This is a genomic window from Maritalea sp. YIW29, assembly GCF_057219265.1.
Genome location: NZ_JBXVVF010000001.1, coordinates 686,250 through 799,131, shown reverse-complemented (window position 1 = coordinate 799,131; position 112,882 = coordinate 686,250). Strand labels below are relative to the sequence as shown.

Genomic DNA, 112,882 nt, shown 5'->3' with positions numbered 1-112,882 from the left:
CGCATGGAGCTTTGGGTTTCGCGTGGATCTTGCGTCATCGACCTACCTTATTGATTTGATCCTCTGGTTTGCCACTAAACCGAAGAAAAGAAAAGCACCAGAATTACGTAGCTGCGCATTTTTGGTCACTAAATCATATAGGGGAATGGAAGGGAATTAGCCTGTAGCTTTAGTTGTGGATCCCTCGTTAAGTTCAGACTCAGCAATATCGACCAAACTTAATCCCTCTTGGATCTCAACCTGTTTCACTTCTATCTTTTCATGCACGGGGTCTCCGCCAGCGGTCTTAGCTGCAGCTTCGCCCTCGCCGCCAGTTTCTTCTTCCGCGTCAAGTGCTGTCGCATCCTTCACACCCGGTGCTGCGACTTTGTTTTTGGCAGCAAGCTCAAGCTCGTCGTCATCTTCAAAATTAACAAGGTCATCAACGCGCTCTTCATCAATTTCGTCGATGAGCTGCACTTCGTCATTATTCATGCGCTCCGCAAGCGCAAGATAGGCGTCTATGGGCAATGCAGGCGCAAACAAAAAGCCCTGTGCTTGGCGAATTCCCTTTTTGCGCAAATAAAGTGCCTGTTCTTCTGTTTCTACGCCCTCTGCGATAATCTCCGTGCCGAGTTCGAATGCCATGCCAATTAGCGCGTCAACCACTGGAACCGGTTGATTACGATGCTTAATGAGTTCAACAAACATCCGATCGATCTTAACAATATCGATCCCCAGCTTTTGAATATATGCTAAGTTCGAATGCCCGGTGCCAGCATCATCAAGTGCAACTTTCGCACCCAAATCTCTCAGCGAATGAATGATAGCGTTAACGCCGGCAATGTCCGACAAAGGCTGTCGCTCAGTGATCTCAAACACCAATTGGCTATATCGAATATTGGTGGCCCCAAAAATTGACTGAACATCTTCAACAATAGATCCGTCTCGGAAATGACGTTCGAACAGATTGATACCAATCTTAAGGTGAGGATGCCGATCACACAGATCCTCTAGATCATCCCGCACCTGTTCCATCATTGAAAGCGTCATCGGAATGGCCAAGCCGCTTAGTTCGGCATACTCGATGAACGCCCCGGGCGATATAATTTCACCGTTGGGTTTCTCCCATCGGATGAGCACCTCGCAACCAGCAATATGGCCCGTTTGTAGATCGATCACTGGCTGATAGCGCGGTCGAAGCTCACCATCATTGATGGCGCGCTCCAAATCGAATGTGGGGGTTTGCGCGCGGCGTACATACTGAACGCACAACCACAAGAACACGCAACTCGCTAGGCTAGCGACAACCGTGAACCCAATTTGAAGATCAGCATATTCAGCCGCAATAATGACAACGGGAATGGCTGCAGAAACAACAATTGGCACATTCTGGGCCAGTTGTTCAACATACAAAAAATTCTCATCTGGATGCGGATCCTCGTAAAACCGCAGCGGGTCGCCAAACTCATAAATGGACAGGCCATTCGAAAGTGAGAAGCGGGTCATGATCGACTTTTCAACCCCACCATGCCCCGCGTCAAACAGGTGTGCATTTATGGGAACAAATGCAGATACTTCTTTGCCCGGGCGAACTCTAAGGGAAACCTTAAGTAGCGGAATTTCAGCTCCCTCAAGACGAACCACCGTCATTTCTTGCGGTCCGCCTGGCATGCTCATTGTTGGAGAGATCGCAACGTATTTAAACTCGTCACCATATAGTGCGCACTGTAAACCACCATCTGTCGTATTTACGATCAATTGGCGCAAAACAAAATTGCTCCGCATTTCGCCGGCTGCTGCTCGATAAAATGAGGGGGTGCATAGTGATGGGCTTTTGGTTGTTAGGGCTTTGAGCGTTTCGGTGGCAGCTTCCACAGAATGCTGAGTTTCATCAACAATTTTGTTTATAGCCATCTTAAGTTCTTGCGTGCCCCGCATGCGAACGTAAGAATCAAGCATATAATCAACAGAGATTACTGGCGCGAACGCCAGTATCGCGCTGAAGAACATCAATATCTGCGATATTCGAGATTTCAATTTGGCCACGCGTCAACAAATTATCTTGAATATGTTGTAGCGAACGAGGATTAACACCGAATTAACCAAAAACGACGCCGCGATAGAAACCGGGCGCCGTTTTTCTTTAATTTCAATATGTTAGCTAGTCTTATTCAGTTGGCAGATTCAACCGAATGCTCAATTCTCGCAATTGACGAGCCGAAACATCAGATGGTGCGCCCATCAATAAGTCTTCTGCTTGCTGATTCATCGGGAATGCTGTGACTTCGCGAAGGTTCTCTTCACCACACAACAACATCACAATCCGATCAATCCCTGGTGCAATTCCACCATGCGGAGGCGCGCCAAATTCCATCGCGCGAAGCATGCCGCCAAATTTCTCGTACAAGATGCTCTCATCATAACCAGCAAGATCAAATGCCTTCTTCATGATTTCTGGGCGGTGGTTCCGAATAGCGCCAGAGCTCAACTCAAATCCGTTACACACAATGTCATATTGGTATGCATTGATTGTCAAAGGATCTTGGTTTTCCAAGGCATCAAGGCCACCTTGCGGCATGGAGAATGGGTTGTGAGAGAAATCAACGCGCTTTTCGTCTTCATTCCACTCAAACATTGGGAAATCAACAATCCAACAAAGATCGAAACGATCCTCATCAATCAATTTCAGGTCTTTACCGACTTTCGTCCGCGCAGCGCCCGCAAAGCTGACAAACTTGGATGGAAGACCACAGGCAAAGAATACCGCATCGCCATCTTTAAGACCAAGTTGGTCACGCAAAGCCAACGTGCGCTCTGGACCAATATTCTTAGCAATTGGACCCGCGCCCTCACCGTCTCTAAAGAAGATATAGCCAAGACCAGGCTGACCTTCGCCCTGTGCCCATTTGTTCATGCGATCACAAAAAGCGCGTGAACCACCGGTTGGCGCCGGGATTGCCCAAACTTCAACTTTAGGATCGTTTGCAATCTGGTTGGCGAAAACGCCAAATCCAGAACCAGCAAAATGCTCGGTTACGCTTTCCATCTCAATTGGGTTTCGAAGGTCCGGCTTATCGTTGCCGTATTTGCGCATAGATTCAGCATATGGAATGCGTGGGAATTCTTGAGTGACAGGCTTGCCTTCACCAAATTTCTCAAACACACCGCGCAAGACTGGCTCAATGGCCTGGAATACGTCTTCTTGTTCAACAAAGCTCATCTCGATATCGAGCTGGTAGAATTCGCCGGGTGACCGGTCAGCCCGCGCATCTTCATCACGGAAACATGGTGCAATTTGGAAATAACGGTCAAAACCGGAAATCATCAGCAACTGTTTGAACTGTTGCGGTGCTTGAGGCAGCGCATAGAATTTGCCGGGATGTGAACGCGACGGCACTAAGAAATCCCGCGCGCCTTCAGGGCTAGACGCCGTCAGGATTGGCGTTTGGTATTCCATGAAACCTTGATCGGTCATGGTTGCGCGCAAATGCGAAATAATCTTTGAACGCATCACAATGTTGTTGTGAATACGTTCGCGACGCAAATCCAAGAAACGGTGCTTGAGGCGAATATCCTCTGGATATTCTTGCTCACCAAATACAGGCATTGGCAGCTCTTTTGATGCGCCAAGCACTTCGATTTCGCGGATGTAAACCTCAACGTCGCCTGTTGGTAGGTCAGCATTTGCAGTTCCCGCAGCGCGTTCTTTAACGTCACCATCAAGGCGCACAACAAATTCTGAACGCAAAGCTTCTGCCAATGCAAATGCATTAGAATCAGGATCAACAACACATTGTGTCATGCCGTAGTGATCACGAAGGTCAATGAACAGAACTCCACCATGATCTCGAACACGGTGAACCCAGCCTGAAAGGCGAACAGTGTCACCAACATGGGTTTTGCGCAGGTCTGCGCATGTATGGCTACGATAACGGTGCATTTTATACCAATCCCGGTCATCCGTTTGGAAAATTTTGCGCGGAAAAGCGCACGCCATGCCCGGTTTGTCAAGCATAGTCATCCAAGAACATGCTTCATCCGTCAGATGAATACACATCAAGGCTTGCAACTTGGCTCAAAAACCGCACACTAGCGTGTCATTCAATAGCCCAAAAACAAGACTGTTTCAAACGTCGATCTGGATAAAAAGAACAATATGAAAATCATAACGTCCACGAAGGACTTGGCAGACTTCTGTAATGCTGCAAAAACCTTTGACTTTGTTACAGTCGACACAGAGTTTTTGCGCGAAACTACCTACTGGCCCATTCTATGCCTTGTGCAAATGGCAACGCCGGAAGACGCCGTAATCGTCGACCCTATGGTTGAGGGCATTGACCTGTCCCCGATGTTCGAATTGTTCCAAGACAAATCAGTCGTCAAGATTTTCCATGCGGCCAAACAAGACATCGAAATATTTGTCAAGCTATCTGGTGAGGCACCTCAACCGGTGTTCGATACCCAGGTCGCAGCCGCGGTTTGCGGATTTGGCGACAGCGTTTCCTACGACAATTTGGTGCGCCAAATCACCGGCACCCAGCTCGACAAAAGTTCACGTTTCACCAATTGGTCACACCGTCCATTGACAGACAAACAACTTACATATGCCATTGGCGACGTTACTCACTTGCGCGACTGCTATCTTCATATCTTAGATCTGCTCGACAAAAAACAACGTCACGCTTGGATTGAAGACGAGCTTAACGCTTTGATGGATAAGCACAAATATCTTGTGCAACCAGAAGACGCATGGAAACGCCTCAAGATGAAGGTCAATCGCCCTCGTGATCTGGAGATGATGAAACGGCTTGCGGCATGGCGCGAGACTAAAGCCCAGCAACAAGATGTACCACGCGGACGTGTTGTGAAGGATGACGCCGTTTATGAATTGGCGCAGCAGCAGCCTACATCTGCTAAAGCATTCGATCGGTTGCGATCTTTCTCAAAAGGGTTTGGACGCTCATCCTCCGCAGCAGAAATCATCGAGATCGTCGCGGAAGTGCAATCAATCAACAAAGACGCGTTGCCAAGCGTGCCGCGCAAACCGAATGGCCCCTCACCCAAAGGCGCCATTGGCGACTTATTGCGGGTTTTGTTAAAAGCTGTGAGCGAAGGCGAAGGCGTAGCGCCGCGCATCATTGCAAGCAGTGACGACATTGATTCTATCGTACTTGACGACAACGCTGATGTGCGTGCGTTAGCAGGTTGGCGTCGTGATGTCTTCGGCGACAAAGCATTGGCCATCAAGCATGGAAAAATGGCCCTCGGCGCAACCCCAGACGGCATCGTCCCCATTAATGTGGATCTCTAAGTCGATTTTGACGTGGTGATTTGAGCTTCAACACCCATAAATGCGGCCAATTGAGTTAGGCGGCGGATTGTTTTTTCTGCCGCTAGAACTTCCATCCCGTCCGGTAAAACCAGTTGCAGCTCATCTTGGACCATTTGCCAATCCACCCTTGGCAGGACATTGGGCAAAGCAGCAGACAGCAAATAAGCCAGTCGAAACAATGCCCCAAGCAGGTCGGCATGCTCTGCATATTTGGTGCTGCAAAGCTCAAAAATTTCGTCATTTTCGGCGTGCTTGCGTTTCAGGCCCATATAACGGACCGCCAAAGTTCGGGCCAAATGTGCTCGTCCTGAATGATCGACACCGATGAATGAGCCAAAAACCACAGCGTCCACAGCCTGTACACCGCGATAATCCGGATGTTCACGCCATGCAATGTCGGATAAAAAACATGCAGCATGGCGCAATTGAGTTTGCGTTCTGTTTTCCTTGACCTCGGTCGCCGCAAAAAATTGGTCGGTAAACGCAACCAGATCGTGCGCATGTTGCGGAGAGCGAGATCGCAAAATCGACAATTCCTCGCAAGCTTGGATCAACGGATCGATTTGCTGTTCTGCATTATCGAGCTGGCCAAACAAATAGCCTTCGCGAACACCAAGGGCCGAGAATTTTACGGACGTGAATTTGCCAATCTCTAAAACAGCCCTCAACGCAGCAGCGCCATAAGCCAGCAGTTCTTTACGATTGGATGACAAGCGCTGAACGGACGGCAATACTTCACCTTCTTCCGCAAACTGGATGATTTGTTTGCACAATTCAACCATTTCATCCGCATCTACCCGATATCCTTGGATCATCGATAAGGGATAATCGGTCTGCTGCTGATGCACTTTCGCAATCGCCCGCCAGGTGCCGCCAATCGCCACAAACTCTGGCTTGTTGTGATCTTCAAACAGGTCAGATTGCTTTAAGCGTTCACGGCAGAGCTTATAGGCTTTTGACGGAGAACCTTTACTGTCCTCTTGAAGGCGAATTGCACCCAACGGATGGGTCTCCCCACCCACGGGCAATTCACCATCTAGTCTGGCAAATTCCAAACTACCGCCACCAAAATCCCCCAACATACCTTTTTGGCGTGGCATGCCAGCGATGGTGCCCAATGCAGCGTAATAGGCTTCTTCTTCACCAGAAAGAATGCGAACATTTGCGCCCATTATCTCTTCGACAGCTTCGATAAACATTGCGCCGTTGCTGGCGTCCCGCGTGGCGGCGGTAGCCAAAATATGCAATTCACCGATTTTGCTGAGTTCACAAACAAGGGCGAACCGGCGCATTGCGATTAGAGCCCGTTCAACATTTTCTTGTGCAAGCGCCCCGGTTTCGCCAATGCCGCGGCCCAAGCCGCACGCAACTTTTTCGTTGTAAATTGGGGTGAGTGCACGAACATGACGTTCATAGATTACCAACCGGACCGAGTTGGAGCCCACGTCAAGAACGGCAATTGGTTTGCCTTCATCGATGCGTCCCTGCGCAATTCGCCCTTGGGCAGGTGGTATTTTCAGCGACTTAACAAATGATTTGATCAATCATCTTCCTCGTCAACAAGCCCCTCACTAACGGATGCACTTCCACGGCCAGATAAGCTTGGATTGGTCATGAAATAGTCATGAGCATTAAATGCAACCTCACCCTCTTGTGGCTCGATTCGCCGCGAAGTGCCATCCGGCAGCACTTCCCAACTTTGCTCGTTGTCGTTGAGATTGGCGACCATGATGCGGTCAAGAACTTGTTTATGAACAGTTTTATTGAACAACGGCACCAACACTTCGACACGACCATCTAGGTTTCGTGGCATCAAATCTGCCGATGAAATGTAAACAGCGGCCTTGCGCGACGGCATAACGTGCCCCTGCCCGAAACAGAAAATGCGCGAATGTTCTAGAAATCGCCCAACAATGCTTTTCACTCGAATGTTGTCGGAGAAATCGGGAATACCTGGCCGCAAACAACAAATACCGCGCACAATCAGGTCAACCTGCACACCGGCTTGAGACGCCCGATAAAGCGCGTCGATAATTTTCGGATCAACAAGCGAGTTCATTTTAAACCAAATGTTCGCCGGTTCATCTGCTTTGGCGTGCTCAATTTCTTGATCAATGTGTTGCAGCAATTTGGAACGCAACGACATCGGCGAAACCGAAATACAATCAAGCGCTGTAGGGCGCGCATATCCGGTGATGAAGTTGAAAACTCGCGCAACGTCGCGCGTAATGGTCGTGTTAGAGGTAAAATAGCTCAGGTCAGTATAAATTTTGGCGGTGATTGGGTGATAGTTGCCCGTGCCTATATGGCAATAAGAAACCAACTTCCCCTTCTTTTCCCGCCGCACGACTTGGCTAAGTTTGGCGTGGGTCTTCCACTCAATGAAACCAAAAACCACCTGAACGCCTGCCCGCTCTAAATCACGGGCCCAACGAATATTCGCTTCCTCGTCAAATCGCGCTTTCAGTTCGACGAGCGCAGTCACCGACTTCCCCGCTTCTGCCGCTTGAATAAGCGCCTTCACAATTGGGGAATCGTTTGACGTTCGATAAAGGGTCTGTTTGATCGCAACGACGTCGGGGTCGCTCGCGGCCTGCATCAGAAATTGAGCGACAATATCAAAGCTCTCATATGGGTGGTGTACCACAAAGTCTTTTTGCTTAATCGCAGCGAAACAATCACCCGAATGGTCGCGCACACGTTCTGGGAAACGGGCGTTGAACGGCTTAAACTTCAAATCTGGTCGATCAACACCGCAGATTTCCGACGCATCTGCGAGGGCCAAGAAACCATCAACTTCAAACGTATCCTCTGGCGTTACCCGCAATTCGCTAGCAATGCGTTTGCGCAACTTGCGCGGCATCGAACGGTCGATCTCTAGACGGATCACCTGCCCCCGGCGGCGTTGACGCAATGCAGATTCAAATTCAACAACAAGGTCTTCCGCCTCATCATCAATTTCCATTTCGCTATCACGAATAACCCGGAACGCGCCGCATCCAACCACTTCATAACCGGGAAACATGCCCTCAAAAAACAGATTGATCAAGGTTTCAATCGTCACCATTTCAATGCGTTTGCCGCGCGTTAGATCGTCGGGCAGAAAGACGAATCGATCCATATTGCTGGGCACACGCACAAGCGCGGTAAGGGTTTGATCATCGTCAGGTCGACGAAGCTCAAACGCCAACGAAAAACCCAAATTTGGGATAAAGGGAAATGGGTGCGCGGGATCGACCGCCATCGGCGTAAGAACCGGAAAAATCTCTTCCTTGAACATCTGTTCCAAATAGGCGAGCTGGTCGGCAGATATGTCCTTTTCGTCATGCAACACAACGTTCTGGCTTGCGAGCGCTTCGCGAATGTCCTGCCAATTGTCTTGCTGTTCAAGGTGAAGATGTTGCGCGAGCGCAGTGATTTCGTCCAATTGCTCCGCAGCGGACATCCCGTCAGCGCTAAGCCGGGTCACACCGGCCCGCAACTGCCCTTTCAAACCGGCAAAACGCACCATGAAAAACTCATCCAAGTTACTGGCTGAGATCGAAACAAACCGCAATCGCTCAAGTAGCGGGTGTGCGACATTCCCTGCTTCTTCCAACACCCGCATATTGAATTGAAGCCAAGACACCTCGCGATTGACAAACCGCGCCGGGCTTTCCCAAAGCGAACTGGCTTCTGGTGCTGATTGATCCGCCGGAACATTGTCCATTTTTTCGCCTCAAATTTGAGCGCTCAACGCGCAGAATATTATGTATTCCAGTTTCATAAATCGGATATATGGCAGTTAAGTTACATCGGTTTAACCCAATGGCTCTTTCGCCAACTGTTCCAAAGCGTCTGCCGCCACGCGTTTGGTGATCGCTTTGCCGCGCGATAGGGCCAGCTCGTCCATCTTTTGCACTAGTGCCACCACACTGGCCGGAGAACGCTCCATACGCGGCATCACATAACTTATCAAAGATGGGTCCACTTGCACTTGACGATCATCAAATAGCTTCACAAAAAGCTGCATCAAATGAGCATCGTCCAAAGGCGCAATTTCAACCGAGTGCGCCAAGCGAAGGCGAGAACGCACATCATCAGTTTGCAAATCCCATTCGTTTGGGTGCAACGCGGCCGTGAGCACGATCCGATGTTCTGAACGCATGGCTTGGTTCAACAAATTGAACAACGGCACCTCGCCCATCCATAATAGATCAGCATTTTCCACCAAAAGGTCGCTGTCCAGATATTCGGGCCAATTGTCACCGGAACAGAGTTTTTTGGCCCCCATATGTTTGGCCCAAATGCCCGCCAAATGGGTTTTGCCCGATTTCGCAGGGCCATGCAAAATGGTAACTTGCGCTGGCCAATCATTATTCACCAGAAAATGGTCATAGGCCTGTTTGTTGCCAGCACCCACAACGAAGTCAGCTTCGCCCATCGCCGTTTCCACCGGCAAATCGAGCACCAATTGATGGCTCTTATCTGACCCGTCTGCGTCCTTCGTCATTTGAATTCGTACTAACCCTTAACACCGTCTTCTTGCGTCACCTCTGTGTCGACTTGCGCCTCGGTCACAGTCGCCACCGATCCATCTACTGGTTCGTACAGTGGGCTTTCCAAATACTTCTTCACGGCAAATCGACCCAAGACGCCTGCAATAGCGGCCATTGGCACGGCAAGTAAGACGCCAACGGCACCAAATAGCGACGCAAAGGCAAACAGCGCGAACATCAGCCAAACCGCGTGCACACCGATAGAGCGACCAACAAGTTTGGGGTAAAGAATGTTGCCTTCAATGAATTGGCCAATAATAAAAATACCGAACACAATGCCGACCATAAACCAATCTGGCCAGAACTGAACAAGGGCAACGCCAATTGAAAGGACAAATCCAATTAGGAAACCGACATATGGAATGAAGCTAAAGAGGCCTGCAGCCAACCCGATAGCCAAACCAAAGTTCAAACCAACCAACGTCAATGACGTTGCATAGAACGCAGCCAGGATAAGCACTACAGAGCTTTGTCCACGCAAAAATCCAGCCATGGCCTGATCAATGTCCGCAAAAACTTCACGAATTTCGGCCCGGTGGGAGCGTGGCAACAATTCATCGACCCGCTTCACCGTTTGGTCCCAATCTAGCAACAAATAAAACGCAACAACTGGCGTAACGATGATCAAGCCAAGGGCATTGAGCAACGTGAGACTGCTTTGCGCAACGCGCGTTGAAATATCAACAAGGAAGCCAACCCCTTGGGTCAGCAGCTGATTGAGCCAATTCTCGAACTCAGCGGCCCGTTCCGCACCCAGCCGTTCGCCAATCTGTTCATAGAATGTTGGCGCATATTGGTTGGCAAGCGTTTGCAATTGCAAAATATAGCCAGGCAATCTTTCGACCAAACCGATCAATTGCTGCACCAAAGGTGGCACAATGAACAAAAATAAGCCGACAAACAAAGCAACAGCGACCACCAAAATCGTCAATGTTGCCCAAAATCGGGAAAATTTAATCCTCTCCAGCAAATCGGCCACAGGGTCCAGCAAATAGGCAAGAATCATCCCTGCAATGAACGGCAACAAGATGCCGCGAAACACCCACATGAATAAAATGAAGAGCACGAGCATCACAACCCACGCTTTTATCTGATTTTGCAGTGTCATATAGGGCTCCGCCTCTTGCGTGAATACGTTCAAACCTTTATCAGCGCTGATATCGTTTTGAATGCGTTTATTCAACCAGATATGGCTGATCGCATCAACATTTTCGCCAAGTTGAGCGAACATGCCTAAAAATAGGGATTGGGGCACAAAATGCCAGATAATGCATCAAAAAAAACCAACGGGCTTTCTTATCGCGACGCGGGCGTTGATATCGACGCGGGCAATGAGTTGGTTGAGCGGATTAAGCCAGCCGTAAAATCCACCAAACGTCCCGGCTCGGACACCGAAATTGGCGGCTTTGGCGGCTTGTTCGACCTTAAGGCAGCAGGTTTTACCGATCCGATATTGGTTGCTGCGAACGATGGTGTCGGCACCAAACTCAAAATCGCCATCGATAGCGGTGTTCACAACACAGTCGGCATCGATTTGGTTGCCATGTGCGTGAACGATTTGATCGTGCAAGGTGCAGAACCCCTCTTCTTTCTTGACTATTACGCCACCGGCAAACTCGAAAACGACGTTGCGGTAGCCGTTGTTGAAGGCATTGCCACTGGATGTCGCGATGCAAATTGCGCACTTATTGGTGGCGAGACTGCAGAAATGCCGGGCATGTACAAGGCCGGCGATTACGATTTGGCTGGTTTTTGCGTTGGTGCCGCAGAACGCGGACAGATGTTGCCGACGGACGATATCGCTGCAGGCGACGTGATCATTGGCTTACGCTCTTCAGGTGTCCATTCGAACGGATATTCCCTAGTGCGCAAAATTGTTGAGCTATCTGGATTGACATGGGATGCAGCGGCGCCATTTGAGGATGGCGTAACATTGGGTGAGGCTTTGCTGCGCCCAACACGCATTTATGTGCGCCAAATATTGGCGGCGCTTAAGAACGGCGCAAAAATCAAAGCCATCGCGCACATCACAGGTGGTGGATTCACAGAAAACATTCCAAGGGTCCTTCCAGAAAACCTAGCGGCAAATATCAACCGCTCAGCCATCACCGCACCACCAGTCTTTGCTTGGTTGGCGGAACAAGGCGGCATCAAGACGGACGAAATGATGCGCACCTTCAACTGTGGTGTTGGCATGGTGCTGGTGGTTTCGGCAGATCAGAAAGAAGCGCTGATTGCAGAATTGAAAGCGGCTGGCGAAGACCCGCTCATTCTTGGTGAACTCAGCGAACGCGAAGGTGACGCGGTCGTCTATTCTGGTGAGCTATCCCTATGAGTGGGAAAACTAAAGTCGCGATCCTAATTTCGGGCCGCGGCTCTAATATGCGCACGCTGATTCAAGCCGCTAACAATCCAGATTATCCTGCTGAAATTATTGGTGTTTTCTCCAACCGCGCCGATGCAGCAGGTTTGGAATATGCCAAGGAACAAGGCATTCAAACCGCAATTATTTCCCACAAAGACTTTGAGACCCGTGAATCATTTTGTGAAGCACTTGATTCAACACTTGAGGAGTGGGGCGCCGAACTGTTGGCCCATGCTGGTTACATGCGCATCCATGCTGACGGTTTTGCTCAAAAATGGACGGGCAAAATGCTGAACATCCACCCTTCTCTTCTTCCATCTTTCAAAGGTCTACACCCCCAACAACAAGCCCTAGACGCAGGCGTGAAGATTTCTGGCGCAACGGTGCATGAAGTCACACCTGAACTTGATGCTGGCCCTCCTGTGTTGCAAGGCGTAGTTCCTGTGCTTGACGATGACGACGCTGAGCGCTTAGGCGCGCGCATTCTTAAAGTTGAACATCAGATATATCCCATCGCATTAAAGCAATTCATCGAAAAACGCGGCAACAACAATGCCGCAAAAGCTGACAAGGCCCAATTCATCTGGCCCGAATAGGAGCAACAACTATGACAAAGACAGTCGTTATCACCGGTGCAAACCGTGGAATTGGATTGGAGTTAGTCAAATGCTATTTGGATGCCAAAGATTGGTCCATTATTGCTGCGTGTCGGACGCCAGACAAAGCAGATACCTTGAACGCCCTCGCCGAGCAAAATCAAAATATTGAGGTCTTGGCATTGGACATTTCAGATGGCACCTCAGTGGCCAATTTTGCGAAATCCGTTGGCGATAGAACGATCGATGTGCTGGTCAACAATGCGGGCATAATCGGCGGCGATCGCCAATCGATGGGTAACATTGATTATGATGACTGGATGGAAACACTGGCCATTAACACGCTCGGGCCTGTCCGCGTGACCGAAGCACTGACCCCCAACCTGCGAAAAAGCAATGCTGGCAAAATCGTTTCAATATCAAGCCAACTTGGCGCGATGCAATATGCCTCACTTGGGCGCTACGCGTACAATTCATCAAAAGCCGGGCTAAACCGCGCGATGACAATTTTGGCGAATGAACTAAAAGCCGAGAACATTGCCGTTGGCATGTATCACCCTGGGTGGGTTCAGTCAGATATGGGCGGCCCTTCAGCTGATCTGACGCCAAAAGAAAGCGCCGAAAGTTTGTTTGCATGCTTCGAAAGCCTTACAATGGCTGATAGCGGCAAATTCTTCAAATGGAATGGCGAGCCGCACGCTTGGTAATACCATCACAAATATTGATGACCGCATTGTAATTTTCGGTTCGACAAGCGCCACACGAACGATGCATAGCTATGTCTTAATTGTCGTACAATGAGGCATGCAATGCGCGTTCAAGATTGGCTGATCATTATCACACTGGGCATTATCTGGGGTGGGTCGTTCCTATTTAATGCGATTATGATTCGCGAGCTGGGACCGCTGAGTATTTCGTTCGGCCGCGTTGCAATCGCCGCGGTGACATGCTGGGTCTTCTACTTTGCCACGGGCAACAAGCTGCCCAAGTTCAATCGGACATATGCTGACCTTTCTTTGATGGGCATCATCAATTTTGCTATTCCGTTCGCCCTTTTCCCACTGGCGCAAAAGTTCATCGCTGTTGGTGTTGCCGGTATCGCCAACGCCCTCACCCCCATCATGGTGGTTATTGTTTCGCACTTTTGGCCGGGCGGCGAAAAAGCCACGAAACACAAATCACTTGGTGTAATCGCCGCATTCGCAGGTGTTTCGGTTTTGGCAGTCCCAGCACTGCAGCAAGGTGGCGACAGCGAAATCTGGGCCCTAGGGCTGATGATTCTTGCCACTCTTTGCTATGGTATTGCCATCAATTGGGCTCGCCACTTTCGCGACGTGAACCCAACATTCATTGCCAGCGTGGCCCTAACCGGCGCATCCATTGCTCTTTTGCCGTTTGTTTTGGCCTTTGAAGGTGTTCCGACAATCCAAAATGAGGAGACCTATTGGTCACTCGTTTACATTGGCATCGCCGCAACAGCTGTTCCGTTCCTCATCATTTATCGTTTGCTTGAACGCGTCGGCGCAACAAATTTTTCAACGTCTACATTCATCGCCCCCGTGTCGGCGATCGGTTTGGGCATCATCGTTTTGGGCGAGCAATTGCTGCTCATCCATATTCTAGGGATGATTGCGATTTTTGTCGGCATTTTCATGATAGACGGTAGATTGTACGCTTGGCTTGGACGCGTAAAACCAACAAGCTAGCAACAGAAGCACAGTTTAGCCATTGGCGGCCGATGCTGCTTCCTTTGGGCGCCGCGCCTTCTCGCACTTCCACCATTCTGTACGCAAAGCGTTCTGACTTTTGGGAATCCGCTCTTGCGTCATAGTGAACATTTCAATGCGGTCGGCTCTAAAGGCGCGAAAATCTTGGCGTAGCTCACACCAGACAAGAAGTAGCCGCTTAAAATCAAAATAGGCCAGTGAGATTGGCCAAACCCGTCGCGTTGAGCGATTTTCATTTTCGTCGCAATAGGTCATTTCCATAATTTTTGCTTCTTTTAGCGCAGCCCTGAGTTGGTGCGACGTAATCTTTCCTTCAAACCTTTCATTAGATTTCTGCGGTGCGTAATAGGGTATATCGAAGAACTCGTCTTTCAGCTCCTGCGGCAGCACGGCGCCAATTTTTGCGACCACATCCTGTGCCGCAACCCGTTGATCCGTGTCGCCATAGACCCCGACCCAACGCGCACCCAGCATCAATGTTTCCAACTCAATTGAGTTGAAAATCAGCGGCGGCAAGTCCATCCCGCCTTCTAATACATATCCAACTCCTGCCTCGCCGCGAACAGGCACATTGATCGATTCTAAACCAACCATGTCCCGGTAGATGGTGCGCGGCGTAACCTCGAGTTCGTCTGCGATTTTTTTGGCCGATATCGGAGCGCCGTTGGCGCGACGTAAAATCTGAACAATTTGCAATAATCGATCCGCTCTTCGCATTTTACATTCCAATGCTGACACCATGCTGTCAGCAGCATGTCAGTATAACAATCCTCATTCAACCATTTAAGGAAAATGAGATGAGCATCCAATTCTTCCAGCCGCCAACAGAACCCGGCAAACCGAACCTAAGTCCATTCTGCACAAAGCTTGATATGATTTTGCAATTGTCAGGCATAGAGTTTGCCCGCCACCTGCAAATGAGCCCAATGGAAGGACCGAAACAAAAAGCGCCATTCATTGAAGACAATGGCGAGCGAATTGGCGATACACAATTCATCGAGCTGCACCTGAAGAAAAATCACGGCGTCGACTTACTAGCCCATATGTCAGCAACAGACAAAGCAGCGGGCCGAATGATCATGAGCACCATGGAAGAGCAACTCTATTTCATTCTGGTCTATTCGCGTTGGCAGGTAGAAGAAAACTGGCCAATCATGGAAGAAATATTCTTCGGCAATATGCCAGCAGAAATGCGCAAAGAGATTGCACCTCAAGCACTTAACATGATGCGGTCTTCTCTACATGGCCAGGGGATTGGCCGTCACACAGCGGAAGAAACCTATTTATTGGCCGAACGGATCATCAACGACACCAGCACGCTGTTGGGATCAAACGACTATTTCATGAGCGACAAGCCGACATCAATTGACGCAAGTATTTATGGCGTTTTGAGCAATTGCTTGGACAATCCCGTAAACGCACCGCTTGCAGACTATGTCAGGAGCCATCCGAATTTGCCGGCATTCTTAGATAGAATATCCGCGCAATTCTTCCCCAATGCTCAAAAGGCACAGCAGCAAGCGGCATGATGTTTGAGGGTGCTGCAAGTTGCACCACTCTACTCCGTCATCGGCACCGTCGGCGAGGAAACATCAATCAGTTGACCGCTCGGGTCTTCGATCAACATACGTTCTTGTCCGTAAGGCATTGCGGTTGGTGGCGAGACAATTTTGGCGCCAGCCGTTAAAGCTAGTTCGTGCGTGCTGTGCACATCTTGAACGACAAACGTCAAGATGCCACCCGTGGCCCTTGTGGCCATCTCCTCGGGAACAATAGGATTATCCACATCCAAAATCGACAATTCAATTAATGGACCAGTTTTGGGGGTTAGAATCACAAACCAATCGCTGTCAAAATGGCGTTTTAGGTCCAATATCGATGTATAGAACTCAGCGCTAGCAGCAACATCCTTTGCCAATATTGTATAAAACAGTCTTGAAACGTCATTGCTCATCGCCGCTTATTTCCTTTTCCATAACAAATTCATAAATCTCATCGTCGCTAAACGCGTCGCGTAATTTCTCAATTACTTGAAAGCCCTGCAATGCATAAAATTGCACAGCCCTTAAGTTTGGCTCGTAAACTTCCAGTTTCACCCTACGCGCAGCGGGAAAATTGGAAATTGCTTTGTTCAACAACTGCTTGCCAATTCCCTGCCCGTGCAATCCATGTGTCAGATAAAGACGCGAAAGATGTAATTCTTCAGGCGCACGCTCATACAATAATGCGTGCCCGACAATCATGTCCCTGTCACATGCGACGAGCGAACATACACTATCTTCCTGCGCTTCCTGCTCAAGCTTTTCTAAGGTGTGCCAACCAGCCGTCAGATTTTCAACGCGTTCAAAGCCGATAATCGAATCGTATGTATCGTGCCAAATGTTCAGGAGAGCAGATTTAAGCGCCTTGGCGTCAGAAGCCTGAGTGTTTCGAACATTGATCACGTTGATCTATCAACCAATTTGCGCATTTTTAGATCAAACACATCAACGCCTTGAGATCGGATCTCACTAGACCGCTCAACAACCTCATACCCTTGCGACAAGTAAAAGCCCGCAGCTCTGGCATTGTCTTCAAATACATCCAATCTGAAGTCAGTGACTTGGGTGAAGTGATCTTCAATCGCCGACAGCATCGCTTTGCCGATTCCTTTGCCGTAATGCGCTTCTTTTAAGAACAGTCGGACGACTTCCACATATTGATCTTCCAGGTCACCACGCGCATGACCGACCAGTTCGCCGTCAATTTCGGCAACAATGCTGTGCATTTTGTCATTGGCAATCTCGTCGTGAATTTGATCTGCTGTATGAACTTTGAACGATTGCTCCAGCATTTCTTCTTCTGTCATTATGCCTTTGTAAGCAACCAGCCAGACCTCGCGCAGAAGCGGTCCAATTAACGCGCAATCTTTTGATTCCATGGGTCTAATCGTAAAACTCATATTGTTCTCACACTTCAACTTCGCGAGGAAATTTCTTTCGCATTCTAAATACATACACATCTTCGCCGCGGGATTTTATTTCCGTTGCTCGGTCAAAAACTTCATACCCTTGAGACAGGTAGAACCCTTTTGCTGCTTCATTATCCTCATACACGTCCAGCTTAACGATCTGAACGTTAGGGAAATGAGTTTCAGCGACGGCGAGCAATTGGGCGCCAATGCCTTTGCCATGAAATTCAGGGCGCAAATAAAGCCGCGCAATATAAACGGTTCCGTCATCTTTCAGGTCCGCTCGCACATGTCCAACAACCAGGTCGTCTACCTGCGCGACGTAACTAGCGATCGACTTGTTGGAAATCTCAGCAAGAATCAATTCGGGTTTGTGCACCTTAAACGATTGTTCCAACAACTCTTCTTCGGTCAAAATACCGAGATAAGTCGCCAACCACACAGACCGCATTAACGGCCCAATATGTTCACAATCTTGTTCTTGAGTTAGGCGAATAGAAAAAGGCATAAAAACCAGAGGAAGGAATTGGCAAATCAGAAGACTTCATCCTAACCAAGAATTAGGCGATTAAAAGCCTAAATTGCCATTGTCATTTTTATGCTGGCGGGTTCATCCGCTCGAGTTGGTTCTGGCCCTGCTTCAAAGAACCCAATTGCCTTGTAAAATGCAATCGCAGAATGATTTCTGTCGAACACACCCAATTCAACATGTTCAGTGCCGGGAAAGCACTCAATGCCCACCTGTAACAATGTTTGGCCTATGCCGCGCCTTGCATGGTTTTTGAGAACATACAAATAGGCCACCAACAATGAATTGTTTTCCCGCGGCAAAATATGGGCATGACCAACAATATCATCGCCACACTGCGCGACAAGACTACATACATTTTCGTCGCGAAGCCGTTCACCGAACTTGTATGGCGTGAGCAATTGCGCGCAAATTTCATCAAGTTTTTGGGGGGAAATCATCTCAACATAGCTTTCGCGCCATGATCTGATCATCATGGCGCTAAGCCTATCTGCGTCTTCAAGTTTAGCAGTGCGGATCGAAAACGGTTTTTGACCCGCAGCCACTTTTTAAAGGCCTAGTTTGGACTTTAGAATTTCATTCACGGCCTGCGGGTTCGCTTTACCGTGTGAAGCTTTCATCACCTGACCAACAAACCAACCCATCAATTTCGGGTTTTCTTGCGCTTTTGCGACCTGATCTGGATTTGAAGTGACGATCTCGTCAACAATCGCTTCAATTGCGCCAGTATCTGTGACCTGTTTCATGCCGCGTTCTTCAACCAAGGTTGCTGGATCGCCGCCTTCGGTCCAAACGATCTCGAACAGGTCTTTGGCAATTTTTCCTGAAATATCGCCTTTAGAAATCAACTCGACAATGCCGCCCAATTGCTCTGCAGAAACAGGGCTTGTCGTGACGTCTTTACCTTCTTTGTTCAGACGGCCAAACAGTTCATTGATCACCCAGTTTGCGGCCAATTTGCCATCACGGCCATTGGCGACATTTTCGTAATAGGCAGCGCTATCCCGGTCAGCAACCAAAACGCTTGCATCATATGCAGAAAGACCAAAATCTTTAATGAACCGAGCCCGTTTTTCATCAGGAAGTTCTGGCAAATCTTTTGCTATCTCTTCGATATAGGCGTCATCAAATTCAAGCGGCAACAGATCTGGCTCCGGGAAATAGCGATAATCTTGCGCATCTTCCTTAGAACGCATGGAGCGTGTTTCGCCCACTTTTGGATCAAACAGACGTGTTTCCTGATCGATTTTGCCGCCATCTTCCAAAATATCGATTTGACGACGGGCTTCAAATTCAATTGCTTGGCCCGCAAATCGCACCGAGTTAACGTTCTTAATCTCGCAGCGTGTGCCAAATTCACCGCCAGGTCGACGAACCGAAACGTTAATGTCGGCCCGCAGTGAACCCTGCTCCATATTGCCGTCACACGTGCCCAAATAGCGCATAATGGTGCGCAACTTGTTGATATAGGCTTTTGCTTCGTCAGCCGAGCGAAGGTCAGGCTTAGACACAATTTCCATCAGCGCTACGCCAGCACGATTGAGGTCGACAAAGCTCATGTTCGGATGTTGGTCGTGAATGAGCTTGCCGGCATCAGTTTCCAAATGTAGCCGTTCAACGCCAATTTCAACTTCGCCATCTTCCCCCATATCGAGCAAGATCTTGCCCTCGCCTACAATGGGATCCAGATATTGAGAAATCTGGTATCCAGGCGGCTGGTCGGGATAAAAATAATTTTTGCGGTCAAAAATAGAACGTTTATTGATCTGCGCTTTCAGCCCCAAACCCGTGCGTACCGCTTGGCGCACGCATTCTTCGTTGATGACCGGCAACATGCCCGGCATCGCCGCATCAACGAAACTCACATTATTGTTGGGCGGCTGGCCAAATTCGGTTGATGAACCAGAAAACAATTTTGATTCTGAAGTGACTTGAGCGTGAACTTCCAGTCCCAAAACCATTTCCCAATCGCCTGTCGCGCCCTTGATAAATTTCTTCGGGTCCGGCGTACGTGTATCAACGAGTTCTGTCATATCGTATCTCTTAATTTCTTGGCCAAGCGGCAATAGCTGGCGCTATTTGCTGCGGCGTGCGGCGATAACGCCTTTTTCAAAGTTCACATTCCAGTCGATCAGGGTTCGCCAAATCAACTCGGCTTGGTCCTCATCCAATTGTTTTTCCAGCGCACGCGCGCGAACCTTAGAAATCACAGCGTCAATGCGTTCAGGGTCGAATGCCTCATGAGCGTCGGTCTTAATCGCCGCCATCTGGATGACATATTCGTGCCGCTCGGCAAACAAATTGATCAATGCCTGATCAATCCGATCGATCTCAACGCGGACGTCCTGTTTCGTTTTGCATTCAACTGGTGTTTTCTTCCGTTCTGTCATGTGCCCTATCCGGTTACCACCACTTGTTCGGTGTGAAGTCCAAACCATGTGATTTTTCAATCACCCGGCCTGCAGCGAACAATGTTTCTTCATCAAACGGCTTGCCGATGAGCTGCAGACCAAGCGGAAGTCCCTGCCCGTCTTTACCGGCTGGCACAGCAATGCCCGGCAATCCAGCCATGTTCACTGTCACAGTGAAAATGTCGTTCAAGTACATCTTGATCGGGTCAGCCTTCATTTCCTGATCAGCAACACCAAATGCAGCAGAAGGTGTAGCTGGTGTCAAAATAGCATCAACACCATCGTTAAACACATCCTCAAAGTCGCGTTTGATCAATGTGCGAACCTTTTGCGCTTGCACATAATAGGCGTCGTAATAGCCAGCGGACAGTACATAGGTTCCGATCATCACACGACGCTGAACTTCACGACCAAAGCCTGTGGCACGCGTTTGTTCGTACATTTCTGTAATGTCTTTGCCCGGCACACGCAGACCATATTTCACGCCATCATAGCGCGCCAGGTTCGAAGATGCTTCCGCTGGCGCCACAATGTAATAGGCAGGCAAGGCGTATTTTGTGTGTGGCAACGTGATGTCTTTAATCGTCGCGCCTTCGGCCTTGAGCCATTCCAAACCTTGGAGCCAAAGTTTTTCAATCTCGGCTGGCATACCGTCCATGCGATATTCTTTTGGAACGCCGATCACGAGGCCTTTGACACCGCGCTCTACTGCAGCTGCAAAGTCAGGCACTGCCATATCAACGGAAGTTGAGTCTTTTGGATCAAAGCCACAAATTGACGTGGTCATGATCGCCGCATCTTCAACAGTACGGGCAATTGGCCCAGCTTGATCAAGTGATGAAGCGAACGCCACTGTGCCCCATCGCGACGCGCGACCATATGTTGGCTTGATGCCCACTGTACCTGTAAACGCGGCAGGTTGACGAATTGAACCACCTGTATCCGTTGCTGTTGCACCAGCGCAGAGCCAACCAGCTACAGCGGTGGCTGAGCCACCTGAGGAGCCGCCCGGCACCAGATCAGCATTTGAGCCATGACCGCGCCACGGGTTAACCACCGGCCCGTAATATGAAGTTTCATTGGAAGAACCCATGGCGAATTCGTCCATGTTGAGTTTGCCCAACATAACCGCGCCATCGTTCCAAAGGTTTTGGGTGACCGTGCTCTCATATTCTGGCTTGAAGCCATCAAGAATGTGGCTGGCTGCTTGCGTATGGACGCCCTTGGTAGCAAACAGATCTTTAATGCCCAACGGCACACCTTCAAGCGCCCCGCCCTGACCATTTTGCAGCTTTTCATCGCTCTTTTCAGCCATGTCCAGCGCTTGATCGCCAGTAACGGCTACATAGGCATTCAGCGCTTCAGCTTTTTCAATCGCATAGAGATAGGAAGCCGTGACTTCCTTTGAAGTAAAGTCTTTTGCTTTCAGACCTTTGGCCGTATCGGCAAGCGTCAATCTTGTTAGATCAGTTGTCATTGAAATAGTTCCTCAAACCCGCCCATCACGAGTTCTTTTTCAAAAAAGGCAGAATGCTCATTATCCGGGTAGTCCAGAACCGGTCCACATTTTATGAACCCGGCATTCTCATATAATCTGTAAGCACCCGCATAGGCTTCACCCACGCCAGTTTCGAGCACCAATCGTTTATGCCCACTCACCCGCGCTTTGTCCTGAATGGCATTGAGCAGTCGCACGCCAACACGTTTGCCGCGAATTTCTGGCCGCGCAAACATGCGTTTCACTTCACCAAGACCATCGCCATGATCTTTGAGTGCACCAACGCCAACCGCACTGCCATCCTCGTCGCGAGCAACAAAAACGGTCGTGTCGGGTTCAGCCATGTCTTCAACGCTCATTGCAAAGGTGAACTCTTCAGGTGCCAACGGCGCCAAGAAATCGTTCAGCGCAGCGATTAAATCACGCACATCATCTTGCAACGGAGATTCGACAAAAACGGTAACCGGCATAAATGCTACTCGACAACCTTTGGTACCATGAAGAAATCATCTTCAGCCAGTGGTGCGTTGGCTACGATTTTTTCAGGATAGCTACCGTCTGTGACTTTATCTTCACGTCGGCGCAATGCCATTGGTGCAACAGAGGTCATCGGCTCAACACCGGTAACATCCACTTCGGAAAGCTGCTCCACAAAGTCCAGAATGGTGTTGAGCTCATTTTTGAGATTATCAACATCATTGTCTTTGACTTCAATTCGGGCAAGCCGCCCAATACGTTTCACTGTATCGGCATCGACCGACATAAGAGAACTCCTTGAAAATTCAGGAAAGGTTATTTGCGCTTTTAGCAATGCCAGTGGGGCCTGACAACCAAAAGAGCAACGAATTTTGCCGATTTAGTCATTCGTTGGACGTCGATTGCAATGCACGCGCTGTTGCACAATAGGTGAATGATGATCATGATGCTCTAGTTACATGTGCTTTATTGAGCAACCGAATTCGAATGTGAGGACCAATATGTCAATTTTTTCAATGATTTTGGTGGCACTAATCGCCCTGCTACATTGTTATATTCTTTGGTTTGAAATGTTCGCTTGGGAAAGCCGTGGTCCAAAAGTGTTCCGCAGTTTCCCAAAAGATCTATTCGCACCAACGAAAACCATGGCCGCAAATCAAGGCCTCTATAACGGCTTCCTCGCCGCTGGGCTTTTTTGGTCTTTGTTGATTGGTGATGCGGAATGGGCAAGAAATGTCGCGCTGTTCTTCCTCGGTTGCGTGTTCGTGGCCGGAGCCTACGGCGCAATGACTGCATCTAAGCGCATATTATATGTTCAATCCGTACCCGCAGCGATTGCCATCATCTTGGTGATGTTCACCTAAAGCTCAATCGCCAAACCTTGCTCCAGCAATTGCACGCGCAACCTTCCGACATGCTGGGCGAGAACGGTCATGTCCAATTTTTCGGGATCGTAAACAGCGAGAAGCAATTGCCGCGCGCCGGAGCTCTGCAATTTGCCCACAATATCTAGAGTGTTTTGGAATGTAGTGCTGACCAAAATAACAGCTCCTTCGAGCTCTGCTGAAAGTTGCTCGATCTGTTCAGCTTCACTGCTCATCAGAATCAGCCGCTCGTCCGGCGGCGCATCCAGCGCAAATATGTCACCTAGACGGTAATACCCGTTATTGATCTCCATCTCATCGATCAACCGTCCGGTCGTTGCTCTCCGGAGTTCCCCCCCATAGGGTACAAATGGCACAGACTGTGATTCATCAATAACGACAGCATTCGCCACAAGCTCGGCTTTTACGACCTGCTGGCCAGCCTGTTCCGGATAAAAAACGAAGCTCTGGCTTGCAAATGCGATACGAAAACACTTGCCGCCAAACCATGTAACACGCATGCAAAACCCAATTCGCTTGAACTTATTTGGCTGAGAAGCTAGGGAACTTTCATCTTGAATGCCAGCAAAAGAGCGCCCCTTGTCACAAACTGAACAGTTCCCACTTGATGCACTGCCAAAATCCGGACGCCTGATTGGCTTAGACTTGGGCACTAAAACCATTGGCGTGGCCATATCGGACGGCTTGCAAATGACAGCAACGCCAAACGAGACCATCAAACGCAAGAAATTTGGTTTGGATGCCGAACGTATTATGGAATTAGTCAAGGAAAACGCTTGCGTTGGCATTGTGCTAGGCTTGCCACTCAACATGGATGGGTCTGAAGGGCCACGCGCCCAATCAACCCGCGCATTTGCCCGTAATTTCTCACAAAAATGCGATTTACCACTGGCCTTCTGGGATGAACGCCTATCAACCAGCGCGGTAACCCGAACCATGATCGAAGCGGACATTTCCCGCGCCAAACAAGCTAAAGTCGTTGATAAATTGGCGGCCAGCTTCATTTTGCAAGGCGCTTTGGATCGCAGGCGATAATCTACGGCGTTAAGTTTGATTGTTCTAATGTTGTGAAAAGTCGCAATTTCCCTTGAGCCAGCACTGGGCTTGGGGTATGCCCAATAAACCGACTTGGACTGAGGCATATGAGCACTACTTCGCCACTCCAGAACGCATTCACCCAAAAGCACCTTTTAGCTATTGCTGATCTCAATCCTGTTGAGATCACTGAACTGTTGGATCGCGCTGAAACCATGGTTCAGGTTTCCCGCCAGCAGAAAAAAGCCAAACATACGCTTGCCGGTAGAACGCAGATCAACCTGTTCTTCGAAAACTCCACCCGCACCCAAAGTTCTTTCGAAATCGCCGGGAAACGTTTGGGGGCCGATGTCCTCAATATGGCGGTGAGTACGTCGAGCGTCAAAAAGGGGGAAACCCTTATTGATACGGCTGCGACGCTAAACGCCATGCAGCCAGACGTCATCGTGGTGCGCCATGCTTCTTCTGGCGCGGTAAAACTATTGTCGCAAAAAGTCGAATGTGCGGTGATCAATGCGGGTGATGGCACCCATGAGCACCCGACCCAAGCCCTTCTCGATGCACTGACCATTCGACGTCACAAAGGACGCCTTAATGGGCTAACGGTTGCCATATGCGGTGACATTGCAAATTCTCGCGTAGCGCGTTCCAACTTGATGTTGCTGAACGCAATGAATGTGCGCACCCGCGTGATTGCACCCAAAACCATGCTGCCGTCAGGCATCGAGCACATCGCGGCTGAAGTTTTCACCAATATGGAAGAAGGCCTAAAAGACGCTGATGTGGTCATGATGTTACGCATCCAGCGCGAACGGGCAACAGGGCAGCAAATCCCATCAACCCGCGAATTCTATCGCTTCTACGGGTTAGACGAAAAAAAGTTGAGCGTCGCTAAACCGGACGCCATCGTTATGCATCCCGGTCCAATGAATCGAGGCGTCGAGATTGACCCGACAATTGCAGATAGTGACAGATCGGTGATTACCGAACAGGTCGAAATGGGCGTGGCCGTCAGGATGGCGGTTCTAGAAGCCTTGTTGGCTCAGGAGGCGCAATCATGAGTGATAAGCTGCTTGTTACCAACGCCCGCATCATTGATCCTGCCTCAAACACCGATATTCACGGCTCAATTCTAATTGAAGACGGCAAGTTTGTAGAAATTGCAGAAGGTTCGCTGGCAGCCCCAGAAGGCGCAGATGTTCACGACGCTAAAGGCAATATCATTGCGCCGGGCCTCGTTGACCTGCGGGTCTTTACTGGAGAGCCGGGCCGCGAATATCGCGAGACCCTGCAAAGTGCTTCCGAAGCTGCAGCGGCTGGCGGTGTTACCAGCGCCCTATTGATGCCGGACACCAACCCCGTGCTGGATGATGCCGCACTGGTGGATTTCGTTTCCCGCCGCGCCCGAGACACCGCGAAGATCAAGTTCTATCCTTCTGCCGCGATCTCCAAAGGATTGGACGGCGAAGACATTGCAGAATTTGGCCTACTCAAAGAAGCAGGCGCCAAAGCGCTGACAGAAGGGCGCAAGAGCATCCAAAACGCTGCTCTTCTTAAAACAGCCTTCACATATGCTGCCAATTTCAACATGCCGATCATCCATCACTTATCGGATAGCAGCCTTACAGGCAGTGGCGTGATGAATGCTGGACTGTTGGCAACAGGCCTTGGCCTTAAGGGCATTCCCCATATCGCCGAAACCATTCCGCTGGATCGCGACATGCAATTGGCTGAAGCAACTGGCGTTCGCTATCATGCGGCACAAATTTCTTGCGCCAAGTCGGCACAAATCATTGCCCGCGCTAAACAGAACTCAAGCCGCATTTCGGCAGGCATCTCGATCAACAATCTCTGTTTGAACGAAAATGATGTTGGCGACTACCGGACATATTTCAAACTCGCTCCCCCTTTGCGCAGCGAAGATGAGCGCCAAGCCATGATTGCGGCCCTTGTTGATGGCACAATTGACGTCATTCATTCCGATCATGATCCGCAAGATGTAGAGGGCAAACGTCGTCCATTTGCAGAGGCCGTTGATGGAGCAATTGGTTTGGAGACCATGCTGAGCGCCGCACTTCGTTTGGTGCATGAAGAGCAAATTGATCTACTTAGCCTACTCAAAACCATGACAAGCAATCCCGCAGATCTGATTGGCATTGATGCAGGACGCATTCAGGCAGACGCAGCAGCAGATTTTATCGAAATTGACATGAATTATCCGTGGGTTGCCTCAGAGAACGAGCTGAAATCGCGTTCGCGCAACACAGCATTTGAAGGCGCGCGATTTAGTGGTAAGGTCACTGCAACTTTTGTAAATGGCTCAAAAATATACGAATTGGCAGACGCGTAAATGGACCTTTATCTATCTCTATTCATTGCGGCCATTGGCGGCTATTTGCTTGGCTCCGTACCATTCGGCTTGGTACTGGTGCGTCTCGCTGGATTGGGCGACATTCGAGAAATTGGGTCAAAAAGCATCGGCGCGACGAATGTTTTGCGCACAGGCCGAAAAGACTTAGCGCTCGCGACATTCCTACTCGATGCGGCTAAAGGTGGCATCGCAGTATTGGTTGCACGCTACTTCTTTGGTGAAACCGCAGCCCTTGTCGCAGGCGTCGCGGCATTTGCGGGCCATTGTTGGCCTATTTGGTTGCAATTTAAAGGTGGCAAAGGCTACGCAACTTTCATCGGCACCCTATTTGCATTTAGTTGGATGGTGGGATTACTTGTTGGGGCAACATGGTTGATTGTTGCCTTCGCGCGCCGCTATTCTTCTCTTGCAGCACTCAGCTCGGCAGCGGCTGCACCCGTATATGCTTGGATTTGGTCCGGCCCCTCTTTAAGCGTTGCATGCGCAGTTACAGCTATATTTTTATACTATCGACACAAAGACAATATTTTACGGCTTATGAATGGAACAGAACCTAAAATTGGCGGCGAAAAAACTTCTTAAACTGGCTAGGTCCTAGGGCACTAATGTCTCTATTTGACGAGCCAGCTCCGCCAAAAACATATCTCACTGACATTCAAAAGCTGGCTTGGCTAAGGCTGATCCGCTCCGAAAATGTTGGCCCGGCCACTTTTAAGCGGCTGATCAACAGGTTTGGCAATGTTGATGCTGCCCTTGACGCCCTACCAGAACTCGCCGCACGTGGTGGCGCCGCGAAGCCGATCAAAATCTGCCCTGTCGCGGATGCAGAAGCAGAGTTGGAAAAACTGCACAAAATCGGTGGACACGTGATTGGGCTGGGCGAACCGGATTACCCGCCCTTACTTGCCCACACCTCAAACGCACCGCCAATCCTATCGGCATTAGGTGAAGCAAAATTCGATTTACATAAGAGCATCGCGATTGTGGGCGCACGAAATGCATCAGCCGCCGGCATGGCCCTCACCCGGCAACTGGCCGCAGAACTCGGCCAAAACGGTTATGCTATTATCTCTGGCCTAGCGCGCGGCATAGACAGTGCAGCGCACACAGCTAGCCTAAAAGCCGGAACTGTTGCCGTGTTTGCGGGTGGCATAGACTTTATCTATCCAGAACAGAACCGTGATCTCGCGAAATCAATTGTCGACAATGGTGGCCTGCTGGTGACAGAGATGCCATTTGGCACGAGGCCCATTGCCCGAGACTTCCCGCGTCGGAACCGCATCGTCGCTGGCATGTCCCTTGGCGTTTTGGTGATTGAAGCCGCCGTCCGGTCTGGATCGCTAATTACGGCGCGTTTGGCAAACGAACAAAACCGCGATGTTATGGCTATCCCCGGTTTCCCTTTAGATCCGCGCGCGGCTGGCGGTAATAAGCTTATTCGCGATGGCGCCACATTGGTGAGAAATGTCGATGACATTTTGGAAGAGATTACAACGTTCGAACTCTCCCAACCCGACCTGTTTCAAGAAGATAGCGAAGACCAATATCTTGATTGGGATATGGACGATGCGCCCACCGCGGCCCAAGAAGTATTGTCTTCCCTCAGCCACACCCCAATAGCCATCGATGAGATTATTCGCGCAACGGCGCTGCCCGCGCAAGCTGTGCAAATGGTACTGCTGGATCTGGAAATCGCAGGCCGGATCGAGCGTTCATCTGGCCAGTTGGTAAACCTAAAATTGATCGATTGATTTCAAACACCACTTGAATTCCTCTTGTTTCTCCACTAGGTGACGGCAGCTACGAATTATTTCATGCGGCAAGCTGTGCAATATCTAGAATGATTGACAATGCACGGCGAACAAGATCATGTTGCCGCCGATCCATCATGTTGAAGTTAAGGAAATCGCGATGAAAGTTGTAATTGTCGAAAGCCCCGCAAAAGCTAAGACAATCAATAAATATCTCGGAAAAGATTTCGAGGTGCTCGCGTCCTTTGGACACGTCCGCGACCTGCCATCTAAAGATGGCTCTGTGGACCCTGAACATGATTTCGAGATGAAGTGGGAAGTTGATGCGGCGTCGAAAAAACGCCTAACCGACATCACGCGCGCTGTTAAAGCGTCTGACGAACTGATCCTCGCGACCGATCCGGATCGCGAAGGTGAAGCGATTTCTTGGCACGTTTTGGAAGTGCTAAAGCAGAAAAAGGCCCTTAAAGATAAGCCGGTCAAACGTGTGGTTTTCAACGCCATTACCAAAAATGCAGTGTTGGAAGCAATGGCCAATCCACGTGATTTGGATGTGCCGTTGGTTGATGCCTATTTGGCACGCCGTGCCCTTGATTATCTCGTAGGCTTTACACTTTCACCGGTGCTCTGGCGCAAACTGCCTGGCTCACGTTCCGCAGGACGGGTGCAGTCTGTCGCGCTGCGTTTGGTTTGCGAACGAGAAACCGAAATTGAAAAGTTCAAGCCACAAGAATATTGGAGCGTGACCTCCAACTTCGAAAAGGATGGCACCAAGTTTGATGCCCGCCTTTATGCGTTAGACGGCAACAAAGTCGATAAGCTGGATATTAAGACCAGCGAAGAAGCTGAAAGCATCCGCGCCGCCATTAAGGCTGGCGATATTGAAGTTGCGAACGTTGAGAAAAAACCAACCAAGCGCAATCCGTACGCGCCGTTTACGACCTCAACCATCCAACAAGATGCTTCAAGCCGTTTAGGTTTCTCACCTTCACGTACCATGCAGATCGCGCAACGTCTTTATGAAGATGGTTCGATCACTTATATGCGTACGGATGGCGTGCAGATTGCCCCTGAAGCAATTGATGCAACGCGCCGTCAAATCGCCCGTGATTTTGGCGACAATTACTTGCCAGAAAAAGCACGTATCTATCAGTCCAAGGCCAAAAACGCTCAAGAGGCGCACGAAGCGATCCGACCTACGGATTTGTCGCGCACCCCTGCTCTTTTGAAAAACTCAGACCCGGACCAGAAAAAACTCTATGAGTTGATCTGGAAACGCACGATGGCCAGCCAAATGCGTGCCGCAGAAGTTGAACGGACAACTGCAGACTTGCGGGTCAATGGCACACGGTCAATTGATTTGCGTGCGGTTGGTTCCGTCGTGACGTTCCCAGGCTTCATGTCGCTTTATGGTGTCAGCACTGTCGACAAGGACGATGAGAATTCTAAAGAACTGCCAAAACTTGATACAGGCGACAAGCCATCGCTTCTTGATGTTTTGGCTGAACAACATCACACCCAACCACCTGCCCGTTTTACTGAGGCGAGTTTGATCAAAAAGATGGAAGAGCTCGGCATTGGCCGTCCTTCCACCTATGCGGCGACTTTGGGTGTATTGCGTGATCGCGATTATATCCGACTTGAAAAACGCGCTCTTATTCCAGAGGACCGTGGCCGTTTGGTTACCGCATTTTTGGAAAGCTTCTTTGAGCGCTATGTTGAATATAGCTTCACCGCCAATCTTGAAGAAGAGCTGGATGGCATTTCAGCTGGCGACATCAACTATAAAGATGTGTTGAACCGCTTCTGGCGCGATTTCTCTGCCCATGTTGTTGAAATCAAGGACCTACGGGTTTCAGAAGTTCTAGATGCATTGAACGCACTGCTTGGGTCGCACATTTTCCCAGCGAAGGAAGATGGATCTGATCCGCGCAAATGCCCTGATTGCGAAACAGGCCAACTGTCCCTCAAATTGGGCAAATTCGGCGCATTTATCGGTTGTGAAAACTATCCCGAATGTAATCACACACGCCAATTGGCCGAAAGTGCGACTGGTCAAGCAGCAGAAACCGCAGGTATCGGCGTTATCGGCCAACATCCTGAATTTGGCGCAGACATTGAAATGAAATCTGGTCGCTTTGGTCCATATTTAGAAATGGTCCACAATGACGAGAAAAAGCGCGCAGGCCTGCCAAAAGGCTGGTCACCAGAATCAATAGATCTGGAAAAGGCTGTAAAACTTATTTCATTGCCGCGAGATGTGGGCGAGCACCCCGAAGACGGCAAAATGATCACAGCAGGCCTTGGTCGCTACGGTCCATTTGTTTTACACAATGGCAAATATGCGAATTTGCCGGATATTGAAGAAGTCTTTTCAGTTGGCTTGAACCGCGCTGTTACTGTATTGGCCGAAAAAGCGGCTGGAGGCGGACGACGTGGCGCAGCAGCAACGCTCAAAGAATTGGGCGATCACCCTGATGGCGGACCAGTTACCGTAAAAGATGGCCGCTACGGCCCTTATGTAAACCACGCCAAGATCAACGCCACTTTGCCAAAAGATACGGACCCACAAAGCGTTACGTTAGAACGCGCTTTGGAACTGATCGCAGAAAAAGCGGCAAAAGGCCCAGCGAAAAAGCGCAAGGCGCCAGCTAAAAAGAAACCAGCAGCGAAGAAAAAGCCTGCAGCGAAAAAGGCTCCGGCCAAAAAGAAACCAGCGGCGAAAAAGACGACCGCAGAAACATAAGGGGTCCATAAATGGCCCGCAATGCCGATAAGGGTCGCCTAGCCAAAGCCCCAGATCAACGACGCAGCCACAAAACCCGCGCGAAACAAAACCGCGACGGGCAAATGCCAACACGTGATCAGGTTGTTGAATATCTAGATCTCAACCCGAACAAAGCGAGCAAACGCGACATTGCCAAAGCATTTGGCATACGTGGCGACGAACGCATCATCCTAAAAGCGCTATTGCGTGAAATGGAAGAAGATGGCGTGATCAATCGGTCGCGCAAGGCCTATAAGCGCACCGCAGCACTGCCTTCTGTCACCGTCATTGAAATTCCGACCGACGCAGATCCTGACAATATGGTCGGGCATCCGGCGAAATGGGATGATGATGACGGCGAACGGCCTGCGGTTCTTATCGCAGGTGGCAAGGACGCCAAGGCCGTTCCAGGCCCCGGCGATCGCGTTCTGGCGCGGATTTCTAAGAGCGACGACCCAGAAGGCCCAGCCTACATCGCCAAACCGATGAAGGTTTTGGATGCGCCAAGAAAATCGTTGATCGGCGTCATTCGCCTCACCGACAATGGTGCCCGTTTGATCCCCGTTGAGCGCAAAGGCCGTGAAATGCAAATCCACGCTGGCGACCTCAATAACGCCAAAGATGGCGACCTCGTGGAAGTCGAGCAATCGGTTTCAGGCCGCGCCATGGTGCCAAAAGCCAAAGTGATCAATGTCATCGGCAACCCGCTCAGCGAAAAGGCTGTTAGCCTGATCGCGCTGCACAATTTGGAAATTCCACACAAATTCCCAAATGCGGTGATTGCCGAATCTGAAGCCGCCAAGCCTGCTGATTTGTCAGGTCGGGAAGATTGGCGTGAAATGCCATTCGTTACCATCGACCCAGCAACAGCGAAAGATCATGATGACGCCGTTTACGCCCATCGCGATGAAGATGCTGCCAATGAAGGCGGGTTTGTCGTCTATGTGGCCATTGCAGATGTGGCGCACTATGTCCGTCCCGGTTCAGAAATGGAGCGTGAGGCGCTTTTGCGTGGCAACTCGGTCTATTTCCCGGATCGGGTTGTGCCGATGCTCCCAGAGAAGATTTCAAACAATCTGTGCTCGCTGATCGAGTTGGAAAATCGCGCCGCCATGGGATTGCGGATGGTGTTTGACGCGACGGGTGAAAAGATCAGCCACAGCTTCCATCGCGCCCTTATTCGTTCGGCAGCCAAACTAAGCTACCAACAAGCACAAACCGCGATTGACGGTCATCCTGATGATAAAACAGCGCCACTGCTTGAACCCATAATCAAGCCTTTGTTTGAAGCTTTCGCGGCGATGGAAAAGGCACAAAAACGTCGTGGTCCACTGGCGCTCGACCTGCCAGAGCGCCGCATAATGCTCAATGATCAAGGCTTAGTGGAAGACGTGCACATCCCAGAACGATTAACCGCCCACCGGTTAATCGAAGAGATGATGATCCAATCCAATGTGTGTGCCGCAGAAACGCTTGAAAAGCACAAAGTGCCCCTGCTCTATCGTGTGCATGATGCGCCATCTCAGCAAAAACTGATTGGTTTGAAAGAAGGTCTTTCTTCGATGGACTTGAACTTCGCCCCCGGCGATACGGTAAAACCAGAGCAATTCAATCGCATTCTAGCGCTGGCGGAAGAGAGCGACAATCCGCATCTCGTCAACGAGATGATTCTTCGCTCGCAGGCCCAAGCCGAATATACAAACGAGAATTACGGCCACTTTGGCCTAAACTTGCGACGATATGCGCATTTCACCTCGCCCATTCGTCGCTACGCCGATTTAATCGTTCACCGCGCCCTCATTCGCGCCCTAAACTTGGGCGATGACGGCCTGCCGGTAGAGACTGACAACAAGTTAGCGGCGATTGGACAGCAGATTTCAATGACGGAACGGCGTGCCATGTCGGCCGAGCGAGAAACGACAGATCGCCTGCTGGCTTACTATCTCGCAGACCAAATTGGTGCTCAATTCCCTGGTCGAATTGCAGGGGTTATTGGGGCGGGACTATTTGTCCGATTGGATAAATCGGGCGCAGATGGTTTTATACCCGCAAGCACCCTTGGCACGGACTACTTCATCCATGATGAAGGACAACAAGCATTGATCGGCGAACGTACCGGAGAGCGTTATCGGATTGGTGATCAAGTTGAAGTACGGTTGATGGAGGCTGAACCTTTGGCGGGTTCCTTGCGGTTTGAAATGCTTTCACGTGGAGAGAAAGTAAAACCGCCAGGTGGTCGCCGGTCACGTCGTCCGACGTACAAAAAGTCAATTGGCGGTCGGCGAAAAAAGAGATAGGGAATGCACGTGAGCCAAATGAGCATTGAGTTAGACACAATCGCAAAGCCCAAACGAGATGTTTGGGGCGCTGTTAAGCGCGGTATTATGGGCCGCTGCCCAAAATGCGGCAAAGGGCACCTGTTTCAGGGCTATCTAAAGATCCAGGACAGCTGTTCGAATTGTCACGAAGCCCTGCACCACCACCGTGCAGACGATGCGCCCCCATATATCACCATGGCAATTGTCGGGCACATCGTAGTTGGGTTGATCTTCCATATTGAAACAAGCTACGAAATCGAACCGATGATCCATCTTTATTGGTCGCTTCCCACCATGTTGATTTTGTCACTTGGTTTGTTGCGCCCGATCAAAGGAATGATCGTTGGATTGCAGTGGGCGAACTACCTGCATGGCTTTGATCCAAACTTCAGCCCAGAAACAGATATGTAACGGGCAGACATTCAGAAAAACATTCTTCGGGTGCTTGACATTTAGCGCTAAATGCCTAGTTTGCGCCCGATATCGATTTTGTGCCGCGCGACAACTCGCGTGGCCTTTTATTTGGGATTGCAGGCATGGCCAAGTCAAACACCGTTAAGATCAAGCTGGTTTCAACAGCTGACACAGGTTACTTCTACGTAGCCAAGAAGAATTCGCGCACATTGACAGAAAAGCTCACACTGAAAAAGTATGATCCTGTTGTACGTAAGCACGTAGAATTCAAAGAATCCAAAATCAAGTAAGGTTTCTTTTTGAAATCTAGGGTCTGGACCCTAATTGATGGGAAAAAATCAAACCCCGCCGAAAGGCGGGGTTTTTTAGTGGGCAGTTCAACCCAGCAAGAAGAGGCCACTCTAACGCCAGGTTGAACCTGCCCGACCTACGGACCCAGGAAGTTGCGGCGGACCTGAGAAAATACCGTAGGAATGATCGGGTTCTTCATTGAACCGCTTGCATTTTACCTACACCCAAAGCGCCACATGGCCAACCAAATTGGCCCATTGGCATCCCAAATTCATCAGCTATGTTAAAGGCTTAACCTTAACGGGGCCCATTAAGGTTGCCTGTTAACACTAAGCAGTAACCTTGATAGATAAAGCTTTATCGGTTTAGCGTCATAAAGCGCGATTCTCGCGCCTCCCTTCCTGCAACGCTTCAAGAAATTAAAGACATGTCCCCTTTAGAAAATGTTCCGACATTGCAAACCGATCGTCTAATTCTCAGATGTCCGCAAGAAACTGATATGACTGCCTATCTGGCGTTCTTTAGCGACGCAGAGGCATCCCTCTTCTATGGCGGGCCATTAAGCGAAATTGGTGCGTGGAGTGCTTTGGCCAAGAATATCGGTCACTGGGCGCTTAGGGGTTTTGGCCTGTGGACACTTGTGCGCCGTGACACTAGTGAAGTTATCGGCTCATGCGGGCTCGTCGCCCCTCAAGGATGGCCAAGACGAGAGCTAACATGGTGGATTTTGCCAGAAGCGCGCAAACAAGGATTTGCGAAGGAAGCGTCACTAGCCACTATTCAGTTCGGCTATGAACAACTGGGCTGGGATTTAGTTGAAACTCACATGGACGACAAGAATGTCGCTGCCAGAGCCCTAACATTGTCGCTTGGCGGCAAAAAAATCGCGCGAGAACCGTTTCCAGACGGACAATCGCGCGACATATTTCAATTTCCAGACAGGCGGAAAGTTTAGGCGGCGTCGTAAACGATACGATTGCGCCCTTCCCGCTTTGCGCGATAAAGCGCAATATCAGCACGCTTAAGCATTTGATCCGGCGTGTCATCAGGCAGCTCATTGATCGCAATGCCAACACTCACAGTGATATCCAAAGGCATCGACACTTCGGTCTCAAACGGCTCGCTGGCGATTGCATTGCGAATACGCTCAGCAATGTTTTTTGCATGGTGCAAATCTGCACCTGGCATCATCACTACAAACTCTTCGCCACCGTAACGGCAAGCAAGATCGACGCCACGAATATTGCGCTGAAGGCGATTGGCGAATTCGCGCAATACTTCATCACCAGCGGCATGGCCATGCGTGTCATTCACCGACTTGAAGAAATCTATGTCGAGCATCATGAGACCAAGATTTTTGTCGCCCTCACGCGCTTTATCAAGTTGAACGCACATATGGCGGTCAAAATACCGACGATTGTACAAGCCCGTTAGCCCATCAATCACAGCCATCGCGACGGTGCTCGAAAGGTTCTTGCGCAACTCAGCGGAGTAACGATAGCGCCTCACCTGCGTACGCACACGGGCAGCCAGTTCGTTCCGCTCGACGGGGCGCAGAATAAAGTCATTCACCCCAAGTTCCAAACCGCGCACCACTTTTGGTTTATCAGGCACATCCGCCACCAAGATAATTGGCAGGTTTTTCGAATGCTCCAATGTGCGAATTTGCGAACAGACGCGCAACGGATCAATGCCATCAAGCGCCATGCTGACGACAACAAGTTCATATTCTGATTCCGCCAGATGAAATGCAACATCTTCAGGTGTTGTAAGATGAGAAACATCATGCTCCTCATTCAGCGTTTCCATTAGCCGACGTGCGTTGTGGGCATCAGAATCAACCAATAAAATTTTTCCGCCTGCCGCATCTACGCCAGCAGTCATATCCACTATATCTTCAATGGCGATTGCTTGACCGGTAATTGCGCGGGCGCGCAGCTCGTCTGTAAGGTTTTTCAAACGTGCTAAGCTTTTAACCCGAGCCATCAATTGAACATCATCAACCGGCTTGGTCAAAAAATCATCAGCTCCGGCTTCCAAGCCCCGAACTTTGTCCGAAGGTTGATCCAAGGCTGTCACCATGACAATGGGGATATGTTGTGTTTTTGGATCACTCTTGAGCCGCTGACAGGTCTCGAACCCATCCATTTCCGGCATCATCACGTCCAACAGAACAAGATCACATTCGCCGCGCCTACAAATTTCAATCGCGTCAGCGCCATTGCTGGCCTCCAACACGTCAAAATACTCGGCAGTGAGCCGAGCAGAAAGCAGTTTTACATTTGTTGGTATATCATCAACAACCAATACTCGTGCCGTCATGACTACGCCTTACTCCCAGCCAGCTTACTTGCCTGGCCCAATAAATTTTTCAATCGTTTCAAGGAAATGGGGCAGCGAAATCGGCTTGGATATATAGCCCTCGCACCCACCTTCTAGAATTCGCTCTTCATCGCCCTTCATCGCGAACGCGGTTACAGCGATCACCGGTATGTGGGCCAATTCTTCGTTCTCTTTGATCCACTTAGTCACAACCAATCCAGAAACTTCTGGCAGTTGAATATCCATCAAGATCAAGTCCGGATGGTGCTCTTTTGCTATGTCTAGCGCATCAAGACCATTCCGTGTTTGTATCGTGCGATAGCCACGCGATTCCAGTAAATCGTTGAACAGCTTCATGTTCAGCTCGTTATCTTCAACGATCATCACCGTTTTTGACATAATTCCCCGGATGAATTGTTCACATGACTTCTCGAATTTGAGATGCAATTGATCTAACATCAAATTTCTTACGAAAGACGTAATAGGACGTAAAATTGATGAGCCTTGTTTCTGATAGCTTTGTGGACGAAATCGCCAACGCCTGCTTAGGCCACTTGGTCAGTGAGCCCGATCTTCTGGGTCAATTTATGGCCGAAACCGGCATTTCTGCGAATGACATCCGCTCCGGCGTAAATGATCAGATCAAAGTTGGCTTGTTTGACTATTTCGCCCATAACGAGCCGGCAATGCTGGCCGTGTGCGCGAATGCGCATGTGACGAGCGAGCAATTTATGCGCGCCTATTACAAGCTAAACCCGGGTGGCTAGGAGCTAATGGCGTCACTTTGCAAGGAATGCGGACATCAACAGATTGAGAAAGATTTCTCACGCTGCCCGTCCTGCATGTCACGACGCACCATCACGCACCCTGAATTGGCCAAACTCACAGTTGCGCATGTCGACTGCGATTCTTTTTACGCATCTGTTGAAAAACGCGACAATCCTGAACTACGCGACAAGCCGGTAATTGTTGGCGGCGGTCAACGCGGTGTGGTTTCCACATGTTGCTACATTGCGCGAATGAGCGGCGTGCGATCCGCCATGCCTGCATTTCAAGCCAAACGACTTTGCCCGCAAGCGGTATTTGTGCGCCCGCGCATGGCCGAATATGTCAAAGCCAGCAAGCTGATCCGCGAGGAATTCGACAAACTAACGCCCTCCGTCGAGCCATTAAGCATCGACGAGGCATTTTTGGATTTGGCAGGCACTGAAAAATTGCACAACAGCTCGCCCGCCCAAAGCCTAGCCAGATTGGCGCGCGAAGTGGAAAAAAATGTCGGGGTGACGCTTTCCATTGGCCTGTCACACAACAAGTTTTTAGCCAAAATCGCTTCCGACCTCGATAAGCCACGCGGAATGGCGCTGATCGGCGAAGAAGAGACCACGACATTTCTCGCCGACAAGCCTGTGACAATTATCTATGGGATTGGCAAAAAATTCGGCGAACGACTGGAGCGCGACGGCATCACGCGGATTGGCCAGCTGCAAGAAATGGATTTAAAGGATTTGGCTAGCCGTTACGGCGAAATCGGCGGACGACTATACTATCTCGCACGAGGCTTGGACAAACGCATCGTTAAAAGATCAAGAGGTGTAAAATCCGTATCCAATGAAACAACTTTCTTTAATGATATAAATGATTTTGAAGAACTTTCTAAAGTGATGCTTCGCCTTGCTGAGGAAGTGTCTGCACGCCTAAAAACCAAGGACTTGGCAGGCGATACGATCACCATCAAGCTGAAAACTGCCGGTTTTGCGACCCGTACACGGCGGCGGCAACTGCTCTCGCCCACTCAATTCGCGCACACCATTTATGAAACCGGCCAATCAATGCTGGAAAAAGAAGTCGGCATGACGAGTTTTCGCTTGATCGGCATCGGCGTTTCGGGTCTTTGCAAAGCGCCGACAAGTGATCCGGTGGACTTGATCGATCCTAAAATAGCGCGCAAAGCAGCGGCCGAACGGGCAATGGATAAAGTGCGCAATCGATTTGGTAAAAAGGCCGTATTACGCGGCAAGTTGATGAGTGCCAAAAAAGATGTACGTAATGAAGATAACGATTCTCAAAAACCAAAATAGAAATTAGGCTTACACCATGTCTCCAGAACAAAAACTTGCCGAGCTGGGATTTCAATTGCCAGCGCCAATCGCACCGCTAGCAAGCTATGTACCCGTGCAACGAACGGGGAATTTGTTACATATATCGGGGCAATTGCCCCTGGATAGTGATGGTTTGAGAAAAGGGCGACTTGGCGACAATGTTGGGGTTGAAGAAGCCCAGAAAGCAGCACAGCTATGCGCGCTCAACATTCTTGGGCAGATCAAATCCAGCGCCAACGTCGATTTAAGCGACATCAAACAATTCATCAAACTTAGCATTTTCGTTGCCTCGACAGATGACTTTTTTGAACAACATCTCGTGGCCAACGGCGCTTCTGATCTGATTGGTGAAGTGTTTGGTGATAAAGGCAAGCACGCCCGCGCCGCAGTAGGTGTAACAGCATTGCCACTTGGCGCCGTGGTTGAAATTGAAGCAATTGTTGAAGTCTTCAACTAATGAGCGCGCTGGATTCGGTATTTGCCCAACCTATCGCCCATCGTGGATTGCACGATGTTGAGCGGGGCATCATTGAGAACAGTAAATCTGCCTTTGAGGCAGCAATTGAAGCTGGCTTCGGGATTGAATGCGACATTCAACTCACCGGCGACGACCAACCTGTTGTTTTTCATGACTATGTGTTGGATCGGCTAACAGAACAAAAGGGCAAGATCAAAGACCTGAGCAGCGATCAACTATGCCGTATTCCCCTTAAGGGCTCTCAAGATCGCCCGATGCATTTTTCTCAATTGCTTGAACTTGTTAATGGCAATGCGCCACTGGTTGTCGAACTTAAGTCTCAAGGCAAACGAAATCCAGCAATTGCGCAAGCAGTAATCGCGGGCGCGAACGACTATAAGGGGGCTTTGGTTTTCAAAAGCTTTGATGCGGGCATTCTTTATCATTTGCGAAGATTGGGCACCACATGGCCTGTCGGCGTGGTTGTGAAGGAGAAAGACTACAACCCAGTGACTTGGCTCGCTGCATTCGTTTCACGTCACCTTTTTCACTATCCATGGACGCGTTTCGAGTTCATTTCCTGCAAAGTGATTGATCTAAAACTGCCCATGGTTCGTCTCCTAAGAGCGATGGGCAAGAAGACCATGACATGGACAATTAAGTCAAAAGCCGACATCGAACTGGCCAACAAAGGAGCTGACCAGATTGTTTTTGAAGGTGATGCGGCAAAAGAACTCCCGAAAAGGTCAATGTGACGGAACCAAAAGACACAATTATTGCAAAAACATTCGGATCCGCTGCCGAAATTGGCGAAGCGGATTGGCAAGCATGCGCGGGTGAAGAAAACCCATTTGTGCAATATGCCTTTTTTGATGCACTGGAACGGTCGGGCAGCGCAAGTGCAGTCACCGGATGGCACCCGCAACATATTGGCTTGATTGACCAAAACCAAAATGTTTCCGCAATAATGCCTGCCTATATCAAGTCGCACTCACAAGGCGAATATGTGTTTGACCACGCCTGGGCGGACGCATATGCCCGAGCCGGTGGCAACTATTATCCAAAGCTGCAAATATCAGTTCCATTTACCCCCGCTTCAGCCCCTAAATTGCTGATGAAGGGCGGCCTCGCAAATCCAGCTGCCAGTGCCCTGCCCGACGCCGCTGCCTCAGCCACGGTGCAATTGGGATGTTCATCCGCCCACGCGACATTCCTGTCGCTTGAAGAATTGAATATTTTCAAGGCCAAAGGTTGGCTTGAACGGAACGATCAGCAATTCCATTGGACCAATCGTGAATATGGCAATTTCTCAGATTTTTTGGATGACCTCACCTCAAGAAAGCGCAAAGCAATCCGCAAGGAACGCAGTGCAGCTCTGAGCGATAACGGCCTTGAGATTGTTTGGAAAACCGGCACTGACATTACGGAGCGCGACTGGGACCACTTTTTCGAGTTCTATCAAGATACCGGCGCGCGTAAATGGGGCAGTCCTTACCTAACCCGCACGTTCTTTTCGATGATTGGCGAAATTATGGCCGATCAAATATTGATCATGTTTGCGATGGACGGCGATCGGCCAATTGCTGGTGCACTTAATTTCATCGGCAAAGACACATTGTTTGGCCGCTATTGGGGATGCAACCAACACGTTCCATTTTTGCATTTTGAACTTTGCTATTATCAAGCAATTGATTTTGCAATTGAAAACAAACTTGCTCGCGTAGAGGCAGGCGCACAAGGTGGTCACAAGCTGGCCCGCGGCTATGAGCCCGTCACAACATACTCCGCGCACTATATCGCACACCCTGCCTTCCGGGAGGCGATTGAGGACTATCTGGTCAATGAACGCGAGCATGTGGCGCTAGATCAAGCTGAGCTTTCCGACTACACGCCTTTCAAGCAGCGAAGCGATTGATTTGTGGCATTGACAATCTAACTTGATGTCTGCGTCCTATGATGAGTAACCTAGGATTACAAAAAAACTCCAGACCAGCGAGCGACAACGAATGACCGGCAACTACGATCCTAACAACATTTTCACAAAAATTATCGCAGGCGACCTCCCCAGCCATAAAGTCTACGAAGATGACATTTGCATCTCAATCATGGATATTATGCCCGAGAGCAAAGGCCACGTGCTGGTTATTCCCAAAACGGGTTCCCGCAACTTGATGGATGTGGACACAGACAATTTGGCCGAGCTGATCAAACGGGTTCAAAAAATTGCTGTTGCAGTAAAACAGGCAATGAGCGCAGATGGCATTTTGCTCCGTCAATCGAGTGAAGAAGTCGCTGGGCAAACCGTCTATCACCTGCATTTCCACATTATCCCTTGCTACGCTAGCCAGCAGAACGCAAAACATGCGACCAACACAACAATGAATGAAGAGCTAGCCGAAACAGCAGCCCTCATCAAAGCGGCGATCTAAAAAAAAGAGGCCGGTCAGATGACCGGCCTTTTTGATTAGCTCTTTTCAGAACTTTTTTTCGATTTTCTCGGCGTCGAGGGCACCCTCGCCCCCTTGGCTGCAGCCTTTTTGGCGGCAGGCTTGGTTATGGCCTTTCGCTTCTCTGGCCCGGTAATCGCTTTGGGCTTGGCTGGCCGCGGTGGCAAGAACTTAAGTACAAGCTCATCCGCCCCACGTTTAACATCCACTTTCACGGTGCCACCATTTTGCAGTTTGCCGAACAATAGTTCATCCGCCAATGGCTTCTTGATGTGCTCTTGGATAACACGCCCCAATGGCCGTGCGCCCATCTGTTCATCATAACCACGGGTTGCAATCCACTTATTGGCCGCTGGTGTAAGTTCGATGGTGACATCGCGCTCACCCAATTGGGCTTCAAGCTGAATAACAAACTTCTCGACAACCTGCGATACAACTTTGCCCGGCAATGCACCAAACGAAATAATCGCATCCAAACGGTTGCGGAATTCTGGCGTGAAGAAGGTTTTCAATGCTTCTTCGTCATCACCCGTACGGCGTTCATTCGTAAAGCCAACAGGCGCACGGGCCATATCAGCAGCCCCAGCGTTTGATGTCATGATCAATATAACATTGCGGAACATGACTTCTTTGCCGTTGTGATCTGTCAGCTTGCCGTGATCCATCACCTGCAACAGAATATTGAACAGATCTGGATGTGCTTTTTCGATTTCATCAAGCAACACCACGCAATGTGGATTTTGGTCGACGCCATCGGTCAACAAACCACCCTGATCAAACCCAACATATCCCGGAGGCGCACCGATTAAACGCGATACGGTGTGACGTTCCATATATTCGGACATGTCAAATCGCAGCAGTTCAACACCCAATGTGTCAGCCAACTGTTTTGCCACTTCAGTTTTACCAACACCAGTTGGGCCGGTGAACAAATAAGAGCCAATTGGCTTTTCAGGCTCACGCAATCCCGCTCGGGCAAGCTTGATTGCCGACGAAAGTGCACCAATCGCTGTATCCTGACCGAAGACTACGCGTTTCAAATTGTCTTCTAGTCCAGACAATAGTTCAGTGTCAGACTTGGAAACCGATTTGGGCGGAATACGTGCCATTGTCGCGATTGTTGCTTCAATTTCGTCCACACCGATGGTCTTTTTACGATCTTTTTCTTCTAGCAAGCGTTGCGCAGCACCAGATTCATCAACGACGTCGATGGCCTTGTCTGGTAGCTTGCGGTCATTGATATAACGAGCGGAAAGCTCAACGGCAGACTTAATCGCGTCATTGGTATATTCCACATCGTGATATTTCTCATAATAGGGTTTTAGCCCTTTCATGATGTCAATCGCATCGGGAATGCTTGGCTCTGCAACGTCAATTTTTTGGAACCGGCGCACAAGGGCACGGTCTTTTTCAAAGAATTGACGGTACTCTTTGTAAGTTGTTGAACCGATACAACGAATTTCACCCGACGCAAGCGCCGGCTTCAACAAGTTTGATGCATCAAGCGCGCCACCAGACGTTGCTCCAGCACCAATCACAGTGTGGATCTCGTCGATAAACAGGATGCTTTCCGGTTCCTTTTCAAGCGCCTTAACAACGGACTTTAAACGTTCCTCAAAATCACCACGGTAGCGCGTACCTGCCAAGAGCGATCCCATATCGAGCGAATAGATGACTGACGTTTTAAGCACCTCAGGCACATCGCCTTCGATGATGCGTTTGGCCAGACCTTCAGCAATAGCTGTCTTACCAACACCCGGATCACCTACATAAAGTGGATTATTCTTCGAACGACGGCATAGAACCTGAATGGTCCTTTTCAATTCAGACGATCGACCGATCAGTGGATCAATCTTGCCGTCTTTGGCCTTTTCATTCAGATTAACACAGAACTCGTCAAGCGGAGACTTTCCGGCGCCTTCCGCGCCTTCGCTTTCTTCCTGAGCGCCATTTAGTGGCCGCGTCTCGGTAACACCTGACTTCGAGATGCCGTGTGAAATGTAATTCACCGCATCAAGGCGCGTCATATCCTGCTGCTCGAGGAAATAAGCAGCATGGCTTTCCCGTTCGGCAAAAATAGCAACAAGAACATTGGCACCGGTAACTTCGTCACGCCCAGAAGACTGGACATGAATGACGGCGCGTTGGATGACCCGTTGAAACGCTGCGGTTGGGCTAGATTCCACATCGCCCGTGACCACAAGACTTGAAAGCTCATCTTGAATGAACTCTTCTAAATCTTGACGAAGCGCTTCACGATCAACCTCGCAGGCATCCAAAACCGCGATCGCATCTTCATCATCGGTCAAAGCAAGCAGCAAATGTTCAAGCGTTGCCATTTCATGGGCGTGCTCACGTGCCAAATTCATGGCATTGTGCAGCGCTTTTTCTAATCCGCGTGAAAATGAGGGCATAGCTATATCCTACTGTTTTTCCATAACGCACTGTAACGGGTGCTGATTTTTTTTGGCCGCGTCCATGACCTGAGTTACTTTAGTTTCTGCTACTTCGTACGGGAATATTCCGCACTCCCCCACGCCGTGATTGTGGACATGCATTGTGATCGAGACGGCCTCGTCTTGATTTTTGTTAAAGACCTGCTGCAAAACAGCAATCACAAATTCCATCGGCGTATAGTCATCATTCAACAACAAAACACGATAAAGCGCCGGCTTTTTAGTCTTTGCCCTAGTCTTCGTCGCAACCCCAATTCCATCCTCAGAATCACTGTCGTTCTGATCGTCAGAAGATTGGGATATTTTGGTCATCTTTATCATGGTCAATTTAGCGTCGTTCATTGTTGGTGAATCTCGATCCCATTATGTAGGCAATCTGTTACTAATGTTAAGTCCCCTTATGCGGAAATCCAACATCACAAAGTTGCGACCAACTAATTAGAATGTGATTTAGTTTTTCAAACAATTCAAAACAATTTTACTCATTCGTAAGAAGCCACCTGTATTTTGCGGAATTGTGTAGAGTTTTCTGCCCTCATTATCGTTCCATTTGAGACGAAAATGCGAAGCAGAACATGAGTTTAGAGTACGGGCCTGCGTATTGGCCCGATTTGTTTTGGAGTACAGGGTGGATTTCCTCTCTGATTTTAGCGCGCTTCGCCGTTTCATGGCGCTCTTCGTAGCGTCTTTGTCGATTGTTTTGGTGTCATTTTTCGCACCAAATACCGCAGACGCCGCAAGTTTACGCAAATATGCCGGAATTGTCGTCGATGCCAAAACAGGCAAGACCCTCTATTCCTCTGGCGCTGACGCAAAACGTTACCCAGCATCTGTCGCCAAAGTCATGACACTCTACGTGGTGTTTGAAGAGCTTGCCGCTGGTCGGTTAAAACTCAATTCAAAACTAAGAGTTTCAAAATATGCAGCAAGCGCTGAGCCAAGTAAACTTTATCTAAAAGCTGGCACGACGATCACAGTTTCTGACGCAATTAAAGCGCTGGTGACCAAATCTGCAAACGATGTTGCCCGCGTCGTTGCTGAAAACATTTCAGGCACCGAAGGCAAATTTGCCATCCGCATGACGAAAACGGCACGCGCGCTTGGCATGTCGCGCACCACATACAAGAATGCGTCTGGTCTACCCAACAGCAAACAAGTCACCACCGTCCGAGATCAAGCTCGGCTTGGAATGGCAGTGTTTCAGCACTTCCCTCAATATTTCAAATATTTCAAAACCCGCTCATTCCGATATCGCGGCAAGACATATGGCAACCACAACCGTTTGCTCGGCAGCGTAAAAGGCGTCGACGGCTTTAAAACGGGCTACATCCGTGCAGCAGGGTTTAACCTTCTAACATCTGCCCGCGTTGGCAACCGCCACATCATTGTGGTTGGATTTGGCTTCAACAAAAGCGCCTCGCGCAATGCCAAAGTTGCTTCGCTGATCAAAAAGTACCTGCCAAAGGCACGCAAAGGTAGCTACTGGAAACAAGCGGCAATCGCGAAACCAAGAGGCACAGCTTCAAGATCGCAAGCCATTGCAGTTGCTATTAAGGGCACGCCGCCTCCACGTCCATCACGCCTTGGCGGCAACCAAACACCTGTTGTTCCTGTGCCGACCCTTGTTGCGGCCGCCCCAGCGCCATTGGTCCCTGCCCCATTGGCGCCAACAAAGACAGAAGAAATTGTTGTTGCTTCGGTTGAGCCCTCGCTTGTTGCGCCATTGCCACCTCGGCGACCAATTGATTTGCTGACGGGCACAGGCGCGAAACCACTTGGCGTGATTGCAATAAATGCGCAAGCGGAACCCGCGCAATTGCAGCCAAACAGACAGTCCCTGGACCAGGCGAACGCATTTCAACCGCTCAACTTGTTGGGCAACTTGATCAATCGCAACAAACCCTCGACGCGTTCTGGACCGGTGCCGCCACAAGGCTTAGTGCCACCGGGCGATATTAATGACCCACTCACCACTAGCAGCATCGTACACACGTCCGCCCTCACCAACAGCCCTGCCATTTGGGCAGTTCAAGTTGGAGCTGCAAACAATCAGGCCAAAGCAGATATGCTTTTGGCGAAAGCGAACGGCCAGTTGGCCATTCTCAACGACTATCGCCCATCGGTGCAGAATGTCACCCGAAACGGTCAAGAGTTTTACCGTGCACGGTTTGTCGGTTTCACCAACGAGGCTGAAGCAACCACAGCGTGCGAAGCCCTTAAGGAAAAGAACATTAGCTGCTTGGCACTGCCAGGCTAGAAAATTCACCGCATGAGTAAGTGTAATGGAGTAACTCAATGCAAAACATAAACCACCCAAATTTGGACCATCTAAAAGAGCTGGCAAATTTTGAGCCCAAATCAGAGCTCGCATCAAAAGACGAGAGCGTTAGAAAATCTGCCCTCTTGCGCATTGCGAAAAATGTTGCAGAACGCAGTCAGGGCAAATCTGTCGCTGAAATGCTGAACTCGGTCATGGCGATATCTTCTCGCACGCGCCGCGTATTGCAAGATCGCACCCATATTGAGCTAGATGTATTCAATGCAAATGGGTCACGTGCCGTGCTCATCGAGTTTGGAAATCATCAAAACGAAGCTTAAACAGCTGATCGTTTAATTGGCAGCAACATGTTCGAATGCTGCATTTTCACGCACGCGTGCGCGCCACTCTTCGCGTCGAGCGCGACGCTCTTCGATACGTTCGCGAACCGGCAAGTTCAAAACATCGACCAAACGACGATATTCTTGTCTTGCGCTGATTTGGGAAACCCCGCCCCCCGCTAGCACTTCGTCACTTGCAGGATCAAATACGGTAAGACCGGACGAAAACAATGAGCGGAAAGCCACCCGCTCTGCAATACCATCCGCCATCCGACAACCTAACCGATCAGATATCCTGCCGATTGCTGACTGCACACTACGCATATTGCGGGAAGACAAAGACGCGATCCGGTTGCGCACGATCACCCAGTCGATGGTTTTGCCATCAAGCGCGAGCCGTTCTTTACGAGACTGCTGCACCAATCGCGCATAATGGTTGATTGAGCGAATTTCCAACGTCACGGGATCAATATCAGCCAAAACGTCAAGATCGATCAAACTGTCATTCACCGGGGTGACCAATGTGTCGGCCAACGCATGAGCAAGTCTTGTGAGGTGCGTATCAAACCCCGGTGTATCGACAATCAGAAAATCAGCATGCTTTTCAACTTCGCCAACAGCTTGGCGGAAAAGAGAAAACTCAATCCGGTTTCGCTCAGCTTGGCTATCTGATTTGGCAATGGGCAGGTGGTAATGTGTCGTGTGGGGAATTCGCACACCATGCTTACGCGCCCAATTGCGGCGGTTCTTCACATAGTGGGTAAATGTTTGCTGGCGACTATCAGTATCGATCGTTGCAACATTATAGCCTTGATAGAGCAACTGGATGGCAAGATGGAACGCCGTCGTCGTTTTACCAGACCCGCCCTTTTCATTGCCCAACACAATTAGATGTGCACCAGACCGTTCAGCCATCAACATTCCCTCAATTCCCGACGCAATAGTGTCCATTAATTACGCCAACAACAAGACTGATTTTTAAGTTAATGAATTCTAACTTAATAGATGAGGTAAACGCGTTAAATTAACCCTAATTCCGCCAGCACATGTGCCATTTCCTCTGGGGGGCTTTCTCTGGCTGCTGAGACGGTCAAATCATTTGGCGCGTCTCCGTGCTTAAGATAACGCCACCCCTGAAAGGGCCGTTTTGGCCGAGGTACTGTTGGAATAAGAGTTTGATCCATAACAATGTCGCAGAATGAGCGGCCCTCGCTGTCGGTCCCGGCTTCCAGGTCGACGATCCTCTGTCGACATTGAATTTTTCCTGCAAAAACCCAATAGATTGAACCAGCAGCAATCAATTCATCACGTCGTTTGGGCATCATGCGGGTGCGGTGCCACGCCAAACCGTCTGGTCGCCCTGCTCCGCTTTCCACCACGGCAGCGCGATAAGCCGCGAGGCTTTCGATTGATGTCGTACCCACTGATAGTTTGATGAGATGAATCATAGTTGGCGTTTTACCGCAATTCGGAACGAAATTGAATGGATTGAAATTTAGACGCGACATCACAATTCAATCAATGTCGCAAAAGAAAGGGGCGCTGATCATAAATGATCGCGCCCCGTCTTATAAGTGTCGTGCTACTCAAGCAAAAATGCTAAGCGCCGACAATGACTGATACAAGTAATCCGACTGACAGCAGACAAATAAATGTCCAGCTTGCTGCCCGCCAACATACCGCCTTTGATTGGCTACGCATGCAGTCTCCTTTAGTCTGTTTCACCCCTCCTGCTTCGCACTGAAGCGCAGCAGGAACGTTAACAGATAATTAAATAATTCGAACTTGGCAACCCATCACGTCAGTTTGGACAAAACTGTGTATAACTAATCTAAGCTGCACTGCTTAAAACAAGCCGAAAGCCAAGGCTGCCAATGATAAAAATGCAAAGAAACCAACCACATCCGTTACAGTCGTTACAAAAGCGGTAGATGCAACGGCCGGATCAATGTTCATGCGGTCCAATGCCAGTGGAATTAGAATTCCGGACACGCCAGCAGCAAACATATTCACAACCATCGCTAAACCAATCACACCACCCAGCAAAATGTTGCCGAACCATATCGACGTGACGATGCCAATAATAACGGCAAAAATCGCGCCATTCAGCGCGCCAACCAAAACTTCCCGGGTAATCAACCGTCGGATATTAAAGCGATCCAGTTCTTTAGTTGAAAGCGCCCGCACAGTAACGGTCATGGCCTGGGTGCCCGCATTTCCGCCCATCGATGCAACGATTGGCATCAACACTGCCAACGCAACCATTTGCGAAATCGTTGCATCGAACATGCCGATTACCAACGAGGCCAAAATGGCGGTGACCAAATTAACGAGCAACCAAGTCACCCGACTTCGAAGTGCATCCCAAACATTGTCGGATACTTCTTCATCGCCAACACCGGCCAAGCGTTTAATGTCTTCGCCCGCTTCTTCTTGAATGACGTCGACGATATCATCAATGGTGAGTACCCCGACCATGCGCCTCGAATCATCGACAACAGCCAATTCAACCAAATCATATCGTTCGAACAGGTGCGCCGCTTCTTCTTGATCTTCTTCAGCAGCAACATCAATGACACTATTGTTCATTATAGCTTCAATGGATTCGGGACGTTTCGCACGCAACATGCGATCCAATGCAAGCGTGCCGAGCAAGTTGTATGCAGGGTCCACCACATAGATTTGATAGAAGTCATCAGGCAGATCAGTTGATTCCCGCATATAGTCGATTGTTTGGCCCACAGTCCAAAATGGCGGAATGGCAATAAACTCCGTCTGCATCCGCCGACCAGCGGTATCATCTGGAAAGTCAAGGCTACGGCGCAGGGCCAACCGCTCAAATGTCGGCAACTGAGCCAGAATTTCAGCCTGATCAGTGTCTCTAATATCTTCAAGCAGATATACGGCGTCATCGCTGTCGAGCTCTTTGACCCCTTTTGCGATTTCAGCATTTGGCAGCAGCTCCATCAGCTCAAGACGAATTACGTCATCAACTTCTGTCAGCGCGGAGTAATCGAAGACATCCCCAGACAGAGCAATCAAGTCCATTCGATCAGAAGAGGACAGTGCTTCTAGAACGTCACCAATATCAGCTGCATATAGAGGTGCGAGAAAGGCTTTGACCTCATCGGCGTCCTGCGTGGCGATGAGATCGACAATCTGATCGACCCAGTCACCGCTGATTTGGCCAAGTTCATCCCGAAGCGGCGGAATGTCGTAACGCTCGATGTTTGACTGTGCCATCCGTCCACCACTATGAGCCATGGTCGCCTCCGCAAAAGTTGTATTGCCGGTCTTATGCTAGGGTGTAACCAATTCAACTTTAGCTGGCTAGGATAGATTGTGTAGTATGTTTGCAAATCAATGGCTTTCAACGAACTCACGCGTCGCTCACAGCGATTTGAGCAGTCGTTATTTTATCTTCGGAAGTTTTTGATGCAAAACAATCTCGCAGCCAATGAGCTGTTCAAATTAACTCGGAAAACCTAAATCCCTCGGAGGATCATATGTCTAAGTCAAAAACAGCTACTAGCCTTATCGTAGCGTCTGCAATGGCTGCAGCAATCTCAACAGCTTCTTCAGTTGCCCCAGCTCACGCTGAAGGCGCAATGGAGAAATGTTTCGGTGTTTCAGTTGCAGGCAAAAACGATTGCGCAGCTGGCCCAGGCACTACATGTGCTGGTACTTCTAAAGTTGACTACCAAGGCAATGCATGGACACTTGTTCCAGCGGGCCTTTGCGAAAACACTGATTTCTGGGCAAAAGTTCTTCCTGGCGATCGTGCTGGTTCTTTGTCAGAAGTTAAGCGTGACATGGTCTAAGCTTAATAGCGAATTCGATGTTTGGGCGTGATTTTCGCCCAAACATCACCTAAGATAGTCTTTGAGGGCAGATGAAAATGGACAAATATTTCGGCGTAGGTGTCGGTTTTAAGCCAGAACATTTCAAAGACATTTTCGAAAGCCAACCCGATATTGGTTTCTTCGAAGTTCATGCCGAAAACTATATGGGCGACGGTGGTGCCCCTCACAGAATGCTTGGCGCATTGCGTGAAAATTACCAACTCAGTGTGCATGGTGTCGGCTTGTCCCTTGGAACAATGGGCGACCTAGACCAGAACCATCTTCATAGACTTAAAAACGTGGTTGATCGCTACCAACCTGCGCTTATTTCGGAACATTTGGCTTGGTCAAGTCATGATGAAGCAAAAAACCTGTTATTTCTCAACGATTTACTGCCCATCCCTTACACGCCGCAGACGCTTGATCGCGTCGTTGAGCACGTGGATCAAGTGCAAACAACACTTGGCCGGCAAATTCTCGTCGAGAACCCATCAACATATGTCGCATTCAGTGAAACGCAGATGAGCGAAATCGAATTCATCACTCAAATGCAAAGCCGTACTGGATGCGGGCTGATTCTTGACGTCAACAATGTCTACATATCAGCCAACAATCAAAACATGGATGCGTTTGAGTATCTTGATACTTTCCCAACTCATGCCGTTGGTGAGATACATCTTGCGGGCCATGCTGAAGATGTCGATGATGAAGGCAAAAGATTGCTGATCGACGCCCATGACCGCAAAGTTGCGCCTGATGTTTGGACGCTTTATCAGCACGTCATTGCCAAAACCGGCGAAAAAACGACTCTGATTGAGTGGGACAATGATGTTCCAGATTGGCAAACGCTTTATCAAGAAGCACTGGACGCCAAATCACTGATGGCAAAGTTGGGGGCAAAAACCCATGCCGCAGAATAGTTCCGTTTTTTCACAATCAACTTTTGCTTCTGGTCTTTTTGATGCGGATGCGCCAGTTCCTGATGGTATTGTCAATCCAGCAGGTGTGCCAGCACCAAAGCGCTTTAGTGTCTATAAGAACAATGTGGTCGTGAGCTACCTTGAAGCGTTGGCCGCCGCCTATCCAGCATGCAAAAATTTAGTTGGCGAAGACTTTTTCAACGCCATTGGCCGCGCTTACTTGAGCGAGGTGCCCCCTGATTCACAATTGATGATACTATTTGGCAAAGGTTTCGCTGAATTTTTGGTGCAATATCCGCCAGCCCAGCAAATTCCATTTTTGCCCGACGTTGCTCGGCTGGAGCGTGCATGGCGCCTTGCGTACCATAGTGCTGACATCTATCCGATAACGCCCGAACAACTGGCCGCATTGCCACAAGACGAATTGGGCGACACGACAATTCAATTTCTACCGTCGTTTGCGCTGATCACCTCATCATTTCCAATTTTCGCCATTTGGGATGCAGCCAACAACATGCAGCCATTGGATCATGTCGATCCAAGCCAGGCCCAAGCAGCTATTGTAGTGCGCCCCGAAATTGATGTTTTGGTACACCACATACCTGACCAATTCGCCGCACCAATTCGAGCATTAATTGACGGAAAAACCATTGGTGAGGCGGCCGAAATCGGCATGCAAAATAGCGAAGATTTTGATTTCTCAGGGCTTTTCACGCTTCTTATTCAAACTGGCTCCATAGCCAAAATACAAATCTCTAGTGGGGGAAAATAATATGTTGGCGACAATTTTTGGGCGGTTTGAAAAACTGCATATGTTTGGCATGCCCGGCGCGTTGGTTGCATCGGTTGCACTATTGTGGGTTCGATTCTTTTTGGGCATGCCCTACTGGAATTCGGGTTGGACAAAATGGTCTCAATTCCCCATCAGCGTAAATTCCTCAGCAAAATATCTTTTCACCGAAGAATATCGGTTGCACATTTTCGGTGCAGAAATCCCCTTCCCAGCCCCAGAGTTGCTTGCTTATTTTGCCGGCCTTGGAGAAGTGATCTTGCCAGTATTTCTAATTGCTGGTCTGTTTTCACGATTTGCAGCGCTTGGTCTTTTGGGCATGACGGTTATTATCCAACTGGTTTATCCTGGTGCCTGGATGATCCACGGTAGTTGGGCACTTGCCGCGCTGTGCATTATAATTGTTGGCCCTGGCATGCTCTCTCTTGATGAAGGCGTACGCCGCGTACTCAAAATCAAATAATGCTTTGAAATTGATGTTGGCTGCAGGCGGCTGCGGCCACTTCTTTCATTTTCGCCACAATTGCGCCGTTAAATCAGGTAATCGAGTGTGCAAGCGCAAATCCGCGCCAGGGAACCCACGGGGCAAAGCAAATGAATAAGAACGTAATTGCGATCATCGCAGCTATCATCGTTATTGGTGGCGGCTACTATATTTATGACAGCGGTCAAAAAGCCGAACAGGCACGCATTGCCGCCGAAGCACAAGTTCAAGCGGAAAAAGAAGCGGCTGAAAAACTAGCTATGGAAGCAAAAGCCGCCGAAGAAAAAGCGGCAATGGAAGCCAAAGCTGCAGAAGAAAAAGCTGCTATGGATGCTAAGGCTGCTGAAGAGAAAGCCGCCGAAGCTGCAAAGATCGCTGAAGAAGCTGCGAAAGAAGCAGCAGCTGCTGCCAAGAAAGCTGCTGATGACGCTGCAAAAGCGGCTGAGGAAGCAGCAGCCGCGGTGACAGAAGAAGTTACAAATGTTGTTGAGAGTGTCGAAGAAGCCCTAACCGCAGAATCACTTACAAAGTCAGTAGATGAATCAGGTCTTGGCGATATTGAAAAATCTCTTCTTAAGGCTGCAATTCAGGCTGCAGGTGACAACCAAGAAGCCCTTAAAGCTATTTGGGATGATTTCACTGCAAAGAATGCCGGCAACTAATCGCCGTACATTTAAAACTGCCGGGGTTATGCCTCGGCAGTTTTTCGTTTGCTAATTATGCAGCGAAACTGGTCGACGTGAGTTCGCGACTGCCCATCGGGCTTAGCTTAAACTCATCAACCACATTATCCAGCTCAACCGTTTGCGTCTCACACTGCTCAATGGCAGCATTGGTTTCTTCAACCAGCGCGGCATTTTGTTGAGCCATTTCGTCAATCTGCCGAACAGCTAGTCCAACTTCCGAAATTGTATTCAACTGCTCGGTCATCGCCTGCGAAATCTCCCCAACCAGCGAACTACTCTGCGTGATACGGTCAACCATATCACCAACCTGAGCACTAGCGTCAGATACCAGCTTAGTACCGTTTTCAACTTCTTCGGTCGACTTCTCGATTAGTCCCTTGATTTCACTCGAAGATTCTGCTGCGGATTGTGCCAGCCTACGCACTTCAACTGCAACAACAGCGAACCCTTTTCCTGCTTCCCCAGCGCGCGCCGCTTCAACAGATGCGTTCAAAGCAAGTAGGTTTGTTTGAAAAGCGATATTGTCGATCAAACCGATAATGTTTGAAATCTCAGTTGCCGACGTTGCGATTCCCTCCATCGCCACATTGGCACGCTCCATAACAACACCAACAGACTTGGCGTCATTTGCCACCTGGCTTGTCGTTGTAGAAGCTTCAGTTGCCCGTTTCTGTGTATCGTTGACCGCCACGGACATTTCAGAAATTGACGCGGATGTTTGCTCAACCGCAGACGCTTCCTTTGCCGTTCGATCACTTAAATCGTTGGCACCTGCAAGAATTTCGCCAGTTGCACCGCGCAGTGCACGGGATGTTGCCCTCAGCTTGTTCACAATTTGTGAAAACTGGTCGACCGTCGTATTTAGAGCTACCCGAACATCGTCCAGTTCTCCGTCCAACTTTTCTTCAATCTTCATGGACAGATCGCCCTGCGAGAGATTTTCTAGCGCATCTCCAATTAGCGCAATCGACCGTCGCCGCGCTGTAATGTCGGTCGCATATTTCACGATTTTTATTGGGCGCCCCGCTTCGTCAATAATTGGGTTATAGGAAGCTTGAATCCAGATCGATTTCCCGCCATTTCCAAAACGTTGATACTGCCCAGCATCAAACTCACCACGCCCCAGCTTCTCCCAAAATTGGCGATACTCGTCGGATTGGGCATAATCAGGTGCAACGAAAATACTGTGGTGACGCCCCTTAACTTCATCTAGCCGATAGCCAACAGCATCCAAAAAGTTTTGGTTGGCATTGAGGATGTTTCCGCTCAAATCGAACTCAATTACAGCTTGAGACCTACCAATTGCCTCGATCTGGCCATTTGAATCAGCGGACTGAAACTTCTGAGCAGTAATGTCAGACGCGAATTTTACGACTTTCACTGGCTTGCCGTGTTCGTCGAAAATTGGATTATATGTTGCTTGAATCCAAACCTCGCTCCCGTCTTTTGTAACGCGCAAAAACTCATCAGAGAAAAATTCGCCACTCGCCAGTCGTTTCCAAAACTCTTTATACTCGTCGCTTTTAGCGTACTCCTTTGCCACGAACATTTCGTGGTGCTGACCCACGATTTCATCCAAGTCATACCCTAGGACGGACAAAAAATTCTGATTTGCAGTCAGGATTTTTCCAAACAAATCAAATTCGATCATGGCCTGGGAACGGGAAATCGCGGCGACAACATGCTCCGCGCTCGACGTTGAACTATTGCGCCCTATACTCTTAGAAAGCCAATTTCCAAACATTTGTTTTGCCTCAATCATTCAGATTTACTAATATGAATGATTGTATGTAATTCGTAAATTTTTCATGAAATCGATTACAATTCGCACATCTAACAACAAGATTAAACGAACAATTTCAACTAATTACGCGAATTTCATCAGACATCAGATGTATGATGTAGGACTTTTTGTACGTGCCGATAATTGATGTATATCCGCGTGAATATTACTGTGATGAGTTCAACAACAATCTGGGCAACAAATTTCAATTGTGCGCCGTTCACCACGAAAACGGCGAACCAAATCAAATAAACTTGTATGTAGAGGTTGGGTTTGTCGCCAGAACGGCATTCGTTTTCAGTTGAGTTTTGACTGATGGTGCGGCCGAGAAGACTCGAACTTCCACGGGTGTTACCCCACAGCGACCTCAACGCTGCGCGTCTACCAATTCCGCCACGGCCGCATCTATCAATCTGTCTGCCCCATGTTGAGCAAGACGGACACCCATTAGCAAATGAGATTATGGGTTACAAGCTAATTGATTGTTTTTTTGAAAGTTTCGTGTCGCTTAGCTTTTGCGTACAATTTTCTCGGTGATGCCGACGGACAATTGACCATCATCAATCTTGATCTCACCGATCGCCACCAAAATATTGTTGGCGTAAATCTTTAGCGGGTCATTTTCAGTCGCATCCAATTCAATCACTGCGCCACGGCCCATGCGTAGCAAGTGATGGATTGGCATATCGGTGGCACCTAACTCAACGGTGATATCGACTTCGATAGAATTCAGTCTGTCCATACTTACTGCTAACACCAAATCTTGATACAACGACAATTGAAGACAATTGAAATCCCGGCAAAAAAGCCATAAGTGAAACTTCAATAAGATGACTATGCTGAAATTATGGTTAGCGAACCATTAACAACGCCAAATCATCTGTGTCATTTTGAAAGCTTAGAGCACCACCAACATGTCCCATGCAACTCTTTTTCGCGATGACGACAAGCCTGTATCATGGCACATTGACGACCAACCTGTGCCCTACCCGTTTGCTTTGGCGCAAATGAAGAGCCACGTTGAAAAGCTTGTCGCACATGAAACTGGCGAAAAAGCTTGGCTGCTCGAACATCCCGCGCTTTACACCGCAGGCACCTCAGCAAAAAAAGAGGATCTCACGGATCCTGACCTTTTGCCGGTATTCAATGCTGGCCGTGGCGGCCAATATACCTATCACGGTCCCGGCCAACGCGTGGTTTACTTCATGCTGGATCTTAGAGAACGCGGCAGAGATGTGCGCGCATTTGTGCGCACCATGGAGTCACTTGTGATAGACACGCTGAGCCAATTCAACATTGTTGGCGAGCAGGTTGATGGCCGTGTCGGGGTTTGGGTAAAGCGCCCCGACAAAGGGTTTGCCCGACAAGACAAGATCGCAGCGATTGGCGTTCGAGTATCCAGATGGGTGAGCTTTCATGGCATCTCCATCAATCTAAACCCAAATTTGGACGACTATCGTGGCATCGTGCCATGCGGCATTTCAGACCAAGGCGTGACGAGCTTTGAAGACCTCGGGCACCTCACTTCCATGCCCGAACTAGATGGCGCATTGAAACTAAGTTTTGAAAGACACTTTGGGCCGGTTGAAACTGGCCTTGCAAATCAATAGATAATTCCCAGAATTCCTGATAAAATCCACCTATCTTAAATTCACTTAACACTGGACCTGAACAGACCAATGACCCTTGATGATTTAAAAAAGCTGGCCACAAGTGGCACCATCTTCAATCTAGATCGCATGATCGCGCCAAAAATCATTAAACTGCTCTACCTTTTGGGGTTGGGCGGCATTGGACTTTGGGCCATCCGCCACCTGTTTGGCTCATTTGCAGAATCATTTGGCGCCGGCATTTGGGGCGTTTTGGAAATTGGCATTGTTGGCTTGGGCAGTTTCGTCCTTCTACGCGTCGTTTGCGAAACATTGCTGGTTTTCTTTAAGAAGAACGAAGAGCACATAACTTTGGCATCATCCGCTCGCCCCGCCATGAGCATTTTCGACGATGTTAAAGATGCATTGGAAGAATTGGCAGACGATGATGTGGATTTTGAAGAGCAGAAAGTGATCGAGCCTGTGGCGAAAAAGACAGTTGCTCGAAAAACGACGGCTAAGAAACCTGCGGCAAAACGTGCGCCTGCGCGAAAACGTACACCAGCCAAGCCAAAATCAGAATAAATTTTGAGCAATTGGGGTTGATGCGCTAAATGCATCAACCCATTAAAAGAATTCGCGCCATCCCCCGCCATTCCCCCTGTTGACCAATTGAGATTTCCAGTATGCTCCTCATATTGGATACAATCTCAAGTTTGGGAAGCATATGTCTGCGTTCGATTCTCCGCCTCCAGCCTTTACCACCTCGCAAATTGACCAAATCCTTCATGCCCATTTTGGGATTAAGGGAAAGCAATCAAATTTGGAAAGCGAGCGGGACCAGAATGTCCTGGTGGACACGGGGACTGACAAATTTGTCCTAAAAATCTCAAACATTGCCGAGGACGTGGATTTCCTTGACCTGCAATCCAAGGCCATGGCTCACCTCGCCTCCTCCGGATACACGTACGCCCCTGCACAAATTGAAAATAAAGCTGGCGACAACATATTCACAGTGAAAAATGGCGAAGCATCCCACGCTGTGCGCCTGATCTCATTTATCTCGGGCCCGCTGCTCAGCGCCGCAAAACCTGATGTAAAAACATTGGAGAATTTGGGCAGCGCAATCGGAGAACTCTCAGCCTCTCTGCAGGGTTTTTCACATACGGCAGCCCACCGCCCAAATTTTGAATGGAATTTGGACAATGTTTTGTCCCTGCGCCCCCTATGTGACGCCATCGCTGACCAAGATAATCGCGATCGGGTTGCCGCCCTATTTGAACGATATGAAACTGTCGTTCAGCCGAAGCTCAAAAATCTGCGCAACGCAGTGCTGTACCAAGACGCCAACGACAATAACATCATCGTCGATGCGGCAGATAAAACCCGGATCAAAGGCGTTTTTGACTTTGGTGACATGTGTTTAGGTCGCCAAATCAACGAGCTAGCAGTTTGCATGGCCTACGCGCTGCTCGGCCAAGAAGACATTTATGCGGCAAGCCAAGCCTTGGTGAAAGGCTACACACAAGCATTTACACTGACTGAAGATGAACTAGAGGTTCTCTTCGACCTGTTGCGCATGCGCCTGGTTTCAAGCGTTTGCATGTCATCCGAACAAGCCAAGAAATATCCAGGCAATGAATATTTGGTGATTACGCAACAGCCCGCTTTTGAATTGCTTGAGCGGTTAGACAGCGTCGATGTTGGGTTCATGACAGCTATATTTAGAGATGCTGCGGGATTTGAGGCCATTCAAACTTCAAAACATGTAGTCGAATATTTGGCAGCGCAGCGCAAAACGCTTTCCCCAATGTTCCAACCGGATTTTAAGTATCAAAGCCGCTTCGTCATTCCAGCAGATGGCAGCGATCCCACGGTGCCTGACCTGTCAGAACCCGAGTTCGACACTTGGTTCAATGCAAAACGGAAAGAATCTGGCGCTCGATATGGCATTGGGCGTTACGGCGAGGACCGCACCGTCTATCAAAGTTCGGCCTTTGCCTCTCCTGCGTCGCCAGAACGCCGCACAGTGCATATGGGACTGGATGTATTTGTGGACGCGGACGAGCCACTCTATGCGCCCGTCGCGGGAACCGTTCACACTGTCTTCAACAATGCCTTTCACCTCGATTATGGCCCAACACTCATTCTGCGCCATGAAACCGATGAAGGCATTCCCTTTTTCTCACTATACGGTCACCTTTCCCAATCAATTTTTGAATTGCACAAGGAAGGCGACACTATTAGCGCGGGTCAATTGATCGGCCATATTGGCGATTGGGACGTTAATGGCGGCTGGTCGCCTCACCTGCATTTCCAGATCATGACCGACATGTTCGGCCACAAAGAGAACTTTTACGGCGTTGGCCACAAAAGCCTGTGGCACATTTGGAACCAAATCTGCATCGACCCAGATTTAATGCTCGGCCAAGCGCCAGAGACCTATCAGATTGATCAAAATGGTCCTGAAAGCTTGATGGAACGCCGAGCAAAACTCTTAGGTCCATCGCTTAGCGTTTCATACAACAAAAAACTCAAGATCGTTCGGGGCGAAGGCGTGCACCTGTTCGACCACCAGGGTCGCGCGTATTTGGACTGCGTCAACAACATCACCCATATCGGCCATTGCCACCCGCACCTTGTGGGTGCGATTGCCCGTCAGGCTGGTGTTTTGAACACCAATACCCGCTATCTGAACGAGTTGGTGCTGGACTACGCTGAGCGCATAACATCCAAATTGCCGGACAGTTTAAGCGTTGCATTCTTCGTCAATTCAGGCACCGAGGCCAATGAATTGGCACTACGCATTGCACGACATGCAAACAAACAAAAAAACACTGTCGTGCTGGACTGGGCCTATCACGGCAATTCCCAAGGCGCTGTTGATATCAGCCCCTATAAGTTCAAACGCGGTGGCGGATTCCCGCAACCAGATTTTGTCGAAATTGCTGACTTCCCTGATCCTTACCGCGGGCCACATAAAGGCTATTCGGAAAATGCGGGCAAGGCATATGCACGCTCAGTGGCGGAATGCGTTGCGAACATCAAGCAAAAAACCGGCAACGGGGCGGCAACCTTCATCGCAGAATCAATTTCTGGCGTTGGCGGACAGATTGCTTTCCCTGATGGCTACCTAAAAGCCGCCTACGGGGCCATACGGGCTGAAGGCGGAGTTTGCATTGCCGACGAAGTGCAATGCGGCTTTGGACGCGTTGGCGAGCATTTCTGGGGCTTTGAGCTGCAAGAAGTGGTGCCGGACATCGTGGTGATGGGCAAACCCATCGGCAATGGTCACCCGTTGGCCGCCGTCGTAACCACCAAGGAATTGGCCCAAAGCTTTGCCAATGGCATGGAATATTTCAACTCGTTCGGCGGCAATCCGGTATCGATGGCTGTCGGCATGGCCGTGATGGATGTGATCGAAAATGAAGGTATGCAGGCCCACGCCAAGAAACTCGGTGCCTACATTTTAGAACGCTGGAACGGCCTTAAAGATAGATATGAATTTGTCGGCGACGTGCGCGGCCACGGCCTGTTTTTGGGCATCGAGCTGGTTAAAGACCGCAATACTCTGGAACCGGCAACTGAACTAGCTGGTAAAATTGTCAATGAAATGCGTAACCGCGCCATTTTGCTTTCCACCGATGGACCGCTAGATAATGTGCTAAAATTCAAACCACCCATGGTGTTTTCACAAGAGAACGCTGACGTCCTATGTGACACGTTGGACAAGGTATTCGCCGACTTTGCTTGACGTGGGGCATGAAAGCGTTAGAAAGCGCTTTGATCCTTCAAAAAGGCAATTTTGATGAACCAGAACCCGACCATTGGACTTGTTAGCCTAGGCTGCCCAAAAGCACTCGTTGATTCCGAGCGGATTTTGACGACGTTGCGCGCGCAAGGCTACAATTTTTCTCACGATTACGAGGGCGCAGACCTCGTAATCGTCAATACATGCGGATTTCTGGATAGCGCTAAAGCTGAAAGCCTAGAGGCAATCGGCGAAGCCATCAATGAAAACGGCAAAGTGGTCGTTACAGGTTGCCTCGGCACCGAAGAACAGTTGATCCGCGACACGCACCCAAATGTGCTCGCGGTTTCTGGTCCGCACCAATATGAAGCGGTGGTGTCTGCAGTTCACGAAAACTTGCCACCCGTCCACAAACCATTCGAAGACTTGGTCCCAGCGGACGGCCTGCGCCTCACACCGCGCCATTATGCCTATTTGAAGATATCTGAAGGCTGCTCCAACCGCTGCACGTTCTGCATTATCCCCTCAATCCGTGGCGACTTGCAATCTCGCCCGATTGCCAGCGTGCTTTATGAAGCAGAACGTTTGGTGAAAGCTGGCGTCAAAGAAATCATGGTGATTTCGCAGGACACAAGTGCCTACGGCCAAGACATCAAATATGCCTCATCACGTTTCCATAAACGCGATATTGATGCACGGTTCCATGATCTTGCACGGGAACTAGGTGACATGGACGCATGGATCCGTATGCATTACGTATACCCTTATCCCCATGTCGATAAATCCATCCACCTGATGGCTGAAGGCAAAATCTTGCCTTATCTCGACATTCCGTTCCAGCACGCGGCACCTAACGTGCTCAAGGCCATGCGCCGCCCAGCAAACCAAGTTAAAACCGCTGACCGCATTAAATCATGGCGCGAGGTTTGCCCAGACTTAGCGATCCGCTCAACATTCATCGTTGGCTTCCCTGGCGAGACTGAAGATGATTTCCAACAATTGCTCGATTGGCTCGACGAAACTCAAATCGACCGCGTTGGCGCATTCACCTATGAACCTGTGACAGGCGCTCCAGCCAACGAGCTCGAAGGCGCCGTGCCGGACGAAGTCAAACAGGAACGCTATGGCCGTTTGATGGAAAAAGCTCAAGCCATTTCAATTGATCGTTTGGGCCAAAAAGTTGGCCGCACAATCGACGTGTTGGTTGATGATGTTGCACCAGAAGACAACAAAGCCCTTGGCCGCTCCCAGTGGGATGCGCCAGAAATTGACGGGCAAGTTTTCATCGATGATGCGAAAAACATCAAGCCAGGCGACATGGTGCAGGTCGAAATCAACGATTCTGATGAATATGACCTCTATGGCACTCCAACCGATGCGCAATATCAAGCAACCCGCGATGCATAAGTCTTTCTCCCTGCAATTGGGCGACAAGAAATTAGAACTCAGCCCTAAACCTATGGTGATGGGCATATTAAACGCCACACCGGACAGCTTTTCGGATGGCGGCGATCACAATCACGTTGCAGATGCCGTGGCCCAAGCTAAACGCATGATCAGTGAAGGCGCGGACATTATTGATGTTGGCGGCGAAAGCACACGCCCGGGCGCAGACGAAGTTGGCGCACAAGCCGAGCTTGATCGGGTTATGCCGGTGCTGGATGCGTTGCAAGAGGCCAACCTGAACAAACCCGCCTCAATCGACACCTACAAAGCCATAGTCGGCCATCAAGCCATTCAAGCCGGAGCGTCCATCATCAATGATGTGTGGGGCTTTCAGCGTGATCCAGAGCTGGCAGATGTCGCGGCCCACTATAATACCCCCTCAATTCTAATGCATTGGGATCCAGATCGGGATACCGCAAAAGACATCGTTTCCGAAATGAAGCGATACTTTAATAAAAGCATTCAAATTGCTGAAGATGCAGGGTTAAGTAAAAATCAAATTGTGCTTGATCCGGGCTTTGGGTTTGGCAAAACATACGAAGAGAACTTCACCCTACTCAACCGCATCGACGAGATCTGCGCGTTGGGTTACCCCGTGCTGGTTGGTTTTTCCCGTAAATCCTCGCTAGGAAAACTATTGGGGGTTGAGCCTAAAGAACGGGTTGCAGCGACCGGGGCAACCACGCTACTAGCATATAGTAAAGGTGCTCATATTTTCCGCGTGCACGATGTGCGTGAAAACTATGACGCCTTACAAGTTGCACACGCTACGATCTATGGCCCCCCGCCCGCTAAGGATATTTAATTCATGTCAAAACCAGATCGAATTGAAGACAAGATCATTTTATCCGACCTCGCCTTTTACGGCTATCATGGCGTCATGCAGGAAGAAAATGCGCTCGGCCAGCGCTTCCGGATCGATTTGGAATGCGGTGTGGACCTAACAAAACCGGGCGGCACCGACGAAGTCGAAGACACTATTTCCTACGACCAAATTTTCAATCTCGTGAATACCCACGTTACCGAAACGCGTTTCAAGCTTATCGAGGCGTTAGGTCAACACATTATCGATCAACTGTTTCAAACGTTCCCAGCAATTGAATGGATCAGAATTCGAGTGCGCAAGCCAGAAGCACCTATTCCTGTGGTTGTAGGTGAGTTCGCAGTTGAAATGGTTCGGGATCGGGAGACACGCTAATGGGTAAGGCTTGGCTTGGTTTAGGCGCAAATATTGGTCGTCCTAGAGCGCAAATGCTTGAAGCACTGCGACGCCTTGATGCACACCCGGATATCCATATCACCCGCAAATCTCGTATCATCGAAACAGACCCATGGGGCAAAACGGATCAAGACCCGTTCCTCAATATGGCCATTGAAGTCGAAACAGCCTTGGGGCCAATTGATTTGCTGGACGCGTGTTTGATGATCGAAGAAGCCATGGGCCGCAAACGAGAAGAAAAATGGGGCCCTCGCCTCATTGACATCGACGTTGTTGCTTTCGGCCAAATGAAATTAGTCACCGACCGCCTCACCGTCCCACACCCCCATGCCCATGAGCGCAGCTTTGTTCTGGACCCCTTAGAAGAAATAGCACCTTCGGTGGCAAAGTGGATAAAAGCGCAAGCTGCAAAAAGCTGAGCTAAAAAACCTTCACTGAAATCGCTCGGCTTTCGCTTGAACAAAGCTATCCGTCTCGTCCAGGCTCATCCCGATTACTTGAGAAGAGTGCAATCTTGTTGCCTTGTGGGTCACGCAGATATCCAACATAAAAATGCGGACCATACGAGGCCCTAAATCCGGGATGCCCCTCGTCAGCACCGCCGGCAGCAATTGCTGCGGCATGAAGATCACGAACTTGCTTTTGATTGTGCACCTCAATTGCGATCATTGTGCCGTTTCCTGCCGATGCAGGACCTCCATCGAACGCTGGTTTAACGTAAAATTCTGGCAAAGAATTTAACTGCCCTGCCTGTTCAGGAAGCGCGTAGCTTAGGCCTTCAACGCTCTCTTCCATCTCATATCCAAGGGCTGGCAAAAATGCGGAATAGAAACGTTTGGCCAGAGTGATGTCATCTGCGCCGACTGTAACATAAGAGATCATGCTGCCTGTTCCTCTCTAAGAGTTTGATAATCGCGGGGGGGCATATGTTACATGTTAGGCGGATACTGCTCTTGGCTCAATGACTGCAAACATACCAGACAAGATCGCAGCTCTGCTCTCCCCCCTTAGTAGAAATTGAGCCATCACAGAAATAAAGCTCGGCAAAATTATCCGCTACTTGTCATTCACTTTTCTGCTCAATCTTAATGTTAGAATGATGCCAACGAGCAAAGCGGCGGCGCCAACAATCCACCCCACGGACATGGAATAGCTTTGCGCAACTGCGCCTACCGCTAACAATCCCGCGGCAGCACCAAATTGCTTAACAAGCGACGTGAGTGAGAGAATGGTTGAACGTTGTTGATCTGGAACATTAGCGTGCAAAATGCTGGTCGCCGGCGTTTCGCTAACGCCTAAAAGAATTGAGTACGCGAAAAATACAACAATAAAACCAATCACTTCAACTTGAAACGCCAATAAGATTTGAAGGACAAAAATAGATGTGAGCGCTGCACAAAATGTCAATACATTCTGGCGTCCAAACAGTTTATTGATGTGTGGAGACAGTGAAGCGCCCAAAGCAATTGCGAAAAAGTATCCGGCAGTTAGAAAACCAATCAATGTGTTTGCATATTCGACGGTTAATAGCGGTTTCACAAAGGTAGGCCACAACACTTCCACTGGATTTGTTGCAAAAAGCAACAACACCAACGTCGCCAACAATAGTGAAAGTACAGAGTGTCTAAATGCGAGTGCAATTGCGTCCTTCAAAACTGCAGGCACGCTTGCAAAACCTCGTCGAACAGAGTTGGTGGCGCGCTCGCGAGGCTCCTCAACGATCATGAAAACAGTGAACAATAGCACGACGATCATCAGACAAAAACTAGCAACGTAAGATACGTCATAAACGCTTGAAAAACCTATGTGAGCGGCTGTATTGCGCCAAACATCGGGCAACAACCCTCCACAGATTGCACCAATAGCCAAGCCCAGAGCGTTTGCCCATTGCGCCTTGGCGAGCGCGGGCTGCACGTCCACATTTGGCGCTTTTGTCTTAAACTCCTCAACGAACCAAGCGTCAAGTGTTCCTGACCGCAAGGCCCTGCCAAAACCGATAAATGCAAATGATAGGGCCAATACTGTAAAATTGGACGACGCTAAGAAAAGCGCAAGAGAAACTAAACTCGCGACAACAGCCGCAAGAAAAACCGGTTTGCGCCCAATATTGTCGGCGAGCCCACCGAATGGCAACTCCATCACCAGCGTAGTAATTGCATAGATGGCAAAAAGCGCAGAAATCTGAAAAAGATCCAACTCGCGATCAAGCAACGCCAGCGCGACAACCGACACGGTTAAGCCCATGGCAAGCCGATCCAAAAACTGATGAACTTGATAGATACGGATATGTTTTCGGGCGTCCGACTTTAACTGTCGGAAAGAGAACTCGGTTTCAACTGCCATAAACGCCAATTATGCAACATTGGCGCACAAACGCAATCCGGATCATCGTAACAACCCCAAGGATTTCCGCCACGCCCATGAACGCAGCTTTGTTCTCGATCCATTGGAGGAAATAGCACCTTCGGTGGCAAAGTGGATTAAAGCGCAAGCTGCAAAAGTTTAGTCTCGCTCATATCGTGCAAAGTTGCATCAGCCCAACGCTGGTGAAAAAGGAAGCTTTTAAGCAAAACTAGCTCGGAGTTTGGATTACTGCCTATAGACAAGCTACATCATTCGCGTTGTTTCCATTCCGGGACGCCAACCACAATTTTATGGCCTCAAATTTCTTTGGCTTGGAAAAATAAAAGCCTTGAAAGAGATGGCAGCCGCCGCTCCTTAATACGTCTAATTCGCCCTTGGTTTCAACACCCTCGGCCACGACTTTTAGATCAATATGGTCGGCCATCGCCAGAATGGAACGCGCAATACTTTGCATCTTTTGACTGTCATCAATCCCGCTAACAAACGATCGGTCAATCTTCAACACAGATATCGGTATCTCGATAAGTGTTGATAACGATGCGTGCCCGGTCCCAAAGTCATCGAGCGCAAGAGAAAAGCCCGCCGCATTAAGGGCAAGACATTGTTTAATCAAAAACTGATCTGAACGGTCGAAAAGTATTGCCTCGAGCAATTCAATCTGAACAAGATTGCTCGCAATGCTGGATTCAAATAGTTCATCTTGCAGCTCCTCAATAAAATCTGGGGACCGAAGATTGGAAGCGCTAATATTTAGAGACAAGTGCCCGACCGGCAAGCCATTTCGACGCAATTCCGCATATGAAGTTATCGCTTGCTTGCGCACAAGGCGATCAATCTCAGCCATCAATCCCGCACGAATTGCCGTTTCCAAAAAGTAATCTGGCGCAAGGGTGCCGTGCTCTGGGTTCTCCCAACGAGCTAGGACTTCTAGTCCAACAACTTTGCTTGAAACCGTATCAATCTGGGGTTGAAAGAACGGAACGAACTGTTTTTTCTTAATGCCCCCTTCAATTTCTGAGACCAGCGACGTCTGCGCCTCGTGGTGACGGATCATTTCTGGCGTTAGCAATGTTACTGAATTGTTGGACCCCTTCGCGTCATAAAGTGCAATATCTGACTGCATGAGCACCCGGTCAGAATTAACATCGCTTTTACTTGAGAAGCAAACGACCCCTATACTGGCCTCAACCGTGCAGCTATGCCCTTCGATCGGCACTGGGCTGGAAATGCGTTCAACTAGGTATTCTGCTAAAGCCAATACCGCAGGCAAACTACCATCGACCGGGGTTATCAGGGCGAACTCGTCTCCACCGATGCGAGCTGGAAAACCTGATGCCCCCCCACATTGTTGCATTACATTGGCGGTATGTCTGAGCACGGCGTCGCCTGCCGCATGACCAAACGTGTCATTGATCAGCTTGAATTTATCTAAGTCAATATGCAGCAATGCGAAGTCGGCGTCAGACTTATGGCTACCAAGAATTTCATCAAGGCGATGAGTTAGGGCACGGCGGTTGGCGATGCCAGTTATTGGATCCAGATAAGCCTTGTGCTCAGCATCTTCCTTAGCAAGTTTCAGCGCATTGGTAAGTTTTTGGCTATCATCAAGCAAGGCTCGCTGAGTTTCGAACGTATAGAATAGGTCGATTGAAAAATCGCTTGGTTTGAAATTAGCACCCGTTAAATCAAAACGTTGTATCGCTTCGGCCAAACTCACCCCGAAAGACAAATCCAGTAGCAGAGTGTTGGGACGCCCCTCCAATTCCACGGCAACTCCCCTAAACTGTATCACCCCCCCGGCATCCGGCTTGGCGGTCAAAACCAGTTTACTCGAGGTCCTTTTTTGCAACTTGAAAATGTCATCAATCCGTCGCGGCTTTTCGACGGTAAAAATGTCAAAGAAATTTCGACCAATTATTGATTGCTCAAAAATCAATGTAAGTGTTGGACCGATGGCCTCAATCACCCCACTGCCGTCGAGCGTGACAAACATCGGGCAAAGCAATTTTGCTGTGTCGACGGAAAATTGGTAAACATCATGCTGGTGAGAGACATTAAGCGACAAAACTGGCCTCAGTTCAAAAGCTCAATCTCAAATACATCATGGTCAGATGCATCTGAAACCGCCACCAACTGTTTGACTTGAATCTCCTCGCCAGTGTCGGCGGCAAGGCCATAAAGCAAACCGATAACCATTGGCGATAGCCCAACACGATCAGAATAATAGTGTAGATGGTAGGTTTTCTCAGCTACCTCTTCCAGTTCAAACGATGGTGGCTTCAAATGTGGCATCGACAGCAAAATGCGATCATGCATGTCATCGAGACCATTCACCCTTTCAACAAAAGTGTTTCCGGCAAGCCTGAGAAGGTTGCCAAAATTCGAGGTACCCACAAATTCAATCCAGAAGTGTCCAAAAATCCTCAGCACTTCGTCGGCTGATAGACCTGTCTGTTCGGAAATAGCATTAACAAGATCGTAGGTAATTGCGTCGTCATAGCTCGACATCCGCTCAAATCCAGAAGCATCAAGCCCAGCCTTTTGACAGATTGCCTCCCATGTACCCTCACCGTGGTTTGTCACCATGAATGATCGGATACCCTCGTTTACCATGCCATACATGCGGTTCACCCTTGCCCCTTCGCTATAGAATTTTACTCCACACAGCTTACATTACTCTTAATTCGAGCGCTCCGAACTGAACCAGAAGGTACATGTAATGATATGATTGATTTCTTAGGACTTTTTGTCGCCGCTCACCGGATTGGGCGCAAAAAATATCGAGCACCCACACCTTCGTCCCCACAGAAACAGGCTAAGTTCGCCAGCCGTTCGGGCTGCAAATCGAATGCTAATATCGTCTTGATAGCAGTTGCTTGCGATGTCTTAGACAACGGCTTTTCTAAGATTCGCCCAACAATCCAAGCACCGTCGTCGCCGCATCAAAGTCTTGCTTCTTGAACGCCCGCATGCGGATCGCTTCGGCGTCTTCGCCCCATTGGGCAGCCTGATAGTCCTCGTCCACATAGGCTGTGGTTAGAACCTGCTCTGGGGTAAAAATCCCCTCAACCATACCAATCGCCAGAACCGCAGAACCTGTGATCGAGGTGACCGACATGGTGCAAAACGCCTTGAACTTGTCATATCCAGCGATAATTTCTGCGATATGCGATTGCACTTCTGGTGGCTGATCCTGATGCATCACGCCGTTAATAACATTGAACGCAATATCGTAGCGCTTGGCAAAAGCATCCAACGCACCGCCCCAATGTTTAGATTGCAATGCAACTAAATCGGAGGGCGTTTCCGCGCGATAGACAAGCAAATCATTGCCGGCAAATTTCACGATTTCGGCTTTTACAGCTTCAAGGGTTTCATCGCCTCGCTCAACAATCGTGTTGACCAAACGGGTGAGCGGCATGGTAGCGGGGTCAATTTCTTTTTCTTGCGCTTCCCATTCAACAACAACCAGCTTTGCCAGTTCTTCGCTCGGCACACTAACTGCAATTTTGCCCGGTGTTTTAATCGGTCGGCCATCTAACAGAACAGAATATGCACCATCAAGCTCCCCAACGCTCACCTCTTTATAGAAACGCTTTGGCAGCTGTTGTTTTTGATGCTTTTGCGCGCGACCATAGCCATCTTCAACATGGGCTTGTGCTTCTTCTAATATTTCACGCATGGTTTAGTCCTGTTAGTTCGTCAATTGCATCAATAAGTTGGCTATAGTGATCGATCACTAGATCTGCGCCATTTTCTCGCAATGTTGTATGATCGTGATAACCCCAATTTACCCCAAGCGCCTTCACACCAGCAGCTTTCGCCATCCCCATATCATATGACGTATCGCCGATCATAACGGTTTTATCGGCGTCGACGCCTGTCTCAGACATGGCTGTATTGACCATGCCGGGATGGGGTTTTGAGGGGTTGTGGTCCGGGGTTTGCAATGTTTGAAAATGATGGCCAAAATCATAATTCTTGAAAAGGCGATGCACGCCGCGCAACTGTTTCCCTGTGGCGATGCCCAACAAAGTCTGATCTTGCTGGCCTAGCGTTTCAATCGTATCAAATGCGCCATCATAAATGCGTTCATTGATTGATCCGGCTTCTATTTTACTATTGAAGTGATCACGATAATCTTGTGCCAATTTTACACCGGCTTCAGCATCAAGAGTTGGATCCAGTTCACACATGGCAATTTCTAAGCTTAGTCCAATGATTGAGCGCACCGCGCCGTCAGTAGGAACTGGACGGTCGTTTTTCTGGAAAACGAACTGTGCCGTATCTACGATATGCGCCGCGCTATCTACAATAGTGCCATCAACATCAAATATGACCAGTCGCATTATTTATCAGCCTTTGCCCGCAAACCTTCGTCGCGCAACGTCTTGTCATATTCGATTGCGGCGAGGATCACTTCGCGCAAACCGTCACGGGTTACGTCAGGCATCGACTTGAACTTAATATGGCGCAAATCTTTCCCCGTCCCCTCAAGCAAACCATGAGGATTTTGCAAATGCGCGCCGTAAAAAAACTGAAGATTGACGTGATTGGGCTGCCCACAAACCGTCACGATCGTTGAATTGCCGACAAACCCGGGGAAGCTCCAGCGTTTCATCCGATGCAATGATGGGTCAATCTCGGCCACAAGATCATAAACAGCCCGCGCAATCGGCGCGACATGGTCGTCAAGTCGATCAAAATGGCTAAGATCGGGCATCATCAATCCTCATCTAGAGCGTCTTCATCATTCGGGTCATAATATTTGGTGTTGAAGCCAAACATATCAAACGTTTGCTGCATATGCGGCGGCAGCGGCGCGGTGATGTCCAACTGCTTGCCGTTTGGCAATGGCAATGCCAACCGACGGGCATGCAGATGCAAACCACGTCCAATATCGTCCGGTCGTTCCCAGTTTTCAACATTGAAATAACGCGGATCATTGATAATCGGCGTGCCCAACTCAGCCATATGTACGCGCAATTGGTGCGTACGGCCCGTCACCGGCTTCAATGTGACCCAAGCAAACTTGCCCCCAGCATCTTCAGTAACAGAATAATGGGTCATTGAATGCTGCGCGCCATCTACCCCTTGGCTCACGACACGCATTTGCTCGTCGCCTTCAGGCGTTTGCTGCCGCGCGACAAAACAGGAAATTTTGCCTTGTTTGGGGTGCGGTACATAAGCGGTAACCGCCCAATAAATCTTGCGTGCCGAGCGAGAACGAAAGACTTTGCCAAAATGCGAGGCCGCAGAGCGGGTTTTCGCGATTAACAGACAACCAGACGTATCACGGTCCAAACGGTGCACCAGACGTGGTTTCTCGCCCTTTTTGTTGGGAATACTCTCCAACAATTTATCAACATGTCGCTTGGTGTGGGTGCCTCCCTGAACTGCAAGACCATGGGGCTTGTTGATCACCAAAATGCTCTCATCCTCATAAAGGGTGAGATCGGCCAACAATTGGACGTCTTTCTCGATAATCCGAACTTTGGGTTCGCGCGGCGTCGCCGGTGCATCGCCAATTGGCGGCACTCGAACAGTTTGGCCCTGCGCTAATCGGGTATTTGCCTTTACACGACCCTTATCGACCCGCACCTCACCCTTCCGGATTATCCGTTGGAGCCTCGAGAATGGAAGGTCTGGAAAGTGAACTGAAAACCAACGATCAAGCCGCATGCCTTCTTCTTCAGCCGAAACCGTTCGCTGCTGTACACCGCTCATATTAGTCCTCTCATAAGCGCCAACGCGCTAAATAATGCCACAATGGATAGCGCCACAGAAAGGCCAACATAGCCCGCGGCCGCTGCCATCTGCCCGCGCTCATAAAGCGCGTATGCATCCAATGAAAATGCAGAAAAGGTGGTAAAACCACCGCAAAAACCTGTCGCCAATAACAGCCGAGCGGATTGGGACCATTCAGGTGTAGTTTTGGCCAAATATCCAATCACGACGCCAATGATGAATGAGCCCAATACATTCACGATCATCGTCGCGTATGGAAAGCCTGTAACGCCAAGGCGCATTACCAGCTGGCCAACGCCATGCCGCCCCATGGCACCAAACGCACCGCCCAAACCGACAAGCAAATAAGACATGGAATTGTCTTTCGTCTGTTATCTTTAAACTAGCTTTTGCCCGTAGATTTGCTCAAACGCAAGCGTTTGAAATAATCCATGCGCTTTTGCACGTCTCGTTCAAACCCGCGTTCTACAGGATGATAGAATTCTTGTCGCCCTAAATCGTCAGGGAAATAGTCCTGCCCGGAAAAGCCTTCTGGCGTGTCATGGTCATAAATATATCCGTCGCCATAACCTGAATTTTCCATCAGTTTAGTTGGCGCATTCAAAATGTTCTTTGGCGGCATCGGCGAACCCGATTGCTTGGCGAACGAAGTCGCCTGTTTATAGGCGGCGTAAACCGCGTTCGACTTTGGCGCCGTCGCTAAATAAACCGCAGCTTGCGCCAGCGCCAACTCCCCTTCGGGCGAGCCCAACATCTGGTAAGCATCCCGGGCTGCAATACATTGTGGCAGCGCTTGAGGGTCCGCCATGCCAATATCCTCAACCGCCATACGAATGAGCCGGCGCGCCAAAAACATCGGATCTTCGCCAGACACCAACATGCGGGTCAGATAATAAAGAGCGGCATCAGGGTCGGAACCGCGTACCGTTTTGTGCAATGCAGAAATCAGATTGTAGTGACCGTCCTGCCCTTTATCGTAAACTGGCGCTCGACGCTGAACGATCCGTTCTAGATCTTCTCGCCCTAACTCATCATCCGCTTTCGTCGCTGCAAACAGTTCCTCAACCAACCCTAAAAGAGCACGCCCATCCCCATCTGCCATCTCTGCAAGCGCAAGCCGGGCGTCGTCCGTAAGCGGCACTTTACGTTCAAGATGCTCCTCGGCACGCTCCAATAGCTTTTCCGCGGCTTCTCCGTCATGGGCATTGAAAGTGAGCACCTGCGCTCGAGAGAGCAAAGCTGAGTTCAATTCAAATGATGGGTTTTCCGTAGTTGCGCCGATCAAAACTAGCGTGCCGTCTTCCATCACTGGCAAAAAACTATCCTGCTGCGCGCGGTTGAAGCGATGGATTTCATCAACGAACAAAAGTGTACGTTTGCCCGAGCGCCTTAAATCACGTGCTTGTTCGAAAACCTTCTTCAAATCGGCAACACCGGAAAAGATCGCTGAAATCTGGTGAAAGTGATAATCAACATTTTGCGCGAGCAAGCGCGCAACCGTTGTTTTACCAGACCCAGGCGGCCCCCAAAACACCAAAGAGCCAAGCCGACCAGACTTAATCATCCGGGTCAGCGTACCCTCTTCCCCCACTAGATGATCCTGCCCCACCACTTGATCCAAGGATTGTGGACGCAGCAGATCAGCCAAAGGCCGGTCCTGATTGGGTTCATTGCTGAGTTCTTTGACGAAAAGGTCGGTCATACTGTTCGCTTGTTTAGCTGTTGAACAAAAGAATAACACGCACAAGTAATCGCAGCCAACCACTTCAAATTCGAGGCGCTATGTTTTTTCCGCTCATGCGCCAGATCAGCCATTGATTTCCAGCAAATCGTCCATCAAATTCATCTTCAACCTATTCAGCTCTGATTGATTTTGAACAATGTATGCATCCCCAATATACCTTTCTAAGTCATCAAGGATGGCCGGTCGCACATTGGTGTAAAAATTAAAAATAATTTTGAACATCTTCGGAATGATCAAAATTTCAGGACATTTTTCAGGCAATTCAGGTCTTCCGCTGAAGAGATATTTCCAATTCCGTTTTGCACATCGCCACAACGATACAGTTGGAACAACATCTAGGAATATGATGATATCAGCTGATTGTCGCACGCGTTTAGAAACGCCTTCGATGATCCAACCGTCTTTCGAAATTAAAGCTCCTTCGGCAGCGGCCCTTTCCGCTTCAGGAGTTTTCTGCCAACCGGGTTGCCACACAAATTGATCAAGGCCAAATACGGGCAATCCAAGCGCAACGCCAAGTTCTTTTGACAGAGTTGTTTTCCCTGACCCAGCATTGCCTGTAATGTGGATTCGCTTCATGGGAACCATGTTCACATGCAGATCCAATATGAACAACAAGCCAAATACAACAAGGCACAAAAAAAGGCGCCCCAAAGGACGCCTTAATTCTTCAAGATAGCAGAATCGAACTTACGCCGCTGCTTCTTCTGTCTCTGCTTGACGATCAGCAGTTGGGCCAGAATCTTTGCCCTTTGCTGAAACATCACGATCAACCAATTCGATCACAGCTACTGGCGCGTTATCGCCATAGCGGAAGCCCGCTTTAAGGACACGTGTGTAACCGCCTTGACGATCTTTGTAACGTGGACCCAAAACATCAAACAGCTTTTTCGCTTGTGTTTCGTCGCCAATGCGAGAAGCTGCGATACGACGAGAGTGAAGGTCACCCTTCTTCGCAAGCGTGATCAGTTTTTCCAAGATTGGACGTAGGTCTTTAGCTTTAGGCAAAGTTGTAACGATCTGCTCATGCTTAATAAGCGAAGCACACATGTTAGCAAACATCGCTTTGCGATGGCTTGCTGTCCGGTTCAACTTGCGACCCGATTTACGGTGGCGCATTCTATTCTCCTGTCAACTTCAATGCGTTAAGCGATGAAGATCAATAATGATCTTCGAAACGCTTCGCGAGGTCTTCAATGTTTTCAGGCGGCCAGTTGGCTACATCCATACCAAGATGTAGGCCCATTTGCGCCAGAACTTCTTTGATTTCATTTAGTGATTTACGGCCAAAGTTCGGGGTACGCAGCATTTCTGCTTCCGACTTCTGGATCAAATCACCGATGTAAACGATATTGTCGTTCTTCAAGCAGTTTGCTGAACGAACTGACAATTCAAGCTCATCAACCTTCTTAAGAAGAGCTGGGTTAAATGCGAGCTCAGGAGCAGCATCCTCAACAACTTCTTTTTCAGGCTCTTCAAAGTTCACAAACACGTTCAATTGGTCCTGTAAAATGCGAGCAGCAAACGCCACAGCATCTTCTGGAGACAACGAACCGTCTGTTTCAACAGTCAAGTTAAGCTTGTCATAGTCAAGAACCTGACCTTCACGTGTATTCTCAACTTTGTAAGAAACACGCTTAATAGGTGAGAACAATGCGTCAACAGAGACAAAGCCAATTGGCGCATCTTCCGGACGATTGCGATCCGCAGGCACATAGCCTTTACCGGTCTCAACAGTAAATTCCATATTGATCTCAGCACCATCATCAAGGTGACAAAGAACCAACTCTGGGTTCAAAATTTCAATATCGCCAGAAACTTCAATATCGGCTGCTAAAACAGCACCTGGGCCCTTTTTAGACAAAGTAAGACGCTTAGGTCCCTCTTCTTCCATCCGGACTGAAATTTCTTTAACATTGAGCACCATATCGGTGACATCTTCACGAACGCCAGGCACAGAGGAAAACTCGTGCAAAACGCCATCAATTTGGATTGCAGTAACTGCAGCCCCTTGGAGTGAAGACAACAAAACCCGACGCAACGCGTTACCCAATGTCAAACCATAACCACGCTCTAGTGGTTCAGCGACAACTGAGGCAACACGTGCCGGATCGTTCCCCGGTACAATGTCCAGTTTCGTCGGCTTAATCAGTTCCTGCCAGTTTTTCTGGATCATTATAGTTTACACCCTTTCAAATATGCGGCCTATCCGCCGATGACCGCATGAAATGTAAAATTCCACACCCACCCGTTCGGCCAAACGAGCGGAAATATGATTAAACGCGACGACGCTTGCGTGGACGACATCCGTTATGTGGAATTGAAGTCACATCGCGAATGCTAGTGACTGTAAATCCAGCTGCCTGCAAAGCACGCAACGCAGATTCACGACCAGAACCTGGACCGCAAACTTCAACTTCCAAAGTCTTCATGTTGTGCTCTTGTGCTTTCTTAGCAGCATCTTCAGCAGCAACCTGTGCCGCATATGGAGTAGACTTACGAGAGCCTTTAAAACCCATAGTACCAGCTGATGACCAAGCAATTGTGTTGCCTTGTACATCAGTAATCGTGATCATTGTATTGTTGAATGTAGAGTTTACGTGCGCAACACCAGATGTGATGTTTTTACGCTCGCGACGCTTGACGCGTGCTTCTTTAGCCATGCTTTTTCCTTCTTACGATCTCATCACCACCGTTCTCAGACGGTAGCTCCACCGAAACAAATAAGTGCCCCAATCCATCGGGGCACCAAAATTACTTCTTCTTACCGGCGATTGCCTTAGCTGGGCCCTTACGAGTCCGAGCATTGTTGTGCGTATTTTGACCACGCACTGGCAAACCACGACGATGACGAAGACCGCGATAGTTACCCATATCCATCAAACGTTTGATGTTCATGGAAACTGAACGACGCAAGTCACCTTCAACGATGTAGTCACGGTCAATAGTCTCACGAACCTGAATAACTTCAGCGTCAGACAATTCCATAACGCGACGTTCCGCAGGAATGCCAACTTTTTCGCAAATTTCAGATGCGTGCTTCGCACCAATCCCGTGAATGTACTGAAGCGCAATTTCTACACGCTTATTAGTCGGGATATTTACACCAGCAATACGAGCCACGTTGCTGATCTCCTTAATTCAATGCAGATCACCATGATCCGCGTTCACACAACAGCAACAGACCGGCATTCGATCTCTTGCAATTTTTTCAAGAAACCGAGCCCAGTCGCACAAATGCGTATAACTAAGCGCGGTTCATAACCGAGTTCCCTGCCTAAAGTCAACAGCTAGGTTGACCGCAGAAATTCTCAAATTTAGTTAGCAGTCAAAGCTGCCACTATTGATGTAGTGACTTCTTCGATTCCCGCCATCCCGTCAACGCTTTTGACAAGATCCTTCTTCGAATAAAAATCAACCAATGGAGCCGTAAGCTCCTCATACACATCCAAACGATTACGAAGAACTTCTTCATTGTCATCTGAACGTGCACCACCAGATTCGGCAGCTCTGGTTAGAATACGGCCAACAAGCGTGTCCGCATCAACTTTGATCTCAACAACAGCATCTAATCCAATGCCTTTGTCGGCCAACAACACATCAAGCGCTCTTGCCTGCTCAGTTGTTCGCGGAAAGCCATCCAAAATAAAGCCATTTTCACAATCAGGTTCATCAAGACGGTCTGAAATGATCCCGACAACAGTTTCGTCTGGCACCAAGTCACCGCGGGCGATGATGTCCTTAACCTCTAGACCCAGAGGTGTTTCCCCTGCAATTGCTGCACGCAGCATATCGCCAGTAGAGAGTTGAGGAATACCAAAGCGCTCAATTAGAAACTGCGCTTGTGTACCTTTACCGGCACCCGGTGGTCCTAAAAGTATCAGCCTCATTTTTTCCGCCGTCCTCCCAAACGAGATTTTTTCACCAAGCCCTCATATTGTTGTGCAACAAGATGGGATTGAACTTGGGAAATAGTATCCAGTGTCACCGTCACCATAATCAGCAAGGACGTACCGCCAAGGAACGCAGATACGTTCAATTGAGAAACAAGCACTTCTGGGATCAAAGCAACGAGCGTCAAATAGAGCGCCCCAACAATCGTAATTCGTGTCAAAACATAATCGATATGTTGAGCCGTACGTTCACCCGGGCGAATACCTGGAATAAATCCACCTGACTTTTTCAAGTTGTCAGCAGTTTCCGTCGGGTTAAACACGATTGATGTGTAGTAAAATGCGAAGAAGAAGATCAGTGACGCAAAGATGGCCAGATAAACCGGTTGTCCCCGGCCCAAAACAGCAGCCATGGTGGTCAACCAGCCCGGCGCATCACCTTGCGCTGCAAACGACGCCATAGTGGCTGGCAGCAACAATAGAGATGATGCAAAGATCACTGGAATAACACCGGCAGTGTTCAGCTTCAACGGCAGGTGAGATGTATCGCCTTGGAACATCTTATTGCCAACTTGACGCTTGGGATATTGGACCAGCAACTTGCGCTGTGCACGTTCAAAGAACACGATAACCGCAATAACGACAATGGCCAGAACCAACAGACCGACAACACCAATAGTTGGCAATGCACCTGTCCGGCTCAATTCAAGCGTTTGTGCAATCGCTGAAGGCAATGTCGCAACAATACCTGCGAAAATGATCAGTGAAATACCGTTACCAACGCCACGTGACGTTACTTGTTCACCAAGCCACATCAAGAACATTGTGCCACCCACAAGGGTGATAACAGTTGAAATACGGAAGAACCAACCCGGGTTGGAAACAACACCCTCACTGGCTTCTAGACCAACGGCAATGCCGTAAGCCTGCAAGGCACAGAACACCACAGCCAAATAACGGGTATATTGGTTGATCTTGCGTCGCCCACTCTCGCCTTCTTTCTTCAAAGCTTCAAGCCTTGGAGAAGCGGTTGTCATCACTTGGATAACAATCGAAGCGGTAATGTAGGGAATAAGGTTAAGCGCAAAAATCGCCATCCGCTCAACCGCACCGCCAGCAAACATGTTGAACATGCCAAAAATGCCAGATTGCGCGCGATCGAAGGTCGCTGCAAACGCATCGCCATCAATACCAGGAATTGGAATATAGGTGCCCAACCGATACACCAGCAGCGCACCTAGGGTAAACCAGATGCGCTGTTGAAGATCTTTTGCCTTGGCAAAGGTCGAAAAATTTAAGTTCCGGGCAAGTTGTTCTGCTGCCGAAGCCATATAGCTCTGTCCTTAACTCAAGGAAAAATGTTTACGATTATTCAGCTTTAGCTGGTGCTTCAGCTGGTAGGTCAATTTTACCACCAGCAGCTTCTACGGCTGCCAAGGCACCCTTTGAAGCATGATCCGCTTTGAACGTCACTTTTTTAGAAGTGAATTCATTGTTACCAGCGATCAAACGAAGACCGTCTTTCGCACGACGGATAACGCCAGCACCAACAAGTGCATTAACGTCAATCACAGCCTTAGCGTCCAAACGACCTGCATCGATAGCTGTCTGAATACGGTCCAAACGCACCGCATTAAACTTCTTCGCGAATGGGTTGTTAAACCCACGCTTAGGCATTTGCTGGATCAGGTTGGTTTGTTCACCACGGAAGCCATTTACAGACACACCTGAGCGTGACTTCTGACCTTTAACACCGCGTCCACCTGTCTTGCCTTTGCCAGAACCAATACCACGACCAATGCGGGTACGGTCTTTTGACGAGCCTTCATTGTCGGCCAACTCATTCAGTCGCATGACAAATCCTTACAATTACTTCTCGTCGACAACGCGAACGAGGTGGGAAACTTTTCTGATCATGCCACGTACCGCTGGTGTATCTTCCAGCGTACGACGGCGATGCATCTTGTTTAATCCAAGACCAACAAGCGTTGCACGCTGGTCCTGAGTACGGCGGATCGGGCTACCGGTCTGCTCTACTGTTACTGTTTTATCAGCCATGTCTCAACTCCAGTTCAAACGCTTGCTTAAGCGCTTGCTGTTTCGCCAACGTCAGTTTCACGACGACGACCTTGGACTTCAGAAACTTTCAAACCACGACGTGCAGCAACTGAACGTGGGCTTTCAAGGTTTTTCAATGCATCAAAGGTAGCGCGCACCATGTTGTATGGATTTGCAGAACCTTGAGATTTCGCAACAATGTCCGAAATACCCAATGTTTCAAATACCGCACGCATCGGACCACCAGCAATAATACCAGTACCAGCAGGTGCTGCACGAAGCAAAACCTTACCCGCACCGTGACGACCATTTACGTCGTGGTGCAATGTACGTGCTTCACGAAGTGGCACACGGATCATTTGACGCTTGGCTTGTTCTGTTGCTTTGCGGATCGCTTCAGGCACTTCACGTGCTTTACCATGACCAAAGCCAACGCGGCCTTTTTGATCACCAACCACAACAAGTGCAGCAAAACCGAAACGACGTCCGCCCTTTACAACTTTCGCCACGCGATTGATGTGGACTAGGCGATCAACAAATTCGCTATCGCGCTCTTGATTGTCTCTCATCGTCTCAACCAGTTCTTCTTATTCGTTTCAAATACAGTCAACGCACCCATTAGAAGCGTAGACCACCTTCGCGCGCAGCTTCTGCTAAAGCTTTCACACGGCCATGATAAAGATATGCACCACGGTCAAATACAACGTCTTCAACACCAGCTTTTACAGCACGTGCTGCAAGCAATTTGCCTACCTCACCTGCAGCTGCTTGGTTGGAGCCTTTTTCAACTTTAACATCGCTGTCCAAAGTTGAAGCGGCAACAACTGTGCGGCCAGTTGTGTCATCGATGACCTGAGCATAAATGTTTTTCTCAGAGCGGAATACCGACAAACGAGGACGCCCATTAGCGCGCAACTTAACTGCGCGACGTACCCTCGCCTTACGGCGGTCCTTAGATTGGCTGCGGTTCGCCATAATTTCGCGTCCTTACTTCTTCTTACCTTCTTTGCGGAAGATATATTCGTCTTCATAGCGGATACCCTTGCCCTTATAAGGCTCAGGTGGCCGGAATTCACGAATGTTTGCGGCAACTTGCCCAACAACTTGCTTATCAGCGCCAGAAATAACAATTTCTGTTGTTTGCGGCGCTTGAATTTGGATGCCCTGCGGAGCTTTGAAAATCACGTCATGTGAAAAACCTAGCGCCAATTTAAGGTCTGAACCTTGCATCTGCGCCCGATAACCAACACCAGTGATAACTAGCTTCTTCTGGAATCCATCTTTAACACCAGTAACGATATTCTGTACCAATGTGCGTGACATTCCCCAAGCAGAACGTGCAGCTTTGCTGTCGTTCACTGGAGTGACCTTGACGCCTTCGTCGGTCATTTCAACAGTCACCAGACTTACCAGATCAACAGACAACTCGCCTTTTGGGCCTTTTGCCTTAACTGTCTGGCCTTCGATTGTGACCGTCACACCATCTACTGGGGCGACTGGTTTCTTGCCAATACGAGACATTTTATTTTGCCTTCTCGGATCAAACCGTAGCTTTAATAAAGGAAAATTGTAACCGGTCTAGAAGACGCGGCACAACACTTCCCCACCAACATTATTTGTACGTGCTTCGTGATCGGCCATAACACCTTTTGGTGTAGAAACGATCGAAACGCCCAAGCCATTTGCAACCTGTGGAATATTCTTCACAGAGGCATACACACGACGGCCAGGTTTTGAAACACGCTGGATTTCACGAATGACAGGCTTGTCGTCAAGATATTTCAACTCAACGTCAATTTCCGAGACACCGTTTTCAAATTCAGAAACAGTATAGCCACGAATAAAGCCTTCAGACTTCAAAACATCCAACACACGAGCCCGCAATTTAGATGCAGGTGTTTTGACATTGTTCCGGCTACGCATTTGCGCATTCCGGATACGTGTCAACATATCACCAAGCGGATCAGTAAAACTCATCGCTTAATTCTCCTTACCAGCTCGATTTCACGAGGCCAGGGATTTTTCCCTTATTGCCCAAATCGCGTAATGCAATACGTGACATTTTGAGCTTACGATAATAACCACGAGGGCGACCGGTGACTTCACAACGGTTGCGCACACGAGTTGCGGCTCCATTGCGAGGCATAGCAGCTAGCTTAAGCTGAGCCTGAAACCGCTCGTCAAGTGGAATTGATGCGTCTTTTGTGATCGCTTTGAGTTCAGCGCGCTTAGCTGCATCACGTGCAACCATTTTACGCTTCTTCTCATTGTTCTCTACGGCGCTTTTCTTTGCCATTCTTCTATAGTCCTTATCCGACTGTCACGTCTTAGGCTGTTTGCCCAAACGGGAAGTTAAAGCCCTTAAGAAGCGCCAACGCTTCTTCATTTGTGTTTGCAGTCGTACAAACAATCACGTCCATGCCCCAAATTTGGTCTACTTGGTCGTAATTAATTTCAGGGAAAATAATATGTTCCTTGATGCCCATAGCAAAATTGCCACGTCCGTCAAAGCTTTTTATATTCAATCCGCGAAAGTCACGTACGCGTGGCAAAGCAATGTTCACCAAACGATCCATGAATTCATACATCTGCGCCTTACGTAGTGTCACCTTACAACCCAAAGCCATTTCCTCACGAACTTTAAAGCCCGCGATTGATTTCTTTGCGTGTGTAATAACTACTTTTTGGCCAGCAATTGCTTCCAAATCAGCAGCAGCTGACTTGACTTTTTTGCTGTCATTAACCGCAGCGCCAACACCCATATTCAACACGATTTTCTCGAGTTTTGGGATTTGCATTGGGTTTTTATAGTTAAATTCTTCGGCCAAAGCAGCACGAAGAACTTCATCATAATGCGTGCGTAGGCGTGGGACGTTGTTCTCAGCCATCGATCACTTCTCCCGAGCGTTTCGCAACGCGCTTCTTTTCGCCATCCTTAACAACAAAACCAACACGAGTTGCTTTGTTCTCTTTAGGATCAACAAGCGCAATGTTTGACAGATGAATCGGCGCTTCTTTTGTCAAGATGCCGCCCTCATCAGTTTGAGTTGCACGTGTGTGACGTTTTACAAGGTTCACACCCTGTACAAGCGCACGGTTGTCGCTTGGATTAATGTTCAACACGGCGCCGGTTTTACCCTTATCGCGACCAGTGAGGACAATAACCTTGTCACCCTTTTTAATTTTTGCGGCCATTGCTAGAGCACCTCCGGCGCAAGCGAAACAATCTTCATGTGGTTTTTGGAACGCAATTCACGAGGAACTGGGCCAAAAATACGTGTGCCGATCGGCTCTTCACTAGTGTTCACCAAAACCGCTGCATTGCGGTCAAAACGGATCGTGGTGCCATCAGGACGACGAATGTCTTTAGCTGTACGTACAACAACTGCACGCATAACTTGTCCCTTTTTAACACGGCCACGCGGAATAGCTTCTTTAACGGAAACAACAATAGTGTCGCCCACAGAAGCGTATTTACGCTTAGAGCCGCCCAGCACCTTGATGCACATAACACGACGTGCACCGGAGTTATCCGCGACATCGAGATTCGTCTGCATCTGAATCATGACTGGTAGCCTTCTTAATTGTCGGTTGGTTTAGGCCAACCTCTACTTAAATCCAAATCCGAAATTCGTCACTCACTTAAGAGGCTTGAATAACGGTCCATCTTTTATTCTTCGAAATCGGCGCACATTCTTCGATTTGAACAATATCGCCAATCTTGGCGTTGTTGCTCTCATCATGAGCCTGATATTTCTTTGAACGACGTACCACTTTTTTCAAAAGTGGGTGTGTGAATCTACGTTCGACCCGCACAACAATCGTTTTTTCGTTTTTGTCGGAGACCACGGTCCCCTGCAACATACGCTTTGGCATCAAAACGCTCCTACTCGCCCGCTACGCTTTTCTCGCGCAGGATTGTTTTTACCCGAGCGACATCGCGGCGTACTTGCCGAATTCGCGCGGTATTTTCAAGCTGCTGAGTTGCACCTTGAAAGCGCAGGTTGAACTGCTCTTTCTTAAGGTCAAGCAATTCTTGGTTCAGCTCGTCTGCGGTTTTAGCCCGCACATCATTCGCATTCATTCTCTCGATCCCTTAGTCGGCGATACGTGTAACAACACGTGTCTTGATCGGCAACTTCATTGCAGCAAGGCGCAAGGCTTCACGCGCAACTTCGTCCGACACACCGTCGATCTCAAACATGACCCGGCCAGGTTTCACCCGAGCGGCCCAATAATCCACAGAACCTTTACCTTTACCCATCCGAACTTCAGTCGGCTTAGAGCTAACAGGAGTGTCAGGGAAAATTCGGATCCATACTCGACCCGCACGTTTCATGTGACGAGTCATTGCACGACGAGCAGCCTCAATTTGGCGCGACGTCACACGTTCTGGCTCTTGTGCTTTTAGGCCATGTGACCCAAAGTTCAAAGCGCTACCGCCTTTTGCAACACCGCGGATGCGGCCTTTATGCATTTTGCGGAATTTGGTGCGTTTAGGTTGCAACATTTTTCAATATGCTCCTTAACCGGCGTTCTGACGACGCTGCTGACGCTGAGGTTTCTTATCCCCTGAGCCTTCAGTAGCACGACGTTCGTGTGCCATCGGGTCGTGTTCTAGAATTTCGCCTTTGAAAATCCAAACTTTAATACCGATGATGCCGAAAGTTGTTTCGCCTTCTGCAGTACCGTAGTCGATATCCGCACGCAATGTGTGCAACGGAACCCGACCTTCACGATACCATTCAGTCCGCGCAATATCAGCACCGCCCAAACGACCCGCAACATTCACCCGAATGCCTTGAGCGCCCATGCGCATTGCTGTCTGTACCGAACGCTTCATTGCACGACGGAATGAAACCCGACGCTCAAGCTGCTGTGCGATACCTTGCGCAACTAATGTTGCATCTGTTTCAGGCTTGCGAACTTCAACAATGTTCAAGTGCACTTCTGAATCTGTAAACTTGCGTACTTTTGCACGAAGTTTTTCGATGTCAGCGCCTTTTTTACCGATCACGATACCAGGACGTGCTGTGTGAATAGACACACGACATTTCCGGTGAGGACGCTCGATAACGATCTTAGAAACCGCTGCTTGCTTAAGCGTTTGCTCGAGCATTTTGCGGATCTTCAAATCTTCTTGCAACAAAACACCGAATTCGCCTTTGTTGGCGTACCAGCGGCTGTCCCAAGTACGGTTTACGCCAAGACGGAAACCAATTGGATTGATCTTATGGCCCATTATGCGGCCTCCTCAACTTCACGCACAACGATTGTCAAGTGTGAGAAAGGTTTCAAAATCTTTCCTACACGACCACGTGCACGCGGACGAAAACGTTTCATCACAAGCGATTTACCAACATATGCTTCAGCAACAACCAATGCGTCTGTATCCAGACCGTGGTTATTTTCAGCATTGGCAATGGCGCTTTCCAATGTCTTTTTCACGTCTTTTGCAATCCGCTTAGGAGAGAATGTCAAATCAGCCAAAGCTTTTTCAACTTTCTTGCCGCGGATGTTTGCTGCAACGAGGTTCAGCTTTTGAGGACTGGTGCGCACTTGACGCAGCACTGCCCGTGCCTCGTTGTCTTTAAGCGAACGTTCTCGCTTTGCCTTACCCATCGTTACTTCCTCTTCGCCTTCTTATCGGCGCCGTGGCCGTAATATGTCCGGGTCGGAGAGAATTCGCCAAACTTGTGGCCAATCATCTCTTCGCTAACATTAACAGGCACGTGTTTCTGGCCGTTATAAACACCAAAGGTCAATCCAACAAACTGAGGCAAAATTGTAGAGCGACGGCTCCAAATTTTTATAACCTCGTTGCGGCCGCCTTCGCGGACCTTCTCGGCTTTTTTGATCAGATATCCGTCTACAAACGGACCTTTCCAAACAGAACGTGTCATTTGACCTACCTGCCCTTCTTCTGATGACGTGTACGAACAATGAATTTGTCCGTTGATTTATTAGAGCGTGTACGCTTGCCCTTAGTTGGCTTACCCCAAGGTGTCACTGGGTGACGACCACCAGAAGTACGCCCTTCACCACCACCATGTGGGTGATCAATCGGGTTCATAGCAACACCACGAACACTTGGACGTTTGCCTTTCCAGCGATTACGGCCGGCTTTACCAACGTTAGTGTTTGAGTGGTCGGCGTTAGATACCGCACCAACTGTTGCCATGCAAGAACCTGGAACAAGACGCTGTTCACCAGAACCCAAGCGAAGAATTGCCATACCTTGGTCACGGCCAACATACTGAACATATGTTCCAGCTGAACGTGCGATCTGACCACCCTTCAAAGGCTTCATCTCAACATTGTGTACGATTGTACCCACTGGCATACGCTCAAGTGGCATCGCGTTACCTGGCTTCACGTCAACTGCATTGCGTGAGGAGACAACTTGATCACCTGCACCCAAGCGCTGTGGCGCCAAGATATAAACTTGTTCACCGTCTTCATAGTTCACAAGTGCGATGAAGGCTGTACGGTTTGGATCATATTCCAAACGCTCAACAGTACCAACAACGTCATACTTGCGACGTTTGAAGTCGATCAAACGGTAAGCCCGCTTAACACCACCGCCTTGACGGCGCATAGTGATGCGACCTGAATTGTTGCGACCACCTTTGCTCGACAAACCAGTTGTCAACTTCTTAACCGGGCCGCCCTTGTGTAGTTCAGAGCGGTCAATACCGACCAAAGCGCGTTGACTTGGTGAGGTGGGATTATAATGCTTCAAAGCCATTTTCTAATCGTCCCTGCTCTAAAGTCCGGTTGAAAGGTCGATTGACTGACCTTCTACCAAAGTTACGATGGCCTTCTTAACGTCTTTACGCTGACCAACACGGCCCTTAAAACGTTTTTCCTTGCCCTTGCGGATCAACGTGTTGACCGCTTGTACCTTTACAGAGAACAAACCTTCAACAGCCTTCTTAATCTCAGGCTTCGTCGCGTCAATCGCCACGTCGAAAACAACTTGGTTATGCTCAGAAGCAATAGTTGATTTCTCTGTCACAACTGGGTTGCGAATAATGTTGTATGCGCGTTCAGTGCTCATGAGAAACGTGCCTCCAAGCTTTCCAATGCCGCTTTGGTCAAGACCAATTTAGTGCGACGAAGGATGTCATAAACGTTGATACCTTGAGCCGGCAAAACATCAATGTGCATCAGGTTGCTTGCTGCACGAGAGAAGTTCTCGTCCAATTCAGCACCACCGATAATCAATGCATTGTCAAAACCAAGTGCACCAAAAGACTTCTTAAGTTCAGCAGTCTTAGGCTCTTTAGTTTCGGCTTTATCAAGGATAACCAGGTCACCAGATTTTGCTTTGGTAGACAAAGCATGTTTCAGCGCCAAGGCACGAACCTTTTTAGGCAAGTCAATCGCATGTGAGCGAGTAACCGGACCAAAAGCACGACCACCACCACGGAATTGAGGAACCTTACGGTTACCGTGACGCGCGCCACCTGAACCTTTTTGGCGTACGAACTTCTTGGTTGTACCGCGAATATCGGAACGACCTTTAGTTTCGTGTGTACCAGCCATTTTCTTCAACTGCTGATAGCGAACCATACGGTGCAAAATGTCTGCGCGTGGCTCTAGGCCAAACACGTCATCTGCAAGTTCAACTTTACCAGCTGCTTTGCCTTCAAGAGTTGTTACTGACAATTCCATTATTCAGCACCCCCTTCTTGAACTTCAGCTGCTGGTGCAGCCGCTGCTTCAATTGCTTTGAATGAACCAGGAGTTGGTGCATCCGCAGGAATTGCTTTTTTGACAGCGTCACGAACCATAATCCAACCGCCTTTTGAGCCTGGCACAGCACCCTGAACCATGATCAAACCGCGTTCAACGTCGGTCTTAATCACTTTAAGGTTCTGAGTAGTTGAGCGAACAGCACCCATATGACCGGCCATCTTCTTACCTTTGAAGACTTTACCAGGATCTTGACACTGACCTGTCGAACCATGAGCACGGTGAGAGATAGAAACACCGTGAGTAGCACGCATACCGCTAAAGTTGTGACGCTTCATCGCACCGGCAAAACCTTTACCGATTGAAGTACCAGACACGTCAACCAACTGACCAACATTAAAGTGGTCGGCCAACATTTCGGCGCCCACATCAATCATGTTGCCTTCCGTAACACGGAATTCAGCCAGCTTGCGCTTTGGCTCAACTTTAGCAACCGCGAAATGGCCACGGCCAGCTCGAGTTACATTCTTTACTTTGGCCGTACCAGCACCCAATTGGAGCGCTGTATAACCATCTTTGTCCGCCGTCCGCTGAGCGACAACTTGGCAGTTCTGAAGACCGAGAACCGTTACAGGGATGTCTTGTCCATCCTCAGTAAAGATCCGGGTCATGCCCAGCTTCTGTGCGATCACACCTGAACGCATCGGTTTACACCTTTTTCTTTTATCTTAAAGTTTGATCTCGACGTCCACACCGGCCGCCAAGTCTAACTTCATGAGTGCATCCACTGTCTGTGGAGTAGGCTCAACAATGTCCAAAAGACGTTTGTGAGTCCGAATTTCAAATTGCTCGCGGCTCTTCTTATTGACGTGCGGCGAACGGTTGACAGTGTATTTGTCAATTCGTGTTGGCAATGGGATCGGGCCACGAACTTGAGCGCCTGTGCGCTTAGCAGTGTTTACGATCTCACTCGTTGAACTATCGAGTACTCGATGGTCGAACGCTTTAAGCCGGATACGAATGTTTTGACCATTCATGTCGATGCTTCCTAAAAATACGCGTCAGCGGCACGTTGAAAACGCGCCGCCTATGCGCTGTTAATCTACTCGATGATTTTTGAAACGACGCCGGCACCTACTGTGCGGCCACCTTCACGAATAGCAAAGCGAAGTTGCTCTTCCATCGCGATTGGTACGATCAATTCAACATTCATCTCAACACGGTCACCAGGCATCACCATTTCGGTGCCTTCTGGCAAAGTCACAACACCAGTCACGTCAGTTGTACGGAAGTAGAACTGTGGACGGTAGTTGTTGAAGAATGGCGTATGACGACCACCCTCGTCTTTCGTCAGAATAATCGCTTCACCAACAAACTTGGTGTGAGGCGTTACTGAACCTGGCTTACAAAGAACTTGGCCACGCTCAACTTCTTCACGATCAACACCACGGATCAAAGCACCGATATTGTCGCCAGCTTCACCGCTGTCGAGCAACTTACGGAACATTTCAACACCAGTAACTGTTGTTTTCTGGGTTTCTTTAATGCCGATGATTTCAACTTCTTCACCAACATTTACAACGCCACGCTCAACACGACCAGTAACAACTGTACCACGGCCAGAAATTGAGAATACGTCTTCAATTGGCATCAAGAAAGGCTGATCTTTAGGACGTGCTGGTGTTGGGATATACTCATCAACAGCTGCCATCAGCTCAAGAATTTTCTCTTTACCGATATTGTCATCACGACCTTCAAGCGCTGCCAAAGCAGAACCCGCTACAATCGGAATATCGTCGCCAGGGAATTCATAGTCTGAAAGAAGCTCACGAACTTCCATTTCAACCAATTCCAAAAGCTCTTCGTCATCAACTTGGTCAACCTTGTTCATGAACACAACAAGCGCTGGAACACCAACCTGACGAGCAAGAAGAATGTGCTCACGTGTTTGTGGCATTGGGCCATCAGCTGCGTTAACAACCAAAATAGCACCATCCATCTGCGCCGCACCAGTGATCATGTTTTTCACATAATCAGCGTGGCCCGGGCAATCAACGTGCGCATAGTGACGATTGTCTGTTTCATACTCAACGTGAGCTGTAGAAATCGTGATACCACGTGCTTTTTCTTCAGGCGCTTTATCGATCTCGTCAAAAGCTGTAGCAGTACCACCTTGAGCCTCTGCCAATACTTTCGTAATAGCCGCCGTCAAGGTCGTCTTGCCGTGGTCAACGTGACCAACTGTTCCAATGTTTACGTGCGGCTTGTTCCGCTCAAACTTTTCCTTCGCCATATCGCTCTCTCCGTATTTCGTATCAGCGTAGTGCTGGCGTTAAACTCAAAATTAACTGGCGCTTTGCGCCACAACTTCATCAGCCACTTGTTGTGGCACTTGTGCATAGTGATCGAACACCATGCTAAACTGGGCACGGCCTTGGCTCATTGAGCGCAATGTGTTCACATAACCAAACATGTTGGCCAACGGAACGAATGCATCAATAACCGTAGCATTGCCACGCATGTCTTGACCTTGAACCTGACCACGACGTGAAGTCAGATCACCAATGATGCCACCGGTATATTCTTCAGGGCTAACACATTCGACTTTCATGATCGGCTCAAGAAGCTTTGGACCAGCCATCTTAATCGCTTCGCGGAAACCCGCACGACCAGCTAATTCAAATGCCATCACAGACGAGTCAACATCGTGATAAGCGCCGTCTTTCAAGACGAACTTAACGTCAACCAATGGGAAACCAGCAATTGGGCCAGCTGCCATGATCGATTTCGCGCCTTTTTGTACACCAGGGATATACTCTTTAGGCACGTTACCACCGGTAACAGTGTCAGAGAAATCAAGGCCTACACCAGATTCACCAGGCTCGATTGTGAATTTAATGCGCGCAAACTGACCAGAACCACCAGATTGTTTCTTGTGGGTATAGTCATGGTCAGCAACTTTCGTGATTGTCTCACGATAAGCAACTTGAGGCTGACCAATGTTCGCTTCAACGTTAAATTCACGCTTCATGCGGTCAACAAGAATGTCGAGGTGCAGTTCACCCATACCAGAAATAATAGTCTGGCCACTCTCTTCGTCCGACTTAACGCGGAAGCTTGGATCTTCAGCAGCAAGACGATTAAGCGCAAGGCCCATCTTTTCTTGGTCAGCTTTAGTCTTAGGCTCCACAGCAATATCGATAACTGGATCAGGAAACTCCATGCGCTCAAGAATAACTTTTGAGTTAGGTGCACAAAGTGTATCACCAGTTGTTGTGTCCTTAAGACCAACAATAGCAACGATATCACCCGCATAGGCGTTTTGAATTTGCTCGCGAGAGTTTGAGTGCATCTCAAACATACGACCAACACGCTCTTTTTTCTCTTTCACTGTGTTCTCAACAGAAGAACCAGCTTCAAGCGTACCAGAATAGATCCGGCAGAATGTCAATGAACCCATGTGAGGATCGTTGGCAATCTTAAACGCAAGCATAGAGAAAGGCTCAGTGTCAGACGCTGGACGCGTAACTTCTTCTTCAGTCCGAACATCGATACCAGTGATCGCTGGAATGTCGATAGGTGAAGGAAGAAAGTCAACAACTGCATCAAGAAGAGGCTGTACGCCTTTGTTCTTAAAGGCAGAACCACAGAACACTGGGTAGAAGGCTACGTCGATTGTACCCTTACGAACCAATTCACGGATCTTATCGTTAGAAGGCATTTCGCCTTCCAAATAAGCTTCCATTGCAGCTTCGTCTTGCTCAACAATGGTCTCGATCATCTGCTCGCGATATTCTTCAGCCCGGTCTTTCAGGTCGTCAGGGATTTCAACAACATCCCACTCAGCGCCTAGCGCTTCAGACTTCCAAACAAGAGCGTTCATCTCGATAAGATCAACAACACCAGCAAATTCGTTTTCAGCACCGATTGGCAACTGCATAACAACTGGCGTAGCACCCAAGCGCTTTTTGATCATCTCTACAGAGTTGTAGAAATCGGCGCCAATTTTGTCCATCTTATTGACAAAAATCATGCGCGGCACGTTGTACTTATCAGCTTGACGCCAAACAGTTTCAGTTTGTGGCTCAACACCAGCGTTCGCATCAAGCAAAGCAACCGCGCCATCGAGTACACGCAAAGAACGTTCAACTTCAATCGTGAAGTCCACGTGTCCTGGTGTATCAATAATGTTGAAGCGACGCTTTTTGCCGTCACGACCAGGCCAGAATGTAGTTGTTGCAGCTGAGGTAATTGTAATACCCCGCTCCTGCTCTTGCTCCATCCAGTCCATGGTAGCAGCGCCATCGTGCACTTCACCAATTTTGTGGCTCTTACCGGTGTAATAAAGGATCCGCTCAGTCGTTGTGGTTTTACCCGCATCGATGTGCGCCATGATACCGAAATTGCGATAGTCTTCGATCTTATATTCGCGAGACATAATCGTGATACCCTCTTCGCTTCTACCAGCGGTAGTGTGAGAATGCACGGTTAGCTTCAGCCATCCGGTGCGTATCTTCACGTTTTTTAACAGCTTGGCCGCGACCATTAAGGGCGTCCATTAGCTCACCTGACAAACGATCAACCATCGTGTTTTCACCGCGACCGCGAGCAGCTGAAATCAACCAACGAATGGCCAATGCTTGCTGACGTTCGGTCCGCACTTCAACAGGCACCTGATAAGTCGCACCACCAACACGGCGAGAACGAACTTCAACCGCTGGGCGGATGTTATCAAGAGCTGTGTGAAACACACCAATCGGATCTTGCTTCGTACGCTCTTCGACCAAATCGAATGCACCGTAAACAATACGCTCTGCTGCTGACTTTTTGCCATCAATCATGAGCGAGTTCATAAATTTCGTAACGACAAGATCACCGAACTTTGGATCCGGGTTGACTTCTCGTTTTTCTGCGCGATGTCGACGTGACATATTACAACAGCTCCTTACTTAGGCCGCTTTGCGCCGTACTTAGAACGACGTTGTTTACGATCCTTGACGCTTTGGGTATCCAAAACGCCGCGCAAAATATGGTAACGTACACCTGGAAGGTCACGTACACGGCCACCGCGAATAAGAACAACAGAGTGCTCTTGTAGGTTGTGACCTTCACCTGGAATATAAGAAATAACTTCGCGCTGGTTCGTTAGACGAACCTTCGCAACTTTACGCAACGCAGAGTTAGGCTTCTTAGGGGTCGTTGTGTACACACGGGTGCAAACGCCACGCTTTTGCGGGTTCGCTTCCATCGCTGGTACTTTGTTCCGCTTCGGCTTTGGCTGCCTTGGCTTGCGGATCAATTGGTTTATGGTCGGCATATTGCTCGAACCTTCTTTTTCATCCGTTCAAAAACTCATGTTTAACAGTTCACAACAACCAACATGGCACCCGCCATCCCCCAAATTGAGGTTCGGCAGCGCCAAATAATACAGAGGATTACCTGAAAACAGGAAATCTTGTGTCTCGCAATTGTCGCGTCTGTTACCCGTCAGTGTGTTTGAAGCACTTGTATTTCAGGCCTTTTAGGCTGACCCGAATAATTTGTGCTCCACGACCTACTGTGAAGGTAGGGCGTTATTAGTTCGATCTGGCCCCTACGTCAAGGGTTTGTGGCATTTTTTTACCAAATGAGCCAATCAGATCGATATTGGACGAACCTTGCGCTGATATTGTGTCAAATCAAATGACATTGCCACTTGCATTAGTGTGAAACAGCAAATCTGAATCACATTTCAACAACTTACGCCGATTTTCAGAATCACAGTGTGAATCAGATGAATCACTACATAAACAACAAAGGGCGCCCCACCGGGACGCCCTAATGCAAATTTGATGTCGCTGAGTGCCGCTATTGGCGATTACTCAGCAGGTTGTTCACTTGTCTCAGGCGATGCTTCAAGGCGAAGAGCGTTGCGGGTTGCAAGCTCCTCATCCGCTTGACGTTTACGCTCAGCCAAAATGAGGTCATCACGTTTTCCAGAGATACGCTGGGTATCCGCTGTGAAGGCACCTGTTCCCACTGGGATTAAGCGACCAACGATGATGTTCTCTTTAAGACCTTCAAGTGGATCAGCCTTACCGCTAACCGCAGCTTCAGTTAGTACGCGTGTTGTCTCTTGGAACGAAGCCGCAGAGAAGAACGAACGTGTTTGAAGCGACGCTTTGGTGATGCCCAATAGAACTGGAACGCCCACTGCTGGCTTACGGCCATCAGCGACCAAACGCTCATTGAGTTCATCAAAGTCAATCTGATCGACATTCTCTTCTTTGATCAGACCTGAATCACCTGGATCCGTGATCTCAACTTTTTGCAACATCTGACGAACGATCGTTTCGATGTGCTTATCGTTGATGCCCACACCCTGCAGACGGTAAACCTCCTGAATTTCATTCACGAGGTAACGCGCCAACTCTTCAACACCCTTAATTGCCAAGATGTCGTGAGGTGCAGGATTGCCGTCCAAGATATATTCGCCACGCTCAATTGGATCACCCTCTTGAAGATGGAATGGCTTGCCTTTTGGAATTAGATATTCCGCAGGTTCCATAGTCTCATCACGAGGTTCGATAACGATCCGACGTTTGTTCTTGTAGTCGCGACCGAAACGAATTGTACCATCGATCTCTGCGATAATCGCATGATCTTTAGGACGACGCGCTTCAAACAATTCCGCAACCCGTGGCAAACCACCGGTAATGTCTTTTGTTTTCGCACTTTCAAGTGGGATACGAGCAATAACGTCACCAGGCTTAACTTTCGCACCTGGCTCAGCTGCGATAACCGCATCAACTGACAATAGATAACGCGCATCGCCACCACGATCAGATTTAGCAACCTTGCCGTCTTTGTCCATAATGGTCAAAGCAGGTTTCAGGTGTTCGCCACGTGGGTTTGAACGCCAGTCGATGACCAGACGCTTGGTAAAGCCTGTGCTTTCGTCGGTCTGTTCTGAAACAGACGCGCCGTCAACAAGGTCCTCAAATCCGATTTCACCAGCAATCTCGGTCAAGATTGGACGAACATACGGATCCCATTCAGCAACACGTTGACCAGCATTGATCATCTCGCCCGCTTCAACTTTCAAAGCTGAACCGTACGGCACTTTATGGTGTCCAAGTTCGTTACCGTCTTCGCCTGTGATCACGAGCTGTAGCGAACGGCTCATATTGACCCATTTGCCTTCACTGTCTTTCACAACAGAACCATTACGGAACGAAACTTTACCAGTGTGGTTAGCCTCAATGAACGAGGTATCAACAACCTGCGCTGTACCACCAATGTGGAACGTACGCATGGTTAGCTGAGTACCAGGCTCACCAATTGACTGAGCAGCAATAACACCAACCGCTTCACCCATATTAACAGGGGTACCACGTGCAAGGTCACGACCGTAACATGAGCCACAAACGCCGTGACGTTGTTTACATGTTAGAACCGAACGGATCTTAACGGAGTTGACTTTTGCTTCCTCAACACGATCAGCATCTGCTTCGTCCATCAATACGCCCTTCGCAACCAGCACTTCGCCAGTTTTAGGATGTAAGATGTCTTCTGCCGACGTACGACCAAGAATACGGCTACCAATAGAAGCGATAATGTTACCACTATCGATAATTGGCGTCATCGTCAGACCATCGTCTGTGCCGCAATCATTTGTCGTAATGATACAATCTTGCGCAACGTCAACCAAACGACGAGTTAGATAACCCGAGTTCGCAGTTTTCATCGCCGTATCAGCCAAGCCCTTACGTGCACCGTGCGTCGAGTTAAAGTACTCGTTAACGGTCAGGCCCTCTTTAAAGTTCGAGATAATCGGCGTTTCAATGATGCCACCATCAGGACGCGCCATCAAACCACGCATACCCGCAAGCTGCTTCATTTGTGCTGGTGAACCACGCGCACCAGAGTGCGCCATCATGTAAACCGAGTTGATCGGTTTTTGACGTTTGGTTTCTTCATCCATCTGTACAGACGAAATCCGAGCCATCATTTCATCAGCAACTTTGTCACCACACTTGGCCCAAGCATCAACAACTTTGTTGTACTTCTCGCCGCGTGTGATCAAGCCGTCATTGTACTGCTGTTCGAACTCTTCAACCTGACGACGTGTATCATCAACGATCTTCGCTTTGGTGTCAGGGATAACCATGTCATCCTTACCAAACGAGATACCCGCTTTACACGCATGACGGAAACCAAGATCCATGATCTGGTCACAGAAGATGACAGTCTCTTTTTGACCACAACCACGGTAAACCGTGTCGATCAGTTTCGAGACCATTTTCTTCGTCATCAATTGGTTACACTCAGCAAATGGCACCTTGTCACTCTTAGGCAACAATTGTGCAATCATCATGCGACCAGGCGTCGTGTCATGAATTTCATGATACTCATTGCCTTCAGCGTCAACTGTCGTGAAGCGACCTTTGATTTTGGTGTGCAGTGTAATGATACCGCGAGAAAGAGCATGCTCAATTTCGCCCATGGAAGCGAAGGCCATACCTTCACCTGGTTCATTGTCTGACATCAAAGACAGATAATAAAGACCAAGAACAATATCCTGCGACGGCACAATGATCGGTTGACCGTTGGCTGGGTGCAAGATGTTGTTTGTAGACATCATCAACACGCGTGCTTCCAACTGGGCTTCCAGTGAAAGTGGCACGTGAACCGCCATTTGGTCACCGTCAAAGTCAGCGTTAAACGCAGCACAAACCAATGGGTGCAGCTGGATAGCTTTACCTTCGATCAATGTTGGTTCAAACGCCTGAATGCCCAAACGGTGCAATGTAGGCGCACGGTTCAACATCACTGGGTGTTCACGAATAACTTCGTCCAAGATATCCCAAACTTCGGGACGTTCTTTTTCAACCAGCTTTTTCGCTTGCTTAACCGTTGTTGAAAGACCTTTTGCTTCAAGACGCGAATAGATAAACGGCTTGAACAATTCAAGCGCCATCTTTTTCGGCAAGCCACATTGGTGCAGTTTCAACTCTGGACCCACGGTGATCACTGAACGACCAGAATAATCAACACGCTTACCAAGCAAGTTCTGACGGAAACGGCCCTGCTTACCCTTCAACATATCTGAAAGAGATTTCAGTGGACGTTTGTTCGCGCCAGTAATTGTACGGCCACGACGACCATTGTCGAACAACGCATCAACAGACTCTTGAAGCATCCGTTTTTCGTTCCGGATGATGATGTCAGGTGCACGAAGCTCCATCAAACGCTTCAAACGGTTGTTACGGTTGATAACCCGACGATACAAATCGTTCAAATCAGATGTCGCGAAACGGCCACCGTCTAGTGGCACCAATGGGCGCAACTCAGGCGGAATAACCGGCACGATCGTCATGATCATCCATTCAGGACGGTTGCCCGACACGATGAACTGCTCAACAACCTTAAGGCGCTTGCCCAATTTCTTTGGCTTAAGCTCTGTGGTCGCTTCTGCAATTTCGACGCGAAGTGTTGCAGCCAACTTTTCCAAGTCAAGTGCTGCCAACATTTCACGAATGGCTTCCGCACCAATCATCGCAGTAAAGCTATCAGCGCCATATTCGTCTTGGGCGTCGATAAACTCTTCTTCTGTGATCAACTGGTTCACATTGAACGGGCTAAGGCCCGGTTCAATCACCACATAATGCTCAAAATAAAGAACGCGTTCCACGTCTTTCAACGTCATATCGAGCAATAGCGCAATACGAGAAGGAAGCGACTTTAGGAACCAAATGTGTGCAACCGGAGCTGCCAATTCGATGTGGCCCATGCGCTCACGACGAACCCGAGACAAGGTGACTTCAACGCCACACTTTTCACAGATCACGCCTTTGAACTTCATACGCTTATATTTGCCGCAAAGACATTCATAGTCTTTTTGCGGACCAAATGTACGCGCACAGAACAAGCCATCACGCTCAGGCTTAAATGTACGATAGTTGATCGTTTCTGGCTTCTTAATTTCGCCAAAAGACCAGCTAAGAATTTTCTCAGGACTCGCGATGTTGATCTTTACCTGATCAAACACCTGTGCCTGAGTTTGCGGATTGAAAAGATCCATGACTTGATGGTTCAATTTCGTATCTCCTTTGTTGCAGGTGGGGCGGAACGTCTCCCGATCCCCTTCAATACCTGCGGAAAATTAAAGCGATTAAGGATGCTGCCGATTACTCAGCTGCATCAGCAGGTTGACCTTGTTCGATCTGTTCCTGCTCATCCTCATCTTCAAAGTCATCTTCGCTTGCACTACTCAATTCAACATTGAGGCCAAGTGATCTGATTTCCTTGATCAACACGTTAAAGCTTTCTGGAATTCCAGCTTCAAACGTGTCATCGCCCCGAACGATTGCTTCGTAGACTTTCGTCCGGCCCGCAACGTCATCCGATTTAACAGTAAGCATTTCTTGAAGCGTATAAGCCGCGCCATAAGCCTCAAGTGCCCACACTTCCATTTCACCAAAGCGCTGGCCACCAAACTGTGCCTTACCACCAAGCGGCTGCTGGGTAACAAGAGAGTATGGTCCAATGGAACGCGCGTGGATTTTGTCATCCACCATGTGGCCGAGCTTCAGCATGTAAATGTAACCAACGGTTACATCACGGTCGAACTCTTCCCCAGTACGTCCATCAATCAAACGAGATTGACCAGAGGCTTCAAGCCCTGCCTGCTCAAGCATCGTCACAATGTCAGCTTCTTTCGCACCATCAAATACTGGTGTTGCGATTGAAACGCCTTTGGTGCCCAAATACTCAGACAAACGAACAACACTGTCGTCATCAAGGTTTTCAATATATTTGTCGTCCGTATAAAGAGCGTCTAGCTCGTTACGTAGCGGCTCAATATTGTTCTGACCTTCACGCTTATAAGTGTCATACATCTCGCCGATCTTTTTGCCCATTCCGGCACAAGCCCAACCAAGATGCGTTTCCAGGATCTGACCAACGTTCATCCGACTTGGCACGCCAAGTGGGTTCAAAACGATGTCGACTGGTGTACCGTCGGCCAAGTGAGGCATGTCTTCAATCGGCATAATGCGCGATACAACACCCTTGTTACCGTGACGGCCGGCCATTTTGTCGCCAGACTGGATTTTACGTTTCGTTGCCACAAAGACTTTGACCATCTTCATAACGCCAGGTGGCAATTCGTCACCACGCTGAAGTTTGTCGACTTTGTCGATGAAACGCTGCTCAAGTTGAGTGCGGCTATCTTCATACTGGCCTTGCAAAGCTTCGATTTCAGACATCACTTTGTCGTCGTCGACTGCAAATTGCCACCATTTCGAGCGAGGCTGGCTTTCAAAGACAACGTCATTCAACTTAGTGCCTGCAACATAGCCCTTTGGACCTGCTGTGGCTTCTTTGCCGAACAACATTTCTTTAAGACGCGCATAAACGTTACGATCAAGGATTGACTGTTCGTCATCCCTATCTTTCGCCAAACGTTCAATTTCTTCGCGCTCGATAGCCATCGCACGTTCGTCTTTGTCGATGCCGTGTCGGTTAAACACACGAACTTCGATCACTGTGCCAGCATCCCCAGGAGGAACACGAAGTGAAGTGTCACGAACGTCAGACGCTTTTTCGCCAAAGATCGCACGAAGAAGTTTTTCTTCCGGTGTCATTGGGCTTTCGCCTTTTGGAGTAATCTTACCAACCAAAATGTCGCCAGCTTCAACGTCTGCACCAATGTGCACGATGCCTGCTTCGTCGAGATTTTTCAGAGCTTCTTCAGAAACGTTTGGAATATCACGTGTGATTTCCTCAGGACCCAATTTGGTATCCCGCGCCATCACTTCAAACTCTTCCAAGTGAACTGACGTAAACACGTCATCTTTCACGATGTTTTCAGAAAGAAGGATTGAATCCTCATAGTTGTAGCCATTCCATGGCATAAACGCCACGAGAACGTTCCGACCAAGGGCCAAGTCACCCATATCTGTAGATGGGCCATCAGCAATTGTATCGCCAGCATCAACATGATCGCCCACAACAACCAGCGGACGCTGGTTAATGCATGAAGATTGGTTAGAACGCTGGAACTTCATCAATGTGTAGATGTCCACGCCAGATTTTGAAGCGTCAGTTTCTTGCGTTGCACGAATAACGATACGAGTCGCATCAACCTGATCAACAATGCCTGGACGCTTAGCAACAATCGCAGCACCTGAATCGCGTGCTACAACAGCTTCCATGCCTGTACCAACAAACGGTGCTTGTGCACGAAGCAATGGCACAGCCTGTCGCTGCATGTTTGAACCCATCAAAGCGCGGTTCGCATCATCGTTTTCCAAGAATGGAATAAGTGAAGCAGCTACCGAAACAACTTGTTTTGGTGAAACGTCCATCAAGTCAATCGCTTCGCGTGGTGTCAAAGACACCTCACCCGCATGACGTGATGTCACAAGGTCATTTGCAAATCCGCCATCATCGGCCAATTTCGCGTTAGCCTGAGCAACGTTGTATTTCGCTTCTTCCATTGCAGAAAGATAAACAACATCGTCAGTCACTTTGCCGTCGACAACTTTACGATATGGCGCTTCAATAAAGCCGTATTTGTTGACTTGGGCGAACGTTGCCAAAGAGTTGATCAAGCCAATGTTTGGACCCTCTGGTGTTTCAATCGGACAGATACGACCATAGTGCGTGGTGTGCACGTCACGTACTTCAAAACCAGCACGCTCACGTGTCAAACCACCAGGGCCGAGCGCTGAAAGACGACGCTTATGCGTAATCTCTGAAAGCGGGTTGGTCTGATCCATAAACTGTGACAATTGCGATGAACCAAAGAATTCACGTACCGCAGCTGCTGCTGGTTTCGCGTTGATCAAGTCTTGCGGCATCACTGTGTCGATTTCGACAGATGACATCCGCTCTTTGATCGCACGTTCCATACGCAACAATCCAAGACGGTAATGGTTTTCCATCAACTCGCCAACTGAACGCACGCGACGGTTACCAAGGTTATCGATATCGTCAATGTCGCCTTTGCCATCGCGAAGGTTGACCAACGTACGGACAACTTCAACAATGTCATCTTTACGCAGAACGCGAACAGTGTCTTCACAATCAATATCAAGACGCATGTTCATTTTCACGCGACCAACGGCAGACAGGTCATAACGCTCTGAATCAAAGAACAATGATTCAAACATAGCTTCGGCTGTATCGATGGTGGGTGGTTCACCCGGACGCATAACACGATAAATATCGAACAACGCATCTTCGCGAGACTCGTTTTTGTCCAACGCCAATGTGTTACGCAAATATGCGCCCACAGTTACGTGGTCAATATCAAGCACTGGAATGCTGTCAAAGCCAGCTTCTACCAACTTCGCCAATGATTCATCATCGAGCTCGTCGCCGGCTTCCATGTAGATTTCGCCGGTTTCGTCATTGATAAGATCTTCAGAAACATAGTTGGTGAACAAATCAACATCTTCAACCAAGATGTGCGTCATGCCACCTTCATGCAACTTTTTCGCAGCACGAGCAGATAGCTTTTTGCCAGCTTCGTGAACAACATCACCTGTATCTGCATCGATCAGATCTTTAGCAGGTTTCGTTGCGCGTAGCTTTTCCCACACATATGGTTGGCGCCAACCAGCTTCGGTGCGCTCATACGTAATTTTGTTGTAATATGTATCCAGAATTTCTTCTGCATCCATACCCAAAGCTTTGAGCAAAGACGTTACAGGAATTTTGCGGCGACGGTCGATGCGGGCATACACGACATCTTTCGCGTCAAACTCGATATCAAGCCATGAGCCACGATAAGGAATGATACGCGCGGCAAACAACAATTTGCCTGAAGAGTGAGATTTGCCTTTATCGTGGTCAAAGAACACACCAGGTGAACGGTGCATTTGAGAAACGATAACACGCTCGGTGCCATTAACAACAAACGTACCGTTGCCGGTCATGAACGGCATATCGCCCATGTAAACGTCTTGTTCTTTAATGTCTTTAACTGACTTCGCGCCTGTTTCCTCGTCGATTTCAAACACGATCAGACGAAGGGTGACCTTCAACGGCGCTGCAAATGTCATGTCACGTTGGCGACACTCATCTACATCATATTTTGGCTGTTCAAATTCATAAGACACGAAGTCCAACGAAGCTGTGCCAGCAAAATCAGAGATAGGGAAAACTGATTTGAATACAGATTGAAGTCCAGCATCATCACGACCGCCCTCAGGCGCGTCAACGATCAAGAATTGATCATATGAAGCTTTTTGAACTTGAATCAGATTTGGCATCTCCACGACTTCGCGGATGCTGCCAAAGGATTTGCGTACTTTACGACGACCTTGGTAGTTGGTGGTCATGCCCGCTCCTATATTTTGAAATACTTTAAGGGCAACTGTCCAGAATGCCGAAAATTATCTTCGGCACTCGGGACATCTGCCCTATTTTTTGTTTACCGCAACTTCGTCCGCCAGATGGAACGGACCAGTTTTACTTCGCTCATATACGCTGAGCGAAAGAAAGTGGCGCGACGTTAATACCGCGCCACTTCCAAAGACTTACTTAAGCTCGACAGAAGCACCAGCTGCTTCAAGCTTACCTTTAAGCTCTTCAGCTTCAGCTTTTGCAACGCCTTCTTTAACAGGCTTAGGTGCACCTTCAACAAGATCTTTAGCTTCTTTCAAGCCAAGACCAGTGATTGCACGAACTTCTTTAATCACGTTGATTTTCTTGTCGCCTGCAGCAGTCAGAATTACGTCGAATTCTGTTTGCTCTTCAGCGGCAGCGCCACCAGCGTCGCCTGCAGCAGCAGCAACAGCTACTGGAGCAGCGGCAGAAACGCCCCATTTTTCTTCAAGCATTGTAGAAAGTTCTGATGCTTCAAGAACTGTTAGGGCAGATAGGTCTTCAACGAGCTTTGCTAGATCAGCCATTGTATTTTCCTTATATATTTCAATTCGAACTGTGGTTTTGATGCGAAGGCGCTATGCCGCTTCTTCGCCCTTTGTAGAATATGCTGAGATAACCCGAGCAACTTGACCACCAGGTGCATTGAGGATTGCAGCGATGTTTGTTGCAGGCTGTTTAACAAGACCTGCAAGTTTCGCACGCAATTCATCAAGACTTGGAAGTTCAGCCAAGGCTGCAACGCTTTTGGCGTCGAGCTTGGTTTCACCCATCGCGCCACCAAGAACAACATACTTGTCATTGCCCTTAGCGAATTTGGCAGAAATTTTTGCTGCCGTGATTGGGTCTTGTGCGTAAGTCAACACTGTTGGACCGGTGAGGTATTCACCGAAATCCGCAATGTCAGCATTTTCAAGAGCGAGCTTGGCAAGGCGGTTTTTCGCAACTTTAACTTGGCCACCGGCTTGTTTCATCTGCACGCGCAGATCTTCCATGTCGGCAACTGTCAAGCCTGAATAATGAGCTACAACGACAGAACCAGACGCGTTAAACGCATCTTGCAATGACGATACCAGCTCTCGCTTTTCCGCTTTATCCACTGCTTCTCTCCACTAAAGGTTCAAGGTCTCCCTCAAACCGTTACAGTTTTGATGCTTTGTTCTTCCAATCAATTCAGATGACCAAAGCAACGGTGAAATGCCTGCCAACCTGAAATGACCAAACAAAGCTTGGGCAAAACTGGTTTGTTCGAACCGAAACATTCAAACGCCCATTCGGGCAAATTCCGTATCGGTTGTCACGCCGTCTATTGTTGGCTGGAATATCAAGTCCCTTCACGGAACGCCTACAGTCTCGGACAGGTCTTAATTCAAATCCCCCTGAGGAGATCTGAAATCGGGTGACTAAAGCCACCCGAATTCTTTTGTTTGAGCACTTACGTGCTCATCAACAATTCGCCAATTAGGCTTGAACTGATGACACGTCAACATGAACACCAGGGCCCATTGTTGAAGTCAAAGCAACACGCTGAATGAATGTGCCTTTTGCGCCAGCTGGTTTTGATTTTTGAACCGCGTCAGCAAAAGCTTTTACGTTCTCAACCAATTTCGCTTCGTCAAATGATGCCTTACCAACACCTGCATGCAGAATGCCAGATTTCTCAGCGCGGAACTCAACTGAACCTGCTTTTGCAGCCGCAACAGCCGTTTTCACGTCTGGCGTCACTGTGCCCACTTTAGGGTTTGGCATCAGGTTACGAGGACCCAATACTTTACCCAAGCGACCAACAAGAGGCATCATGTCTGGTGTGGCAATACAACGATCGAAATCGATTTTGCCTTTAAGAACTTCATCAACAAGCTCTTCTGCACCAACAACATCTGCACCAGCAGCTTTTGCTTCGTCAGCTTTTGCATCACGAGCAAAAACAGCAACACGAACTGAACGGCCAGTGCCGTTTGGCAGTGCAATCACACCACGAACCATTTGGTCAGCGTGACGTGGATCAACACCCAAGTTCATTGCAATTTCAATTGTCTCGTCGAACTTTGAAGTCGCATTGCTTTTTACAAGCGCAATAGCTTCTTCCAAGTTGTAAAGTTTTTTACGGTCAACAGCTTCACGAGCAGCGACGGTACGTTTACCTAGTTTAGCCATTCTCGTTACCCCTGAACCTCAAGACCCATCGCGCGAGCTGAACCTGCGATTTGTGCCATCGCCGCTTCAATTGTGTCCGCGTTTAGATCTTGGATTTTCTTTTCTGCAATTTCGCGCAACTGGTCCTGCGAAATAGAACCCGCAACTTCGTGACCTGGTTTTTGTGAACCTTTAGGCAAGCCCAAAGTCTTCAACAAAAAGTAGCTCACTGGCGGTTGCTTCATTGTGTATGTGAAGCTTTTGTCCGCAAAAATGGTAATCGTCACCGGAATAGGTGAGTTCTTTTCCATTTCCTGTGTTGCAGCGTTGAAACCCTTACAGAATTCCATGATGTTCAAACCACGTTGACCCAATGCTGGGCCAATCGGGGGTGACGGCGAAGCTGCGCCAGCCGGCACTTGGAGCTTCAAATAGCCCTCAATCTTTTTTGCCATTTTGTTGCCTTTTCAAATGCGTCCGCACCATGCGGACATTCACAACAGCGTGGTACAAGGTGTTATGTGCTGATTTGGCCAACCAGCACCCTCTCCCACACGGGGGTTTAATGGTTAGGCTTTTTCAACCTGACCATATTCCAGTTCAACCGGGGTCGCCCGGCCGAAGATAGAAACTTCAACTTTAAGACGCGCGCGTTCTTCATCAACCTCTTCAACCACACCGTTAAAGCTAGCGAATGGTCCGTCCGACACGCGAACGCTCTCACCAACTTCAAAGCTGATTGACGGCTTTGGCCGCTCAACACCTTCTTGTACTTGATGCAGAATTGAATTTGCCTCAGCTTCTGAAATTGGGATTGGCTTATGCTCAGAACCCAAAAAGCCAGTTACTTTTGGCGTATTCTTAATCAAGTGGAATGTCTCATCAGTCAGTTCCATTTTAACAAGAACATAACCGGGAAAAAATTTGCGCTCTGCGTCAACCTTGCGGCCACGACGTACTTCAACAACTTTCTCAGTCGGCACGAGTACTTTTTCAAACAAATGATCAAGGCCAGTGGCCACAATCTTTTCTTCGATTGACTCGGCGACTTTGCGCTCAAAGTTTGAATAGGCCTGGACGATATACCAGCGTTTTGCCATCAGTAAAAAACCCTACCGTTTATCATCAATACTCAGCCAATGCTGAGCAACAATCCTACAAACCAAGCTACAACTTGATCCGCCGCCAAAAAGAACACGCTGGCCAAAGCCACCATGATCAAAACCATAATGGTTGAAACCAAAGTTTCATTGCGGGTTGGCCATACGACCTTCGCAACTTCCGAACGGACTTGCTGCAAAAATGTGAACGGGTTTGTCCGCGCCATAAAATTCCCTTGAGTTTCAACACGAAAATGTTTCCGTGTGTCCATAACCAAATAGCCGCGCGAGTCGCCCGCACGGCTGGAAGTGCTGTATTAGACCTTCATTTACGAAAACGCAACCCCTTTTGCCGGGTTGAAAGTCATCATCGGACAGCCAAGATTTGATAAGTCTTGCGGGGATCTGAATTGGTATATAGAAATTGGGTACCACAATTTCAAGTGCCCCGCCCCTAAGAGCCCCTTATGACCTTCCAAACTTGGCTAGCATTTTGCGCCATTGCTGCCCTCAATATCTTTAGCCCCGGCCCTGCCATCCTGCTTGCCATCAGCAATGGCGCGACCAAAGGCATGTTTGCCGCGCTATGCCAAGCATTGGGCAACGCGCTAGGGTTATTCGTAGTGTCCGTCGCCTCAATCATTGGTGTCGGCGCCGTTTTGGCCGCATCAGCAACAGCGTTTATGATCGTCAAATTGTTGGGCGCGGGCTACCTCATCTATTTGGGGATTAAACAAATTCGGTCCCGCAACAATGGTGCATTGGGTAGCGCAGCAAAATCAAAAACCGAACGCACTTATCGCTCCATATTTTGGGAGGGCTTTTCCATCGCGGTCACGAACCCCAAAGCCATTCTGTTCTTCATTGCCCTGTTTCCATTGTTCCTTGACCATAATAAAGACATAACAAGCCAGTTCTTGATTATGACCGTTTCATTTCAGATGATCTCAATCGTGTCTCTAACCGGATACGCCTTGCTGTCCCGCGTAGCGAAATCGCTATTTGCCCGTGAAAGCTTCATGCGCGGCTTTAAAACCGTTACGGGCGGATTATTCATCGCTCTTGGATTGGGCTTGCTCAAAGTGAGCGCTGCACAGCGATAGTCATTCACCCACCGCATTGCTCCAAACCGACGACCAGCTGCGCAAACCGTCTAGTTCCCTCATCAAGTCATCCCCCAAATCACTCAGCGCATAACCGTTGGCACCTGCTTGCAGCAATTTAGCTTCTGTTAGCTGTTTAAGTCTGCCGTTGAGTACCGACGGGGAGACGCCCCCACACTTTTTCTGCAATGCACGAAAAGTCAGTTCAACGCCGCGAAGCTCCCACATGATCCGCAAGTTCCAGCGCCGCCCAAGCAAATCAAACAACGCCATAATAGGCACGCCAGTTGTTGATCCGCGTACATTTTTGTTGGGTAAAGGTGTAGACATAAGCCCGCTTCTATTTTAGTAGCAATATTGCAATGCTTCTAATTTAGTAGCAAACACTGAAAAGGCAACCGAAATGTTTCTCGTAGATTTCAAATTCAATGATGTGGACCAACTCACACAAGAACTATCACTGCAACACCGCGCGCACTTAGCAACAGCTTACAGCGATGGGAAACTTTTGTTTGGCGGTCCAAAAGTGCCGCGAACAGGCGGGTTGATTATATCAGTGCACGACAACCAGCACGAACTCGAGGAGCTTTTGGAAACAGACCCAATCGTTAGCGAAAATCTAGCTACCTATGAAATCATCGAATTTTCGGCAGCGCTGATGACAGATTCAATGTCCCCAATTCTTGCGCCATTTATTTCGCTTTGAATTTGGTCGGCTGACAACAAAACTAAGACACAATCGCACCAATTACACCTGAAATGAAATCTTGCTCATTCCAGCGCGTCGGGCCGTTGCCAATCTTAGCGACAACTAAATCTAGTGAAGGCACGACATAACAACGATTGGTGTTATGCCCCTCTAGCGCAAACATGTCTTTTGGAAGACCGGGCCAATGGGTGCCTGAACTGTTCACCCAAAATCCAAATCCATATTCGGGGTTATGTTCTTGCGACGACTGTGTGGCAGCAACTGCCCAATCGCGGGGCACGATTTGCTTATCCTGCCATTCGCCCTGCTTCGACATGAGATAGCCAAATCGGCAAATGTCTCGCGCCGAAATATGCATCCCAACATGGGCACATGTGTGTGGGCCGATAAAGTGCCCACCACCGAGCGTGTCCCAACTGGCCGTCTCTATACCAACCGGCCCGAACAATCGCTCTTGCATGTAGTCGGCCATGCTTTTCCCGGCAACATGGGCGAAGATCAAAGATAAGTGGGTCATTGCCGGGTCGCTATAGTCCCAATGCGTGCCCGGATCAGCGACCAGCTTGGCCGCAGAGCGCCCGTAAAAATTGTCGCAATAGCCAAGGGCATGTTCAAACGGCCCCTCACCCAAATGCGTCGGCACACCATAAAGCCCTTCCGCCTCCCCCGGAATGCCAGACGTCATCGTCAGCAAATGCCGAAGGGTGATTTCCGACTTTTTCGGATCAGAAAGTTCGAAATCAGCTGGCAGCAATGAATAGGCAGGCGTTTCAATGGTGACATCGGCCTTGTTCGGCAGACGGCCAGTGGCGCAATCATCCAACAACATGCCCCATGCGGTGCACGAAAATGACTTGGTGCACGACCAAACATCAAATCGCGAGCTGGAACGCCCCATAAAGCTATATTGCTCAGCAACTAGCTTTCCATGCCGTATGATCGAAATGGAATAAGTTTGCCCACCGAACAAAAATTCCTGAAGCTCCAGCACATGCGATAGTTTCACATGGTCGAAACCCACTTCAGATAAGTTAGATTTTGACCTGTCGAGCAACTGCCATCCACCTTCAGATTCAGCGGGCGGAAAATAGTTCTCATTCAGAGGTTTCATTTTTGGGCTCACAATGTGCTGAGTACGCGGCATGTTTTAGTTGCTCGCTTTCGGTCGGCGAATGCTGCGCTAGATTGACCAGTTTTGCAATTAGAATTGCAACGGCCCAAGGCGCCTCAAAGAATTATGCAAAAAACCTCAGCCAACAACGCCACACGATACGCCGCATATCAGCCACTAACCAAAATATGCTGCCGCTCTTGCATCAACAAAGAAACACACCATATAGTCAATATTGACTAATCAAAATGGAGTAAATCAATGAACCCTTCCTATACATTTGTTTCTGTATCCACGGCAAAACATGGAAAACTGGATGATCTAATGCGGATCGCCGCCAGTCCAGCTGAGAAAATGGACAATGAAATCGATGGAATTATCGCGCGGCAAGTTGGCGTTGACCGAGAAAGAAACACAGTCGTCGTTTGGGTAACGTTTGACAAGAAAGAGACCTTGTATCAGTACTTGGAGACCGAACAGGGCAAACAAAATCATGGTGACGAGAACGAGATGGCTGAAATTGTCGACACCTTTGAGATGTATGACTTGTCGCCATATTCATCGCGATTGGGCTAATCAACTTGAATACTGCTGAAACAAAAGAACTAGCGGTGCTCGCTGTGCTCAACATGCACAGCGCGCACGGATACGCCATTGCGAAGTCGCTGCAGGCAACATTTGGCCCTTTGCTTGGCCTCAGCAGAGCCAACATCTATGCAATTTTAGGCCGTTTTCAGCAACGCGGCTGGATCACAAGCGTCATTGAAGCTGGCGACACCAGACCAGATCGCGAAATATTCTCTATCACGGCGCTGGGAAAAGAAAGTTTGAAGTCACTTCAGGAGACGGCCACAAATGCTGCCTTGTTGCCCACTTCACCACTTTTAGCCCTGCTGATGTCAATCGATGACAATTCACCAAAACTCGACATCAAGACACTCGTCAGCGAACGAAAAAAAGCACGTGCTGAACTCCAAAAACTTAAAAACGAACACCCCAGCAGTAAGCCCGTCGAATTGAGCATCCAACTCGTTGAACTCGAACTAAAGTTCTTGCAAGATATCGGCTAGGATCACCAGATTTTAAGCAATCAAAAAACCAATTGCCTCTCAGTCAGACACCGAAAGGCAATCGCGGGTTCAACCGTAATTTCGTTCAATTCGCACTTACTTCACCGGCGTTCCGACAAAACACCCGATCGTATAAGGATACTCGTCGGTTAGATGATAGTGATAAATCTCTTGCTCCACGCCATCCCAAACAACAGTTTCAACATGGCCGTGGCAGGCATCAAGATCGTCATTGCTTAGATGTTCACCGCCAGCGCCTTCCATGCCGAATATGCCAAAACCGTCTAATGCATAGCCGACAAGACCGGAATGACCGTCAGCGGTTTCTTCCTGAGCCACCATGCAAGACGATGCATTGTGATAGTGATAGATGCCGTTGCGTTCAGGGTGGCCATTGCACTCATCTTGAATTTCGTGGGCAGGTGCATCGTCACCACGCGCATCCAGCGCATTAAAGATTGCCGCTCCTGAGAGCGAAATGCCAATCATCCCCATAGGCACACAACTTTCCACTGACGCTATCTCAGGGTCAGCAGGCAAATGCAGAGAAAGGTTCTGCGCCTGAATTGAATTGGGATTTCGATCATATTGATAAGCATCGTCAGATCTTTGAACTGGATAAACGCCTGTGCCATGGGTGGGCAACATATTCGACGTTACAATTCTTGTGTTACCACTTATCGACACCTCAACACCGCCGCCAGACCATTGCACATCACCGTCAACGGTTGGCTTAAGTTCTGGATACCAATAGTCACCAACTATCCAATCGCCGCTTGCCTGAGCACCTGGCGCGTTCGGATTGAACAGATGTTGGCAAGAATAAACATTATCGACCATTGGTGACGACGAAACCTGCCCATCGCCCAACGGCAATTTGTCACCATGCGCATAGACATTCGTTAGTCCCGAAATACCGATCAGCCCGCTTAGCCCAATCGCCAAAATTTTCCTATTGCAGTCAAACATTTTCAATTCTCCTTCGCACCCCGTAGAACCAAATGTACGTGCAGACTTCCGAAATTAGCTAGTTAAGGTTTTGTAATTACATGAATTTTTGGCAATGTTGCAGAATGAACGGCGTGCCTGAGCCGAAACTGAAATGTCCGTTCAGCTATGGTTCAGCCATTCTCCATCAAGTTGCGCCCAACAACGACAAAACAAAATAAAGGGCACAACATGAAACGCACATCAAAAACAATCTTGGCACTTACATTGGTTGCAGCAGCAATGGCACCAACCACGTCTTACGCTAAAGATTGGCTGCAAAGCGTACAGATCTCTAAGGACGGAATTGACGTCATCCCCATTGAGGTAAGTTCAAACGGTTCGAACTACACAAGCATCAAAACCAATTCTCATCGGTTCTTGTTTGGGCTATATGCCCGCGCTACCAGCGGCGAACGAATTGTCGGCGCAGCACTCAGCTCTAAATACGCAGACTTTTTTGAGTCACTCGACGCATCAGAATGGCGCAAGAGATTTCGGGGTCGTGAAGTCGGCTCAGGTTCTTTGCGGACATGGAGCAAACACTACACACCGCATGTCCCGATCAGCAAACTCAACTGGGTCGGCGGAAACCCGGTCGAAAAATGCAACGCGCTACTTGCCAACAAACGTCAGAATGGCACTTCTCGGGTTGCTGTGCTCAATCACAAACAAACAACTTCTGCAGTCGCTCAATTCAGCTTTCAAGCCGTTGCAGCACGCAAGAACAAAGCCAAAAACAACAGTTGGAACATTGGTAGCTCAGACACTGAAAACCGAACACTAAACTACACTGTGCGTGTTTCATGCCTTCCAAATACGATGGGCGGCAAAATCGGCAACTAACACCCTAATATTTCAACGCCTTGGCTACCTGCTGGGGCGTTGAGCCATTTCACCCAACCTCAATTGATCACTTTTCGGCACAATATAGTATTGTCGGTTTCAAGATTCGCGCCCCAGATGAGTTGCGCATCACTTTCCCAATTGATTTGGTCATACCCATCTTTTGGACGGACATCACTTTCCGCATAGACCGAGGCACTGGCCCAACCTGAATCATCGAAACCAAGCGCAGTCCAGCCTTCTGGTTCTTCCGTGGCAGAAAATCCGCAGGCGCCCTCACCGGCAACAGGATTGTCTTCTTTCGCACATGATTTATTTGACGGCGCTTGATGGATCACCAAGCAACGCCAACTCGCGTCAGTCAATGCCACGGCAGTTCCTTGTTCGTCTTTGACTTGAACGATAACACCACCATCGCCCATCTGCTGTTTTCGCGTTCCGATATATTCAAGGCCAGTATCATTTTCCTTGAAGTCCTTCGCGATCAAACCAATGATAAACGGCTTGTCGGCAGTGAAGGAAAAACTTTCAGCATTGAATGAACGCTCAGTGGTGATCGGCACACTATCTTCAGCCACCTTCTCGCCATTCACGTAGAACGCAAACCAATTGTCTGCCCAAACATCGGCAGAAAACGTTTCCGCAAATGCGCCCTGAGCAAGTAGAAGTGTAACTGGCAGGGATAAAAGTACATGGCGCATGGTGTCTGTCTCCAAGAGTTGATGTCTTAAAAATAGACTATCCTCGAAACGTCTCGCATGGCCAGTTAAGCTTTGGACATCTACATTAACAATCGCCCACAATTGAACCGATTAAGCAAAGGCCATTAGAGCCGTGCGGGCGACCTAAACTGACTAGAATCCCGCAGCGCCAATCGCCGCCAGCGCTGAAAAAGAAACAACCAAAACGGCTTTCCGTGTTTAATTGCCAGATCCGTCAATTGCGAAACAACACTTGCATGAAACATATGCGCGTTACGCCGGGATCGAACGAAGTCCCGAGCGGCCTGCAAGAACAAAAGGTCGGTTTCAGTTCCAAGAAGAATCTGGCGAACTTCTTGCTCATCAGGTTCAACGCCATTAAGTTCAAAATAGTCTGTCTTCGCCAATCCAATGGCCTGCGCCAAATCAAACCGAACGTGGGCGCGAACGCCAAAATACAGCAAATACCAGCGCTTCGCTTTGTCTTTGTTGCTTAGAATTTTGTCTGCAACATTAAAATACGGCTTCCAATGACGCGCACTGGTCTCGTCATTCGTTCTAAGCACATCGCGTACATACTTTTTATATAGTTCATAAAAGCGAACGATGACCAAATAAGCGAACTCCGACCCCTCATTTTGATCCAAATGCGCCAACCAATGCCGGGTTGAATGTAAATATAAATTTGCGAACACATCATGCGGGCACGTATTACATTGAACTTTGGACGTTGCTACTTGCTGCTCAATCATGGCTAAAACTTCATGCGCCGCACTTCTTGCGATGTGCGTGTGATCACATCTGCTGGCCGTAATGAAGTTTGAGCCGGAGGTCATGTGGTGTCGCCTCCACCGGCCGAAACAACACCATCACGCCTATGCGCGAAAAGGTTGCGATAGACTTTTAGCCTCAAAAGTGCGGGCAGCAATATCAAGTCTGCAGCCAATGCGACAATGAACGTCAAAATCAACATTTGGCCAAACAAACGCACCGTGTCGAAACCGCTAATCGTGGTGGAGCCCAACCCAACGACCAGCAGAACGGTCGTCACAATCATGACGTAGCCAGCCTTGCTCATCGAAGCATCAATTGCGCCCTGCACGTCCAATCCTTTCATCCGCTCTAGCCTGTATCGTGAAATAAAATGAATTGAATCGTCAATAGCAATCCCGAAAGCAACCGTCAGCGCCAGCACCGCAGATGGCGTCAAAAGCCCCGCATTCAGAAAATGCAAAGCAGCCGAAGTGACCAGCAACGGCAAGATATTGGGCAGCGCCAACAAGGCAATCAGCGACCATCGTTTAAACGCCAGCGCCACAATCAACACCGCAACAATACATGCGCTAAATAGACCAATATTAAGCTGCGAAATGACCGAAATAGATTCATGTCGCATTATCACCGGCAACCCGACAATCTGGCTGGCGTCGTGCGCCACAGCAAACGCCTCAATTTTGTCATACATCAACAAAGACGCTTCATCCCGCATTGGTTCAGGCATCAGCACCAAAATCCGCACTTTCCCCAAATCAGCGTCATAAACCTGACGGGTCAGCTGCGCCGGAATGGACGACAACTGCTCTTTTGAGAGCATTGTTTGATCACCGCCAAACCATCCAGTGAAATCTGAAAAAGAAACAACGCGATAATTGGGGGCGAGTTCCCGAAGTTCCTTGGTTATGCCTTGAAGCTTGGACCATCCATCAACTGCCTCGACATTCAGGTCTTCGCCAGAATCAAACTCCAACCACATCCGGAAAAACCCACCAAATTCATCGTCAATAATGGCATTGGATTGCCGCACTTCACTCGACGCGGGCAAGTTTTGATAAAGCGGAAACCAAACCTTAGTCTGCGAGAAGCCCCAGATGCCGACGATGACGGTGACAACCGAAAGCAAGATCACAATATGACTTCTCGAACTCGACCAACGCGTGATCATCCGTGGCATTTGCAACCACGATATCGCCTTTAGTGGCTTTGTCGATTTCGTCACCGTCAGCCGCGCAATGATGGGGAAAGACAAGATGACCGCAAAATAGGCGACGATGACGCCAAGGGCGCCCAAAATGGCAAACTCAATAAGCTGATCATTCTGCGAAACCAAAATACA

General features: G+C 48.9%; 126 protein-coding genes and 1 tRNA gene (2 of these 127 only partly in view). 42 read left to right on the top strand and 85 right to left on the bottom strand.

What is annotated here, in order from left to right; translation table 11 throughout:
* The 3 genes from AC2D8L_RS03995 to aspS form a co-directional block, all read right to left on the bottom strand.
* Window positions 1-38, bottom strand: the 5' end (the start) of a protein-coding gene (locus tag AC2D8L_RS03995; protein WP_484684153.1) for an NADP-dependent malic enzyme. 2,251 nt of this gene lie to the left of the window's left edge; 38 of the gene's 2,289 nt are visible here — the first part of the coding sequence; it begins with the start codon at window positions 36-38; its stop codon lies beyond the left edge, outside the window.
* A gap of 118 nt (window positions 39-156) precedes the next feature.
* Window positions 157-1,896, bottom strand: a complete 1,740-nt coding sequence (locus AC2D8L_RS03990; RefSeq protein ID WP_484684152.1) for an EAL domain-containing protein — start codon at window positions 1,894-1,896, stop codon at window positions 157-159.
* 253 nt (window positions 1,897-2,149) lie between these two features.
* A complete protein-coding gene (gene aspS, locus AC2D8L_RS03985) occupies window positions 2,150-3,922 on the bottom strand; it encodes an aspartate--tRNA ligase (RefSeq protein ID WP_484684151.1) in 1,773 nt (590 codons plus the stop codon).
* 216 nt (window positions 3,923-4,138) lie between these two features.
* Between aspS and rnd the strand changes: the two genes are divergently transcribed.
* The gene (gene rnd / locus AC2D8L_RS03980) at window positions 4,139-5,293 is read left to right on the top strand and encodes a ribonuclease D (protein ID WP_484684150.1); all 1,155 of its coding nucleotides are present in this window, start codon (window positions 4,139-4,141) and stop codon (window positions 5,291-5,293) included.
* Here the strand turns inward: rnd and AC2D8L_RS03975 are convergent.
* The 4 genes from AC2D8L_RS03975 to AC2D8L_RS03960 all read right to left on the bottom strand — a co-directional run bounded on the left by AC2D8L_RS03975 (window position 5,290) and on the right by AC2D8L_RS03960 (window position 10,960).
* Complete coding sequence (locus tag AC2D8L_RS03975; RefSeq protein ID WP_484684149.1) at window positions 5,290-6,858, bottom strand: Ppx/GppA phosphatase family protein; 1,569 nt, start codon at window positions 6,856-6,858, stop codon at window positions 5,290-5,292. The genes rnd and AC2D8L_RS03975 overlap by 4 nt on opposite strands.
* Window positions 6,855-9,023, bottom strand: a complete 2,169-nt coding sequence (locus AC2D8L_RS03970; RefSeq protein ID WP_484684148.1) for an RNA degradosome polyphosphate kinase — start codon at window positions 9,021-9,023, stop codon at window positions 6,855-6,857. Before AC2D8L_RS03970 ends, AC2D8L_RS03975 begins: the two co-directional genes overlap by 4 nt.
* Before the next feature lie 90 nt (window positions 9,024-9,113).
* Entirely contained in the window at window positions 9,114-9,806 is a 693-nt protein-coding gene (locus AC2D8L_RS03965) for a P-loop NTPase family protein (protein ID WP_484684147.1), read from the bottom strand.
* 11 nt (window positions 9,807-9,817) lie between these two features.
* Window positions 9,818-10,960 (bottom strand): AI-2E family transporter, encoded by a 1,143-nt coding sequence (locus AC2D8L_RS03960; protein WP_484685147.1) that lies wholly within the window; start codon window positions 10,958-10,960, stop codon window positions 9,818-9,820.
* 150 nt (window positions 10,961-11,110) lie between these two features.
* On the opposite strand from AC2D8L_RS03960, the gene purM reads away from it, so the two are divergent.
* The 4 genes from purM (at window position 11,111) to AC2D8L_RS03940 (ending at window position 14,519) form a co-directional block, all read left to right on the top strand.
* Window positions 11,111-12,187: a phosphoribosylformylglycinamidine cyclo-ligase gene (gene purM, locus AC2D8L_RS03955; RefSeq protein ID WP_484684146.1), complete on the top strand. Its 1,077-nt coding sequence runs from the start codon at window positions 11,111-11,113 to the stop codon at window positions 12,185-12,187.
* Entirely contained in the window at window positions 12,184-12,813 is a 630-nt protein-coding gene (purN, locus tag AC2D8L_RS03950; protein ID WP_484684145.1) for a phosphoribosylglycinamide formyltransferase, read from the top strand. Before purM ends, purN begins: the two co-directional genes overlap by 4 nt.
* Window positions 12,814-12,824: 11 nt before the next feature.
* The gene (locus AC2D8L_RS03945; RefSeq protein ID WP_484684144.1) at window positions 12,825-13,520 is read left to right on the top strand and encodes an SDR family oxidoreductase; all 696 of its coding nucleotides are present in this window, start codon (window positions 12,825-12,827) and stop codon (window positions 13,518-13,520) included.
* 102 nt (window positions 13,521-13,622) lie between these two features.
* Complete coding sequence (locus AC2D8L_RS03940; protein ID WP_484684143.1) at window positions 13,623-14,519, top strand: DMT family transporter; 897 nt, start codon at window positions 13,623-13,625, stop codon at window positions 14,517-14,519.
* Window positions 14,520-14,534: 15 nt separating this feature from the next.
* Here AC2D8L_RS03940 and AC2D8L_RS03935 read toward each other — a convergent pair whose 3' ends face one another.
* Window positions 14,535-15,257: a helix-turn-helix transcriptional regulator gene (locus AC2D8L_RS03935; RefSeq protein WP_484684142.1), complete on the bottom strand. Its 723-nt coding sequence runs from the start codon at window positions 15,255-15,257 to the stop codon at window positions 14,535-14,537.
* 80 nt (window positions 15,258-15,337) lie between these two features.
* On the opposite strand from AC2D8L_RS03935, the gene AC2D8L_RS03930 reads away from it, so the two are divergent.
* Window positions 15,338-16,069, top strand: coding sequence for a glutathione S-transferase family protein (locus AC2D8L_RS03930; RefSeq protein ID WP_484684141.1), 732 nt, complete (start codon window positions 15,338-15,340; stop codon window positions 16,067-16,069).
* Window positions 16,070-16,098: 29 nt separating this feature from the next.
* On the opposite strand, the gene AC2D8L_RS03925 is transcribed toward AC2D8L_RS03930, so the two are convergent.
* The 10 genes from AC2D8L_RS03925 to gatC all read right to left on the bottom strand — a co-directional run bounded on the left by AC2D8L_RS03925 (window position 16,099) and on the right by gatC (window position 22,691).
* Window positions 16,099-16,494, bottom strand: coding sequence for a VOC family protein (locus tag AC2D8L_RS03925; RefSeq protein ID WP_484684140.1), 396 nt, complete (start codon window positions 16,492-16,494; stop codon window positions 16,099-16,101).
* A complete protein-coding gene (locus AC2D8L_RS03920; RefSeq protein ID WP_484684139.1) occupies window positions 16,484-16,984 on the bottom strand; it encodes a GNAT family N-acetyltransferase in 501 nt (166 codons plus the stop codon). Before AC2D8L_RS03920 ends, AC2D8L_RS03925 begins: the two co-directional genes overlap by 11 nt.
* Window positions 16,981-17,460, bottom strand: a complete 480-nt coding sequence (locus tag AC2D8L_RS03915) for a GNAT family N-acetyltransferase (protein WP_484684138.1) — start codon at window positions 17,458-17,460, stop codon at window positions 16,981-16,983. The genes AC2D8L_RS03920 and AC2D8L_RS03915 overlap by 4 nt, the downstream gene beginning before the upstream one ends.
* A gap of 28 nt (window positions 17,461-17,488) precedes the next feature.
* Window positions 17,489-17,941: a GNAT family N-acetyltransferase gene (locus tag AC2D8L_RS03910; protein WP_484684137.1), complete on the bottom strand. Its 453-nt coding sequence runs from the start codon at window positions 17,939-17,941 to the stop codon at window positions 17,489-17,491.
* A gap of 125 nt (window positions 17,942-18,066) precedes the next feature.
* The gene (locus AC2D8L_RS03905; RefSeq protein WP_484684136.1) at window positions 18,067-18,564 is read right to left on the bottom strand and encodes a GNAT family N-acetyltransferase; all 498 of its coding nucleotides are present in this window, start codon (window positions 18,562-18,564) and stop codon (window positions 18,067-18,069) included.
* Between the two features lie 3 nt (window positions 18,565-18,567).
* Complete coding sequence (gatB, locus tag AC2D8L_RS03900; RefSeq protein ID WP_484684135.1) at window positions 18,568-20,052, bottom strand: Asp-tRNA(Asn)/Glu-tRNA(Gln) amidotransferase subunit GatB; 1,485 nt, start codon at window positions 20,050-20,052, stop codon at window positions 18,568-18,570.
* 42 nt (window positions 20,053-20,094) lie between these two features.
* Complete coding sequence (locus AC2D8L_RS03895) at window positions 20,095-20,409, bottom strand: chorismate mutase (RefSeq protein ID WP_484684134.1); 315 nt, start codon at window positions 20,407-20,409, stop codon at window positions 20,095-20,097.
* A 13-nt stretch (window positions 20,410-20,422) separates the two neighbouring features.
* The gene (gene gatA, locus AC2D8L_RS03890) at window positions 20,423-21,907 is read right to left on the bottom strand and encodes an Asp-tRNA(Asn)/Glu-tRNA(Gln) amidotransferase subunit GatA (RefSeq protein ID WP_484684133.1); all 1,485 of its coding nucleotides are present in this window, start codon (window positions 21,905-21,907) and stop codon (window positions 20,423-20,425) included.
* Entirely contained in the window at window positions 21,904-22,398 is a 495-nt protein-coding gene (locus tag AC2D8L_RS03885; protein ID WP_484684132.1) for a GNAT family N-acetyltransferase, read from the bottom strand. Before AC2D8L_RS03885 ends, gatA begins: the two co-directional genes overlap by 4 nt.
* A gap of 5 nt (window positions 22,399-22,403) precedes the next feature.
* A complete protein-coding gene (gene gatC, locus AC2D8L_RS03880; RefSeq protein ID WP_484684131.1) occupies window positions 22,404-22,691 on the bottom strand; it encodes an Asp-tRNA(Asn)/Glu-tRNA(Gln) amidotransferase subunit GatC in 288 nt (95 codons plus the stop codon).
* Between the two features lie 214 nt (window positions 22,692-22,905).
* Between gatC and AC2D8L_RS03875 the strand changes: the two genes are divergently transcribed.
* Complete coding sequence (locus AC2D8L_RS03875; RefSeq protein ID WP_484684130.1) at window positions 22,906-23,268, top strand: DUF1304 domain-containing protein; 363 nt, start codon at window positions 22,906-22,908, stop codon at window positions 23,266-23,268.
* Here the strand turns inward: AC2D8L_RS03875 and AC2D8L_RS03870 are convergent.
* Window positions 23,265-23,789 (bottom strand): hypothetical protein, encoded by a 525-nt coding sequence (locus AC2D8L_RS03870; RefSeq protein ID WP_484684129.1) that lies wholly within the window; start codon window positions 23,787-23,789, stop codon window positions 23,265-23,267. The two genes, AC2D8L_RS03875 and AC2D8L_RS03870, sit on opposite strands and share 4 nt — an antisense overlap.
* A 58-nt stretch (window positions 23,790-23,847) precedes the next feature.
* Between AC2D8L_RS03870 and ruvX the strand changes: the two genes are divergently transcribed.
* The 10 genes from ruvX to AC2D8L_RS03820 all read left to right on the top strand — a co-directional run bounded on the left by ruvX (window position 23,848) and on the right by AC2D8L_RS03820 (window position 35,191).
* Complete coding sequence (ruvX, locus tag AC2D8L_RS03865; protein ID WP_484684128.1) at window positions 23,848-24,324, top strand: Holliday junction resolvase RuvX; 477 nt, start codon at window positions 23,848-23,850, stop codon at window positions 24,322-24,324.
* A 107-nt stretch (window positions 24,325-24,431) separates the two neighbouring features.
* Window positions 24,432-25,385 (top strand): aspartate carbamoyltransferase catalytic subunit, encoded by a 954-nt coding sequence (locus tag AC2D8L_RS03860; protein ID WP_484684127.1) that lies wholly within the window; start codon window positions 24,432-24,434, stop codon window positions 25,383-25,385.
* A complete protein-coding gene (gene pyrC / locus AC2D8L_RS03855) occupies window positions 25,382-26,674 on the top strand; it encodes a dihydroorotase (protein ID WP_484684126.1) in 1,293 nt (430 codons plus the stop codon). The genes AC2D8L_RS03860 and pyrC overlap by 4 nt, the downstream gene beginning before the upstream one ends.
* Window positions 26,675-27,277 (top strand): glycerol-3-phosphate 1-O-acyltransferase PlsY, encoded by a 603-nt coding sequence (plsY, locus tag AC2D8L_RS03850; protein ID WP_484684125.1) that lies wholly within the window; start codon window positions 26,675-26,677, stop codon window positions 27,275-27,277.
* Between the two features lie 23 nt (window positions 27,278-27,300).
* A complete protein-coding gene (gene dprA, locus AC2D8L_RS03845; RefSeq protein WP_484684124.1) occupies window positions 27,301-28,446 on the top strand; it encodes a DNA-processing protein DprA in 1,146 nt (381 codons plus the stop codon).
* A 160-nt stretch (window positions 28,447-28,606) separates the two neighbouring features.
* Entirely contained in the window at window positions 28,607-31,192 is a 2,586-nt protein-coding gene (topA, locus tag AC2D8L_RS03840; protein WP_484685146.1) for a type I DNA topoisomerase, read from the top strand.
* 11 nt (window positions 31,193-31,203) lie between these two features.
* On the top strand, window positions 31,204-33,510 hold the full coding sequence (gene rnr / locus AC2D8L_RS03835; protein ID WP_484684123.1) for a ribonuclease R: 2,307 nt from the start codon (window positions 31,204-31,206) through the stop codon (window positions 33,508-33,510).
* 18 nt (window positions 33,511-33,528) lie between these two features.
* On the top strand, window positions 33,529-33,942 hold the full coding sequence (locus AC2D8L_RS03830) for a DUF983 domain-containing protein (protein ID WP_484684122.1): 414 nt from the start codon (window positions 33,529-33,531) through the stop codon (window positions 33,940-33,942).
* Window positions 33,943-34,067: 125 nt separating this feature from the next.
* The gene (gene rpmG / locus AC2D8L_RS03825; protein ID WP_435668938.1) at window positions 34,068-34,235 is read left to right on the top strand and encodes a 50S ribosomal protein L33; all 168 of its coding nucleotides are present in this window, start codon (window positions 34,068-34,070) and stop codon (window positions 34,233-34,235) included.
* 428 nt (window positions 34,236-34,663) lie between these two features.
* A complete protein-coding gene (locus AC2D8L_RS03820) occupies window positions 34,664-35,191 on the top strand; it encodes a GNAT family N-acetyltransferase (RefSeq protein ID WP_484684121.1) in 528 nt (175 codons plus the stop codon).
* Here the strand turns inward: AC2D8L_RS03820 and AC2D8L_RS03815 are convergent.
* Together AC2D8L_RS03815 and AC2D8L_RS03810 are read right to left on the bottom strand one after the other, a co-directional pair.
* Window positions 35,188-36,558, bottom strand: a complete 1,371-nt coding sequence (locus AC2D8L_RS03815; RefSeq protein WP_484684120.1) for a PleD family two-component system response regulator — start codon at window positions 36,556-36,558, stop codon at window positions 35,188-35,190. The two genes, AC2D8L_RS03820 and AC2D8L_RS03815, sit on opposite strands and share 4 nt — an antisense overlap.
* 24 nt (window positions 36,559-36,582) lie before the next feature.
* Window positions 36,583-36,957 (bottom strand): response regulator, encoded by a 375-nt coding sequence (locus tag AC2D8L_RS03810; RefSeq protein WP_484685145.1) that lies wholly within the window; start codon window positions 36,955-36,957, stop codon window positions 36,583-36,585.
* A gap of 98 nt (window positions 36,958-37,055) precedes the next feature.
* Here AC2D8L_RS03810 and AC2D8L_RS03805 point away from each other — a divergent pair, with 98 nt between their 5' ends.
* The 6 genes from AC2D8L_RS03805 (at window position 37,056) to AC2D8L_RS03780 (ending at window position 41,543) form a co-directional block, all read left to right on the top strand.
* A complete protein-coding gene (locus AC2D8L_RS03805) occupies window positions 37,056-37,325 on the top strand; it encodes a DUF3572 family protein (protein ID WP_484684119.1) in 270 nt (89 codons plus the stop codon).
* 6 nt (window positions 37,326-37,331) lie between these two features.
* Complete coding sequence (locus AC2D8L_RS03800) at window positions 37,332-38,636, top strand: DNA polymerase IV (protein ID WP_484684118.1); 1,305 nt, start codon at window positions 37,332-37,334, stop codon at window positions 38,634-38,636.
* Window positions 38,637-38,652: 16 nt separating this feature from the next.
* The gene (locus AC2D8L_RS03795) at window positions 38,653-39,114 is read left to right on the top strand and encodes a RidA family protein (RefSeq protein ID WP_484684117.1); all 462 of its coding nucleotides are present in this window, start codon (window positions 38,653-38,655) and stop codon (window positions 39,112-39,114) included.
* Window positions 39,114-39,869 (top strand): glycerophosphodiester phosphodiesterase family protein, encoded by a 756-nt coding sequence (locus AC2D8L_RS03790; RefSeq protein ID WP_484684116.1) that lies wholly within the window; start codon window positions 39,114-39,116, stop codon window positions 39,867-39,869. The genes AC2D8L_RS03795 and AC2D8L_RS03790 overlap by 1 nt, the downstream gene beginning before the upstream one ends.
* Window positions 39,866-41,029 carry a GNAT family N-acetyltransferase gene (locus AC2D8L_RS03785; RefSeq protein ID WP_484684115.1) on the top strand — a complete coding sequence of 388 codons (1,164 nt, stop codon included), beginning with the start codon at window positions 39,866-39,868 and terminating at the stop codon, window positions 41,027-41,029. The genes AC2D8L_RS03790 and AC2D8L_RS03785 overlap by 4 nt, the downstream gene beginning before the upstream one ends.
* Before the next feature lie 91 nt (window positions 41,030-41,120).
* On the top strand, window positions 41,121-41,543 hold the full coding sequence (locus AC2D8L_RS03780) for an HIT family protein (protein WP_484684114.1): 423 nt from the start codon (window positions 41,121-41,123) through the stop codon (window positions 41,541-41,543).
* A gap of 35 nt (window positions 41,544-41,578) precedes the next feature.
* On the opposite strand, the gene clpA is transcribed toward AC2D8L_RS03780, so the two are convergent.
* Window positions 41,579-43,975: an ATP-dependent Clp protease ATP-binding subunit ClpA gene (clpA, locus tag AC2D8L_RS03775; RefSeq protein WP_484684113.1), complete on the bottom strand. Its 2,397-nt coding sequence runs from the start codon at window positions 43,973-43,975 to the stop codon at window positions 41,579-41,581.
* A 9-nt stretch (window positions 43,976-43,984) separates the two neighbouring features.
* A complete protein-coding gene (gene clpS / locus AC2D8L_RS03770; RefSeq protein WP_484685144.1) occupies window positions 43,985-44,338 on the bottom strand; it encodes an ATP-dependent Clp protease adapter ClpS in 354 nt (117 codons plus the stop codon).
* Window positions 44,339-44,645: 307 nt separating this feature from the next.
* Between clpS and AC2D8L_RS03765 the strand changes: the two genes are divergently transcribed.
* Complete coding sequence (locus AC2D8L_RS03765) at window positions 44,646-46,274, top strand: serine hydrolase (RefSeq protein WP_484684112.1); 1,629 nt, start codon at window positions 44,646-44,648, stop codon at window positions 46,272-46,274.
* A 38-nt stretch (window positions 46,275-46,312) separates the two neighbouring features.
* Window positions 46,313-46,615: a hypothetical protein gene (locus AC2D8L_RS03760; RefSeq protein WP_484684111.1), complete on the top strand. Its 303-nt coding sequence runs from the start codon at window positions 46,313-46,315 to the stop codon at window positions 46,613-46,615.
* A gap of 12 nt (window positions 46,616-46,627) precedes the next feature.
* Here AC2D8L_RS03760 and AC2D8L_RS03755 read toward each other — a convergent pair whose 3' ends face one another.
* From AC2D8L_RS03755 to mgtE, 3 genes are all read right to left on the bottom strand, one after another.
* Window positions 46,628-47,530: a division plane positioning ATPase MipZ gene (locus AC2D8L_RS03755; RefSeq protein WP_484684110.1), complete on the bottom strand. Its 903-nt coding sequence runs from the start codon at window positions 47,528-47,530 to the stop codon at window positions 46,628-46,630.
* A gap of 104 nt (window positions 47,531-47,634) precedes the next feature.
* Window positions 47,635-48,063 (bottom strand): DUF1489 family protein, encoded by a 429-nt coding sequence (locus tag AC2D8L_RS03750; RefSeq protein ID WP_484684109.1) that lies wholly within the window; start codon window positions 48,061-48,063, stop codon window positions 47,635-47,637.
* A 397-nt stretch (window positions 48,064-48,460) separates the two neighbouring features.
* Entirely contained in the window at window positions 48,461-49,879 is a 1,419-nt protein-coding gene (gene mgtE, locus AC2D8L_RS03745; protein WP_484684108.1) for a magnesium transporter, read from the bottom strand.
* A gap of 242 nt (window positions 49,880-50,121) precedes the next feature.
* Between mgtE and AC2D8L_RS03740 the strand changes: the two genes are divergently transcribed.
* From AC2D8L_RS03740 to AC2D8L_RS03720, 5 genes are all read left to right on the top strand, one after another.
* Window positions 50,122-50,436 carry a BufA1 family periplasmic bufferin-type metallophore gene (locus AC2D8L_RS03740; protein WP_484684107.1) on the top strand — a complete coding sequence of 105 codons (315 nt, stop codon included), beginning with the start codon at window positions 50,122-50,124 and terminating at the stop codon, window positions 50,434-50,436.
* Window positions 50,437-50,513: 77 nt separating this feature from the next.
* Complete coding sequence (bufB, locus tag AC2D8L_RS03735; protein WP_484684106.1) at window positions 50,514-51,377, top strand: MNIO family bufferin maturase; 864 nt, start codon at window positions 50,514-50,516, stop codon at window positions 51,375-51,377.
* Window positions 51,364-52,149 carry an HvfC/BufC family peptide modification chaperone gene (locus AC2D8L_RS03730; RefSeq protein ID WP_484684105.1) on the top strand — a complete coding sequence of 262 codons (786 nt, stop codon included), beginning with the start codon at window positions 51,364-51,366 and terminating at the stop codon, window positions 52,147-52,149. Before bufB ends, AC2D8L_RS03730 begins: the two co-directional genes overlap by 14 nt.
* A gap of 1 nt (window position 52,150) precedes the next feature.
* Entirely contained in the window at window positions 52,151-52,630 is a 480-nt protein-coding gene (locus tag AC2D8L_RS03725) for a DoxX family protein (protein ID WP_484684104.1), read from the top strand.
* A gap of 131 nt (window positions 52,631-52,761) precedes the next feature.
* The gene (locus AC2D8L_RS03720) at window positions 52,762-53,313 is read left to right on the top strand and encodes a hypothetical protein (RefSeq protein ID WP_484684103.1); all 552 of its coding nucleotides are present in this window, start codon (window positions 52,762-52,764) and stop codon (window positions 53,311-53,313) included.
* Window positions 53,314-53,368: 55 nt separating this feature from the next.
* Here the strand turns inward: AC2D8L_RS03720 and AC2D8L_RS03715 are convergent, their stop codons facing one another.
* The 3 genes from AC2D8L_RS03715 to AC2D8L_RS03705 all read right to left on the bottom strand — a co-directional run bounded on the left by AC2D8L_RS03715 (window position 53,369) and on the right by AC2D8L_RS03705 (window position 55,862).
* Window positions 53,369-55,081 carry a methyl-accepting chemotaxis protein gene (locus AC2D8L_RS03715; protein WP_484684102.1) on the bottom strand — a complete coding sequence of 571 codons (1,713 nt, stop codon included), beginning with the start codon at window positions 55,079-55,081 and terminating at the stop codon, window positions 53,369-53,371.
* Between the two features lie 355 nt (window positions 55,082-55,436).
* Window positions 55,437-55,523: transfer RNA gene (locus AC2D8L_RS03710), tRNA-Leu, on the bottom strand.
* Window positions 55,524-55,628: 105 nt separating this feature from the next.
* Window positions 55,629-55,862, bottom strand: coding sequence for a FliM/FliN family flagellar motor switch protein (locus tag AC2D8L_RS03705; RefSeq protein WP_484684101.1), 234 nt, complete (start codon window positions 55,860-55,862; stop codon window positions 55,629-55,631).
* A gap of 172 nt (window positions 55,863-56,034) precedes the next feature.
* Here AC2D8L_RS03705 and lipB point away from each other — a divergent pair, with 172 nt between their 5' ends.
* The 7 genes from lipB to folK all read left to right on the top strand — a co-directional run bounded on the left by lipB (window position 56,035) and on the right by folK (window position 63,544).
* The gene (lipB, locus tag AC2D8L_RS03700) at window positions 56,035-56,730 is read left to right on the top strand and encodes a lipoyl(octanoyl) transferase LipB (protein ID WP_484684100.1); all 696 of its coding nucleotides are present in this window, start codon (window positions 56,035-56,037) and stop codon (window positions 56,728-56,730) included.
* A 69-nt stretch (window positions 56,731-56,799) separates the two neighbouring features.
* Window positions 56,800-57,294 (top strand): DUF4282 domain-containing protein, encoded by a 495-nt coding sequence (locus tag AC2D8L_RS03695; protein ID WP_484684099.1) that lies wholly within the window; start codon window positions 56,800-56,802, stop codon window positions 57,292-57,294.
* A gap of 142 nt (window positions 57,295-57,436) precedes the next feature.
* Window positions 57,437-60,463, top strand: a complete 3,027-nt coding sequence (locus AC2D8L_RS03690) for an aminotransferase class III-fold pyridoxal phosphate-dependent enzyme (RefSeq protein WP_484684098.1) — start codon at window positions 57,437-57,439, stop codon at window positions 60,461-60,463.
* 54 nt (window positions 60,464-60,517) lie between these two features.
* On the top strand, window positions 60,518-61,867 hold the full coding sequence (gene rimO, locus AC2D8L_RS03685) for a 30S ribosomal protein S12 methylthiotransferase RimO (protein ID WP_484684097.1): 1,350 nt from the start codon (window positions 60,518-60,520) through the stop codon (window positions 61,865-61,867).
* The gene (folP, locus tag AC2D8L_RS03680; protein ID WP_484684096.1) at window positions 61,821-62,711 is read left to right on the top strand and encodes a dihydropteroate synthase; all 891 of its coding nucleotides are present in this window, start codon (window positions 61,821-61,823) and stop codon (window positions 62,709-62,711) included. Before rimO ends, folP begins: the two co-directional genes overlap by 47 nt.
* Before the next feature lie 3 nt (window positions 62,712-62,714).
* A complete protein-coding gene (folB, locus tag AC2D8L_RS03675; RefSeq protein ID WP_484684095.1) occupies window positions 62,715-63,104 on the top strand; it encodes a dihydroneopterin aldolase in 390 nt (129 codons plus the stop codon).
* Window positions 63,104-63,544 (top strand): 2-amino-4-hydroxy-6-hydroxymethyldihydropteridine diphosphokinase, encoded by a 441-nt coding sequence (folK, locus tag AC2D8L_RS03670; protein ID WP_484684094.1) that lies wholly within the window; start codon window positions 63,104-63,106, stop codon window positions 63,542-63,544. The genes folB and folK overlap by 1 nt, the downstream gene beginning before the upstream one ends.
* Window positions 63,545-63,590: 46 nt before the next feature.
* Here folK and AC2D8L_RS03665 read toward each other — a convergent pair whose 3' ends face one another.
* The 50 genes from AC2D8L_RS03665 to secE all read right to left on the bottom strand — a co-directional run bounded on the left by AC2D8L_RS03665 (window position 63,591) and on the right by secE (window position 104,469).
* Window positions 63,591-64,007: a VOC family protein gene (locus tag AC2D8L_RS03665; RefSeq protein ID WP_484684093.1), complete on the bottom strand. Its 417-nt coding sequence runs from the start codon at window positions 64,005-64,007 to the stop codon at window positions 63,591-63,593.
* A 174-nt stretch (window positions 64,008-64,181) separates the two neighbouring features.
* A complete protein-coding gene (locus tag AC2D8L_RS03660) occupies window positions 64,182-65,468 on the bottom strand; it encodes an MFS transporter (protein WP_484684092.1) in 1,287 nt (428 codons plus the stop codon).
* A 253-nt stretch (window positions 65,469-65,721) separates the two neighbouring features.
* Complete coding sequence (locus AC2D8L_RS03655; RefSeq protein ID WP_484684091.1) at window positions 65,722-67,554, bottom strand: putative bifunctional diguanylate cyclase/phosphodiesterase; 1,833 nt, start codon at window positions 67,552-67,554, stop codon at window positions 65,722-65,724.
* A gap of 8 nt (window positions 67,555-67,562) precedes the next feature.
* The gene (locus AC2D8L_RS03650; protein ID WP_484684090.1) at window positions 67,563-68,111 is read right to left on the bottom strand and encodes a heme NO-binding domain-containing protein; all 549 of its coding nucleotides are present in this window, start codon (window positions 68,109-68,111) and stop codon (window positions 67,563-67,565) included.
* A 280-nt stretch (window positions 68,112-68,391) separates the two neighbouring features.
* Window positions 68,392-69,171 (bottom strand): ATP12 family chaperone protein, encoded by a 780-nt coding sequence (locus AC2D8L_RS03645; protein WP_484684089.1) that lies wholly within the window; start codon window positions 69,169-69,171, stop codon window positions 68,392-68,394.
* Window positions 69,164-69,838: an HAD-IA family hydrolase gene (locus AC2D8L_RS03640; RefSeq protein WP_484684088.1), complete on the bottom strand. Its 675-nt coding sequence runs from the start codon at window positions 69,836-69,838 to the stop codon at window positions 69,164-69,166. Before AC2D8L_RS03640 ends, AC2D8L_RS03645 begins: the two co-directional genes overlap by 8 nt.
* Window positions 69,838-70,212: a DUF1801 domain-containing protein gene (locus tag AC2D8L_RS03635; RefSeq protein WP_484684087.1), complete on the bottom strand. Its 375-nt coding sequence runs from the start codon at window positions 70,210-70,212 to the stop codon at window positions 69,838-69,840. Before AC2D8L_RS03635 ends, AC2D8L_RS03640 begins: the two co-directional genes overlap by 1 nt.
* Window positions 70,213-70,214: 2 nt before the next feature.
* On the bottom strand, window positions 70,215-71,216 hold the full coding sequence (locus AC2D8L_RS03630; protein ID WP_484684086.1) for an RluA family pseudouridine synthase: 1,002 nt from the start codon (window positions 71,214-71,216) through the stop codon (window positions 70,215-70,217).
* Entirely contained in the window at window positions 71,213-71,590 is a 378-nt protein-coding gene (crcB, locus tag AC2D8L_RS03625) for a fluoride efflux transporter CrcB (protein ID WP_484684085.1), read from the bottom strand. Before crcB ends, AC2D8L_RS03630 begins: the two co-directional genes overlap by 4 nt.
* A 29-nt stretch (window positions 71,591-71,619) precedes the next feature.
* Window positions 71,620-72,939 (bottom strand): replication-associated recombination protein A, encoded by a 1,320-nt coding sequence (locus tag AC2D8L_RS03620; RefSeq protein ID WP_484684084.1) that lies wholly within the window; start codon window positions 72,937-72,939, stop codon window positions 71,620-71,622.
* 105 nt (window positions 72,940-73,044) lie between these two features.
* Window positions 73,045-73,575: a P-loop NTPase family protein gene (locus tag AC2D8L_RS03615; protein ID WP_484684083.1), complete on the bottom strand. Its 531-nt coding sequence runs from the start codon at window positions 73,573-73,575 to the stop codon at window positions 73,045-73,047.
* A 96-nt stretch (window positions 73,576-73,671) separates the two neighbouring features.
* The gene (rplQ, locus tag AC2D8L_RS03610) at window positions 73,672-74,100 is read right to left on the bottom strand and encodes a 50S ribosomal protein L17 (protein ID WP_484684082.1); all 429 of its coding nucleotides are present in this window, start codon (window positions 74,098-74,100) and stop codon (window positions 73,672-73,674) included.
* A 40-nt stretch (window positions 74,101-74,140) separates the two neighbouring features.
* Window positions 74,141-75,157, bottom strand: coding sequence for a DNA-directed RNA polymerase subunit alpha (locus AC2D8L_RS03605; RefSeq protein WP_484684081.1), 1,017 nt, complete (start codon window positions 75,155-75,157; stop codon window positions 74,141-74,143).
* A gap of 100 nt (window positions 75,158-75,257) precedes the next feature.
* A complete protein-coding gene (gene rpsK, locus AC2D8L_RS03600; protein ID WP_484684080.1) occupies window positions 75,258-75,644 on the bottom strand; it encodes a 30S ribosomal protein S11 in 387 nt (128 codons plus the stop codon).
* A 91-nt stretch (window positions 75,645-75,735) separates the two neighbouring features.
* Entirely contained in the window at window positions 75,736-76,104 is a 369-nt protein-coding gene (gene rpsM, locus AC2D8L_RS03595) for a 30S ribosomal protein S13 (RefSeq protein WP_435668530.1), read from the bottom strand.
* 194 nt (window positions 76,105-76,298) lie between these two features.
* Entirely contained in the window at window positions 76,299-76,871 is a 573-nt protein-coding gene (locus AC2D8L_RS03590) for an adenylate kinase (protein WP_484684079.1), read from the bottom strand.
* The gene (gene secY / locus AC2D8L_RS03585; protein WP_484684078.1) at window positions 76,868-78,205 is read right to left on the bottom strand and encodes a preprotein translocase subunit SecY; all 1,338 of its coding nucleotides are present in this window, start codon (window positions 78,203-78,205) and stop codon (window positions 76,868-76,870) included. Before secY ends, AC2D8L_RS03590 begins: the two co-directional genes overlap by 4 nt.
* 37 nt (window positions 78,206-78,242) lie before the next feature.
* Window positions 78,243-78,728 carry a 50S ribosomal protein L15 gene (rplO, locus tag AC2D8L_RS03580; protein ID WP_484684077.1) on the bottom strand — a complete coding sequence of 162 codons (486 nt, stop codon included), beginning with the start codon at window positions 78,726-78,728 and terminating at the stop codon, window positions 78,243-78,245.
* A gap of 15 nt (window positions 78,729-78,743) precedes the next feature.
* On the bottom strand, window positions 78,744-78,932 hold the full coding sequence (gene rpmD / locus AC2D8L_RS03575) for a 50S ribosomal protein L30 (protein WP_484684076.1): 189 nt from the start codon (window positions 78,930-78,932) through the stop codon (window positions 78,744-78,746).
* Window positions 78,933-78,958: 26 nt separating this feature from the next.
* Window positions 78,959-79,501, bottom strand: a complete 543-nt coding sequence (gene rpsE, locus AC2D8L_RS03570) for a 30S ribosomal protein S5 (RefSeq protein ID WP_435668535.1) — start codon at window positions 79,499-79,501, stop codon at window positions 78,959-78,961.
* A 49-nt stretch (window positions 79,502-79,550) separates the two neighbouring features.
* On the bottom strand, window positions 79,551-79,907 hold the full coding sequence (gene rplR / locus AC2D8L_RS03565; RefSeq protein WP_484684075.1) for a 50S ribosomal protein L18: 357 nt from the start codon (window positions 79,905-79,907) through the stop codon (window positions 79,551-79,553).
* 12 nt (window positions 79,908-79,919) lie between these two features.
* Window positions 79,920-80,453, bottom strand: a complete 534-nt coding sequence (gene rplF / locus AC2D8L_RS03560; RefSeq protein WP_484684074.1) for a 50S ribosomal protein L6 — start codon at window positions 80,451-80,453, stop codon at window positions 79,920-79,922.
* A 57-nt stretch (window positions 80,454-80,510) separates the two neighbouring features.
* The gene (gene rpsH, locus AC2D8L_RS03555) at window positions 80,511-80,909 is read right to left on the bottom strand and encodes a 30S ribosomal protein S8 (RefSeq protein ID WP_484684073.1); all 399 of its coding nucleotides are present in this window, start codon (window positions 80,907-80,909) and stop codon (window positions 80,511-80,513) included.
* A 13-nt stretch (window positions 80,910-80,922) separates the two neighbouring features.
* Window positions 80,923-81,228, bottom strand: coding sequence for a 30S ribosomal protein S14 (rpsN, locus tag AC2D8L_RS03550; RefSeq protein WP_484684072.1), 306 nt, complete (start codon window positions 81,226-81,228; stop codon window positions 80,923-80,925).
* 31 nt (window positions 81,229-81,259) lie between these two features.
* A complete protein-coding gene (gene rplE / locus AC2D8L_RS03545; RefSeq protein ID WP_484684071.1) occupies window positions 81,260-81,820 on the bottom strand; it encodes a 50S ribosomal protein L5 in 561 nt (186 codons plus the stop codon).
* Window positions 81,813-82,127, bottom strand: coding sequence for a 50S ribosomal protein L24 (gene rplX / locus AC2D8L_RS03540; protein ID WP_484684070.1), 315 nt, complete (start codon window positions 82,125-82,127; stop codon window positions 81,813-81,815). Before rplX ends, rplE begins: the two co-directional genes overlap by 8 nt.
* Before the next feature lie 2 nt (window positions 82,128-82,129).
* The gene (gene rplN / locus AC2D8L_RS03535; protein WP_284365725.1) at window positions 82,130-82,498 is read right to left on the bottom strand and encodes a 50S ribosomal protein L14; all 369 of its coding nucleotides are present in this window, start codon (window positions 82,496-82,498) and stop codon (window positions 82,130-82,132) included.
* 76 nt (window positions 82,499-82,574) lie between these two features.
* Complete coding sequence (gene rpsQ, locus AC2D8L_RS03530; protein ID WP_484684069.1) at window positions 82,575-82,808, bottom strand: 30S ribosomal protein S17; 234 nt, start codon at window positions 82,806-82,808, stop codon at window positions 82,575-82,577.
* Window positions 82,809-82,818: 10 nt separating this feature from the next.
* On the bottom strand, window positions 82,819-83,016 hold the full coding sequence (gene rpmC / locus AC2D8L_RS03525) for a 50S ribosomal protein L29 (protein WP_484684068.1): 198 nt from the start codon (window positions 83,014-83,016) through the stop codon (window positions 82,819-82,821).
* A gap of 12 nt (window positions 83,017-83,028) precedes the next feature.
* Entirely contained in the window at window positions 83,029-83,442 is a 414-nt protein-coding gene (gene rplP, locus AC2D8L_RS03520; protein ID WP_484684067.1) for a 50S ribosomal protein L16, read from the bottom strand.
* A 15-nt stretch (window positions 83,443-83,457) separates the two neighbouring features.
* Entirely contained in the window at window positions 83,458-84,174 is a 717-nt protein-coding gene (rpsC, locus tag AC2D8L_RS03515) for a 30S ribosomal protein S3 (protein WP_484684066.1), read from the bottom strand.
* A complete protein-coding gene (gene rplV / locus AC2D8L_RS03510) occupies window positions 84,174-84,554 on the bottom strand; it encodes a 50S ribosomal protein L22 (RefSeq protein WP_484684065.1) in 381 nt (126 codons plus the stop codon). The genes rpsC and rplV overlap by 1 nt, the downstream gene beginning before the upstream one ends.
* 2 nt (window positions 84,555-84,556) lie before the next feature.
* Window positions 84,557-84,835 carry a 30S ribosomal protein S19 gene (gene rpsS, locus AC2D8L_RS03505; RefSeq protein ID WP_484684064.1) on the bottom strand — a complete coding sequence of 93 codons (279 nt, stop codon included), beginning with the start codon at window positions 84,833-84,835 and terminating at the stop codon, window positions 84,557-84,559.
* Between the two features lie 5 nt (window positions 84,836-84,840).
* Window positions 84,841-85,680 carry a 50S ribosomal protein L2 gene (gene rplB / locus AC2D8L_RS03500; protein ID WP_484684063.1) on the bottom strand — a complete coding sequence of 280 codons (840 nt, stop codon included), beginning with the start codon at window positions 85,678-85,680 and terminating at the stop codon, window positions 84,841-84,843.
* A gap of 18 nt (window positions 85,681-85,698) precedes the next feature.
* Window positions 85,699-85,992, bottom strand: coding sequence for a 50S ribosomal protein L23 (locus AC2D8L_RS03495; protein ID WP_484684062.1), 294 nt, complete (start codon window positions 85,990-85,992; stop codon window positions 85,699-85,701).
* The gene (gene rplD, locus AC2D8L_RS03490; protein WP_484684061.1) at window positions 85,989-86,609 is read right to left on the bottom strand and encodes a 50S ribosomal protein L4; all 621 of its coding nucleotides are present in this window, start codon (window positions 86,607-86,609) and stop codon (window positions 85,989-85,991) included. Before rplD ends, AC2D8L_RS03495 begins: the two co-directional genes overlap by 4 nt.
* Window positions 86,609-87,334 carry a 50S ribosomal protein L3 gene (gene rplC, locus AC2D8L_RS03485; RefSeq protein WP_484684060.1) on the bottom strand — a complete coding sequence of 242 codons (726 nt, stop codon included), beginning with the start codon at window positions 87,332-87,334 and terminating at the stop codon, window positions 86,609-86,611. Before rplC ends, rplD begins: the two co-directional genes overlap by 1 nt.
* 24 nt (window positions 87,335-87,358) lie before the next feature.
* A complete protein-coding gene (gene rpsJ, locus AC2D8L_RS03480) occupies window positions 87,359-87,667 on the bottom strand; it encodes a 30S ribosomal protein S10 (protein WP_435668552.1) in 309 nt (102 codons plus the stop codon).
* Between the two features lie 65 nt (window positions 87,668-87,732).
* Window positions 87,733-88,923: an elongation factor Tu gene (tuf, locus tag AC2D8L_RS03475; protein WP_484684059.1), complete on the bottom strand. Its 1,191-nt coding sequence runs from the start codon at window positions 88,921-88,923 to the stop codon at window positions 87,733-87,735.
* A gap of 51 nt (window positions 88,924-88,974) precedes the next feature.
* Entirely contained in the window at window positions 88,975-91,068 is a 2,094-nt protein-coding gene (gene fusA, locus AC2D8L_RS03470; RefSeq protein WP_484684058.1) for an elongation factor G, read from the bottom strand.
* Between the two features lie 22 nt (window positions 91,069-91,090).
* Complete coding sequence (rpsG, locus tag AC2D8L_RS03465) at window positions 91,091-91,561, bottom strand: 30S ribosomal protein S7 (protein WP_484684057.1); 471 nt, start codon at window positions 91,559-91,561, stop codon at window positions 91,091-91,093.
* 14 nt (window positions 91,562-91,575) lie between these two features.
* Entirely contained in the window at window positions 91,576-91,947 is a 372-nt protein-coding gene (rpsL, locus tag AC2D8L_RS03460; protein ID WP_415158197.1) for a 30S ribosomal protein S12, read from the bottom strand.
* A 540-nt stretch (window positions 91,948-92,487) separates the two neighbouring features.
* Window positions 92,488-96,708, bottom strand: coding sequence for a DNA-directed RNA polymerase subunit beta' (gene rpoC / locus AC2D8L_RS03455; RefSeq protein WP_484684056.1), 4,221 nt, complete (start codon window positions 96,706-96,708; stop codon window positions 92,488-92,490).
* A gap of 91 nt (window positions 96,709-96,799) precedes the next feature.
* On the bottom strand, window positions 96,800-100,960 hold the full coding sequence (gene rpoB / locus AC2D8L_RS03450) for a DNA-directed RNA polymerase subunit beta (protein WP_484684055.1): 4,161 nt from the start codon (window positions 100,958-100,960) through the stop codon (window positions 96,800-96,802).
* A gap of 198 nt (window positions 100,961-101,158) precedes the next feature.
* Window positions 101,159-101,533: a 50S ribosomal protein L7/L12 gene (rplL, locus tag AC2D8L_RS03445; protein WP_484684054.1), complete on the bottom strand. Its 375-nt coding sequence runs from the start codon at window positions 101,531-101,533 to the stop codon at window positions 101,159-101,161.
* A 51-nt stretch (window positions 101,534-101,584) separates the two neighbouring features.
* Entirely contained in the window at window positions 101,585-102,106 is a 522-nt protein-coding gene (rplJ, locus tag AC2D8L_RS03440; protein WP_484684053.1) for a 50S ribosomal protein L10, read from the bottom strand.
* A 361-nt stretch (window positions 102,107-102,467) separates the two neighbouring features.
* A complete protein-coding gene (gene rplA / locus AC2D8L_RS03435) occupies window positions 102,468-103,163 on the bottom strand; it encodes a 50S ribosomal protein L1 (RefSeq protein ID WP_484684052.1) in 696 nt (231 codons plus the stop codon).
* A 5-nt stretch (window positions 103,164-103,168) separates the two neighbouring features.
* A complete protein-coding gene (gene rplK / locus AC2D8L_RS03430) occupies window positions 103,169-103,597 on the bottom strand; it encodes a 50S ribosomal protein L11 (RefSeq protein ID WP_269393986.1) in 429 nt (142 codons plus the stop codon).
* A 114-nt stretch (window positions 103,598-103,711) separates the two neighbouring features.
* The gene (gene nusG, locus AC2D8L_RS03425) at window positions 103,712-104,242 is read right to left on the bottom strand and encodes a transcription termination/antitermination protein NusG (RefSeq protein ID WP_484684051.1); all 531 of its coding nucleotides are present in this window, start codon (window positions 104,240-104,242) and stop codon (window positions 103,712-103,714) included.
* A 32-nt stretch (window positions 104,243-104,274) separates the two neighbouring features.
* On the bottom strand, window positions 104,275-104,469 hold the full coding sequence (gene secE, locus AC2D8L_RS03420) for a preprotein translocase subunit SecE (protein ID WP_284366341.1): 195 nt from the start codon (window positions 104,467-104,469) through the stop codon (window positions 104,275-104,277).
* 240 nt (window positions 104,470-104,709) lie between these two features.
* On the opposite strand from secE, the gene AC2D8L_RS03415 reads away from it, so the two are divergent.
* Complete coding sequence (locus AC2D8L_RS03415) at window positions 104,710-105,345, top strand: LysE family translocator (protein ID WP_484684050.1); 636 nt, start codon at window positions 104,710-104,712, stop codon at window positions 105,343-105,345.
* On the opposite strand, the gene AC2D8L_RS03410 is transcribed toward AC2D8L_RS03415, so the two are convergent.
* Complete coding sequence (locus AC2D8L_RS03410; RefSeq protein WP_484684049.1) at window positions 105,346-105,675, bottom strand: winged helix-turn-helix transcriptional regulator; 330 nt, start codon at window positions 105,673-105,675, stop codon at window positions 105,346-105,348.
* 73 nt (window positions 105,676-105,748) lie between these two features.
* Between AC2D8L_RS03410 and AC2D8L_RS03405 the strand changes: the two genes are divergently transcribed.
* Window positions 105,749-106,051, top strand: a complete 303-nt coding sequence (locus tag AC2D8L_RS03405) for a YciI family protein (RefSeq protein WP_484684048.1) — start codon at window positions 105,749-105,751, stop codon at window positions 106,049-106,051.
* 22 nt (window positions 106,052-106,073) lie between these two features.
* Here AC2D8L_RS03405 and AC2D8L_RS03400 read toward each other — a convergent pair whose 3' ends face one another.
* Window positions 106,074-107,165: a serine hydrolase domain-containing protein gene (locus tag AC2D8L_RS03400; protein WP_484684047.1), complete on the bottom strand. Its 1,092-nt coding sequence runs from the start codon at window positions 107,163-107,165 to the stop codon at window positions 106,074-106,076.
* Between the two features lie 261 nt (window positions 107,166-107,426).
* Here AC2D8L_RS03400 and AC2D8L_RS03395 point away from each other — a divergent pair, with 261 nt between their 5' ends.
* Window positions 107,427-107,741: a hypothetical protein gene (locus AC2D8L_RS03395; RefSeq protein WP_484684046.1), complete on the top strand. Its 315-nt coding sequence runs from the start codon at window positions 107,427-107,429 to the stop codon at window positions 107,739-107,741.
* Between the two features lie 5 nt (window positions 107,742-107,746).
* Window positions 107,747-108,235, top strand: coding sequence for a PadR family transcriptional regulator (locus AC2D8L_RS03390; RefSeq protein WP_484684045.1), 489 nt, complete (start codon window positions 107,747-107,749; stop codon window positions 108,233-108,235).
* Between the two features lie 96 nt (window positions 108,236-108,331).
* Here the strand turns inward: AC2D8L_RS03390 and AC2D8L_RS03385 are convergent, their stop codons facing one another.
* Entirely contained in the window at window positions 108,332-109,204 is an 873-nt protein-coding gene (locus AC2D8L_RS03385) for a YHYH protein (protein WP_484684044.1), read from the bottom strand.
* A gap of 210 nt (window positions 109,205-109,414) precedes the next feature.
* Here AC2D8L_RS03385 and AC2D8L_RS03380 point away from each other — a divergent pair, with 210 nt between their 5' ends.
* Window positions 109,415-110,068 carry a hypothetical protein gene (locus AC2D8L_RS03380; RefSeq protein ID WP_484684043.1) on the top strand — a complete coding sequence of 218 codons (654 nt, stop codon included), beginning with the start codon at window positions 109,415-109,417 and terminating at the stop codon, window positions 110,066-110,068.
* Between the two features lie 59 nt (window positions 110,069-110,127).
* Here the strand turns inward: AC2D8L_RS03380 and AC2D8L_RS03375 are convergent, their stop codons facing one another.
* From AC2D8L_RS03375 to AC2D8L_RS03365, 3 genes are all read right to left on the bottom strand, one after another.
* The gene (locus AC2D8L_RS03375; RefSeq protein ID WP_484684042.1) at window positions 110,128-110,769 is read right to left on the bottom strand and encodes a PEBP family protein; all 642 of its coding nucleotides are present in this window, start codon (window positions 110,767-110,769) and stop codon (window positions 110,128-110,130) included.
* A 125-nt stretch (window positions 110,770-110,894) separates the two neighbouring features.
* Window positions 110,895-111,605 (bottom strand): DUF5995 family protein, encoded by a 711-nt coding sequence (locus tag AC2D8L_RS03370; RefSeq protein WP_484684041.1) that lies wholly within the window; start codon window positions 111,603-111,605, stop codon window positions 110,895-110,897.
* Window positions 111,602-112,882, bottom strand: the 3' portion of a protein-coding gene (locus AC2D8L_RS03365; protein ID WP_484684040.1) for an efflux RND transporter permease subunit. It continues 1,014 nt past the right edge of the window; only the last 1,281 of its 2,295 coding nucleotides appear in the window; the start codon falls outside the window, past its right edge — the gene reads right to left on this strand; its stop codon occupies window positions 111,602-111,604. Before AC2D8L_RS03365 ends, AC2D8L_RS03370 begins: the two co-directional genes overlap by 4 nt.

Excerpts from the sequence above, each read along its gene's own strand:
- AC2D8L_RS03760 (WP_484684111.1), top strand. The coding sequence starts at position 46,313 with ATGCAAAACATAAACCACCCAAATTTGGACCATCTAAAAGAGCTGGCA.
- AC2D8L_RS03875 (WP_484684130.1), top strand. The coding sequence starts at position 22,906 with ATGTCAATTTTTTCAATGATTTTGGTGGCACTAATCGCCCTGCTACAT.
- AC2D8L_RS03620 (WP_484684084.1), bottom strand. The coding sequence starts at position 72,939 with ATGACCGACCTTTTCGTCAAAGAACTCAGCAATGAACCCAATCAGGAC.
- AC2D8L_RS03410 (WP_484684049.1), bottom strand. The coding sequence starts at position 105,675 with ATGTCTACACCTTTACCCAACAAAAATGTACGCGGATCAACAACTGGC.
- rplB (WP_484684063.1), bottom strand. The coding sequence starts at position 85,680 with ATGGCTTTGAAGCATTATAATCCCACCTCACCAAGTCAACGCGCTTTG.
- AC2D8L_RS03945 (WP_484684144.1), top strand. The coding sequence starts at position 12,825 with ATGACAAAGACAGTCGTTATCACCGGTGCAAACCGTGGAATTGGATTG.
- rnr (WP_484684123.1), top strand. The coding sequence starts at position 31,204 with ATGGCCCGCAATGCCGATAAGGGTCGCCTAGCCAAAGCCCCAGATCAA.
- clpA (WP_484684113.1), bottom strand. The coding sequence starts at position 43,975 with ATGCCCTCATTTTCACGCGGATTAGAAAAAGCGCTGCACAATGCCATG.
- rplN (WP_284365725.1), bottom strand. The coding sequence starts at position 82,498 with ATGATTCAGATGCAGACGAATCTCGATGTCGCGGATAACTCCGGTGCA.
- rpsS (WP_484684064.1), bottom strand. The coding sequence starts at position 84,835 with ATGACACGTTCTGTTTGGAAAGGTCCGTTTGTAGACGGATATCTGATC.
- purN (WP_484684145.1), top strand. The coding sequence starts at position 12,184 with ATGAGTGGGAAAACTAAAGTCGCGATCCTAATTTCGGGCCGCGGCTCT.
- rpsG (WP_484684057.1), bottom strand. The coding sequence starts at position 91,561 with ATGTCACGTCGACATCGCGCAGAAAAACGAGAAGTCAACCCGGATCCA.
- rplR (WP_484684075.1), bottom strand. The coding sequence starts at position 79,907 with ATGGCGAACCGCAGCCAATCTAAGGACCGCCGTAAGGCGAGGGTACGT.
- AC2D8L_RS03830 (WP_484684122.1), top strand. The coding sequence starts at position 33,529 with ATGAGCATTGAGTTAGACACAATCGCAAAGCCCAAACGAGATGTTTGG.
- rpsL (WP_415158197.1), bottom strand. The coding sequence starts at position 91,947 with ATGCCGACCATAAACCAATTGATCCGCAAGCCAAGGCAGCCAAAGCCG.
- AC2D8L_RS03790 (WP_484684116.1), top strand. The coding sequence starts at position 39,114 with ATGAGCGCGCTGGATTCGGTATTTGCCCAACCTATCGCCCATCGTGGA.
- AC2D8L_RS03630 (WP_484684086.1), bottom strand. The coding sequence starts at position 71,216 with ATGAGCGGTGTACAGCAGCGAACGGTTTCGGCTGAAGAAGAAGGCATG.
- AC2D8L_RS03935 (WP_484684142.1), bottom strand. The coding sequence starts at position 15,257 with ATGCGAAGAGCGGATCGATTATTGCAAATTGTTCAGATTTTACGTCGC.
- dprA (WP_484684124.1), top strand. The coding sequence starts at position 27,301 with ATGTCTCTATTTGACGAGCCAGCTCCGCCAAAAACATATCTCACTGAC.
- AC2D8L_RS03725 (WP_484684104.1), top strand. The coding sequence starts at position 52,151 with ATGTTGGCGACAATTTTTGGGCGGTTTGAAAAACTGCATATGTTTGGC.
- AC2D8L_RS03640 (WP_484684088.1), bottom strand. The coding sequence starts at position 69,838 with ATGCGACTGGTCATATTTGATGTTGATGGCACTATTGTAGATAGCGCG.
- mgtE (WP_484684108.1), bottom strand. The coding sequence starts at position 49,879 with ATGGCTCATAGTGGTGGACGGATGGCACAGTCAAACATCGAGCGTTAC.
- plsY (WP_484684125.1), top strand. The coding sequence starts at position 26,675 with ATGGACCTTTATCTATCTCTATTCATTGCGGCCATTGGCGGCTATTTG.
- rplX (WP_484684070.1), bottom strand. The coding sequence starts at position 82,127 with ATGGCCGCAAAAATTAAAAAGGGTGACAAGGTTATTGTCCTCACTGGT.
- rplK (WP_269393986.1), bottom strand. The coding sequence starts at position 103,597 with ATGGCAAAAAAGATTGAGGGCTATTTGAAGCTCCAAGTGCCGGCTGGC.
- AC2D8L_RS03860 (WP_484684127.1), top strand. The coding sequence starts at position 24,432 with ATGAGCACTACTTCGCCACTCCAGAACGCATTCACCCAAAAGCACCTT.
- rpsN (WP_484684072.1), bottom strand. The coding sequence starts at position 81,228 with ATGGCAAAGAAAAGCGCCGTAGAGAACAATGAGAAGAAGCGTAAAATG.
- AC2D8L_RS03940 (WP_484684143.1), top strand. The coding sequence starts at position 13,623 with ATGCGCGTTCAAGATTGGCTGATCATTATCACACTGGGCATTATCTGG.
- rplO (WP_484684077.1), bottom strand. The coding sequence starts at position 78,728 with ATGCGACTGAATGAGTTGGCCGACAATGAAGGCTCGTCAAAAGACCGT.
- AC2D8L_RS03930 (WP_484684141.1), top strand. The coding sequence starts at position 15,338 with ATGAGCATCCAATTCTTCCAGCCGCCAACAGAACCCGGCAAACCGAAC.
- rpmD (WP_484684076.1), bottom strand. The coding sequence starts at position 78,932 with ATGGCTGATAAAACAGTAACAGTAGAGCAGACCGGTAGCCCGATCCGC.
- rpsC (WP_484684066.1), bottom strand. The coding sequence starts at position 84,174 with ATGGGCCATAAGATCAATCCAATTGGTTTCCGTCTTGGCGTAAACCGT.
- bufB (WP_484684106.1), top strand. The coding sequence starts at position 50,514 with ATGGACAAATATTTCGGCGTAGGTGTCGGTTTTAAGCCAGAACATTTC.
- AC2D8L_RS03740 (WP_484684107.1), top strand. The coding sequence starts at position 50,122 with ATGTCTAAGTCAAAAACAGCTACTAGCCTTATCGTAGCGTCTGCAATG.
- topA (WP_484685146.1), top strand. The coding sequence starts at position 28,607 with ATGAAAGTTGTAATTGTCGAAAGCCCCGCAAAAGCTAAGACAATCAAT.
- rpsK (WP_484684080.1), bottom strand. The coding sequence starts at position 75,644 with ATGGCTAAAGAAGCACGCGTCAAGCGTCGCGAGCGTAAAAACATCACA.
- AC2D8L_RS03895 (WP_484684134.1), bottom strand. The coding sequence starts at position 20,409 with ATGACAGAACGGAAGAAAACACCAGTTGAATGCAAAACGAAACAGGAC.
- AC2D8L_RS03805 (WP_484684119.1), top strand. The coding sequence starts at position 37,056 with ATGAGCCTTGTTTCTGATAGCTTTGTGGACGAAATCGCCAACGCCTGC.
- AC2D8L_RS03385 (WP_484684044.1), bottom strand. The coding sequence starts at position 109,204 with ATGTTTGACTGCAATAGGAAAATTTTGGCGATTGGGCTAAGCGGGCTG.
- AC2D8L_RS03885 (WP_484684132.1), bottom strand. The coding sequence starts at position 22,398 with ATGCCGGTTACCGTTTTTGTCGAATCTCCGTTGCAAGATGATGTGCGT.
- AC2D8L_RS03960 (WP_484685147.1), bottom strand. The coding sequence starts at position 10,960 with ATGACACTGCAAAATCAGATAAAAGCGTGGGTTGTGATGCTCGTGCTC.
- rplQ (WP_484684082.1), bottom strand. The coding sequence starts at position 74,100 with ATGCGCCACCGTAAATCGGGTCGCAAGTTGAACCGGACAGCAAGCCAT.
- rpsE (WP_435668535.1), bottom strand. The coding sequence starts at position 79,501 with ATGAGAGACAATCAAGAGCGCGATAGCGAATTTGTTGATCGCCTAGTC.
- rplC (WP_484684060.1), bottom strand. The coding sequence starts at position 87,334 with ATGCGTTCAGGTGTGATCGCACAGAAGCTGGGCATGACCCGGATCTTT.
- rimO (WP_484684097.1), top strand. The coding sequence starts at position 60,518 with ATGAACCAGAACCCGACCATTGGACTTGTTAGCCTAGGCTGCCCAAAA.
- AC2D8L_RS03910 (WP_484684137.1), bottom strand. The coding sequence starts at position 17,941 with ATGCGGTCTGTGTGGTTGGCGACTTATCTCGGTATTTTGACCGAAGAA.
- rpmC (WP_484684068.1), bottom strand. The coding sequence starts at position 83,016 with ATGAATGCGAATGATGTGCGGGCTAAAACCGCAGACGAGCTGAACCAA.
- AC2D8L_RS03970 (WP_484684148.1), bottom strand. The coding sequence starts at position 9,023 with ATGGACAATGTTCCGGCGGATCAATCAGCACCAGAAGCCAGTTCGCTT.
- rplV (WP_484684065.1), bottom strand. The coding sequence starts at position 84,554 with ATGGGTAAGGCAAAGCGAGAACGTTCGCTTAAAGACAACGAGGCACGG.
- secE (WP_284366341.1), bottom strand. The coding sequence starts at position 104,469 with ATGGCGCGGACAAACCCGTTCACATTTTTGCAGCAAGTCCGTTCGGAA.
- AC2D8L_RS03405 (WP_484684048.1), top strand. The coding sequence starts at position 105,749 with ATGTTTCTCGTAGATTTCAAATTCAATGATGTGGACCAACTCACACAA.
- AC2D8L_RS03665 (WP_484684093.1), bottom strand. The coding sequence starts at position 64,007 with ATGATCTCTTATGTTACAGTCGGCGCAGATGACATCACTCTGGCCAAA.
- AC2D8L_RS03915 (WP_484684138.1), bottom strand. The coding sequence starts at position 17,460 with ATGGAATCAAAAGATTGCGCGTTAATTGGACCGCTTCTGCGCGAGGTC.
- AC2D8L_RS03605 (WP_484684081.1), bottom strand. The coding sequence starts at position 75,157 with ATGATCCAGAAAAACTGGCAGGAACTGATTAAGCCGACGAAACTGGAC.
- rpsJ (WP_435668552.1), bottom strand. The coding sequence starts at position 87,667 with ATGAATGGTCAAAACATTCGTATCCGGCTTAAAGCGTTCGACCATCGA.
- AC2D8L_RS03815 (WP_484684120.1), bottom strand. The coding sequence starts at position 36,558 with ATGACGGCACGAGTATTGGTTGTTGATGATATACCAACAAATGTAAAA.
- secY (WP_484684078.1), bottom strand. The coding sequence starts at position 78,205 with ATGGCTTCGGCAGCAGAACAACTTGCCCGGAACTTAAATTTTTCGACC.
- rplD (WP_484684061.1), bottom strand. The coding sequence starts at position 86,609 with ATGGAATTGTCAGTAACAACTCTTGAAGGCAAAGCAGCTGGTAAAGTT.
- folP (WP_484684096.1), top strand. The coding sequence starts at position 61,821 with ATGGCACTCCAACCGATGCGCAATATCAAGCAACCCGCGATGCATAAG.
- AC2D8L_RS03810 (WP_484685145.1), bottom strand. The coding sequence starts at position 36,957 with ATGTCAAAAACGGTGATGATCGTTGAAGATAACGAGCTGAACATGAAG.
- folK (WP_484684094.1), top strand. The coding sequence starts at position 63,104 with ATGGGTAAGGCTTGGCTTGGTTTAGGCGCAAATATTGGTCGTCCTAGA.
- crcB (WP_484684085.1), bottom strand. The coding sequence starts at position 71,590 with ATGTCTTATTTGCTTGTCGGTTTGGGCGGTGCGTTTGGTGCCATGGGG.
- rplE (WP_484684071.1), bottom strand. The coding sequence starts at position 81,820 with ATGGCTGAGAACAACGTCCCACGCCTACGCACGCATTATGATGAAGTT.
- rplL (WP_484684054.1), bottom strand. The coding sequence starts at position 101,533 with ATGGCTGATCTAGCAAAGCTCGTTGAAGACCTATCTGCCCTAACAGTT.
- AC2D8L_RS03590 (WP_484684079.1), bottom strand. The coding sequence starts at position 76,871 with ATGAGGCTGATACTTTTAGGACCACCGGGTGCCGGTAAAGGTACACAA.
- lipB (WP_484684100.1), top strand. The coding sequence starts at position 56,035 with ATGTCCCATGCAACTCTTTTTCGCGATGACGACAAGCCTGTATCATGG.
- rplP (WP_484684067.1), bottom strand. The coding sequence starts at position 83,442 with ATGTTGCAACCTAAACGCACCAAATTCCGCAAAATGCATAAAGGCCGC.
- AC2D8L_RS03965 (WP_484684147.1), bottom strand. The coding sequence starts at position 9,806 with ATGACGAAGGACGCAGACGGGTCAGATAAGAGCCATCAATTGGTGCTC.
- AC2D8L_RS03795 (WP_484684117.1), top strand. The coding sequence starts at position 38,653 with ATGTCTCCAGAACAAAAACTTGCCGAGCTGGGATTTCAATTGCCAGCG.
- AC2D8L_RS03705 (WP_484684101.1), bottom strand. The coding sequence starts at position 55,862 with ATGGACAGACTGAATTCTATCGAAGTCGATATCACCGTTGAGTTAGGT.
- AC2D8L_RS03495 (WP_484684062.1), bottom strand. The coding sequence starts at position 85,992 with ATGAGCACTGAACGCGCATACAACATTATTCGCAACCCAGTTGTGACA.
- pyrC (WP_484684126.1), top strand. The coding sequence starts at position 25,382 with ATGAGTGATAAGCTGCTTGTTACCAACGCCCGCATCATTGATCCTGCC.
- AC2D8L_RS03780 (WP_484684114.1), top strand. The coding sequence starts at position 41,121 with ATGACCGGCAACTACGATCCTAACAACATTTTCACAAAAATTATCGCA.
- rplA (WP_484684052.1), bottom strand. The coding sequence starts at position 103,163 with ATGGCTAAACTAGGTAAACGTACCGTCGCTGCTCGTGAAGCTGTTGAC.
- AC2D8L_RS03730 (WP_484684105.1), top strand. The coding sequence starts at position 51,364 with ATGCCGCAGAATAGTTCCGTTTTTTCACAATCAACTTTTGCTTCTGGT.
- AC2D8L_RS03820 (WP_484684121.1), top strand. The coding sequence starts at position 34,664 with ATGTCCCCTTTAGAAAATGTTCCGACATTGCAAACCGATCGTCTAATT.
- folB (WP_484684095.1), top strand. The coding sequence starts at position 62,715 with ATGTCAAAACCAGATCGAATTGAAGACAAGATCATTTTATCCGACCTC.
- AC2D8L_RS03695 (WP_484684099.1), top strand. The coding sequence starts at position 56,800 with ATGACCCTTGATGATTTAAAAAAGCTGGCCACAAGTGGCACCATCTTC.
- gatC (WP_484684131.1), bottom strand. The coding sequence starts at position 22,691 with ATGTCGGTCGATGCCGATACAGTGAAACGTATTGGGCGGCTTGCCCGA.
- AC2D8L_RS03690 (WP_484684098.1), top strand. The coding sequence starts at position 57,437 with ATGTCTGCGTTCGATTCTCCGCCTCCAGCCTTTACCACCTCGCAAATT.
- fusA (WP_484684058.1), bottom strand. The coding sequence starts at position 91,068 with ATGTCTCGCGAATATAAGATCGAAGACTATCGCAATTTCGGTATCATG.
- gatB (WP_484684135.1), bottom strand. The coding sequence starts at position 20,052 with ATGACAGAACTCGTTGATACACGTACGCCGGACCCGAAGAAATTTATC.
- ruvX (WP_484684128.1), top strand. The coding sequence starts at position 23,848 with ATGCCAGCAAAAGAGCGCCCCTTGTCACAAACTGAACAGTTCCCACTT.
- AC2D8L_RS03800 (WP_484684118.1), top strand. The coding sequence starts at position 37,332 with ATGGCGTCACTTTGCAAGGAATGCGGACATCAACAGATTGAGAAAGAT.
- rpoB (WP_484684055.1), bottom strand. The coding sequence starts at position 100,960 with ATGACCACCAACTACCAAGGTCGTCGTAAAGTACGCAAATCCTTTGGC.
- nusG (WP_484684051.1), bottom strand. The coding sequence starts at position 104,242 with ATGGCAAAACGCTGGTATATCGTCCAGGCCTATTCAAACTTTGAGCGC.
- AC2D8L_RS03990 (WP_484684152.1), bottom strand. The coding sequence starts at position 1,896 with ATGGCTATAAACAAAATTGTTGATGAAACTCAGCATTCTGTGGAAGCT.
- AC2D8L_RS03645 (WP_484684089.1), bottom strand. The coding sequence starts at position 69,171 with ATGCGTGAAATATTAGAAGAAGCACAAGCCCATGTTGAAGATGGCTAT.
- AC2D8L_RS03660 (WP_484684092.1), bottom strand. The coding sequence starts at position 65,468 with ATGGCAGTTGAAACCGAGTTCTCTTTCCGACAGTTAAAGTCGGACGCC.
- gatA (WP_484684133.1), bottom strand. The coding sequence starts at position 21,907 with ATGACAACTGATCTAACAAGATTGACGCTTGCCGATACGGCCAAAGGT.
- purM (WP_484684146.1), top strand. The coding sequence starts at position 11,111 with ATGCCAGATAATGCATCAAAAAAAACCAACGGGCTTTCTTATCGCGAC.
- AC2D8L_RS03755 (WP_484684110.1), bottom strand. The coding sequence starts at position 47,530 with ATGGCTGAACGGTCTGGTGCACATCTAATTGTGTTGGGCAATGAAAAG.
- AC2D8L_RS03415 (WP_484684050.1), top strand. The coding sequence starts at position 104,710 with ATGACCTTCCAAACTTGGCTAGCATTTTGCGCCATTGCTGCCCTCAAT.
- rpmG (WP_435668938.1), top strand. The coding sequence starts at position 34,068 with ATGGCCAAGTCAAACACCGTTAAGATCAAGCTGGTTTCAACAGCTGAC.
- AC2D8L_RS03750 (WP_484684109.1), bottom strand. The coding sequence starts at position 48,063 with ATGATTCATCTCATCAAACTATCAGTGGGTACGACATCAATCGAAAGC.
- rnd (WP_484684150.1), top strand. The coding sequence starts at position 4,139 with ATGAAAATCATAACGTCCACGAAGGACTTGGCAGACTTCTGTAATGCT.
- AC2D8L_RS03635 (WP_484684087.1), bottom strand. The coding sequence starts at position 70,212 with ATGCCCGATCTTAGCCATTTTGATCGACTTGACGACCATGTCGCGCCG.
- AC2D8L_RS03375 (WP_484684042.1), bottom strand. The coding sequence starts at position 110,769 with ATGCGCCATGTACTTTTATCCCTGCCAGTTACACTTCTACTTGCTCAG.
- AC2D8L_RS03395 (WP_484684046.1), top strand. The coding sequence starts at position 107,427 with ATGAACCCTTCCTATACATTTGTTTCTGTATCCACGGCAAAACATGGA.
- AC2D8L_RS03370 (WP_484684041.1), bottom strand. The coding sequence starts at position 111,605 with ATGACCTCCGGCTCAAACTTCATTACGGCCAGCAGATGTGATCACACG.
- AC2D8L_RS03715 (WP_484684102.1), bottom strand. The coding sequence starts at position 55,081 with ATGTTTGGAAATTGGCTTTCTAAGAGTATAGGGCGCAATAGTTCAACG.
- rpsQ (WP_484684069.1), bottom strand. The coding sequence starts at position 82,808 with ATGCCAAAGCGTATGTTGCAGGGGACCGTGGTCTCCGACAAAAACGAA.
- AC2D8L_RS03720 (WP_484684103.1), top strand. The coding sequence starts at position 52,762 with ATGAATAAGAACGTAATTGCGATCATCGCAGCTATCATCGTTATTGGT.
- clpS (WP_484685144.1), bottom strand. The coding sequence starts at position 44,338 with ATGATAAAGATGACCAAAATATCCCAATCTTCTGACGATCAGAACGAC.
- aspS (WP_484684151.1), bottom strand. The coding sequence starts at position 3,922 with ATGCACCGTTATCGTAGCCATACATGCGCAGACCTGCGCAAAACCCAT.
- rpsH (WP_484684073.1), bottom strand. The coding sequence starts at position 80,909 with ATGAGTTTTACTGATCCGCTTGGTGATATGTTGACACGTATCCGGAAT.
- AC2D8L_RS03380 (WP_484684043.1), top strand. The coding sequence starts at position 109,415 with ATGAAACGCACATCAAAAACAATCTTGGCACTTACATTGGTTGCAGCA.
- AC2D8L_RS03870 (WP_484684129.1), bottom strand. The coding sequence starts at position 23,789 with ATGCGTGTTACATGGTTTGGCGGCAAGTGTTTTCGTATCGCATTTGCA.
- rplF (WP_484684074.1), bottom strand. The coding sequence starts at position 80,453 with ATGTCTCGTATTGGCAAGAAACCAGTCGCCCCAGTAGATGGTGTGACG.
- tuf (WP_484684059.1), bottom strand. The coding sequence starts at position 88,923 with ATGGCGAAGGAAAAGTTTGAGCGGAACAAGCCGCACGTAAACATTGGA.
- AC2D8L_RS03925 (WP_484684140.1), bottom strand. The coding sequence starts at position 16,494 with ATGAGCAATGACGTTTCAAGACTGTTTTATACAATATTGGCAAAGGAT.
- AC2D8L_RS03650 (WP_484684090.1), bottom strand. The coding sequence starts at position 68,111 with ATGTATGGCATGGTAAACGAGGGTATCCGATCATTCATGGTGACAAAC.
- AC2D8L_RS03400 (WP_484684047.1), bottom strand. The coding sequence starts at position 107,165 with ATGAAACCTCTGAATGAGAACTATTTTCCGCCCGCTGAATCTGAAGGT.